Source organism: Rhizobium sp. K102 (assembly GCF_022385315.1).
GTDB classification, from domain to species: Bacteria; Pseudomonadota; Alphaproteobacteria; order Rhizobiales; family Rhizobiaceae; genus Rhizobium; species Rhizobium croatiense.
This window is the reverse complement of sequence record NZ_CP092436.1, coordinates 2,845,764-2,958,566: the sequence shown is the minus strand read 5'-3', so window position 1 is coordinate 2,958,566 and position 112,803 is coordinate 2,845,764. Positions and strand designations below refer to the sequence as shown.

Annotated in this window: 110 protein-coding genes, 2 tRNA genes and 6 pseudogenes (2 of these 118 running past the window's edge); 82 read left to right on the top strand and 36 right to left on the bottom strand. The window is 61.5% G+C overall.

Annotation, left to right across the window (positions count from 1 at the left end; all coding sequences use genetic code 11):
* Window positions 1-73 carry the 3' portion of a hypothetical protein gene (locus tag MHI61_RS20615; RefSeq protein ID WP_239790310.1) on the top strand. 191 nt of this gene lie to the left of the window's left edge, so only the last 73 of its 264 coding nucleotides appear in the window; its start codon lies beyond the left edge, outside the window; the stop codon is at window positions 71-73.
* 225 nt (window positions 74-298) lie between these two features.
* Here MHI61_RS20615 and MHI61_RS20610 read toward each other — a convergent pair whose 3' ends face one another.
* On the bottom strand, window positions 299-541 hold the full coding sequence (locus tag MHI61_RS20610) for a DUF982 domain-containing protein (RefSeq protein WP_239790309.1): 243 nt from the start codon (window positions 539-541) through the stop codon (window positions 299-301).
* A gap of 375 nt (window positions 542-916) precedes the next feature.
* Here MHI61_RS20610 and MHI61_RS20605 point away from each other — a divergent pair, with 375 nt between their 5' ends.
* Window positions 917-2,050, top strand: a complete 1,134-nt coding sequence (locus MHI61_RS20605) for an acyltransferase (RefSeq protein ID WP_239790308.1) — start codon at window positions 917-919, stop codon at window positions 2,048-2,050.
* Between the two features lie 64 nt (window positions 2,051-2,114).
* On the opposite strand, the gene MHI61_RS20600 is transcribed toward MHI61_RS20605, so the two are convergent.
* From MHI61_RS20600 to MHI61_RS20590, 3 genes are all read right to left on the bottom strand, one after another.
* Complete coding sequence (locus MHI61_RS20600; RefSeq protein WP_239790307.1) at window positions 2,115-2,324, bottom strand: hypothetical protein; 210 nt, start codon at window positions 2,322-2,324, stop codon at window positions 2,115-2,117.
* 200 nt (window positions 2,325-2,524) lie between these two features.
* Window positions 2,525-3,631 (bottom strand): acyltransferase, encoded by a 1,107-nt coding sequence (locus MHI61_RS20595; protein ID WP_239790306.1) that lies wholly within the window; start codon window positions 3,629-3,631, stop codon window positions 2,525-2,527.
* 489 nt (window positions 3,632-4,120) lie between these two features.
* Window positions 4,121-4,195 (bottom strand) — tRNA-Thr (locus tag MHI61_RS20590).
* 155 nt (window positions 4,196-4,350) lie between these two features.
* On the opposite strand from MHI61_RS20590, the gene MHI61_RS20585 reads away from it, so the two are divergent.
* From MHI61_RS20585 to MHI61_RS20530, 12 genes and pseudogenes are all read left to right on the top strand, one after another.
* Window positions 4,351-4,545, top strand: coding sequence for a hypothetical protein (locus MHI61_RS20585; protein WP_010034782.1), 195 nt, complete (start codon window positions 4,351-4,353; stop codon window positions 4,543-4,545).
* Between the two features lie 106 nt (window positions 4,546-4,651).
* Window positions 4,652-5,944 carry a UDP-N-acetylglucosamine 1-carboxyvinyltransferase gene (gene murA, locus MHI61_RS20580; RefSeq protein ID WP_239790305.1) on the top strand — a complete coding sequence of 431 codons (1,293 nt, stop codon included), beginning with the start codon at window positions 4,652-4,654 and terminating at the stop codon, window positions 5,942-5,944.
* Between the two features lie 95 nt (window positions 5,945-6,039).
* Window positions 6,040-6,471, top strand: coding sequence for a DUF2948 family protein (locus MHI61_RS20575; protein ID WP_239790304.1), 432 nt, complete (start codon window positions 6,040-6,042; stop codon window positions 6,469-6,471).
* A gap of 49 nt (window positions 6,472-6,520) precedes the next feature.
* On the top strand, window positions 6,521-7,819 hold the full coding sequence (gene hisD, locus MHI61_RS20570) for a histidinol dehydrogenase (protein ID WP_239790303.1): 1,299 nt from the start codon (window positions 6,521-6,523) through the stop codon (window positions 7,817-7,819).
* 4 nt (window positions 7,820-7,823) lie between these two features.
* Window positions 7,824-8,297 (top strand): UPF0262 family protein, encoded by a 474-nt coding sequence (locus tag MHI61_RS20565; RefSeq protein ID WP_010034761.1) that lies wholly within the window; start codon window positions 7,824-7,826, stop codon window positions 8,295-8,297.
* Window positions 8,298-8,302: 5 nt separating this feature from the next.
* Window positions 8,303-8,778: pseudogene (locus tag MHI61_RS20560) on the top strand (low molecular weight phosphatase family protein).
* 122 nt (window positions 8,779-8,900) lie between these two features.
* Complete coding sequence (infA, locus tag MHI61_RS20555; RefSeq protein WP_003545338.1) at window positions 8,901-9,119, top strand: translation initiation factor IF-1; 219 nt, start codon at window positions 8,901-8,903, stop codon at window positions 9,117-9,119.
* A gap of 54 nt (window positions 9,120-9,173) precedes the next feature.
* Window positions 9,174-9,794 (top strand): Maf-like protein, encoded by a 621-nt coding sequence (locus MHI61_RS20550; protein WP_010028866.1) that lies wholly within the window; start codon window positions 9,174-9,176, stop codon window positions 9,792-9,794.
* A 32-nt stretch (window positions 9,795-9,826) separates the two neighbouring features.
* Entirely contained in the window at window positions 9,827-10,039 is a 213-nt protein-coding gene (gene yacG, locus MHI61_RS20545; RefSeq protein ID WP_097582455.1) for a DNA gyrase inhibitor YacG, read from the top strand.
* Between the two features lie 178 nt (window positions 10,040-10,217).
* Window positions 10,218-10,293, top strand: a tRNA-Phe gene (locus MHI61_RS20540).
* Between the two features lie 1,611 nt (window positions 10,294-11,904).
* On the top strand, window positions 11,905-12,129 hold the full coding sequence (locus MHI61_RS20535; protein ID WP_010035544.1) for a hypothetical protein: 225 nt from the start codon (window positions 11,905-11,907) through the stop codon (window positions 12,127-12,129).
* Between the two features lie 194 nt (window positions 12,130-12,323).
* Window positions 12,324-12,833 carry an AAA family ATPase gene (locus MHI61_RS20530; protein WP_239790302.1) on the top strand — a complete coding sequence of 170 codons (510 nt, stop codon included), beginning with the start codon at window positions 12,324-12,326 and terminating at the stop codon, window positions 12,831-12,833.
* Between the two features lie 127 nt (window positions 12,834-12,960).
* On the opposite strand, the gene MHI61_RS20525 is transcribed toward MHI61_RS20530, so the two are convergent.
* Window positions 12,961-13,554 carry a TetR/AcrR family transcriptional regulator gene (locus MHI61_RS20525; protein ID WP_239790301.1) on the bottom strand — a complete coding sequence of 198 codons (594 nt, stop codon included), beginning with the start codon at window positions 13,552-13,554 and terminating at the stop codon, window positions 12,961-12,963.
* A 161-nt stretch (window positions 13,555-13,715) separates the two neighbouring features.
* Between MHI61_RS20525 and MHI61_RS20520 the strand changes: the two genes are divergently transcribed.
* Window positions 13,716-14,108, top strand: a complete 393-nt coding sequence (locus MHI61_RS20520) for a RidA family protein (protein WP_239790300.1) — start codon at window positions 13,716-13,718, stop codon at window positions 14,106-14,108.
* A gap of 74 nt (window positions 14,109-14,182) precedes the next feature.
* On the opposite strand, the gene MHI61_RS20515 is transcribed toward MHI61_RS20520, so the two are convergent.
* From MHI61_RS20515 to MHI61_RS20480, 8 genes are all read right to left on the bottom strand, one after another.
* Window positions 14,183-15,121, bottom strand: coding sequence for a dihydrodipicolinate synthase family protein (locus tag MHI61_RS20515; protein WP_239790299.1), 939 nt, complete (start codon window positions 15,119-15,121; stop codon window positions 14,183-14,185).
* Between the two features lie 10 nt (window positions 15,122-15,131).
* Window positions 15,132-16,085: an oligopeptide/dipeptide ABC transporter ATP-binding protein gene (locus tag MHI61_RS20510; RefSeq protein WP_239790298.1), complete on the bottom strand. Its 954-nt coding sequence runs from the start codon at window positions 16,083-16,085 to the stop codon at window positions 15,132-15,134.
* Entirely contained in the window at window positions 16,082-17,101 is a 1,020-nt protein-coding gene (locus MHI61_RS20505) for an ABC transporter ATP-binding protein (protein WP_239790297.1), read from the bottom strand. The genes MHI61_RS20510 and MHI61_RS20505 overlap by 4 nt, the downstream gene beginning before the upstream one ends.
* Window positions 17,102-17,109: 8 nt before the next feature.
* On the bottom strand, window positions 17,110-18,027 hold the full coding sequence (locus MHI61_RS20500; RefSeq protein WP_239790296.1) for a dihydrodipicolinate synthase family protein: 918 nt from the start codon (window positions 18,025-18,027) through the stop codon (window positions 17,110-17,112).
* 19 nt (window positions 18,028-18,046) lie between these two features.
* Complete coding sequence (locus tag MHI61_RS20495; RefSeq protein ID WP_239790295.1) at window positions 18,047-18,922, bottom strand: ABC transporter permease; 876 nt, start codon at window positions 18,920-18,922, stop codon at window positions 18,047-18,049.
* A 3-nt stretch (window positions 18,923-18,925) separates the two neighbouring features.
* Window positions 18,926-19,885: an ABC transporter permease gene (locus tag MHI61_RS20490; RefSeq protein WP_097605677.1), complete on the bottom strand. Its 960-nt coding sequence runs from the start codon at window positions 19,883-19,885 to the stop codon at window positions 18,926-18,928.
* A gap of 74 nt (window positions 19,886-19,959) precedes the next feature.
* Window positions 19,960-21,546 (bottom strand): ABC transporter substrate-binding protein, encoded by a 1,587-nt coding sequence (locus tag MHI61_RS20485; protein ID WP_239790294.1) that lies wholly within the window; start codon window positions 21,544-21,546, stop codon window positions 19,960-19,962.
* Window positions 21,543-22,274 (bottom strand): FadR/GntR family transcriptional regulator, encoded by a 732-nt coding sequence (locus MHI61_RS20480; RefSeq protein WP_239790293.1) that lies wholly within the window; start codon window positions 22,272-22,274, stop codon window positions 21,543-21,545. Before MHI61_RS20480 ends, MHI61_RS20485 begins: the two co-directional genes overlap by 4 nt.
* 511 nt (window positions 22,275-22,785) lie before the next feature.
* Between MHI61_RS20480 and MHI61_RS20475 the strand changes: the two genes are divergently transcribed.
* Both MHI61_RS20475 and MHI61_RS20470 read left to right on the top strand, forming a co-directional pair.
* Window positions 22,786-23,931 (top strand): right-handed parallel beta-helix repeat-containing protein, encoded by a 1,146-nt coding sequence (locus tag MHI61_RS20475; RefSeq protein ID WP_239790292.1) that lies wholly within the window; start codon window positions 22,786-22,788, stop codon window positions 23,929-23,931.
* Window positions 23,932-24,023: 92 nt separating this feature from the next.
* The gene (locus MHI61_RS20470; protein WP_239790291.1) at window positions 24,024-24,824 is read left to right on the top strand and encodes a Ku protein; all 801 of its coding nucleotides are present in this window, start codon (window positions 24,024-24,026) and stop codon (window positions 24,822-24,824) included.
* Window positions 24,825-24,827: 3 nt separating this feature from the next.
* On the opposite strand, the gene ligD is transcribed toward MHI61_RS20470, so the two are convergent.
* The 4 genes from ligD to MHI61_RS20450 form a co-directional block, all read right to left on the bottom strand.
* Window positions 24,828-27,338, bottom strand: coding sequence for a DNA ligase D (gene ligD, locus MHI61_RS20465; protein WP_239790290.1), 2,511 nt, complete (start codon window positions 27,336-27,338; stop codon window positions 24,828-24,830).
* A 1-nt stretch (window position 27,339) separates the two neighbouring features.
* Complete coding sequence (locus MHI61_RS20460; RefSeq protein WP_239790289.1) at window positions 27,340-28,194, bottom strand: Ku protein; 855 nt, start codon at window positions 28,192-28,194, stop codon at window positions 27,340-27,342.
* A gap of 18 nt (window positions 28,195-28,212) precedes the next feature.
* Complete coding sequence (locus MHI61_RS20455; protein WP_010025636.1) at window positions 28,213-28,443, bottom strand: DUF2188 domain-containing protein; 231 nt, start codon at window positions 28,441-28,443, stop codon at window positions 28,213-28,215.
* 71 nt (window positions 28,444-28,514) lie between these two features.
* Window positions 28,515-28,775, bottom strand: a complete 261-nt coding sequence (locus tag MHI61_RS20450; RefSeq protein WP_239790288.1) for a hypothetical protein — start codon at window positions 28,773-28,775, stop codon at window positions 28,515-28,517.
* 144 nt (window positions 28,776-28,919) lie between these two features.
* Between MHI61_RS20450 and MHI61_RS20445 the strand changes: the two genes are divergently transcribed.
* From MHI61_RS20445 to MHI61_RS20435, 3 genes are all read left to right on the top strand, one after another.
* Window positions 28,920-29,348: an OsmC family protein gene (locus MHI61_RS20445; RefSeq protein ID WP_239790287.1), complete on the top strand. Its 429-nt coding sequence runs from the start codon at window positions 28,920-28,922 to the stop codon at window positions 29,346-29,348.
* Window positions 29,349-29,388: 40 nt separating this feature from the next.
* A complete protein-coding gene (locus tag MHI61_RS20440) occupies window positions 29,389-30,873 on the top strand; it encodes an FAD/NAD(P)-binding protein (protein WP_239790286.1) in 1,485 nt (494 codons plus the stop codon).
* A gap of 107 nt (window positions 30,874-30,980) precedes the next feature.
* Entirely contained in the window at window positions 30,981-31,886 is a 906-nt protein-coding gene (locus MHI61_RS20435) for a DMT family transporter (RefSeq protein ID WP_239790285.1), read from the top strand.
* Here the strand turns inward: MHI61_RS20435 and MHI61_RS20430 are convergent.
* Genes MHI61_RS20430 through MHI61_RS20410 form a run of 5 tightly spaced genes read right to left on the bottom strand, consistent with a single transcriptional unit; the run spans window position 31,852 to window position 37,875 of the window.
* A complete protein-coding gene (locus MHI61_RS20430; protein WP_239790284.1) occupies window positions 31,852-33,534 on the bottom strand; it encodes a VOC family protein in 1,683 nt (560 codons plus the stop codon). The two genes, MHI61_RS20435 and MHI61_RS20430, sit on opposite strands and share 35 nt — an antisense overlap.
* 21 nt (window positions 33,535-33,555) lie before the next feature.
* Entirely contained in the window at window positions 33,556-35,151 is a 1,596-nt protein-coding gene (locus MHI61_RS20425) for a response regulator (protein WP_239790283.1), read from the bottom strand.
* A gap of 4 nt (window positions 35,152-35,155) precedes the next feature.
* The gene (locus tag MHI61_RS20420; protein ID WP_064681164.1) at window positions 35,156-35,581 is read right to left on the bottom strand and encodes a response regulator; all 426 of its coding nucleotides are present in this window, start codon (window positions 35,579-35,581) and stop codon (window positions 35,156-35,158) included.
* The gene (locus MHI61_RS20415) at window positions 35,568-37,709 is read right to left on the bottom strand and encodes a PAS domain-containing sensor histidine kinase (protein WP_239790282.1); all 2,142 of its coding nucleotides are present in this window, start codon (window positions 37,707-37,709) and stop codon (window positions 35,568-35,570) included. The genes MHI61_RS20420 and MHI61_RS20415 overlap by 14 nt, the downstream gene beginning before the upstream one ends.
* Window positions 37,699-37,875 carry a hypothetical protein gene (locus tag MHI61_RS20410; RefSeq protein WP_239790281.1) on the bottom strand — a complete coding sequence of 59 codons (177 nt, stop codon included), beginning with the start codon at window positions 37,873-37,875 and terminating at the stop codon, window positions 37,699-37,701. Before MHI61_RS20410 ends, MHI61_RS20415 begins: the two co-directional genes overlap by 11 nt.
* 27 nt (window positions 37,876-37,902) lie before the next feature.
* On the opposite strand from MHI61_RS20410, the gene MHI61_RS20405 reads away from it, so the two are divergent.
* From MHI61_RS20405 to MHI61_RS20395, 3 genes and pseudogenes are all read left to right on the top strand, one after another.
* A complete protein-coding gene (locus MHI61_RS20405) occupies window positions 37,903-38,280 on the top strand; it encodes a response regulator (RefSeq protein WP_064681162.1) in 378 nt (125 codons plus the stop codon).
* 470 nt (window positions 38,281-38,750) lie between these two features.
* A pseudogene (locus tag MHI61_RS20400) lies at window positions 38,751-39,456 on the top strand (helix-turn-helix transcriptional regulator).
* Between the two features lie 28 nt (window positions 39,457-39,484).
* A complete protein-coding gene (locus tag MHI61_RS20395; protein ID WP_097582486.1) occupies window positions 39,485-39,922 on the top strand; it encodes a response regulator in 438 nt (145 codons plus the stop codon).
* A 35-nt stretch (window positions 39,923-39,957) separates the two neighbouring features.
* On the opposite strand, the gene MHI61_RS20390 is transcribed toward MHI61_RS20395, so the two are convergent.
* The 4 genes from MHI61_RS20390 to ybaL form a co-directional block, all read right to left on the bottom strand.
* Complete coding sequence (locus tag MHI61_RS20390; protein WP_239790280.1) at window positions 39,958-40,668, bottom strand: ATP-binding protein; 711 nt, start codon at window positions 40,666-40,668, stop codon at window positions 39,958-39,960.
* A gap of 171 nt (window positions 40,669-40,839) precedes the next feature.
* A complete protein-coding gene (gene secD, locus MHI61_RS20385; protein ID WP_239790279.1) occupies window positions 40,840-43,386 on the bottom strand; it encodes a protein translocase subunit SecD in 2,547 nt (848 codons plus the stop codon).
* A gap of 84 nt (window positions 43,387-43,470) precedes the next feature.
* Window positions 43,471-43,851, bottom strand: coding sequence for a hypothetical protein (locus tag MHI61_RS20380; protein ID WP_239790278.1), 381 nt, complete (start codon window positions 43,849-43,851; stop codon window positions 43,471-43,473).
* 54 nt (window positions 43,852-43,905) lie between these two features.
* On the bottom strand, window positions 43,906-45,714 hold the full coding sequence (gene ybaL, locus MHI61_RS20375) for a YbaL family putative K(+) efflux transporter (RefSeq protein ID WP_239790277.1): 1,809 nt from the start codon (window positions 45,712-45,714) through the stop codon (window positions 43,906-43,908).
* A gap of 79 nt (window positions 45,715-45,793) precedes the next feature.
* Between ybaL and MHI61_RS20370 the strand changes: the two genes are divergently transcribed.
* Window positions 45,794-46,054 carry a helix-turn-helix transcriptional regulator gene (locus tag MHI61_RS20370; RefSeq protein WP_239790276.1) on the top strand — a complete coding sequence of 87 codons (261 nt, stop codon included), beginning with the start codon at window positions 45,794-45,796 and terminating at the stop codon, window positions 46,052-46,054.
* A 7-nt stretch (window positions 46,055-46,061) separates the two neighbouring features.
* Here the strand turns inward: MHI61_RS20370 and MHI61_RS20365 are convergent, their stop codons facing one another.
* Window positions 46,062-47,483, bottom strand: coding sequence for a glycosyltransferase family 39 protein (locus tag MHI61_RS20365; protein WP_239790275.1), 1,422 nt, complete (start codon window positions 47,481-47,483; stop codon window positions 46,062-46,064).
* 623 nt (window positions 47,484-48,106) lie between these two features.
* Here MHI61_RS20365 and MHI61_RS20360 point away from each other — a divergent pair.
* The 13 genes from MHI61_RS20360 to MHI61_RS20300 all read left to right on the top strand — a co-directional run bounded on the left by MHI61_RS20360 (window position 48,107) and on the right by MHI61_RS20300 (window position 60,301).
* Window positions 48,107-49,741 carry a globin-coupled sensor protein gene (locus MHI61_RS20360; protein ID WP_239790274.1) on the top strand — a complete coding sequence of 545 codons (1,635 nt, stop codon included), beginning with the start codon at window positions 48,107-48,109 and terminating at the stop codon, window positions 49,739-49,741.
* 63 nt (window positions 49,742-49,804) lie between these two features.
* Window positions 49,805-50,101 carry an STAS domain-containing protein gene (locus tag MHI61_RS20355; RefSeq protein ID WP_239790273.1) on the top strand — a complete coding sequence of 99 codons (297 nt, stop codon included), beginning with the start codon at window positions 49,805-49,807 and terminating at the stop codon, window positions 50,099-50,101.
* Complete coding sequence (cheY1, locus tag MHI61_RS20350) at window positions 50,098-50,463, top strand: chemotaxis response regulator CheY1 (RefSeq protein ID WP_003570362.1); 366 nt, start codon at window positions 50,098-50,100, stop codon at window positions 50,461-50,463. Before MHI61_RS20355 ends, cheY1 begins: the two co-directional genes overlap by 4 nt.
* A 17-nt stretch (window positions 50,464-50,480) precedes the next feature.
* Window positions 50,481-52,766 carry a chemotaxis protein CheA gene (locus MHI61_RS20345; protein ID WP_239790272.1) on the top strand — a complete coding sequence of 762 codons (2,286 nt, stop codon included), beginning with the start codon at window positions 50,481-50,483 and terminating at the stop codon, window positions 52,764-52,766.
* A 4-nt stretch (window positions 52,767-52,770) separates the two neighbouring features.
* Complete coding sequence (locus MHI61_RS20340) at window positions 52,771-53,238, top strand: chemotaxis protein CheW (RefSeq protein WP_239790271.1); 468 nt, start codon at window positions 52,771-52,773, stop codon at window positions 53,236-53,238.
* A complete protein-coding gene (cheR, locus tag MHI61_RS20335; protein WP_039617884.1) occupies window positions 53,235-54,143 on the top strand; it encodes a protein-glutamate O-methyltransferase CheR in 909 nt (302 codons plus the stop codon). Before MHI61_RS20340 ends, cheR begins: the two co-directional genes overlap by 4 nt.
* Entirely contained in the window at window positions 54,140-55,183 is a 1,044-nt protein-coding gene (cheB, locus tag MHI61_RS20330; protein ID WP_239790270.1) for a protein-glutamate O-methylesterase CheB, read from the top strand. Before cheR ends, cheB begins: the two co-directional genes overlap by 4 nt.
* Window positions 55,184-55,573, top strand: coding sequence for a response regulator (locus tag MHI61_RS20325; RefSeq protein ID WP_004672258.1), 390 nt, complete (start codon window positions 55,184-55,186; stop codon window positions 55,571-55,573).
* Window positions 55,570-56,124, top strand: coding sequence for a chemoreceptor glutamine deamidase CheD (cheD, locus tag MHI61_RS20320; RefSeq protein WP_064681147.1), 555 nt, complete (start codon window positions 55,570-55,572; stop codon window positions 56,122-56,124). Before MHI61_RS20325 ends, cheD begins: the two co-directional genes overlap by 4 nt.
* A 16-nt stretch (window positions 56,125-56,140) precedes the next feature.
* Window positions 56,141-56,530 carry a hypothetical protein gene (locus MHI61_RS20315; protein WP_239790269.1) on the top strand — a complete coding sequence of 130 codons (390 nt, stop codon included), beginning with the start codon at window positions 56,141-56,143 and terminating at the stop codon, window positions 56,528-56,530.
* A 193-nt stretch (window positions 56,531-56,723) separates the two neighbouring features.
* Window positions 56,724-58,415 (top strand): flagellar basal-body MS-ring/collar protein FliF, encoded by a 1,692-nt coding sequence (gene fliF, locus MHI61_RS20310; RefSeq protein ID WP_239790268.1) that lies wholly within the window; start codon window positions 56,724-56,726, stop codon window positions 58,413-58,415.
* Between the two features lie 384 nt (window positions 58,416-58,799).
* Window positions 58,800-59,546, top strand: coding sequence for a helix-turn-helix transcriptional regulator (locus tag MHI61_RS20305; protein ID WP_239790267.1), 747 nt, complete (start codon window positions 58,800-58,802; stop codon window positions 59,544-59,546).
* An 8-nt stretch (window positions 59,547-59,554) separates the two neighbouring features.
* Window positions 59,555-60,301: a helix-turn-helix transcriptional regulator gene (locus MHI61_RS20300; RefSeq protein WP_239790266.1), complete on the top strand. Its 747-nt coding sequence runs from the start codon at window positions 59,555-59,557 to the stop codon at window positions 60,299-60,301.
* A 58-nt stretch (window positions 60,302-60,359) separates the two neighbouring features.
* Here MHI61_RS20300 and MHI61_RS20295 read toward each other — a convergent pair whose 3' ends face one another.
* The 6 genes from MHI61_RS20295 to motA all read right to left on the bottom strand — a co-directional run bounded on the left by MHI61_RS20295 (window position 60,360) and on the right by motA (window position 65,660).
* Window positions 60,360-60,800, bottom strand: a complete 441-nt coding sequence (locus MHI61_RS20295; RefSeq protein ID WP_183914528.1) for a hypothetical protein — start codon at window positions 60,798-60,800, stop codon at window positions 60,360-60,362.
* A gap of 5 nt (window positions 60,801-60,805) precedes the next feature.
* Window positions 60,806-61,885: a flagellar biosynthesis protein FlhB gene (gene flhB, locus MHI61_RS20290; RefSeq protein WP_097605646.1), complete on the bottom strand. Its 1,080-nt coding sequence runs from the start codon at window positions 61,883-61,885 to the stop codon at window positions 60,806-60,808.
* A 230-nt stretch (window positions 61,886-62,115) separates the two neighbouring features.
* Window positions 62,116-63,156, bottom strand: coding sequence for a flagellar motor switch protein FliG (fliG, locus tag MHI61_RS20285; RefSeq protein ID WP_239790265.1), 1,041 nt, complete (start codon window positions 63,154-63,156; stop codon window positions 62,116-62,118).
* A gap of 27 nt (window positions 63,157-63,183) precedes the next feature.
* A complete protein-coding gene (gene fliN, locus MHI61_RS20280) occupies window positions 63,184-63,771 on the bottom strand; it encodes a flagellar motor switch protein FliN (protein WP_239790264.1) in 588 nt (195 codons plus the stop codon).
* 65 nt (window positions 63,772-63,836) lie between these two features.
* Window positions 63,837-64,787, bottom strand: a complete 951-nt coding sequence (locus MHI61_RS20275; protein WP_239790263.1) for a FliM/FliN family flagellar motor switch protein — start codon at window positions 64,785-64,787, stop codon at window positions 63,837-63,839.
* Window positions 64,788-65,660 carry a flagellar motor stator protein MotA gene (gene motA, locus MHI61_RS20270; protein WP_239790262.1) on the bottom strand — a complete coding sequence of 291 codons (873 nt, stop codon included), beginning with the start codon at window positions 65,658-65,660 and terminating at the stop codon, window positions 64,788-64,790.
* Between the two features lie 253 nt (window positions 65,661-65,913).
* Here motA and flgF point away from each other — a divergent pair, with 253 nt between their 5' ends.
* The 13 genes from flgF (at window position 65,914) to fliP (ending at window position 74,933) form a co-directional block, all read left to right on the top strand.
* Complete coding sequence (gene flgF, locus MHI61_RS20265; protein WP_239790261.1) at window positions 65,914-66,648, top strand: flagellar basal-body rod protein FlgF; 735 nt, start codon at window positions 65,914-65,916, stop codon at window positions 66,646-66,648.
* Between the two features lie 95 nt (window positions 66,649-66,743).
* Entirely contained in the window at window positions 66,744-68,138 is a 1,395-nt protein-coding gene (gene fliI, locus MHI61_RS20260) for a flagellar protein export ATPase FliI (RefSeq protein ID WP_239790260.1), read from the top strand.
* Window positions 68,139-68,140: 2 nt separating this feature from the next.
* Window positions 68,141-68,683 carry a flagellar protein gene (locus MHI61_RS20255; protein ID WP_239790259.1) on the top strand — a complete coding sequence of 181 codons (543 nt, stop codon included), beginning with the start codon at window positions 68,141-68,143 and terminating at the stop codon, window positions 68,681-68,683.
* 162 nt (window positions 68,684-68,845) lie between these two features.
* Window positions 68,846-69,238, top strand: a complete 393-nt coding sequence (flgB, locus tag MHI61_RS20250; protein WP_239790258.1) for a flagellar basal body rod protein FlgB — start codon at window positions 68,846-68,848, stop codon at window positions 69,236-69,238.
* A 5-nt stretch (window positions 69,239-69,243) separates the two neighbouring features.
* Window positions 69,244-69,660 (top strand): flagellar basal body rod protein FlgC, encoded by a 417-nt coding sequence (gene flgC, locus MHI61_RS20245; RefSeq protein ID WP_010029463.1) that lies wholly within the window; start codon window positions 69,244-69,246, stop codon window positions 69,658-69,660.
* Between the two features lie 3 nt (window positions 69,661-69,663).
* Window positions 69,664-70,005: a flagellar hook-basal body complex protein FliE gene (locus MHI61_RS20240; protein WP_064681135.1), complete on the top strand. Its 342-nt coding sequence runs from the start codon at window positions 69,664-69,666 to the stop codon at window positions 70,003-70,005.
* A 19-nt stretch (window positions 70,006-70,024) separates the two neighbouring features.
* Window positions 70,025-70,777: a flagellar basal-body rod protein FlgG gene (gene flgG, locus MHI61_RS20235; RefSeq protein ID WP_345774859.1), complete on the top strand. Its 753-nt coding sequence runs from the start codon at window positions 70,025-70,027 to the stop codon at window positions 70,775-70,777.
* Window positions 70,778-70,830: 53 nt separating this feature from the next.
* Window positions 70,831-71,313, top strand: coding sequence for a flagellar basal body P-ring formation chaperone FlgA (gene flgA / locus MHI61_RS20230; protein WP_239790257.1), 483 nt, complete (start codon window positions 70,831-70,833; stop codon window positions 71,311-71,313).
* Entirely contained in the window at window positions 71,310-72,431 is a 1,122-nt protein-coding gene (locus tag MHI61_RS20225; protein WP_239790256.1) for a flagellar basal body P-ring protein FlgI, read from the top strand. The genes flgA and MHI61_RS20225 overlap by 4 nt, the downstream gene beginning before the upstream one ends.
* Window positions 72,428-72,967 (top strand): MotE family protein, encoded by a 540-nt coding sequence (locus MHI61_RS20220; protein WP_239790255.1) that lies wholly within the window; start codon window positions 72,428-72,430, stop codon window positions 72,965-72,967. Before MHI61_RS20225 ends, MHI61_RS20220 begins: the two co-directional genes overlap by 4 nt.
* A complete protein-coding gene (gene flgH, locus MHI61_RS20215) occupies window positions 72,964-73,680 on the top strand; it encodes a flagellar basal body L-ring protein FlgH (RefSeq protein ID WP_085776958.1) in 717 nt (238 codons plus the stop codon). Before MHI61_RS20220 ends, flgH begins: the two co-directional genes overlap by 4 nt.
* A gap of 12 nt (window positions 73,681-73,692) precedes the next feature.
* Window positions 73,693-74,199 carry a flagellar basal body-associated FliL family protein gene (locus tag MHI61_RS20210; protein WP_239790254.1) on the top strand — a complete coding sequence of 169 codons (507 nt, stop codon included), beginning with the start codon at window positions 73,693-73,695 and terminating at the stop codon, window positions 74,197-74,199.
* The gene (fliP, locus tag MHI61_RS20205) at window positions 74,196-74,933 is read left to right on the top strand and encodes a flagellar type III secretion system pore protein FliP (protein WP_239790253.1); all 738 of its coding nucleotides are present in this window, start codon (window positions 74,196-74,198) and stop codon (window positions 74,931-74,933) included. The genes MHI61_RS20210 and fliP overlap by 4 nt, the downstream gene beginning before the upstream one ends.
* Window positions 74,934-75,009: 76 nt before the next feature.
* Here the strand turns inward: fliP and MHI61_RS20200 are convergent, their stop codons facing one another.
* A complete protein-coding gene (locus MHI61_RS20200) occupies window positions 75,010-76,926 on the bottom strand; it encodes a glycosyltransferase family 41 protein (RefSeq protein WP_239790252.1) in 1,917 nt (638 codons plus the stop codon).
* A 488-nt stretch (window positions 76,927-77,414) separates the two neighbouring features.
* Here MHI61_RS20200 and MHI61_RS20195 point away from each other — a divergent pair, with 488 nt between their 5' ends.
* The 26 genes and pseudogenes from MHI61_RS20195 (at window position 77,415) to folD (ending at window position 102,950) form a co-directional block, all read left to right on the top strand.
* Window positions 77,415-78,320: a flagellin gene (locus MHI61_RS20195; protein WP_239790251.1), complete on the top strand. Its 906-nt coding sequence runs from the start codon at window positions 77,415-77,417 to the stop codon at window positions 78,318-78,320.
* A 280-nt stretch (window positions 78,321-78,600) separates the two neighbouring features.
* Window positions 78,601-79,509: a flagellin gene (locus MHI61_RS20190; protein ID WP_239790250.1), complete on the top strand. Its 909-nt coding sequence runs from the start codon at window positions 78,601-78,603 to the stop codon at window positions 79,507-79,509.
* A gap of 248 nt (window positions 79,510-79,757) precedes the next feature.
* Window positions 79,758-80,669, top strand: a complete 912-nt coding sequence (locus tag MHI61_RS20185; RefSeq protein WP_064681125.1) for a flagellin — start codon at window positions 79,758-79,760, stop codon at window positions 80,667-80,669.
* Window positions 80,670-80,968: 299 nt separating this feature from the next.
* Window positions 80,969-81,931 carry a flagellin gene (locus tag MHI61_RS20180; RefSeq protein ID WP_239790249.1) on the top strand — a complete coding sequence of 321 codons (963 nt, stop codon included), beginning with the start codon at window positions 80,969-80,971 and terminating at the stop codon, window positions 81,929-81,931.
* A 201-nt stretch (window positions 81,932-82,132) separates the two neighbouring features.
* A complete protein-coding gene (locus MHI61_RS20175) occupies window positions 82,133-82,762 on the top strand; it encodes a hypothetical protein (RefSeq protein WP_239790248.1) in 630 nt (209 codons plus the stop codon).
* Window positions 82,759-84,075, top strand: a complete 1,317-nt coding sequence (locus tag MHI61_RS20170) for a MotB family protein (protein WP_239790247.1) — start codon at window positions 82,759-82,761, stop codon at window positions 84,073-84,075. Before MHI61_RS20175 ends, MHI61_RS20170 begins: the two co-directional genes overlap by 4 nt.
* A gap of 10 nt (window positions 84,076-84,085) precedes the next feature.
* Entirely contained in the window at window positions 84,086-85,381 is a 1,296-nt protein-coding gene (motC, locus tag MHI61_RS20165; protein ID WP_239790246.1) for a chemotaxis protein MotC, read from the top strand.
* Window positions 85,378-86,816 (top strand): annotated as a pseudogene (locus MHI61_RS20160) (flagellar hook-length control protein FliK). The gene motC and the pseudogene MHI61_RS20160 overlap by 4 nt, the downstream one beginning before the upstream one ends.
* Complete coding sequence (locus MHI61_RS20155; RefSeq protein ID WP_239792882.1) at window positions 86,758-87,321, top strand: lytic transglycosylase domain-containing protein; 564 nt, start codon at window positions 86,758-86,760, stop codon at window positions 87,319-87,321. The pseudogene MHI61_RS20160 and the gene MHI61_RS20155 overlap by 59 nt, the downstream one beginning before the upstream one ends.
* Before the next feature lie 280 nt (window positions 87,322-87,601).
* Window positions 87,602-88,272, top strand: a pseudogene (locus MHI61_RS20150) (winged helix-turn-helix domain-containing protein).
* Between the two features lie 124 nt (window positions 88,273-88,396).
* Entirely contained in the window at window positions 88,397-89,698 is a 1,302-nt protein-coding gene (locus MHI61_RS20145) for a flagellar hook protein FlgE (protein WP_239790245.1), read from the top strand.
* A gap of 19 nt (window positions 89,699-89,717) precedes the next feature.
* Window positions 89,718-91,205: a flagellar hook-associated protein FlgK gene (gene flgK / locus MHI61_RS20140; RefSeq protein ID WP_239790244.1), complete on the top strand. Its 1,488-nt coding sequence runs from the start codon at window positions 89,718-89,720 to the stop codon at window positions 91,203-91,205.
* 3 nt (window positions 91,206-91,208) lie between these two features.
* A complete protein-coding gene (locus MHI61_RS20135) occupies window positions 91,209-92,261 on the top strand; it encodes a flagellar hook-associated family protein (protein ID WP_239790243.1) in 1,053 nt (350 codons plus the stop codon).
* Window positions 92,262-92,297: 36 nt separating this feature from the next.
* On the top strand, window positions 92,298-92,645 hold the full coding sequence (flaF, locus tag MHI61_RS20130) for a flagellar biosynthesis regulator FlaF (RefSeq protein WP_010028573.1): 348 nt from the start codon (window positions 92,298-92,300) through the stop codon (window positions 92,643-92,645).
* Window positions 92,642-93,090 (top strand): annotated as a pseudogene (flbT, locus tag MHI61_RS20125) (flagellar biosynthesis repressor FlbT). The gene flaF and the pseudogene flbT overlap by 4 nt, the downstream one beginning before the upstream one ends.
* Window positions 93,081-93,521 (top strand): flagellar hook assembly protein FlgD, encoded by a 441-nt coding sequence (gene flgD / locus MHI61_RS20120; protein WP_097582572.1) that lies wholly within the window; start codon window positions 93,081-93,083, stop codon window positions 93,519-93,521. Before flbT ends, flgD begins: the two are co-directional and overlap by 10 nt.
* A gap of 89 nt (window positions 93,522-93,610) precedes the next feature.
* Complete coding sequence (fliQ, locus tag MHI61_RS20115; RefSeq protein ID WP_009992823.1) at window positions 93,611-93,877, top strand: flagellar biosynthesis protein FliQ; 267 nt, start codon at window positions 93,611-93,613, stop codon at window positions 93,875-93,877.
* A 90-nt stretch (window positions 93,878-93,967) separates the two neighbouring features.
* A complete protein-coding gene (flhA, locus tag MHI61_RS20110; RefSeq protein ID WP_239790242.1) occupies window positions 93,968-96,055 on the top strand; it encodes a flagellar biosynthesis protein FlhA in 2,088 nt (695 codons plus the stop codon).
* A complete protein-coding gene (gene fliR / locus MHI61_RS20105; RefSeq protein WP_239790241.1) occupies window positions 96,052-96,804 on the top strand; it encodes a flagellar biosynthetic protein FliR in 753 nt (250 codons plus the stop codon). The genes flhA and fliR overlap by 4 nt, the downstream gene beginning before the upstream one ends.
* Window positions 96,805-96,811: 7 nt before the next feature.
* Entirely contained in the window at window positions 96,812-97,225 is a 414-nt protein-coding gene (locus tag MHI61_RS20100; protein WP_097582577.1) for a hypothetical protein, read from the top strand.
* An 87-nt stretch (window positions 97,226-97,312) separates the two neighbouring features.
* Window positions 97,313-97,819: a rod-binding protein gene (locus MHI61_RS20095; protein WP_239790240.1), complete on the top strand. Its 507-nt coding sequence runs from the start codon at window positions 97,313-97,315 to the stop codon at window positions 97,817-97,819.
* A gap of 124 nt (window positions 97,820-97,943) precedes the next feature.
* A complete protein-coding gene (locus tag MHI61_RS20090; RefSeq protein WP_003545575.1) occupies window positions 97,944-98,309 on the top strand; it encodes a hypothetical protein in 366 nt (121 codons plus the stop codon).
* Window positions 98,309-98,848: a hypothetical protein gene (locus MHI61_RS20085; protein WP_239790239.1), complete on the top strand. Its 540-nt coding sequence runs from the start codon at window positions 98,309-98,311 to the stop codon at window positions 98,846-98,848. The genes MHI61_RS20090 and MHI61_RS20085 overlap by 1 nt, the downstream gene beginning before the upstream one ends.
* A 296-nt stretch (window positions 98,849-99,144) precedes the next feature.
* Window positions 99,145-99,984: a WecB/TagA/CpsF family glycosyltransferase gene (locus tag MHI61_RS20080; RefSeq protein WP_239790238.1), complete on the top strand. Its 840-nt coding sequence runs from the start codon at window positions 99,145-99,147 to the stop codon at window positions 99,982-99,984.
* 184 nt (window positions 99,985-100,168) lie between these two features.
* Complete coding sequence (locus MHI61_RS20075) at window positions 100,169-101,929, top strand: succinoglycan biosynthesis protein exop (RefSeq protein WP_239790237.1); 1,761 nt, start codon at window positions 100,169-100,171, stop codon at window positions 101,927-101,929.
* A 121-nt stretch (window positions 101,930-102,050) separates the two neighbouring features.
* On the top strand, window positions 102,051-102,950 hold the full coding sequence (gene folD / locus MHI61_RS20070; protein ID WP_239790236.1) for a bifunctional methylenetetrahydrofolate dehydrogenase/methenyltetrahydrofolate cyclohydrolase FolD: 900 nt from the start codon (window positions 102,051-102,053) through the stop codon (window positions 102,948-102,950).
* A 12-nt stretch (window positions 102,951-102,962) separates the two neighbouring features.
* On the opposite strand, the gene MHI61_RS20065 is transcribed toward folD, so the two are convergent.
* Window positions 102,963-103,985: a substrate-binding domain-containing protein gene (locus MHI61_RS20065; protein WP_239790235.1), complete on the bottom strand. Its 1,023-nt coding sequence runs from the start codon at window positions 103,983-103,985 to the stop codon at window positions 102,963-102,965.
* Window positions 103,986-104,283: 298 nt separating this feature from the next.
* Between MHI61_RS20065 and MHI61_RS20060 the strand changes: the two genes are divergently transcribed.
* The 6 genes and pseudogenes from MHI61_RS20060 to MHI61_RS20035 all read left to right on the top strand — a co-directional run bounded on the left by MHI61_RS20060 (window position 104,284) and on the right by MHI61_RS20035 (window position 111,336).
* Entirely contained in the window at window positions 104,284-105,645 is a 1,362-nt protein-coding gene (locus MHI61_RS20060) for an ABC transporter substrate-binding protein (RefSeq protein WP_239790234.1), read from the top strand.
* Between the two features lie 186 nt (window positions 105,646-105,831).
* A pseudogene (locus MHI61_RS20055) lies at window positions 105,832-106,844 on the top strand (sugar ABC transporter permease).
* Window position 106,845: 1 nt separating this feature from the next.
* Entirely contained in the window at window positions 106,846-108,009 is a 1,164-nt protein-coding gene (locus MHI61_RS20050) for a carbohydrate ABC transporter permease (RefSeq protein WP_222145697.1), read from the top strand.
* Between the two features lie 34 nt (window positions 108,010-108,043).
* Window positions 108,044-109,696: an alpha-glucosidase gene (locus MHI61_RS20045; RefSeq protein WP_239790233.1), complete on the top strand. Its 1,653-nt coding sequence runs from the start codon at window positions 108,044-108,046 to the stop codon at window positions 109,694-109,696.
* A gap of 21 nt (window positions 109,697-109,717) precedes the next feature.
* Entirely contained in the window at window positions 109,718-110,806 is a 1,089-nt protein-coding gene (gene ugpC / locus MHI61_RS20040; protein WP_097584623.1) for a sn-glycerol-3-phosphate ABC transporter ATP-binding protein UgpC, read from the top strand.
* Window positions 110,807-110,982: 176 nt separating this feature from the next.
* Window positions 110,983-111,336: a hypothetical protein gene (locus tag MHI61_RS20035; RefSeq protein WP_020920408.1), complete on the top strand. Its 354-nt coding sequence runs from the start codon at window positions 110,983-110,985 to the stop codon at window positions 111,334-111,336.
* An 84-nt stretch (window positions 111,337-111,420) separates the two neighbouring features.
* On the opposite strand, the gene edd is transcribed toward MHI61_RS20035, so the two are convergent.
* Window positions 111,421-112,803, bottom strand: partial view of a phosphogluconate dehydratase gene (gene edd, locus MHI61_RS20030; protein ID WP_239790232.1) — the 3' portion only. The gene runs 438 nt beyond the window's last position; 1,383 of the gene's 1,821 nt are visible here — the last part of the coding sequence; the start codon falls outside the window, past its right edge — the gene reads right to left on this strand; it ends in the stop codon at window positions 111,421-111,423.

Sequence of the window (112,803 nt, the reverse complement as noted above, 5' to 3'; positions counted from 1 at the left end):
CCGCACGGCGGACGGCACGATCATCGGCGTCGGTTATATCGAGGCGGAGAATGCCGGCGGCGCGGACTGCTGAGACCCCGATCTGCTCGAACGAGGCTCGCCGGCGTTTCCGGTGACGAGCCTCTGACCATCATCATGATGGCTGAGTGTTTTCTATCGAAACATCTGTCTGAGGCGCAACGCCTTTTGCGCCAAAACCCGGCATATGCTCGATGCAGGGTTAAGTGAAAATTAAACAATGTATCGTTCCGGCACGCCTTGCCGAACAAACCAATAACGTCCGGACGTCCTTGCCGTGCTAGTGCAGCTTCAGCTTCGCCTCTTCAGCCGCCGCCAGGAATTCGGCTCTTGCCTCCTCCACGCTCTTGCGACCGTCGAGCGCTGCCCGGCAGGTACTGCGCGCCTTGATATAATGAAGCCCGCGCGAACTCGGCCAGAAATCCGCCAGGCACTTCAAGGCATCGAACGGCCCATTGACGGTTCTGAGGTTAGCGCCTTCGAAACCGACCTTGACCGGGTCGTTCCATTTTTCAGTTGCCATCGATGCTCCTCCAGGGTTTCGACAGTAAACATGCGGCATCGGCCCCTCCTCCGGGGAGACTCCGCGATTGTTAATATTCTAGCGCGATTTTCATCGCCAGCAATGGGCGGATCGTCGCCGACGTTGGTGATTGGTTTCGCCTTGACCGATGATAGGGGGAAGCGTGCGGGCGGCTCTCAAAGAGATGTGGTGCAGTGGTAAAAAACTAGGAAGCACTAAACCAGCGCATCAGCAACTGAGCTATTGGGGAGAGTGGGGAAGCGAAAGTTTTATGCCCCAGCGCGAAACCGTTTTCCGATTGCTGCGCCGCAATAATGATTGATGCAAAGCCGCAAATGGTGCAAATCTGCAGCGCCTAGGTAGAGGATTGCAGCGATGAGCGATTTCAACAGTAGTGGCCGTGTCGGCTGCCTCGACGGCTTACGCGGGCTCGCCGCCCTTTGGGTTTTGATAGGACACGCTCACCTCCTGACCGGATTTAAGATGCCCGTCATCGGCGATCCGGATCTTGGTGTGGACCTTTTTATCATGCTTTCCGGCTTCCTAATGGTTTTTCACTACCAGCGCAGGAAGGGCCGTGAACCGTGGGAGGCAAAAAGCACCTGGATTACTTTTTGGGTTCGGCGCTATTTCCGGATTGCCCCGCTCTACTACGTGATGCTTATCGCCGCCTTAACGCTCGGCCCCTTTGTCTATGATGCGCGGATGGTGATCGATGCATTCAACGGGGTGCGGCCGCAACTGGCTGATCGATATCTCGATAGCAGCTTGGCGAATTATATCGCCCATCTGACATTCTTGTTCGGCCTAAGTCGCCATTACGCTTATAGGACAGCTCTTCCGGATTGGAGCATCGGCCTTGAGATGCAGTTTTACGCAGCTCTGCCGTTTATCATGATGGTCGTCGGACGATTTGGTTGGCTTAAAGGGATCGTCGGCGTTGCTGCTGTTGGGGGCGCCATAGCCTACTTTCTCCATCGGACCGGCTATACATTTCCGATGCCCACATTCCTACCGCTTAAGCTGCATATTTTCGCGGCTGGGATGTTGTTGGCCGGCGCCCTCTGGACCACGAAAAAGCGAGCCTATCTGTTTTCGGGAATCGCCGGTTTGCTGGTACTTGTTCCTGTCGGTGGAGACATGGACGCGCTGCATCACACGACGAGGATCATCCTGGTATTGACCTTCTTTGCTCTCATTCACACAGAGCGCTTGCCGTCTGCGGCGGCGAAGATGACAAAGCCGGTGAGCGAATGGCTCGGGAACGGCTTTTTCCACAATCTCGGTGAACTTTCGTTCGGGGCCTACCTTATTCACCTTTTGGTGATGCAGCCTGTTGTAGCCTATCTTATCAAAACAACGGACATCAACGATCCGACGCGTTGGGCGCTTACGCTGCTCATCACGGTACCGATTGTCTACGGTCTCGCGTGGGTCGGATATAAGTTCATCGAAATGCCTGGCCAGAGTATCGGCAGAGAACTTACGAAACCACGCGTCTCAGCCTAAAGAACGCCTGGCTGTGGAGCGGGATCTGGAAATTGTCCTTTAAACCGGCAGCAGGGCTTCCGATCTAAAACTGTCTCGCCTCGTAGTCGTCGAGGGTCTCCGGATCCTGTTTATATTGCCATTCGCGGTGATGGCAACGGCGCCAGATCTGGCCGGACGGGTTGAGAGCTGCGCCATCGATCAGGCGTACTGGCAGAATAGTGTTGTGGTTGTGCCAAAGAGCGACGTCGAGCTGCTTGCCAAGTCTACCTTTAAAAAAATGTCCAAAAAACATAGTGCGGCATTCTGGTTCCATAGTCCTCAAGCACCCGATTGGCGTGGGTCATTGCAACCTCAGATAAATTGGACGGCGATGCTGGGGCGGCTAATGCATGTCGTCCGGAAGTGCGCAGCGGTTTCGGGACAACGACATGCATAAAAACAAAGGGCTAAAGCGCGTTGCGTGAATCAAATATGATGCGACGCGCTTTGGGTTTAGGCGGTCACAGTCTTTTCCTTATTGCGAGAACGGAGGCGCCAATCGTTAGTCGGTTTTTCAATGACGAGATGAAAGACAATGCCCGCGACGACCGACGTGACGAAGGTCATCACCACGGCCTGATCGACATAGCGGATTAACCCGTGGAAGGCGAGCTTTGGGTAGATCCGAGAAAGAACCTGATAGATGAAGATGATGTGAACGAGGTAGATCGAATATGAGGCGTCCCCGAGGAAGACGATAAGCCGAGAAAGCGGCCTTTCACGATTGACCGGAAGCCTTATGAATGCGGACAGCAACACGGCGGCGGGAGCGCCCCAGTAGATGCATCTAAGATCCTCAGGCAATACTCCCGACTCGCAAAGATACGATGCAGCGAAAACAACAATGATGCAGGGCAGGACGACGAAAAGCGGAACAGTTGGAAGACGGCCGGAGCGGTGTAGATAAGCGATTAAGCAACCATAAAGGAATTCGGCAACGATCGGGTTTCGGAAGAATATGCCCTGCGCCGTATCGCTCCAAGCAATCGTCGCGATTGTCCACACGGCAGCAATTATACCGATAAGGACGGGCAGATATCGCGCCCTCCCTATCGCAAGCGCAAGTGCAAACGCAAGATAAAAGTACATCTCATAGGAGAGCGTCCAGCCGATCCCAAGGATCGGCTGGACCAATCCGTTGGCGTTCAAACTCGGAAACAGAAGCGCTGAAGTGGCGATGCGCCACAGCGAAAAATCTTCGGAGGCTGTTCCCGACCATGCTGCGGTGAGGACCAGAAGAAACGCAGTTGATATGAGATAAGGTGGATAAATACGCTCGACGCGTCGTAACAAGAAGTCGCCGGCCGGTTTTCGGCCTTCGGCATATGGCGTCGAAACGTGCACCATGATGAAGCCGCTTATTACAAAAAAGATATCGACGCCGAAGCCTAAGCCATCGCGAAACCAAGGCGCGGACAACCAAGACTGCGGCACATCCTGCAAATACCCGGGTACGTGTACCGTGTAGGCTCGGATCGAATGCGCGAGAACAACAATGAGTGCCGCAACTGCGCGAAGGATCTGAATGGAGTCCAACTTGGAATTGGCATTGCGCTGCATCGAGCAACCCTTCTTTCAATTCCTCCCGCCTATCACATAGAAAAGTTATTGAACAGCATCATCAATGCATCGAATTCTGGCGTGGATATCATATCAGGTCAAAGTGATGATGTTGCTCAGACGCATCCAAAATACCATTCAAAGGGCGATGTGGGGTGCGAGCCAGCGCGAGAATGCTACCACAGCCTTAGGGGAATTTCGGGACGCCAGACATGCGAGCAGGTAGACAGCGACATGTTGCCATCACTACAGCGCCTAATGAAAGGCACGAACAGTCAGATGCCCAGAAATAGGGCCAGCTATCGAATTGGCTAGCTTTCCGCTTCCGGCTTGGGCACCATCCCTCGCGCGCTGGCGCTTCAGAACGTTCGCGAAACACGCTGCACGTATTTTCCGCGCAATTTGTGTTCTGGCTGCGTTTTCGTCCTTATTCCTGCGGTGCTACCGGGGGACAGGCATTTACGATTTGATTGATGTCCGAAAGAAAACTGGTGCTGCCGAGTGGGATTGAACCACCGACCTCACCCTTACCAAGGGTGTGCTCTACCACTGAGCTACGGCAGCAGGACCAGGACCCGTGCGAGCCGGGCGGCTCAATCGCGGGAACGGGGCGGCTATTGCCACAGCTTGACGACAAGCGCAAGCCGCAAATTCCAACTTCGCGTGGATTGCGATGCAAGGGCCTTTTGGATCGGTGCGAATTCGGCTAATCCTGTCACATGAACGACAAGACCGAAACCGGCCAGCAGAGCCGCAAAGAGGCAATCGAGGCACAGGCGAAACTGCGCCGCGAGCGTGCCGCCGAAAAACTCAGGGAAAATCTCAGCCGACGCAAACAGCAGGTGCGCGCCCGCCGTTCCGGCCAGGCCGACGAAACAAATGGGCTGCCCGCCGCAAAAATGGACGAATCTTAATGTTCCGTCCGGCACGAATTGAAGCTCCGCAAGAAATCCCCTAAACACCCACTCCTTCTTTCAAGTCAGAACTTTCAGGAAAGGCGGGCGCGGCCCGTAGGCGCACATGGATCGTATCAGAATCGTCGGCGGTAATGAGCTGAATGGCATCATTCCGATTTCCGGCGCCAAGAATGCCGCACTACCGCTGATGATCGCCTCGCTGCTGACCAGCGATACGCTGACGCTGGAAAACGTGCCGCATCTGGCCGATGTTGAGCTCTTGATGCGCATCCTCGGCAATCACGGCGTCGACGTCGCCGTCAACGGCCGCCGCGAGCGCCAAGAGGACTCCTACGCCCGCACGATCCATTTCACCTGCCGCACCATCGTCGACACCACGGCTTCTTACGAGCTGGTGTCGAAGATGCGCGCCTCCTTCTGGGTCATCGGGCCGCTGCTGGCACGCGAAGGCCATTGCCGCGTGTCGCTGCCGGGCGGCTGCGCCATCGGCACGCGCCCGGTCGATCTCTTCATCGAAGGCCTGACGGCGCTCGGTGCGACCATGGACATCGACGCCGGTTATATCAACGCCAAGGCCCCGGACGGCGGCCTGATCGGCGCGCGCTACACCTTCCCGAAGGTCTCGGTCGGCGCCACCCACGTGATGATGATGGCGGCAACGCTTGCCCGCGGCACGACCGTTATCGGCAATGCCGCCCGTGAGCCCGAGGTCGTCGACCTCGCCAACTGCCTGAACGCCATGGGCGCCAAGATCTCCGGCGCCGGTACCGCGACCATCACCATCGAAGGCGTCACTTCGCTCTCCGGCGCCCGCCACCGCGTCCTGCCGGATCGCATCGAAACCGGCACCTATGCCATGGCCGTCGCCATGGCCGGCGGCGACGTCGTGCTCGAAAATACCGATGTGTCGCTGCTCGAAACCGCGCTGGAAACGCTGCGCCGCGCCGGCGCGGATATATCCGCGACCAACAACGGCATGCGCGTCAAGCGCAACGGCGCCGGCATCAAGCCGGTCGATATCGTCACCGATCCCTTCCCGGGTTTCCCCACCGACCTGCAGGCGCAGTTCATGGCGCTGATGACCCGCTCCTCCGGCATCTCACACGTCACCGAGACCATTTTCGAAAACCGCTTCATGCACGTGCAGGAGCTTGCCCGTCTCGGCGCCAGGATCACGCTCTCCGGCCAGACGGCGAAGATCGAGGGTGTCCAGCGCCTGCGCGGCGCGCCTGTTATGGCGACCGATCTGCGCGCCTCCGTTTCGCTCGTTATCGCCGGCCTTGCCGCCGAGGGCGAAACGACGGTCTCCCGCGTCTATCATCTCGACCGCGGTTTCGAGCGGCTCGAGGAGAAGCTCACCCGCTGCGGCGCCGTCGTCGAGCGCATCAGCGAGTAAGCCTCGTTCATCCCGGTTGCGTAATCCGTCGCAGCATCCTATTTCCCTTGTCTGACGCATCGCCATTCCGGCGGTGCCTGCTGGGATAAGACTGGATGACCGATCTGAAGCTTGTTGCGCTCGATGATGAGGATCTTGCCATCATCTCCGCGCATATGCAGGACAGCGTCTTCAAGGTCGGTGACATCGACTGGTCGCCGCGCGAAGCGCAATTCGCCCTTGCCGCCAATCGTTTCGTCTGGGAAGGTGCCGGGCGCAAGCGCAGGGGTTTCGAGCGCCGCCGGGCCGCCCTGGTCTTCAAGCGGGTGCTTGCCGTGCGTTCGCTCGGCATTGACCGTGGCGAGCGGGACGAGGTGCTGTCGCTCCTGGCGCTGCGCTTCGAGAAGAAGGGCGAGGGGCCGGATGGCACGGTCGAGCTGTCGCTGTCGGGCAAGGCCTCGATTGCGCTCGATGTCGAATGCATCGAGGCGCAGCTCGCCGATATCGGCGGCGCCTGGGAGGCGGCTTCCAAGCCGCGCCATCCCTGACGCCCGACGTTTGAATGTTGCGGTTTCGAGTTGAGAAGGAATAGCGGCCTTGGCAATCTGGCTGGATCAGGCATCGGAAGGTTTCGAGCAGCATTTCGCCGCTTTCCTGACGACGAAGCGCGAAGTCTCCGAGGATGTGAACGCCGTTGCGCGCGCCATTATCGATGACGTCAGAGCCCGCGGCGATGTGGCGCTTGTCGAATATTCGCTGAAATTCGACGGCATCGATTTCGCCACCGTGCCGATGCGCGTCGCGCCAGAAGAGATCGACGCCGCCGTCGAGGCGGTGCCGTCGGAAGTACTGGGGGCGCTGAAGCTCGCGGCGCTCCGCATCGAATCCCATCATCGCCGGCAGCTGCCGAAGGACGATATTTACGAGGACGATCTCGGCGTCCGTCTCGGCTCGCGCTGGACGGCGATCGAGGCGGTCGGGCTCTACGTTCCGGGTGGCACTGCGAGTTATCCGAGCTCGGTGCTGATGAACGCCGTGCCGGCCAAGGTCGCCGGTGTCGATCGCATCGTCATCGCCGTTCCGGCCACCGGCGGCGCCGTCAATCCGGCGGTGCTCGCCGCCGCCAGGCTTGCCGGCGTGACCGAGATCTACCGCGTGGGCGGGGCCCAGGCGATCGCCGCTCTCGCCTATGGCACCGAGACGATCGCCCCCGTCGCCAAGATCACCGGTCCCGGCAACGCCTATGTCGCCGCCGCCAAGCGCCACGTCTTCGGCACCGTCGGCATCGATATGATCGCCGGCCCCTCCGAGGTGCTGGTCATTGCCGACAAGGACAACAATCCCGATTGGATCGCCGCCGATCTTTTGGCGCAGGCCGAGCACGATGCCAGCGCCCAGGCGATCCTGATCACCGATGATGTCGAATTCGGCAAGGCGGTGGAGCAGGCGGTCGAACGCCAGCTGACGACGCTGAACCGTGCGGAGACGGCGGCGGCCAGCTGGCGCGATTTCGGCGCCGTCATCCTCGTTGCCGATCTGAAACAGGCCATTCCGCTCGCAAACCGCATCGCCGCCGAGCATCTGGAGCTTGCCGTCGCCGATCCGGACCGGCTACTCGACGGCATCCGCAATGCCGGTGCGATCTTCATCGGCGCCCATACGCCCGAAGTGATCGGCGATTATGTCGGCGGTTCGAATCATGTGCTGCCGACGGCGCGTTCGGCGCGCTTCTCCTCCGGTCTTTCGGTGCTCGATTTCGTCAAGCGCACCTCGATCCTGCGCCTTGGGCCGGGTGAACTGCGCACCCTCGGCCCGGCGGCGATCGCGCTGGCGGTCTCCGAAGGTCTCGACGCCCATGCGCGATCGGTTGCGATCCGCCTCAACCTCGAAAGGTGAGGGCATGGCGGCGGGCGATTTCCGGCTTTGCGACGTCGTCCTTGACGATACGATCGGCCGTTCGACGCCCGATGTCGAGCATGAGCGCGCCGTCGCCATCTTCGATCTGATCGAGGAGAACAGTTTTGCGCCGATCGGCCATGCCGGCGGGCCTTACCGGCTGAACATCTCGCTGGTCGATTCGAAGCTGGTCTTTGCCATCACCACGGAAGACGGCGGCAATGTCGCCACTCATATCCTGTCGCTCACGCCCTTCCGGCGGATCGTCAAGGATTACTTCATGATCTGCGAGAGCTATTACGAAGCGATCCGTTCGGCCACACCAAGCCGCATCGAGGCGATCGATATGGGCCGGCGCGGTATCCACAACGAGGGGTCGCAGACGCTGAAGGACAGGCTGACCGGCAAGATCGAGATCGATTTCGACACCGCCCGGCGGCTGTTCACGCTGGTCTGCGTGCTCTACTGGCGGGGGTGACGGCAATGGAGCTCGCCGCCGACGTCGAGGAGGGAAAGAGGCCGGGCGCCATCCTCTTCATGTGCGGGCTGAACGCCATCCGCTCGCCGATGGCGGAAATCATTGCCCGTAGCATTCTGCCGTCCAATACCTATATAAGGTCGGCCGGCGTTCGCGCCGGCGAGCGCGATCCCTTCGTCGATGTCGTGCTCGAGGAGATCGGGCTTTCCCTCGGGCGCCGCCAGCCGCAGACGCTGGAAGAGCTCGAGGACGATTATTTCGATCTGATCATCACGCTGTCGCCGCAGGCCCATCACGCCGCGCTGGAGCTGACGCGCTCGAATGCAATCGACGTCGTCTACTGGCCGACCATGGATCCGACGGTTGTCAGCGGAACGCGCGAGCAGATTCTCGAGAGCTATCGCGAGGTCCGCAATCACCTGGCCGGCCTCATCGAAAGCCGGCTGCTGAAAGAAAAGGCATTGCCGCGCAATCGGCGTGAAAACAAATGACGGAAAGCCCGATCAACAAGGTTCACAAACCCGCCTTGATTGTGTAGTTTCCGCCCAAATTTCAAGGCGCGCGCTGCGCTGCCTCTTCAACCCACAGGAAGAAAACCACTATATGCCGAAAGAAGAAGTCCTCGAATTCCCGGGAATCGTCACCGAACTTCTGCCGAATGCGACGTTTCGCGTGAAGCTTGAAAACGAACACGAGATCATCGCCCATACCGCCGGCCGCATGCGCAAGAATCGCATCCGCGTTCTCGCCGGCGACAAGGTGCTTGTGGAAATGACGCCCTACGATCTGACCAAGGGCCGCATCACCTACCGTTTCAAGTAAGCTTGCCCAAGGTTCTGCAAGGGTTTTCTCCCGTCTGCCGATGGTCGAGGTTCCATGGCGCTGAAATATAAGCTCATTCTCGCTTCGGGCTCGCCCCGTCGCGTCGACCTGCTCAACCAGGCAGGCATCGAGCCTTCGCGCCTGATGCCGATGGATATCGACGAGACGCCGAAGAAGTCGGAGCATCCGCGGTCGCTCGCCCGCAGGCTTTCGGCCGAGAAGGCGGAAGCCGCCCTTGCCGCCATCAAGGGCGATATCACCTGGAAGGGCAGTTATATCCTCTCCGCCGACACGGTGGTCGCTGTCGGCCGGCGCATTCTCGGCAAGGCCGAGTTTGCCGACGAGGCGTTGAGTTCGCTGCATCTTTTGTCGGGACGCAACCATCTCGTCTATACCGGCGTTTGCCTGGTGACGCCGGATCGCAAGATCCGCCAGAAGATCGTCGAGACCAAGGTCCGCTTCAAGCGGCTCTCCGGTTTCGAGATCGAAAACTACCTGGCGTCGGGCCAGTGGCGCGGCAAGGCGGGCGCTTACGGCATCCAGGGCCTCGCCGGCACCTTCGTGCAGAAGATGGTGGGCTCCTACACCAATGTCGTCGGCCTGCCGCTTTATGAAACCATTGTGCTTCTGACCGGCGAAGGCTTCGATGTGCATAGCCGGTGGCCCGAGGGCTGAGCCCGCGGCCGACGCCATAGGACGAACCGATCATGCCCGAAGACAGGAAAGCCGCCGCCAAGGTCGCACCGCTGCGCAAGACGCGCCCTTGCCCCGAATGCGGCAAGCCGTCGAATCGCGAACATTATCCCTTCTGCTCCAACCGCTGCCGCGAGGTCGATCTCTCCCGCTGGCTGACCGGCTCCTATGCCATTCCGGTGGCCGATGACGAGACCAAGGCCGATTATCCCGACGAGGAAAACTAGCGAAATCCATCGGCGAAGCTCTTATTTTTCCTCATGAATCGGCAAATCTGGCGAGACCGTCAAAAAAGAGTCATTTGACGCTTGCCATGAGCGAACAAGATGCTATAACCCCGCTCGCTTCCGGGGCGAACCAAGGCCCCGCGGTTCTTTTCGTGAAGAACTCTTGAGAAGCAGGTTAGCCCAGGTAGCTCAGTTGGTAGAGCAGCGGATTGAAAATCCGCGTGTCACTGGTTCGATTCCGGTCCTGGGCACCACTCAATCCCCAAGCAGCATCTAGCAATCAGACGGCCATCGTCCGAGATAAGTCGAGCAATTTCAAGTTGCGTATGTTGCGGCGGAATTCCCTGCATTTCCAACGGTTGCCCCAGGGAAGCGGCGAAACCACGCGACATGGAACGCAACATGGAACGCCCAATTCACCTCCCCGTTTCGGGGCGGAGAAAGCCGCTGATCAGCTCCGCCCGGGTCCAATCCTCATTCTGGTCGACAAAGTCGGCGCAGCCAAACAAATATGATTTGAGGCTTCCTGCGCCGACCAGCAAAACGGCGGCAGTGTGAGTGCCGCCGCACGGATTAGATTTGTCTGGCGATTATCGCACTATGCTTTCGGATTTCTCTTGGGCTGTAGCACCGTTATCGCTTCCGGCGTTGGTGCCGTCGCTGAGCCCCCGTTTCTCCTGGCCATAGCCATTATTGCCCTTGGCAGTCTCGTCTGGTGGGCAATAATCACCCGCATAAGCGGCTCCTCCAACGGCAAATGCCATCGCGATGCTGAGAGCGAGAGCTAGTTTGCTAGATGTCACCACGTTTCTCCCTGGTAAAGTTGCAACATCGACCAAGAATGCTCCGCATTGACCGAGGTGTCATCTTGCCTCTTGTGATAGTTCACTCGCCTGAAAGGCGTAAAGCCGTGGCAGTCGGCGCGGGATGCCGATGGTGCCCGGTTTAGTTGAGTGCTGCCACGAAGTCCTCCGGTTCGCCGCATAGTTCTCCCCAGCTACCGCCGATATCGATCGAGAGCAGGCCCTATGTCCGCTCCTGTCGGGAGAAAGAAGTCCTTCCAACGATGAGCAAGTTGATGCCTCGAATTCACTTGATGTCCTGCTGGCCGAGATCATTGTTATACTTAGCTCATAGATCACTGTTATCGCCGCCTTCGGCCGCAGTTGTCTCATAAGACGCGTACTCCGCCAGGGTTGACGCCGGTCGGGTAGGGCATCGAATGGAACCAACACCGGTCATTGCCGTTGTAAGCCCAGGGAGTCCCACCATGAGCAACGCCCGTCAGGCGCGAACGAGATGGTGATGGTACTCCGAGGAGAACGCACATGGATCTCACAACCCTTCTCATCATCGTTGTGATACTTCTTTTGCTAGGCGGTGGCGGCTGGTACGGCCGGGGACGCTGGTATTAAACGACGGTCTACGTGGCACGCATCACTGGTTGAGGAGCGCTCCGGCTGGGGCGCGGCGCGCTCACCTGTGGCCAACAAACCCCTCTGTTCAGAGTTAGTGCTGCCCTTTTGTTGACTTCGCCACTATCTCGCTCAGCGTTGCCGCCGAGAGCATGGATTCGGCCAAAATCTTCACGAGCTTCTGATTCTCTTCCTCCATGGCTCTCACCCTTTTTGCATGGAGGCCGTCCGGACTGCAGGGATTGCCACCGATAGGAGGTCGGCTCGCTGATGCCGTACCTGTGGCATCCGCCACCGTCACGCCTTCTTGGCGTTCTTTCAGAATCGGACACTATCGGCACCGAGGTCGCGCCATCGGTGCGGCGCGCCTCTGAATAAGGGGCCGGAGCAACGGAACAATCACGACCCGGTCTGGTTTAAGCTAGGTCCGTATTCCTAGCGGAGGCGACGATGTGGGCAGTTCTGATCGGTGCCGCTCTCATAATCGGCGGCCTTCTTTTTCTCCTACGGCCGACGCTCCGTCGAAGACCGAGTGATCCTCACCTGATGCCGCAAGGCGGCGCGACGTTGGAACCGCGGCGCCAAGGCCTGAGGTTCCTCGGATTGGCGCGGAATTGGCCGGCGCTTGCGATTATCGCGGTCGGCGCGCTTCTTCTGGTTTTTGGGAGCTACTAATGCATGTCGCCCGGAATGTGCAGCGGTTCCGGGACAACGACATGCATAAAAACAAAGAGCTAAAGCGCGTCGCATGAATCAAATTTGATGCGACGCGCTTTAGGCCCGCAAAGTCCCGAAACTGCCGTTGGTTGAGTGTATACGCCCTGTGAAGTATCTTCTCAGCGGATTGCGGACCATGGTAAACGTCGCTTATGGGCATCAAGAATTACTTGATCGAAGGCAGCTCCGGCACTGGAAAAACGTCTGTCGCTACTGAGTTGGAGCGGCGTGGTTTTCATGTCGTCCATGGTGATCGGGTCCTGGCCTATGTTGGGGACCCCGAGACCGGCGAGGCGCTCGAAGGGCCGCCGCAAGGTGTGGACCGCGTCGTTTGGCACTACGCGCACTGGATCTGGCCTGTCGAAAGGGTCCGGGCCATCACCGCTGACACCACTCATCCTACCACATTCTTCTGCGGCGGCTCCCGCAATTTCCATAAGTTCCTGGACGTGTTCGACAAGGTTTTTGTGCTCGACATAGATGTCGAGACGTTGAACAGACGATTGGACGGGCGGCCAGATGAGCCGGGTTTCGCGCCGGACGAGCGTGCGGTGGTTCTGCGCTACCATAGGAGCAGCAAACACTTTCCCGCCGGGATCGGTATCGACACAAACGGAACCGTCCCGAGCGTCGTCGACGATATCCTTGCCCAACTGAGCTGAAACCTGGACGGTGTTGCGATGGGGTGGGAAGCACCGGTGCCCATCCCGACGCTGGATGGGCAAAGCAGGCCACCCGAAACGGAGGGCGATTGGCGCCGGGTCGCCGACACGCTACGCGTATGAGGCGCTACGCCGACGTCTTGAGAAGGCCCGCAGCCAAAGCGCCGAAGGCTTCGACCGCCTTCGGCAGCACATCCTGCGGCTCGTCGCTTGCAGCGATCCAGAGTGCGGCATTGAGCGCCGCGCCATTGAGCAGGCGGGCGGCTGCTTCCGCGTCAACCGGCTTGAGAATCCCGCGCGTGATCAGACGCTCCACCGTCTGTCGGGTTACCTGAAGGCAACTGCTCTGGCTAGGCCATTGTGAGGGGTCACCCAACACGGCAGGTCCGTCGAGCAGAACGATCCGTTGCACCTCCGGATCAAGCGCCATCTCGATATAGGCCGCGCCCTCGGCGAGAAGACCTTGCCAATCGTTGCCCGCCTGCGCGCCGATCTCCTGGGCGCGCGAAGCCATTTCGGTGTCGATCTGATCGACAACTGCCGCAAGCAGCCCGCGCTTGTCTCCGAAGTTGTGGTAAAGCGCGCCCCGCGTCAGCCCGACTTCGGCAGTCAGCTCGTCCATCGAGGCGGCCGCATATCCCTTCTCGGCAAAGGCCTTGCGCGCGGCCGCGATCAGCTTGAGCCGATTTTCCTCCATTGTCTCGACGCGTCGTTTTGCCATCTCTTCTCCAAAAGTTCAAATACGCGGCGTATATGAACTTGACATACGGCCCGTATTCGAGTTATTTCACATACGCACCGTATATCAGACGGTGCGCCATTCTGTGAAGGCTCGTAATGACCAGCGGCTTTCAGGTGTCCAATCAGTGATGAGGAACGACAATGACCCCAAGCGAAGCAATCTTTCCCGCAAACCGGCATGCCCTTTACGAGGAACACGGCTATTCCGCCGCCATCCGATCCGGCGATCTTCTCTTCGTGTCCGGTCAGGTCGGCAGCCGTTCCGATGGAACGCCGGAGCCCGACTTCGAACGCCAGGTGGGGCTGGCGTTCGAAAACCTGAAGGCGACGCTGGACGCCGCGGGTTGCACGTTTGAGGATCTGGTTGATGTGACGACGTTCCACACCGACCCCGAAAACCAGTTCGAAACGATCATGGCCGCCAAGCAGAAGATTTTCAGCAAGCCGCCCTATCCGAACTGGACCGCGATCGGCGTGAATTGGCTGGCAGGCTTCGATTTCGAGATCAAGGTGATCGCCCGTATCCCTTCATGATGCCTGTCGCGACAGGCCGACGCAAAGCTCGGTCTCGCGCAAGCACTCACCTTGATCGGGCAAGGTCGCTCTCTCTACTGAGCGAAGAGTTCCGGGATGATCGCGCGGGCCCGATCGCGCAGACCTTTCGCTTCCTGCTCGCCGATAAAGCGGTAAGGCCAACGCAGCCTGGTGCTGACGGGACCCCAGTTGCCGATCGCCGCGAGCAGTTTGTCGAGCGCTGCATTGGAATAGCCTTGGTCACGTCGAAACGGGACGACGTGGCTGTCCATAAAGGCGCAGATGCGGCTTTCGATCTCGAGCGCCGCGTCGATGTCGGCGTGCATCAGCTCTGTCCAGGCTTGGGCACCATGGGGACTGAGACAGGCGACGTTGGAAAACGCGCCGGCAGCAACGCCGCGTTTGATGCCGGTGGCGAGATGATGGCCGGGAATGAACAGGGAAAATTCGCTGAGATATGCGCGCGCCTGCGCATACCAGGCATCGCCGCCATCGGCGATCTTCATCCCGACCACCGACGGGCAGGGGCCGCAAACGTCGCTGAGCTCGGCTGGCGACAGGACACGTTTCGCATGCGGGGGATTGTAAAGGATCAGCGGGATGCCTTCGGCGACCTCCGACGCCCGGTGCAGGAAGTCGACGGCTTCGAGATTGGTGAGCGGCCACCAGTCGGGCAGGATGACCTGGATTGCCAATGGCTTATGGGCAGTGGCGCGGCGCAGACGATCGAGCATGATGATCGGATCGGGCTGGCAGGCGCCGATGACGAAGGGCATTGCGGCGGCCCGGCAACGCGATGCCAGCATCTCCTGAATTCGCTCGTACTCCGCTTCCGTCTGGTTGTGAAATTCACCCGCAGTGCCATTCGAATAGATGCCGTCGACCTTGGCGGCGATCAGTATGTCGATTTCCTCGCCGAGCTTTTCGAAATCGATGCTGTCGTCCTCAGCGATCGGCAGGAGCAGGCTTGCCCAGTTGCCCGCGATAGGATGGCGGCGGGTTGTCATGCTCATCTCATTTCCTTCAGTCGAGGTCATCGCGGATGCAGGCCTTGAAATGCCCCGGCGTCATTTCACGCAGCGCCGGCACGGTCTCGCCGCAGGCCGGCAGGGCGTTCAGACAGCGTGTGCGAAAGACGCAACCGCTCGGCGGATCGGCCGGGCTCGGAATATCGCCCTTCAGGATCTGGCGGTCGCGCGGCGCATCGGGATCGGGCGAGGGGATCGCCGAGAGCAGCGCCCGCGTGTAGGGATGCAGCGGCCTGGCATAAAGCGCAGCACTTGGCGCGATTTCCATGATCCGGCCGAGATAGAGGACGATCACCCGGTCGCAGATATATTCGACCACGGCGAGATCGTGACTGATGAACAGCATGGTCAGGCCAAGTCGCTGCTGCAGGTCACGCAGAAGATTGATCACCTGCGCCTGGATCGAGACATCGAGTGCGGAGACCGGCTCGTCGGCGACGATGAATTCCGGCGCGAGCGTCAGCGCCCGGGCGATGCCGATCCGCTGCCGCTGGCCGCCCGAGAACTCGTGAGCGTAACGATTGACGGCGTCCGGCGGCAGATCGACCTGTTCGAGCGCGGCGCGGGCGCGTTCCAGTCTCTCTTTTGCCGTGCCAAGGCCCTGGATCTTCAGTCCCTCGGTCAGAATTTCGCCGATCGTCATACGCGGCGAAAGGCTCGCGAACGGGTCCTGAAAAATATATTGCATCCGCGGCCGCAGGCGCCGCATTGCCGATGAAGACAGGCTGGTGAGTTCGGTGCCGTCGAAGCGGACACTGCCGGCGGAGGGTTCGATGAGGCGCAGCACCGATCGCCCGATCGTGGTCTTGCCGCTGCCGGATTCGCCGACCAGCCCAACCACCTCGCCCTTGCCGATATCGAAGGAAATGGCCTGCAGGATGGTCAGCCTGGCGCCGCGGGACGTATAATCTTTTCCGAGGTCGCGGACCGAGAGAAGGGGCTCGCTCATCTGATCTCCTGCCAGCGAATGCAGCGGCTCTTGTGCCGCGGATTGACATCGGCCAGCGGCGGCACGGCCGCGCGACACGCGTCGACGGCAAATTGACAGCGCGGCTGGAAAGCGCAGCCGGCCGGCATGTTCATCAGGCTCGGCACGACGCCCGGAATGGCCGCCAGCCTTTCGCCCGCCTGCTTCATCCGGCTCGCATCACCGAGTTTCGGCATCGAGGCCAGCAGGCCGATCGTATAGGGATGTCGCGGATTGCGGAAAACCTCGGCCACCGGCCCAGTCTCGACGATCCGGCCGGCATACATGACCGCCACCCGATGCGCGATTTCGGCGACGACGCCGAGATTATGGGTGACGAAGAGCATGGCCATGCCGCGTTCACGCTGCAGCCTCTGCAGCAGGGCCAGAACCTGCGCCTGGATGGTGACGTCGAGCGCCGTCGTCGGCTCGTCGGCGATCAGCAGCGTCGGGTCGCAGGCAAGGGCCATGGCGATCGTGGCGCGCTGGCGCATGCCGCCGGATAATTCGTGCGGATATTGGCCGGCACGGCGCCTGGCATCGGGAATGCCGACGCTGTCGAGAAGCGCGACGGCCGCATCCATGGCGGCTTTCCGGTTCGCCCCGCGATGAATGCGGATCGGCTCCGAGATCTGGTCGCCGATGGTGTAGACCGGGTTGAGGCTCGACATCGGCTCCTGGAAGACCATGCCGATATCATTGCCGCGAATGGCGCGCATTTCCTGCTCGGGGAGCGAGACGAGATTGCTGACGGTACCATCCTTGCGCTTCAGATCGATGCTGCCGGCGGCGATCGCACCGATATTGCGGGTCAGCAGCCGCATGACCGAAAGGCTGGTGACCGATTTGCCCGAGCCGGACTCGCCGACGAGCGCCAGCGTCTCGCCGGCAGCCACACTCAGATCGATGCCGTTGACCGCCGTCACCTCGCCCGAGCGGATGCGGAAGACGGTCCGCAGCCCCTTGATGTCGAGAATGGTGTCGGCGGTCTGTGGCATGGCATCCATCAGGCAAGCAGGCCGGTGGCGCGCAGGATTTGGTCGATCCTTGCCGTTTCGGCCTCGTTGAGGGCCGCACGCGGGCGCGGCATCAGCGCTGTATCGATGATGCCGAGGCTCTTCATCGCCGCCTTGAAGGCGCCGATGCCGGCAGCGCCGCCGCTGACCCGGCCCGCTCCGACCCAGACGATTTCGAAGAGCCGGCAGAGCCGCTCCTGCTCCTTGCGGGCCGCGACCCAGTCGCCGCGCTGAGCGGCATTCCAGAGCCTGACGTAACCATGCGGATCGACATTGGCGATGCCTGGCACCACGCCATGGGCGCCCATCTGCAGCGCCGTGTCGACGACGATTTCGGAGCCGGTCATCAGGAAGACGTCCGTGTTGTCGGCGAGATCGAGCAGCACGTAGCGGAAATTGCCGTCATCGCCGCTCGAATCCTTGATGCCGATGATGGTTCCCTCCTTCGCCAGCGTCACGCTGGTCTGGCGCTGCAGTTTCACATGCACGCAGACGGGAATGTCATAGGCGATCAGCGGCACGTCGACGGCATCGCGGATATAGCGGAAGTGATCGATGGTCTCGGCCTGGCTGGTCACCGTATAGAACGGCGCCGTGACGACCACCGCGTCGGCGCCGGCCGATCTGGCGATCCTGGCATGGTTGATGACCCGGTCGGTGGTCGGATCGATGACGCCGGCGATCAGCGGCACGCGGCCGTTGATGACCTTGGCCGAATGTTCGATGATCTCCTGCCGGGTTTGTTCGTCGTGAAAGATCACCTCGCTGGTCGAGCCGAGCACGAACAGTCCATGGCATCCCGCCTCGATCAGGTTTTCCAGCACCCGCGTGTAGGACGGGTAATCGACGGTGTAATCCTTGTTCAGCGGGGTTACGACGGGAGGAACGACGCCCTTGAATTTGCTCATTTTCGCTTTCTTTCGATCGTCAGTTTAATTCGGCGCGAGGGTCGAAGGCATCGCGAAGACCATCGCCAATGAAGTTGATTGCAAGGACGGCAAGCACCAGAAAACCGCCGGGAAACAGCCACTGCCAGGGATATTGTTCGAGCACGGCAGTGGAGCGGGCGGCATTCAGCATGTTGCCCCAGCTTGCCGCCGGCGGCGCAATGCCGAGACCAAGGAAGGAAAGGCCGGCCTCGAGCAGGATGGCATTGGCGATCTGCAGCGTCGCGAAGACGACCAGGATGTCGATCGAGTTCGGCAGGCCGTGACGGAAGAGCAGGTGCGGCAGACCCGCTCCCATGCCCCTTGCCGCCGTCACGAAGTCACGCTCGCGCAGTTCCAGCAGCCGCGCGCGCACCATGCGCGCCAGCAGCGGCCAGGAGAGCAGCGAGATGACGAAGACCGTCGGCCAGATGCCGGTGCCGGCGATCGAGGCGAGCACCAACAGGAAGATGACCGGCGGCAGCGTCATGACAAGATCGACGAAACGCATGGTGACGGCATCCGCAAAGCGGCCGGCAAGCGCCGAGACCGCGCCGACCATGAAACCGATGATGGCGGAAATGACGGTCGAGGTGAGGGCCACCAAAAGCGAGATCCGGCCGCCGTCCATGACCCGGGCAAAGATGTCGCGGCCGACGCCGTCGGTGCCGAACCAGTGTCTCGGTCCCGGCTGCGCATTCATCGCCAGCAGATCGATGTCGTTGGGTTTGAAGCTCCACCACAGCGGATAGGAAAGGATCGCCACGACCACCAGCGCGATCATGCACAGGCCGGCGAAGGCGGCCCGGTTGAGCAGGAAGCGATGCAGGGAGCGTGCGATCGGGCCCGGACTACGGGCAGGGCTTCGTGCCGGCATCGCTCAGCCCACCTTGATCCGCGGATCGACCAGCGCATAGGCGAGATCGGTCAGAAGGTTGACGGCGATGACGCAGGCGCCGATGACGAGCGTCGAACCCATGATGACAGGATAGTCGCGGCCTTCCACCGCATCGACCATCAGCAGGCCCATGCCGGGCCAGTTGAAGACGCTTTCGATGAAGATCGCGCCGCCGATGGCAAGGCCGATCGTCGAGCCGATCAGGGTGATGACGGGAAGCAGCGCATTGCGCAGCGCATGCTTGGTAATGACCCAGAATTCGAAGACGCCCTTGGCGCGCGCCGTGCGCACATAATCCTGGTTCAGGACCTCGAGCATGGAAGCGCGCATGTAGCGCATGATCAGCGCGGTCTGCGCCACGGCCAGCAATGTCGCGGGCAGGATGAGGTGATGGAGGAGGTCGGCGACGGAAAATTCGCGGCCGGGCGTCAGCATGCCGCCGGAGGGCATCCAGCGGAAATAGACCGAAAACAGATAAAGGCCGACCAGGGCGCTCAGAAAGGGCGGACTGGAAATGCCGGTGACGGCAAAGACCGACAAGGACAGGTCGGCGATCGAATTGCGGCGAACAGCGCTGACGATGCCGGTGGCGATGCCGGCGATGATCGCGATCGCGATCGCCGATCCCATCAAGAGGACCGTCGGGCCGACACGCGAGAGCACGAGCCCGAGCACCGGCTGGTCGGGCCGTTTGATCGAATAGCCGAGATTTCCCGTCAGCGCTTGCCCCAGCCAGGCGACATACTGCAGCGGCAGCGGCTGATCGAGGCCGAGTGTGACGCGCAGTTCGGCAAGATCCGACGATGACATCGGCACATTGGGATCGATATAGGCGTCAATCGGATCGCCAGGGGTAAGGCGCAGCATGACAAAGATCAGCACGCTCAGGGCAAGCAGCATGCCCACGCCGATCAGCAGGCGCCGGAGACTGTATCTCAGCATGAAAAACCCGTTCCTGTGCGGGCGGACAGGTTCGCCGACCTGGCCGCCCTTTACGTCTCAGGATGTGCTACGCCCTATTCGGCGATCGCCCATTTTTCCGGATGCGCCTGGTAAGGGCCGCCGCCGGGGGCCGGCGTCCAGATGAAGTCCTTCAACTTGGAGGAGGCGACGCCATAACGTTTCGCCACCCAGAGCGGACCCCAGGGCAGTTCCTTGTTCATCACCTTGCAGACCTCCTGGTAGCGGGCCTCGCGCTTTGCGGCATCCGTCTCGCTAAGCGCCGCATCGAGAGCGGCGGTCAGCACCGGCATGCGCACGCGGGCGACGTTCGGGCCGGCCGGCGGGATCTGCTTCTCGTTGAGGCCGACATTGATGCTGCCTGGGTCGGGGCCATTTTGCAGGCCGGCATAAACCATCTGGAACTGCGCGACGTCGGGCGTCGGATTGAGCACGATGCTGTTATAGGTAGGGGTGTCGACGGCGCGCGGCGTGACGTTGATGCCGACCTGGGCCAGCATCGCCTGGACCGCAGCCATGACATTGGCGGCAAGCGGCGTCGTGTAATAGGTCAGAAGCGTTATCGGCTTGTCGCCGTTGATCTGATCCCAGCCGGCTTCCTTCAGCAACTGCTTGGCCTTTTCCGGATCGTAGGCATAGGTTTCGATGCCCTTCGGCACCACCTGGTCGGCGATATAGGCGCAGTTTGCCGGTTTGGCGGCGCCGCCGTAAAGGCTCTGGATGATTGCATCGCGATTGATCGCATACATCACCGCCTGACGGATCCGGACATCCTTCCAGATCGGCGAATCGTGATTGAAGCCGAGATAGTTGACGACGAAGGAATTGCCTTCGATGACGCGGAAATCCTTGTTGTTGTCGAAGGCTTTCAGATCGTTCGAATCGACATAGGTGAACTGGATCTCGCCGGCGCGCAGTGCGGCGATCGCCGCAGCCGGATTGGCGAAATAGCGGTTGATGATCTTTTCCAGCGCCGGCTTGCCGCCCCGGTAGTCGGTGTTGGCGGCAAGTTCGACATATTGATCAGTGACGTATTTGGTAAACTTGAACGGCCCGGTGCCGATCGGCGCGGTGGACCACCATGTGTTCTTGGCGAGTTGGTCCGCCGGGATTTGCGACAGCGCGTGCTCCGGCAGCATCATCACCTTCGTCAGCGTGTCCATCAAGCTCGCCGACGGGGCCGACAGTTTGATGACCAGCGTCTTGTCGTCCTTGGCCTCGGCCGAGGAAACGGCGTTCAGGCGAGCCGCAAGAACTGAACCGGTCTTGGCGTTTTTGGCAAGCTCGATGGTGAACTTGGCATCCTTTGCGGTAAAGGGCTTGCCGTCATGCCATTTCGCGTCGGCGAGCTTGAACGTGTAGGTCATCTGATCGGGACTGACCTCATAGGACGAGGCGAGGTGGCCGACGACTTTCTCGAGCTTCTCGTCATAGGTCACCAGCGGCTCGAAATAGACGCTGAGCCAGGTGAAGCCACCCGTCGCGGCGAGCGGGTTGAAATTGCCCTGGAATCCGCCGGGCCCGACATCGAAGCCGCCCGACAGCGTGGCGGCCTGCGCCGGGCCCGTGAAGGCCGGAATGGCGGTCGTCGCCATCATCGCGGCAAGCGCGATGGCGGATGATAATCTGAACAGTCCTTTCATTGTGCTCCTCCCACATTGGCACTTTTCTTGTTGGCGGCGATCACCCGGGAGATGCCGTCATAGTGACGGTCCAGGCGTTTCTGCGCTTGCGCGACGTCCTTCGCCTCGATGGCATCGACGATCGCCGCGTGATCCCTCCAGGTCGCGACGGGATCGACATTGTCGAGATTTACGAAATCGGAGGCCTTGTAGAAGGCGAGCCAGAACACATCGATCAGCCGGGCAAGGGTCTCGTTGTTCTGGCAGCGGAACAGCAGGGTATGAAAAAGCTGGTCTTCGTCGGCAAAGGATTGACCGCGCTCGGCATGGATCCGCATGCGGTCCACCGTGGCGCGCAGCTCGGCGACATCGTCGTCGCCGATCATCTCGACTGTCTTGCCGATCAGGCCGACTTCCAGCGTCCGGCGGATCTCGATCACTTCCTCGATCTGGCGCAGCGCGCCGCCGAGGCCATAGGCGAGATTGTCGAGCAGCGGTTCGAACGAGAAGGCTTTAACGAAGATGCCGATGCCGCGACGCGATTCCAGTACGCCGAGCGATTCCAGCGCCTTGATGCCTTCGCGCAGGGAATTGCGGCTGACGCCGAGCTGGTTCGCCAGCTCGGATTCGGCCGGAAGCAGCGTGCCGGGCTTCAATCCGTTGTCGCTGATATAGGCCCGCAGGCTCTCCTGCACGGAAACGTGGAGCAGAGGCGCACGGGTGAGGGGCTTCATGGATTTCAGCGACATGCCGTTCTCATTTCGGTCTGCGACGAGCTTGGTTAGACATATCCACTTGTAGGATATCCGTCAAATGGATTCGTTTGATTCGTCGCGGTGATCGCCTTGGATTACTTTGCTGGCGTTCCATTCGCGGCCGGTGGCATCCGCGTCAATGAAGGCATGAAGGCGCGTCTCGGTCCGGTCCGGTCTATCTATGCGGAGACTGGCACTGCGATGATTTAATGCTTGTCGCCCGGAAGTGTGCAGCGGTTCCGGGACAACGACATGCATAAAAACAAAAGCGCGTCGCATGAATTAAATTTGATGCGACACGCTCTGAAGATCGCAAGACGGCCTGCGAAGTGAAGCAGGCCGTCAAACTCCTGCCACATGCCCTGCATTAATTCGGCGCGACTGCGTATTTCTTAAATCGGAATTGATTTAAGGGTAAGCCATGCAGCAGCTCAATGCGTTACCGCATCCCTTGCGCCTCTGAGAAGATGTGCAGTGCCGAGGTAATCGCGCCGATGGAGATCCGATGCCCGCAATCCTGCGAAAGAAATCTCATGGCGTCTCCACGCGGGCGCAGGTCATCGACGGTGCCGAGGATATCGGCGTCGCCTATCAGGTGTTTTCCGATACGGTGGTCGAAGACGTCGTCGTCAAGAACTCGCCGCGCGGCTTCAAGTTTCACAACGGCAAGAACCTCGTCGTCAGGCGCTGCGAAACGGAAAATGTCAGGGGCGACGGCATCTATCTGACGAAGACGTCGAACGTGCTTCTGGAAAACAACCGCATGGGCGCCGCACCGGGCGAGGGCGCCGATTGCTGCCAGTTCGCCTATCAAAACAGCGACGACAATATCAGCTCCGATATCGTGATCCGCGGCAACCTCTTCCTGCAGTCGCCGACAAGCACGTCGAACAAGGGCGCGCTGGTCTGCGACAAAACCCGGAGATACCGCGTCGAGTACAACTTCATCGGCGGCAAGAATTTCTCCTTTTCGTCGATCGGCGACGATGCCGTGGTGCGCAGCAACATCATGCGCGACGGCAGGATGAACGACTATTCCTTCGGCTACGGCATCGGCGACAAGGCCGATCATGCCGGCCATCACCTCTACGACAACTGGATCGAGAACAACAATCGCGGCATCAGCCTGAGCGGCTTTTCCGATCAGGAGCGGGCATTCCGCAAGGATATCGATATCCACGACAACGTCATCAGCGCATGCGACGTCGCCTTCTTCGCCAATCGTCCGTGGTCGGGCAGCCTCCGGCGCAACATATTCATGCGGTGCCGGCAGGACATCCTTTTGAAAGGAACGGGCGAAGCCACCGCCGGTCAGATCGATGGCAATTATCACAATGACGGCAGCTTCCTGAACGTTACGCCGCCGCCGCTTCGCTTCAATCCCGACGGCAAGGCATCCGTCGCCTCGGGTGAATGGACATCCGAGCCCGATGAAATCGTGATCCAGTGGCGGGACAAGGGCGTGGATATCCCAGGCGCCAACCGGCCTTCCATTGCCGTCGAGGCCGGCATGGAATTGTCCTGCGTGCTGCTCGCCCGCAAGGGCCGCAACTGGATGCTGGCGATCGCCGAGGCTGCCTATGACGAATTCACGCCGCGTGCATGGCAGGAGAAAATGCTCCCCTGGCAGAAGCGGTATCTCACGATCTGAGCGGAGGCGCCGCCGATCATGCCCGGCCCGGAACCAAAGGCCGGCTTTGCCGTTGATTGCCATGCCCCACCGTATCGGGAGACGGGACAGCCATGGCACGCCAGACATTCTGGAAAGGTTATCTCAAGCTCTCGCTCGTCACCGCTGCCGTCTCGCTGACGCCGGCGACGACAGAGAGCAACAAGGTGCGTTTCCACGTCCTCAATCGCCAGACGAAGAACCGAGTCGAAAGCCGCTATGTCGACAGCGTGACCCACAAGTCGGTGGCCGATAGAGACCAGGTAAAGGGCTATCCGCGCGGCGAGGACGACTATGTTCTTCTCGAAGACGAGGAGATCGAGGAGGTCGGGCTGGAAAGCACCCGCACCATCGATATCGACAGTTTCGTGCCGCGCGGTTCGATCGACTGGATCTGGTACGACAAGCCGCATTTCCTGGCGCCTGAGGACAAGGTCGGCGCCGAAGCCTTCTGCGTCATCCGCGAGGCGATGAAGGCGAACGATGTCGTCGGCATTGCCCGCCTGGTTCTCTATCGCCGCGAGCGCGCCGTGCTGCTGGAGCCGCAAGGCAAAGGCATCATTCTCTGGACCCTGCGTTATGGCGACGAGGTGCGCGAATCCTTGGCCGAAATCGACGACAAGGCAAAGATCGATAGCAAGCTCTTGACGCTGATGAAGCAGCTGGTCAAGGAAGAGACCAAGGATTGGAGCCGGACCATGGTGCAGGACCCGATCCAGAAACGCCTGAAGTCGATGATCCGCGGCAAGCAGAAGAGCTTGAAGCAGGTCGCCCCCGCCAAAAAACCGCCGCCGGTGAAATCGACCGGCAACGTCATCAACATCATGGACGCGCTGAAGAAGAGCCTGGCGGAAGGCGGCGGGAAGCCGCGGTAATCCCTATCGTTTCCTCTTTTCCAGCGGTTTCGCCGCCGCGAAAAATCCATCCCAGGGATCTCTGGGTAGGGCGTCGAGCCGCGTCGGCGTATTGTCGACGGTAAAATAGGCCGGCCCGATGTCGGCGGTAAGCTCGCTCCATTCCAGCGGCATCGAGACCGCCGCGCCCGGTCTTGCCCGCGTCGAATAGGCCGCAACCGCCGTATTGCCGCGGCCGTTGCGCAGATAATCGATGAAGATCCTCCCCTTCCGCTTGGCCTTCGTCGCCGTCGCCAGATAACGAGCGGGATCGTCGGCCGACATGCTGTCGGCCAGCCATTTGGCAAAAGCCTTCACCTCCACCCAGGGGGCTTTCGGCGTGAGCGGCGTCACCACATGCAGCCCCTTGCCGCCTGAGGTCTTGACGAAGGCTGCGAGACCTTGGGCTTCCAGCCGCGCCTTCAATTCGTAAGCCGCGGCTATCACATTCTCCCACGCCACCTCCTCGCCCGGATCGAGGTCCATGGTGATCATGTCGGGCTTTTCCCAATTGTCGGTCGTCGCGCCCCACGGGTGGATTTCAAGGACCGCCGACTGCACCAGCGCCACAACGCCGTCGAAATCGGTGATCCGCAGCAGCTTCTCGCCCTGCTTGTCCTTCGGATCGATGATCTGCTCGATATGCGGGTTCATGCCCTTCCAGGCGTGTTTCTGGAAAAACCGCTGCCGGCCATTGATCCCGTCCGGCAGGCGCAAGAGCGCCAAGGGGCGGTTGACGACATAGGGCGCCATGAAGCGCCAGACCTGGGCATAATAATCCGCCAGTCCCACCTTGGTAACACCCTCGTCCGGCCAGTAGATGCGGTCGGGGTGGGTGAGCGTTACAGCGGTTTTCGGCAGGGGGCGGGCTGCGGTCTGTTCCGTCTCACGCGTCACCTCTTTGGCAAGCCTGTCCTCGCGCAGTCCGCGGAAGGCTGCATGGCGCAGATTGCCGTCGGCCGACCAGGCGCGGAACTCGACTTCGCCGACCAGCTGCGGCTTGACATAGATCAGCCCACGCCGCTCCTCGGCGGTGAGCTTGTTGTCGAAGGAGCTCTCGTTCTCCATCATCCGCGACAGCTTCTCATAGAGCATCTGCGCGGTTGCCACCGTAAAGCCGGTGCCGACGCGGCCGACATGCTTGAGCTCGCCACCCTGGTAATAGCCCATCGCCAGCGAGCCGATCGCATTCTCCATCGATGTCGACGGCACATAGCCGCCGATGACGAATTCCTGCCGGTGCGAGCACTTCGATTTGATCCAATCGCCCTTGCGTCCCGAGGTGTATTTGCTGTCGCGCAGCTTGGAGATCACGCCTTCGAGGCTGAGCCGGCAGGCATGATCGAGCACCAGGCCGCCGCGTTCGTTGAAATGTGCGCTGTAACGCAGCTTGTCATTATCGGCAGGCAGCAGGCTTTCGAGCAGATGCTTGCGATCGATGAGCGTGGCATCGATCAGCTTGTGGCCGTCGAGATGAAGGAGATCGAAAGCATAGAAGACGAAGCGATCGTTGCGGCCCTCGCTCAAATCACGCTGGAGCGCTGAGAAATCCGAGGCGCCGCTATCGCCCTCGACGACGATTTCGCCATCGATCACCGCCGACTGCACCGGCAGGGCGGCAAAGGCGTCGAGCACGTCCTTGCCGAACTTTGCCGTCCAGTCGAGACCGCTGCGTGTCAACATACGGACCTTGCCGTCCTCGATCCTGACCTGCAGCCGGTAGCCGTCGAACTTGATCTCGTGAATCCAGCGATCTCCGGCCGGCGGCTTCGGCCTCAGCTTGGCGAGCGCCGGTTCGATGAAATCGGGCATGGCACTCTTACGCGCGCCCTTGGGCCATTTGCGTTCTCGGGGTACGGTCGGTTTCGCCTTTTGCGCCGGCTTTTTGGCGGCAACGTCCTTGCCGTTTCCGGATTTGGAGTTCCAGGTCGCATCGGGATTTTCCGCCACCTCTTCGAGCTGCCGGCCTGTTTTGGCCGATTCCGGCCGTTCATCGAGAATGTCGCCGTCATGGCGCGCCTCGGCGTCGTCCCCCTTGATCAGTAGCCAATTCTCCCGTTTTTCGCCGGGCCGGCCGTGCATGCGCACGAGGTGCCAGCGGCCTTTCAGCTTCTCGCCGTCGAGTTCGAATTCCATATGGCCTTTGCGGTAAGCCTTGTGCGCACCCCCGAGCGGCGTCCAGGTGCCGCGATCCCAGACGATGACGGTGCCACCCCCATATTGTCCTTTCGGGATGATGCCTTCGAAATCGCCATAGGACAGCGGGTGGTCTTCGACATGCACGGCCAGCCGCTTGTCCTCCGGATTGAGGCTCGGGCCCTTCGTCACCGCCCAGCTCTTCAGCACCCCATCCATTTCCAGCCGGAAGTCATAATGCAGCCTGGTGGCGTCGTGCTTCTGGATGACGAAACTGTTGCCGCTGCTGCGGCCCTTGCGCCCTCGCGGCTCCGGCGTAAGTTTAAAATTGCGCTTCGCCTCGTAGGTCTCGAGAGCCATCTCAGCCTGCCTTCTTCCTCTGGCTGTCGCTGCGCGCCGGCGCCTTCTTCCTTGCCGGTGTCTTCTTCGCCGCACCCTTGCCGCTCATCCTGGCGCTCTGGCGCAGCGCCTCCATCAGATCGACGACCTTGCGTTCTGCTACCGGTTTCTTCTTCGGCGGCGCCCGGCCCTCGATCTTCGCCTTCACCAGCTCGACGAGAGCGGCTTCGTAGCGATCCTCGTAGGCGCTCGGGTCGAAGCTGCCGTGCTTGGTTTCTATGATGTGGCCGGCGAGTTCGAGCATCTCCTTGTCGAATTTGATATCGGGGATGTCCTTGAAGACGGTGTCGGCCGAGCGCACCTCGTAGTCGAAGTTCAGCATGGTCGCGACGATGTGGGTGTCATGCGGCCGGATCAGCAGCGTTCGGTTGCGCTGGAAAAGGACAGCTTCGGCCAGCGCTGCCACCTTGGCGTCCCGCATGCCCCGGATGATCAGCGACAGCGCTTCTTCATCATGCTCATTGACGGGTGCGAGGTAATAGGGACGGTCGAAATAGAGCTTGTCGATATCGTCATAGGCGATGAAAGCCTTGACATCGAGCACCTTGTCGTTCTCCGGCATGATCCCGGCAATCTCGTCGCCTTCGATGACGATGTAATCGCCGTTCTCCATCTGATAGCCCTTGACCTGGTCGTCGCGCTCCACCGGCTTGCCGGTCTCGCTGTCGACGAATTGCCGTTCGACGCGATGGCCGGTTCTGCGGTTGATGATGTTGAAGGAAACGCGATCGGAGGAGGAAATGGCGGTATAGAGCCCGACTGCGCAAGCAAGGTCGCCTACCTTCAGATGACCTTTCCAGCTTGCCCGCGCGGCCATTCCATCCTCCGTGACAAATCAGAGCCGACTGCTGCTCTTGTCGGTTTCGAGCTCCTGAAATGCCCAGCCGCCGTCGGGTGAGGGGTAGGCGAGCAACGCGTCGCCATCGCCGATCTTTTGGCGCGACGCGGCGTCCTTGGCGCGGACGATCGCTTCGTCGGCCGTCGCATAGGTCTCCGACAGCGTGTCGCCGAGCTTGTAGGCCCAGCCATTGTCATGCGGGACGACCTGATAGGTGATGTCGGCCATTTCGGATCTCCTCTTCGACCTCTTTTGCGCATTCGGGTCCCAGGACCGCTGCGCAGGTTGGTTGGAATTGCCTAGTTCCGATCTGGTTTGCGCCTTTCATCGAGGGCGATGATCTTCTCGAGCGAAGCGATATCCTCGCTGGTGACGACGGGAACGGGATCGGCCGCAATCGCCTCCAGCACCTCCTGCGAGATGGCGCCGTTGCGGATCGCCCATTCCAGCGTCTCGCGTGTTTCACGCTCGGCCTTCAGCTGCGCATAGAGCGCAACGATTAGCCGGTCGCGGGCATCCATCCGTCGGTCCTGACGATCCATCTTGCGGACATGCGGCATCGCAATCCACCCTTCTCACTGATTTGCTCAGGTGTAATCAACTGATGGCGGATGGAAAGGTTCCGCTATCGGCGACCGCCGGCGTCGTTGCCGGCCGGTGCGGATTGTTCTATCTCTGCGAAGCTGTTGTCAGAGGATTCCTTCATGGCTGATCTCAAGGCTCGCCCCCGTCCGACCGGCGCCACGGCCACCCTCGGCCGCACCGGTTTTCCGCATGTCACGTCCACCACGAGAGGTGAGATCGATATCGTCACCGCGCCCTCGCAGCCGGGCTTCAGCCCGCTCGATCTGCTCTATGCCTCGCTCTCGGGCTGTCTCGTGCTCAGCGCCCGCATCGCGGCCAGCCAGATGGGCGTTCTCGACAGGATCAGCGAGATCGCTGCCGACGTCACCGGCGAAAAGGCGACGGAAGGGCTTTCACGCGTTGCGAAGTTCAACATCGTCTTCTCGATCAAGGGCGATATCGACGAGGAGACACGCAGCAAGATCGTCCATGCCGCCGAAGACGAAATCTGCACGGTCAGCAACACCATCCGCGGCAATCCCGAATTCTCGACGGCGATATCGGGCTGATACACAAATAGACAATCGCAGACGGAGGATTGCGCGGGCAATGTCCGGCTTCTATGCTCGGGGTATCGAAGCAACGGTCTCGGCCATCATGCAGCCCAAGCCTCTGCCGACGTCCGGAACACCCGTCGTCGCCATCATCGGCGGGGGCGTCTCGGGCGCGGGCGTCGCCTATCATCTCGCCCGTGCGATGGCCGACGCGCATGCCGTCATCGTCGTCTTCGAGCCGCGCGCCGAGCTCGGTCGCGGCCTCGCCTATGACACGGACGACCCGGCCCACCGCATCAATGTTCCGGCCGCCAAGATGAGCCTGCAGCCAGACGACCAGGGCGAATTCCAGGCCTGGATCGACGCCCGCGACGCCGTCGCCTGCGACCCCGAGGCAAGACGCTCCGACGGCCAGATCTTTCCCCGTCGTCGGCTCTTCGGCGACTATGTCGCCTCCCTGCTGAAACCGCTGCTGGACGACGGCAGCGTGCGCCACTGCCGCGCGGCCGTCAGCCATGTCGAGCGTCGGGCCGGCCGCTGGTCCATCCGCGACGACAAGGGCGGCGTGACGGAGGCCGATATCGTCGCGATCGCCACCAGCCATCCGCCGCCGGCCGCTCCCGGCCGGCTTACAACCCTTCTGGCCGCCCATCCCCGTTTCGTCGCCGACACGACGAAGCCGGGCGCGCTCGACGTCATCCGTTCCCATGACGGGGTGCTGGTCATCGGCAACGGCCTGACCGCCGCCGATGTCATTGTCTCGCTTGCCGAACGCGGACATGATGGTCCGGTGACGGCGATCTCGCGCCGTGGCCTGCGCTCGCGCGGGCATGCGCCGGTGCCGCAGCCGCTCTATGGCGATTTCGTTGCCGATGCGGCTCATTCCGCCGTTTCGCTGCTGGCGGGAATCCGCGTCTCCATAAGCGCCGCGAAGGCGCAGGGCATAAGCTGGCATGGGGTGATCGATCAGGTGCGGGCGCAGGGATTTGATCTCTGGCAGGCGCTGCCGATGGCCGAACGGCGCCGTGTCGTCCGCCATCTGCGTTCCTATTGGGACGTGCATCGTTTCCGCATCGCGCCGCAGGTGGAAGCCGTGCTCGATGCGGCGATCGCTGCCGGTCGTCTCGAAATCCTCGCCGGCTCCGTCGCCGATGCGCGCATCGAAGGCGCACGCATTCGGTGCACCCTGCAGCCGCGCCACCGGCGCCAGCCGTTGGCGCGCAGCTACGACGCCGTCGTCGTCACCACCGGGCCGGCCCATGGCGGCATTCTCGAAACCCAGCCCTGGCTCTCGGCGCTCGCGGCAAGCGGCCACCTGTCGCAGGATCCCACCGGCCTCGGCCTTGCCTGCACCGAGCGCTCGGAGGCGATCGGCCCGTCGGGGACCGCGAACCCTTCGCTATTGATCTCCGGTCCCTTGGCGCGCGGTACCTTCGGCGAGCTGATGGGGCTGCCGCAGGTGACCGAGCATGCTTTCTTCGTCGCGACCGAAATCGCCGCAAAGCTGCGACAGGCTGAGACAAAAACGCATCCCGCCTGATTTTCCATTTTGATGTCGTTCTCCGACTGTCTCAGGCAATCGACTTCTGCTACGCAGTCCGCAGTCAATGGCTAGCCGGCCTTCGGGCAATCAGAAATATCGAGACCATGTCGCAGACCGCTTCCACCCTTTCCGAAGCCTCACCCTCCAATCGTCTCGCTCTTGCGGCGCTCGTTTTTGGCGGCGCGGCGATCGGCGGCTCGCCGATCTTCGTGCGGCTGTCCGAGGTCGGGCCGATGGCCACCGCCTTTTGGCGTGTGGCGCTGGCGCTGATCCCGATCTTCATCGTCTCGCTGCTGAAGAAGAATGCCGGAGCCAGACCGCAAAGCCCTGCCGACTACGGCATGCTGGTTCTTCCGGGCGTCATGCTGGCGCTCGACCTTGCCGCATGGCACCTTTCGCTCACCATGACCTCGGTCGCCAACGCGACGCTGCTTGCCAATCTCGCGCCCGTTTTCGTCACGCTGATCGCCGTCCTGTTTTTCAGGGCGAGAACCAGCGGCGTCTTCCTGTTGGGGCTGCTTCTGGCGCTTGCCGGGGTCGTTATTCTGAAAGGCGGTCCGGCAGGGCTCGGCAATGGCGATTTGAGCGGCGACGGCGCCGCGATGATCGCCGCCTTCTTCTATGCCTGCTATATCCTGGCGATCGGCAGGCTGCGCAGCCGGTTCGATACGATCCGCATCATGCTGTGGAGCACGGCATCGGCTGCCGTCTGCATCTTTCCGATAGGTTTCTTCTTCGAAGGCCAGATGCTGCCGGCGACCTTCTACGGCTGGTCGATCCTCTTCGGCCTCGCCTTCATCAGCCATGCCGGCGGCCAGGTGGCGATCACCTATGCGCTGGCCTATCTGCCGCCCGCCTTTTCATCGCTGACGCTGCTGCTTCAGCCGGTCGTCGCCGCGATCCTCGCCTGGGCGCTGCTCAATGAGGCGATAGGGACGATGCAGGCGCTGGGCGCCGCGGTGGTGCTTGCCGGCATCATGGTCGCCCGAGCGTCTCGCTCGTCGGCTTGACCGCTTGCTGCTCCAGCGGCGAGGGATCATCGCCCATTCTCTGGAGCAGCCACTTCTGGATGATCGGCACATCGGCATCACCGAGGTCGTGACCGCCCGGGATGACGTCGGAATCGACTGTGGCGCCCGAACTCTTCAGCCTGTCTTCGAGTTCGCTCGCATATTGGCCGTAGGCATCCGTCTTGCCGCTGATGACGAGCAGGTCCGTACCCTTCAGATCGGCATGCGGATAGTCGCTGAGTACAGGCATGGAGCGCAGCAGCACCGCCTTGTGAACGAGATTCGGGTGCAGGTAGAGCAGCGAGTTCAAGAGGTTGGCGCCGTTGGAATAGCCAACATAGACGATCTTCTTGGGGTCGAGCCCGTAGGATTTGACGGCGCCGTCGATGAAGGCCGCAAAGGCTTCGGCCTCAGTCTTGATGTCGTTCTGGTCGAAGGAGAAGGGTGTAATGCGCTTGTACCAGCGCGGAAAACCCTCTTCCGTGGCACGGCCTCGCACGCCCATGAGGGTCGCGCGCGGCGCCGCCTTGTTCAGCAGCGGCATCAGCGTCGTCTCATTGCCGCCCGAGCCGTGCAGCAGCACGAAGACGCTGCCGTCGGGATTCGGCGGTGTGTAGAAGCGATGGACGAACGGCAGCTCGCGATAATTGATGCGCGGTTGGCCGGGCATCGAAAATTGCGGCAGCACTACCTTCAGCTCGTCGAGATTGGTGATCGCGTCGGGCGGCGCGAAAAGCTTCGTTCCGAGTGCAGCGTGCTCTTCGTCGACGGTCATGCCCGGCTTGTCGGTCGCAAGCTCGACCAGCGTGCCACCCGGCTCGCGGGCATAGAGCGAACGGAAATATTTGCGGTCATGCATGTTGGTCGGCGACGCATTGGTCGCCTCCAAGGCCTTGCCGACCGACAGCAGCGTCTCCTCGTCCGGGGCGCGGAAGGCGACGTGATCGACGGTGCCGGTGCCGGGCGCCCCGGACCAGAAGCCGCGTGCATCGCGCACGTCGATAATGTCACCCGATTGCGAAACCAGCCTGTCGATCGTGCCGCGATTGGCCTGGAAGCGGTAACCGAAATGGCTCTCGAGAAAGCTCCGGCTTTCGTCAGGCTTTTCCGTCAACATGGTTGCACCGCGCACGCGCTGGACTGCATGTTCGACCGGGATCGAGGCACCGTCCCAGGCGGCCGGCGATGTGAGGTTCTTGGCGCCTGCGAGCTTGAGGATGATATTGTCGGGATCTTTCAGCCTGAGAACAGGCTCGCCGAATTCGTCGGTCGGCCCCTCCGAGCGCAGGCCGAAGCTCATGGCGCGCGTCAGCCAGTAGCCAATGCTCGCCGGATCGATCGCCAGCGAAATCTCGCTGATCTGGCCGTAGCCCGCCCGGCCGGGGGCGCCGTCTTCCCAGACGAGGAAGGTGAGCAGCGAACCCGGCGTTCCCGCCGCATCGCCATAGAGGAGATGAAGCTGCATCACATCTTCGTAACCGGCCGTCTGCTTGACGAGCCGCATGCCGAGAAAGCCGGCGTAAAAATCCACGTTCGCCTGCACCTTGCGGGTGATGGCCGTCACGTGATGTATGCCTGATACCATCGAGAGCAGTCCTGATTGAAGCGGCGTCGTCAGGAGCGCGAGTATGAAAGTTGCAAAGATCATACCGTTGCCAATGACCACCGCTTAGTTTTGTTCCGCACAAAGCGCAAGCGAATCGCCGCGCTGCAGCAGCTCCAAATGATCAACATCTTCGAGGGCCTCTTCCAGTTGCTGCAGGGTGGGGGGCTTGACCATATAGGCGCGCGCGCCGAGATTTCTGGCCCGCTGCATGTCGGTCTCGTCGCTCGAGGTGCTGAGAATGCAGACGGGAATCCGTTTCAGACGGGCGTCGGCCGACAGTGCGTTCAGCACCTCGAAGCCGTCCATGATCGGCATGTTGATGTCGAGCAGCATCAGGTCGATCTGCGGCAGGTCGGCGATGTCGGCGCGCTCCTCGAGCAGCCGCATCGCCTCGCGTCCGTTGGTGGCGATATGCAGGTTGAAGGTCACCTTCTCCCGCCGCATCAGCTTGATTTTCAGGATCTGGATGTCGGCCGGGCTGTCTTCGACGAGCAGCACTTCGGCAAGCCTGCCGGCACCTTCACCCGGCTGCTCCGCAGGCTTTGCGCTGGGCGGAGCGGCCGATGCGGCTGGCGCCGCGGGCCGTGCCGCGGCGAGCGGTATTTCGACGATGAAGGTGGCGCCAGGCCCCTTCTCGGGTTCGCACCAGATCGAGCCGCCATGCAGCTGCGCGATGCGGCGGCAGATGGCAAGGCCGAGCCCAGTGCCCTCGATGCCGCGGCCGACCAGCCGCTTGAACGGCTGGAAGATCAGCTCGCGGTGCTGCGGATCGATGCCCGGTCCGTTGTCGCGCACCGTCAGGCGGCAGGTATCGCCCCGCGCTTCGCCCGAGATCGTCACCTCCGGAGCTTTTTGATCGCAATAGCGGATGGCATTCGACACCAGGTTCTGCAGAAGCTGGGCCAGCAGCGTCGCATCGCCCATGACCTCCGGCAGCGCGCCGCGAATGATGACGGCGGCGCGGCTCTCCATCTGCAGGCGCAGATTGTCCTCCACTTGGTTGAGCACATCGGACAGCGAGACCGGCGTCAGCTCCGGCCCGCCATAGGCTTCGAGCTTGGTGAAGCCCGAGACCTTGACGATCAGGTCTTCCATGTGGTCGGCGGCGCTCAGCACGTAATCGAGCAGTTCCCGGTCTTCGGCCGGAAGTGCTGCGGAACCGTGCAGGATGCGGCTGAAGGATTTGATCGTCCTGAGCGGCTCCTTCAGATCATGGGCCATGGCGCGGGTGAAGATCTCGAGCGATTGCCGCTTCTGCTCCAGCTGTGCTTCCAGCATGCCGTGCATGATGGCGTTCTGGATGCAGCGGTGCAGCGTTTCGGGCGAAAGCGAATCCTTGGTCAGATAGTCGCGCGCGCCGGCCTTCATCACTTCGACGGCGACGGTCTCGCTGCCCTGGCCGGTCAGCATGATGACATTGGCGACAGGATCGTCCTCCAATAGGTCGGCCAGCACGCCGAGCCCGTCGCGCTCCGGCAGCGAATAGTCGAGCAGGATGCAGTCCGGCCGCTTGCGCCCGTTCAGCGCAAGGCCCTCTTGGCCGGTTTCCGCCTCGACGACGGTGTAGGCGGTGCTGGAGACGCGGCCCAATATGCGACGATAGACCTCGCGATCGTCGATATTGTCGTCGATGATGAGAATGCAGCAGTCTTCCGCCAAACCGTCAGTCCTCGAGCGGCAGGATCGCGATTTCGAACCAGTATTCCTTCAGCCGCTGGATCGCGGCGAAGAGGCCGTCGAGATCGACCGGCTTCTGCACATAGGTGTTGGCGCCGAGCGCATAGCAGCCTTCGATGTCGCGCTCGTCGTCGGAGGTCGTCAGGATCACCACCGGAATCTTGCGCCAACCATCATTCGACTTGATCGCCTCCAGCGTCTTGCGGCCGTCAAGGCCGGGCATGTTGAGATCGAGCAGGATCAGCCCGGGTTTCGGCACCATCGTCGCGAGCATGTCGAGCGCCTCCTGCCCGGAGGCTGCCCAGCGGATCGAGTTGCGCAGGTTGGTGCGCTTGAAGGCGCGCATCGTCGCTTCGAAATCGTCTTCGCTGTCTTCGACGATGAGGATCGGTTGCGTGTCACGCTGCTGCATTCTGCCCCTCGCGCTTTTTTCCCAGGGTGAAATAGAATGTGGTGCCGGCGCCGACTTCGGATTCCAGCCAGATATCGCCGTGGTGCCGCGCGATGATCTTGCGGACGAAGGTGAGGCCTGCTCCGGTCCCGTCGTCGGAATCCTGCGACTTTTCGAGACGTTTGAAAATGCGGAAAATATCCTCATGGAATTCCTGGGGTATGCCTTTGCCGTTATCCCTAACGAAAAACACGTTGCGGGCAACCGTGCCGTCCTGGCCGACATAGCGTTCGAGATAGCCGATCGAGACCAGCGGCGCCGGCTTGTCGTTGTATTTGATCGCGTTGGTGATGAGATTGCGGAACACTTCGGTCAGCCGCGGCGCGTCGCAGACCACGTCCGGCAGCCGGCCGTCGATGACGACCTTGGCATGCCGCTCCTCCAGCAGGAGCTCCATCGTCGCCACCACATCCTTGACGATCAGACCGATATCGGCGCGTTTGACCGCCAGTTGCTGTCGCCCGAGCCGGGAGAAGTAAAGCAGGTCGTTGACGAGTTTCTCCATGCGTTGGCTGAGACGCACCAGACGGTTCAGCCGGCGCACGCCGTCATCGTCGAGCTTGTCCTCATAGTCTTCGAGGAGAAAGCGGGAATGGTTGTGCAGGCCGCGCAGCGGCTCCTTCAGATCATGCGAGGCGATGTAGGCGAATTCATCGAGGTCGTGGTTGCTGCGCTCGAGTTCGGCGGTATAGGCCTCGAGCTGGGCAAGTGTCGTTTTCATCCGCTCTTCCTGCCGGGCGCGCTCGCTGATGTCGCGAACGATGCCGACGAAAGTCTTGGTCTGGCCGCTGACGACGACGCTGATGGACACGTCGATCGGAAAGACGATGCCGTTCTTGCGCCGCCCGGAGACCATGCGCGTCGTGCCGATGATGCGCTCCTCGCCGGTCTTCCGGTAATGGGCGAGATAGCCGTCGTGCTCGGAATGATAGGGCTCCGGCATCAGCATCTTGATGTTCCGGCCGATCGTCTCCTGCGGGGAATAGCCGAACATGCTTTCGGCCGCCGGATTGAAACTCTTGATCGTTCCACGTTCGTCGATGACGATGACGGCATCGGGCGTGCTGCGCACCAATGCGCCGAAGCGGATGCGCTCGGCCTCGAGATTGTGGTGGTTGCGCAGGAAATAGAAGACGAGGATCGCGATCAGCCACAGCGTGGCGGCGGTGATCGTGCGGTTGGCGATCTCCTGCCAGAAGCCCGCTTCGTCGTGCCGGACGGCGAGGAAGCCGAGCATTAGCAGCACGGTGCAGGCGAAGGCGAAGAAGAGCGGCGCATTCCTGTTGCCGAACCAGAGGGCCGTCAACACCAGCGGCACGTAAAGAATGCCGTTGGCAAGGCCAAGCGGCGTATAGAGATCGACAAGAAGGCCGGTGAAGCAGACCGCCGCCGGGATCCAGAGCGGGATCTGCGCTCGGTTTGCCGGCTGCAGCCACCAGGAGCGGGCAAGAAGGCCCGAGCCGAAGAGCACCAGGCCGATCGCCGTATGCAGCGCCATCGCCGCATAGGGGCCCCAGCGGTAGCCCTGTTCGGCATAGGTGACATAGCCGGCGAGCGCGATCATGCCGAGCGTGATGACGACGTAGCTGGTCAGCTCCTGTACCACCTGGCTTTTCGACGTCTCGAGGTAGAGGGAGAGCAGCAGCGAAAAATTGGCGATCAGGAAGATCAATGCCGTGTTGGGGCCCATGCCGCCGCCGATCTCGGCGATGAAGTCGGGCGGAACCAAGAGGTGCGAGATCAGCATGTCGACATTGTGGAAACGCCGTCCGAGCATGGCGATTTCCACGAGCCGAGCCGCGGCGATCGCCGCTGCAAACCCCGCCATGACCGTTGCCGCCATGCGAAAGCGGCGGCCGGACAGCGTCGAGACGGCAAGCCCGACGCCGGAAAGCACGAAACAAAGGGCGGTATTGAAAGCCATCGACGGGAAGCCGGGGATCAGCGAGATGATAATCTTCATCTGCAACAACCAGCCGGCCAGTGCGCTGGCGCCGAGAAGCAACATCAGGCAGCCGACTGCAATCGCGAAGGCGCGGTAGCGCCGCCTTCGCTGATCCTGCAGGTCCACGTTGCCCTTATCCTGCACCCGTGTATCCTCCTTCGGTTCGCGCGGCCATTTTTTCCGAAATCGAGGAATACTCAATAGGCAGGCGAAGCCGCCGCCGCGCTTTTTGCGAAATGATTTTTCGATAAGATGGATCGAATTTTCGAGAAATCGCGATATCGTGAGGTCGAAGGACGGCGAGGTTCATCGAACAATATCCAAATCATGGTGCTGGATGCCTACCATCGTGTACGTCGACGACAGCAGGGATGATCTCTTCTATCTCGACTATATCCGCAAGAAGCAGCAGATAGACGTCGATCTGTTCTGTTTTTCGACGGCCGAGACGGCGCTCGAGGCGCTGAAGCAGCGCGTGGCAGAAGGCTGGGCTCCGCCGGAGCTGCTGATCGCCGATCTCTACATGCCGCTCGATAGCGGTATCGGTCTGGTGAGCAGGCTGCGCGGCGACGATCGGTTCAGCGCGATGCGGCTTGCGATCTGCAGCGGATCGGATGCCGATGAGGATCGCGCCCGCGCGCTCGAAGCCGGCGCCGATTTTTACCTCGAGAAGCCGCTTGACCTCGCCGCGATCGTCCTCAATCTTGAAGTGTAGGAAACGGCAAAAACCGATAGTGCGTTTCCTGGCGTTCGTCCGGGCGATATGACAAACCGCAATTGACAAGGCCGAGTGTGCATCCCAAGATGCAACCGAAACGAAGCGGACGGAACTAAAAATAAGCGCTGAGAGAACCGAATGGACCCGCGTTCGCCGCCACGAACTTCAGCCAACCCCTTAGCTAAATGGGCCTATCGGCTCTCTCGCGCTTACGTCTGGCACTGCCTTCTCGCATTCATGGATGTTGAACGCGTGAAGATTTACGATACCCAGGTAAGAACTACTGCCCCTCAGTATAACCTGCCCGTGCATCACCTGTAGTTGAGATAACTGATGATTTCCGCCTTGCGTACCGAAAGTCCCCGTTTCGATATCTCTCATCAACCGTCTCGCAATTTTTGTAGCTCTTCGCGTTTAGGACGTATATCCCAAGATTTGGGGATCGGGGGAGGAGAGGAAGATTGGGAATGAGCAATGCCGCGGCAACTCCTTTTCATGCCGGGCCGGAGCTGAGCCGGGCGATCAACCGCACCGATTTTTTCCGTCTGCTGAAAGCGGCGGCACAGCATTATCACTTCGACAATTTCGCGCTTGCCCGCATTTCCGAAGCTTCGGCTCCTTTCGGTGAACGCGATGTCGTCATCACCAATGTCCACGAGCGCCGCGTCGGCCTTTTCATCGCGACGTTGAAAGAGGCGCTCGGGACCGTCCGTGCAAAGAGCGCCCAGTTTCTGGCAACGCCGGTCCATGGCAGGAGTGCTGAGCCGGATACCTATCCTTCAGATCGCCTGTTCAACGAGTTCCGCAACGGCGTCTTCCTTTTCATTCCGCTGTTCACGCCGGAAGGGCGGCGATATTGCCTGGTGCTGAGCGGCGAGCGTGAGGAGCCGGATCAGGGCGAGCTCGCCGACCTGCTTCTCGATGCCATGCGGATTTTCGATAAGCTCTACGAGGAAATCCTGACGCCGGAAATGTCCGGACGGCTGACCCAGCGCGAATCGGAAATCGTCAAATGGACGAGCGAAGGCAAGACCTCGGCGGAAATCGCCATCATTCTTGGTCTTTCCGAGCACACGGTCAATTCGCACATCACTGCGGCCGCGCGCAAACTCGACGCGGTGAATTCGCGTCCACATGGTGGCGATCGCCCTGAGAAACGGTTTGGTGTCGTGAACATGGACTTCGGGACTGGGGAAAAGAGATGGCCAGCGAAACGGTCCGAAAGAATGCGGTAAAGGTTCTCTTTGTCGACGACGAGTTCATTGAATTCCGCGCGCTCAAGAAGAAGATCGCCGAGCTCTCCGAGCCGCTCGTCGAGGTCGAATACTCGCCGTCGATCGGCGACGCGCTGGAAAAGATTCGCGCGGCGCGCTTCGATCTCATCCTGCTCGACAACCGCCTTCTGCCCAATGCCGATTTCCGCGAAACGGTGCCCGAGCTGCGCGGCATCGGCTATACCGGTCCGATCGGTGTCGTCTCGACTGATATATCGGGCGGCTATTTCCAGGAGTTTCCCGATTACGGCGTCGACTTCCGCATCGGCAAGGACGAGATCGACGCCCAGACGCTGCAGCACATCATCCGCGAATATGTGCACTATGACGTCCCGGATTTCTGGAAGGACGATTACAGCATTTAACGCATGTCGCGCAGGACTGTCGGCGGTTTGCCGCCTCAAGAAACCGGAAGGCGGATGGTGAAGCGGCTGCCGCTTTCGTCCGAATGTTCAAGGCTGAGATCCCCGCCAAGCGCCTTCAGAAGCTCCTGCGCCGTCGTCAGGCCGAGGCCGGCGCCGGCGACCGCTCCCGCCTTCGGCAATTTCCAGAATGGCTCGAAGATCCGCTCCCGATAGGCGGGATCGATGCCGGTTCCGTTGTCGGAAACCCGGATCAACCAGTTCTCCCCCTCTTGCTCCGCCGTGATGGCCACATGCGGCGGCGATGAACCGCGATAGGTGAGGGCGTTGGAAATGAGCTGCCTTAGCACCAGGCCGAACAGGGCGGGGTCGGTGCGGATGGAGGGCAGGCCCCGGCAGGCAAGCGTCGCGTCGTGCGCCCCTGTTTCATCGACCAGCTCGGGCCAGACACGTTCGGCCAGCGCCTGCAGGTTGACCTCTTCGGGCGTGACCTGAGGCGCCCCACCGGCAAGGCTCATCAATGCCTTGGTGAGCCGCTGCGCGGCCTGCGCCTTTTCCATGATCATCCTGAGGCTCTGAAGCTGTTCGCCGTCAAGCGTCTCCTCGAGATCGTCGAGCAGCAGTTCGGCATACATGGCGATATGGCGCAGCGGCGATTGCAGGTCGTGCGAGGCGGTGGCGAGAAAACGCTTGATGCGCTCTTCGTTGTCGCCGGTGGTCTCAAGCGGTCTCGTCGGGTTGGGTGACATCTGGCGGTTTCCCCGATCTGCTGCGGCGCCGTGCACTTTTTTCAAGGGCGCGGCGGACGCTGTAATATCTTGAATTGCTGCATAATTTTATCCTGGCAATAGGCAACAATAAAAACAGGGCGCCGGCTCTGCAACCGGCGCCCTGTTCAAGGATGCGTTAACAGCTGATTTTCAGCCTGCCGAACTGCGCGAGCGGCCCTCTTCCGGCGGAATGATATCGACACCCGCATCGGTTGCCGGCGCCTTGGCGTGACGGCGGCGCCAGTCGCCGAGGAAGAGCAGGATGGGGGCGGCAATGAAGATCGACGAGGCGCCGGCCACCAGAATGCCGAACACCATCGGGATCGCGAAGCTCGAGACGGCGCTGCCGCCCCAGATTGCCATCGGCACCAGCGCGAGGAAGGCCGTCGCATTGGTGTAAAGGCTTCGCGCCAGGGTCTCGTTGATCGACTTGTCGATGATCTCGCGCAGCGGCATCGACTTGTAGAGCCGCATATTTTCGCGCATGCGGTCATAGACGACGACCTTGTCGTTCACCGAGTAGCCGACCAGTGTCAGGATGGCGGCGATGGCCGTCAGGTTGAAGTCGAGGCCGGTGATCGCGAAGAAGCCGATCGCCTTGGTGACGTCGAGCACCAATGTGACGATGGCGCCGACGGCAAACGGCCATTCGAACCGCACCCAGATATAGATCAGCATCGCCAAGCTTGCGATCACCACCGACAAAATGCCGGCCGAGGCAAGCTCGCCGCTGACCTTCGGACCGATGACGTCGGTGCCTTCGACAGTGGCGGTCGGATCGATCCTGGCGACTTCGTCCTTCAGCTTGGTGACCGCCGCGGTCTGCGCCTCTTCGCCGCCCTCCTGGCGCTGCGCGCGAACGAGAATGCTGTTGTTGCCGCCGAAGGACTGCAGCGTGATTTCGCCGAGGCCGAGACTGTCCAGACCTTCGCGGAACTTCGCGAGATCGGCCGTCCCTTGGGTCTTGACGGACATCTGGATGCCGCCGCGGAAGTCGACGCCGTAGTTGAGGCCGGGATAGATGAAGAGTGCGACGGAGGCGATCGAAAGTAGCGCCGAAACGGTAACGCCGAAGAAACGCGCTTTCATGAACTGGATATGCTTGTCGTAAGGGCTGAAGGGGATCAACGGCCGGATGTTCAGCACCTTGAACTTGCGGCGGCGGGTAATCTCGATCATGGCGACGCGCACGAAGGCAACCGAGGTGAACATTGAGATGATCAGGCCGAGCGCCATGGTCACCGCAAAGCCGCGAACCGGCCCGGAACCGAAAAAGAACAGGATGCTCGCGGCGATTAGGGCCGTCATATTGCCGTCGATAATGGTCGAATAGGCACGGTTGAAGCCCGTATCGATGGCGGCAAAGGCGCCTCTGCCCTTGCGGGTCTCTTCACGGATACGCTCATTGATCAGAACGTTCGCGTCGACGGCGAGGCCGATGCCGAGAACGACACCGGCAATACCCGGCAGCGTCAGTGTTGCGCCGACCAGCGTCAGGGCCGAGAGGGTCAGGATCGTGTGGATCAACAGCGCCACATTCGCCAGGATGCCCCAGGTGCCGTAAAGAACGAAGATGAAGACTGCGACAAGGACGAAGCCGACAATGCCGGAGTAGAGGCCCATCTTGATGGCGTCGGCGCCGAGATCGGCGCCGACGGTGCGCTCCTCGATAACAGTCAGCTTGGCGGGCAGGGCGCCGGCGCGCAGCATGGCGGCAAGCGTCGTGGCGCTGTCGGCCGAGAAGTTGCCGGAGATCTGGCCGGACCCGCCGGTGATCGGCTCGCGGATGACGGGCGCGCTCAGCACCTTGTTGTCGAGGACGATGGCGAAGGGATTGCCGACGTTCTGCCGCGTAATCTCGGCAAAGCGGGTGGAGCCGGCGCTATCGAAGCGGAAGCTGACGATCGGTTCACGCGTGTTCGGGTCGAAGCTGACGCGGGCATCCGAGAGGCGGTCGCCGGAGATCTCGACACGGTCGAGAACAGCATGGGTCCGGCCTTCGTCGTCCTGCATCATCGTGACGCCGGGGCCGGGCTGGTTGTTCGGCGACAGCATGTGGAACGACATCTTCGCAGTGGAGCCGAGAAGTTGGCGCAGCCGCGTCGGATCCTGCGCGCCGGGCAGCTGCACGAGCACGCGATTGGCGCCGATGCGCTGGATGGTCGGCTCGGAGACGCCGACCTGGTCGACGCGCTGGCGGATGACTTCCAGGCTCTGCTGGACGGCGTTGTCGACATTGGCGGAGATGCCGGCCGGCGAGAAGCCGATGGTGATGGTGGCGCCGTTGGCGGTGACGGCGAGATCCGCCTGGCCGGCGCTGAGGCCGGTGCTGATCGGGTTGGCGAGCGTCTTGAGTTCGGTGACGGCCGCATCGCTCTGCGCGGCATCGGCGAGCGTCACGACGATCTGATTCTGGCTGCGCACGACGGCCTTCGGCTGGATGCCCTTTTCGCGCAGCACGCGGCGCGCGTCCTGAAGCAGCGATTGCAGCCGCTCCTTGGTCAGGTCCGCCTCGTCGACTTCCAGAACGAGGTGGGAACCGCCGCGAAGGTCGAGGCCGAGCGACACCTGCTCATGCGGCAGCCATGCGGGGATGCGCTGGAGGACGGACTGCGGCAGGGCGTTCGGCAGGGCGATCAATAGGCCGATCACGATGATCACCGAATAGGTGAACACCAGCCAGGGTGAATTGCGCATGTTGTATTCCTTAGATAATCGAGGGCCGGCGCTCGGGCGCTGGCGGCATGTCGTCAATGCTCGGAAGCGCCGCTCGGCGCGATGTCAGGCGGCGGCCGGCGGTGCGCGCGGCTGATGGGCCCTGAAAACTGAAGCATGAAGCCGAGCTTCGAATGGCGGGAGAGGGACGGCGCTGTTCCAGCCGGCGAAATCGAGAGCCGGGGCAGCGGCAAGGGCAGGCGATCCGGCGTCGTAGGCGGCCTGTTTCGGCGTAAGCTTGCGCTCGGCGGCAAGCACCCCACGTACCGCATCGCGCGCGCTCAGTTGCGGCGGCTGCGGATCGCGGCCGGACGAGGAAAGCGTGTTGACGGCGGTGGCCGGCGCGGTGATGAGATTGCCGCCGAAAAGCAGGCCGATATAGGCAAGGACGGCGAAGAGCAGAGAAGCAGCGATACGGTTCGTCAGACGGCGCTCGTCCAGCTCCATCTCCTCCGTCCCGGCGATGTCACTTCCGTATCGGCTCAAAAGCGCGCCAATCTTTCATTCTCTTTCCGGCGGAGGGTCATCCGTCGGGACAATTGTATCAGGCCCATGATGGTCTTCATAGGCCACACTCTCATGATGCACTTGAGCGAGCCGGTCAACCATGCCCAGTGCGATTTCGCGTTCGCCCATGATGACGGTGTCGGCGCCATATTGCTTCAGCGCATCGACTTCGGCGTCGGAATGGGCGCGGGCGACGATGAGAATGGATGGATTGGCGCTGCGTGCCTGCTCGGCGATGCGGCAGGCTTCGAAGGCGTTCGGGATGGCGATGGCGATGCTGCGCGCCGCCGGCAGATTGGCGAGATCGAGCGTCTCCGTGGCCGCGGCATTGCCCATGAAAGCTTCGATGCCCTGGACCTTCAGCTCGCCGATACGCTTGTCGGAATCCTCGATGACGAGGAAGGGCGTACCCGCCGATTTCAGGTTCTGCCCGACGATTCTGCCGACCCGCCCGTAACCGACGACAATGGCGTGGCCGTGGAGGCCGCTCGGATGCACCTCGTCATCTTCAGTCCGCACCGCTTCTTCAGCGGGTGCCACAGCGGGCTCGGCTGCGCTCTCCTGACGTTTTGCCCCTTCGAGCAGCGGGCGCATGCGGTCGCAGAGGAAGAACAGCAGCGGATTGAGGATGATCGAGATGATGGCGCCGGCCAGGATCAGGTCGCGGCCTTCCTCCGGCAACAGTCCAAGGTCGACGCCGAGGGCGGCGAGGATGAAGGAGAATTCGCCGATCTGGCCGAGGCTCGCCGAAATCGTCAGCGCCGTGCCGAGAGGCCTCTTGAAGGCGAGCACGATCAGCAGGGCGGCGACCGATTTGCCGATGACGATGATGAAGAGGGTGGCGAGGATCAGCAGCGGCCTGTCGATCAGGATGTTCGGATCGAACAGCATGCCGACCGAGACGAAGAAGAGCACGGCGAAGGCGTCGCGCAGCGGCAGGCTTTCCTGCGCGGCGCGATGGCTGAGCTCGCTTTCGGCAAGCACCATGCCGGCGAAGAAAGCGCCGAGCGCCAGCGACACGCCGAAGAGCTTGGCCGCGCCGAAGGCGACGCCGAGCGCGATCGCCAGCACGCCGAGCCGGAAGAGTTCGCGCGAGCCGGTATGGGCGATGCGATGCATCGCCCAGGGAATGAGCTTGCGGCCGAAGACCAGCATCAGCGCCACGAACAGCGCCACCTTCACCAGCGTCATGGCGATCATGCCGCCAATGCCGAGATCGAGGCCGAACAGGCGGTTCAGCCCGGCCGAAAGCGGCTCGACCGGAGCATGACCTTCGCCGCCGATGCCGGCTGCCGCCGGGATCAGCACCAGCGCCAGAACCATGGCGAGGTCCTCGACGATCAGCCAGCCGACGGCGATCCGGCCGCGCTCCGTCTCGACGAGGCGCCGCTCCTGCAGCGCCTTCAGCAGCACGACGGTGGAGGCAACCGAAAGCGCCAGGCCGAATACCAGGCTGCCGCCGGTCGGCCACCCCATGAGGGCGCCGAGCCCCCAGCCGAGCAATGTCGCAAAGGCGATCTGTGCGATCGCGCCGGGCAGCGCGATGCCGCGCACCGACATCAGGTCTTTCAGCGAGAAATGCAGTCCGACGCCGAACATCAGCAGGATGACGCCGATTTCGGCAAGCTCCGGCGCAAGGTCCTGGTCGGCCACGTAACCCGGCGTATGCGGCCCGACCAGCACGCCCGCGATGAGATAGCCGACGAGCGGCGGCATGCGCAGCCGATGGGCAAGTGCACCGAAGATGAAAGCCAGCACAAGGCCGCCGACGATTGTCGAAATCAGTGGCGTATCGTGCGGCATCCCTGTCTCCCGATCTGGAAATCTCGCGCTGAATATGACATATATGGTCTATATCAACCAATATGGGTGACTTGAAATCATGGATCAAGGCGCAAGGGCGACAATTCTCACGCCCGCTCTCTGCCGCGCGGCGCGTGGCCTGCTCGACTGGACCCAGGCCGACCTGGCCGAAAGGGCAGCCGTCTCGCGCAGCACCATCCGCGATTACGAGGGACGCCACCACGACATCCACCGCGCGACGGAGGCGCAGCTGCGCCTCGCCTTCGAAGAGGGCGGCGTCAGGTTCGTCGAAATCGAAGGCGCGGGCACCGGCCTCTGCCTTCCCGATCGGCCGGGTTAAACCGGACTCACGGCGCCAGGCAGGTGGCCGAGACTTTGTAGATGTAGAGCGTCTTGCTCTTGTAGTAGCCTCCGGTCGGCTGCCAGCTCTTCAGCACCTCGGGCGTTTCGGCCGCGCAGGCGAAGGGACCGTCCGTCACGAAAAGCACCTTGCCGGCGGTCTCGGCGGGCAGGGCGAATTCCTGCTCGTAATAGCTCTCCGGAAGGCCTGCCGGCGCCCGCGCATAGATCCTGTAGGATGCGTCGCGCAGCGTATAGAAAAGATCGGCGACCATGTCGCGGTTGTTGGTGACGATGATGTCGGTGCCCGCCTGATCGGCGAGCGCTGCGGCCTGGCGGCTGACCTCGGCGCGGCCGAGATAGCGTTTCATCAATTCGTCGCCGTTCGGCAGCAGCACCTGCTGCGGAAAGATCGTCGCCAGCGGAAACAGCAGGCTTGCGACGCCGTTGATGGTGAGCGACAGCCTGAGCCCCTTCGGCCACAAACGATAAAGCAGCCAGACGGCGAGGATCGTTCCCGCGACATAGGCGGTCACGGCCCAGTTGGCATAGGCCTTGGCGACCGTCGCCTGCAGAGTGATCAGCGCCACCACCGGCATCGACAGCCAGACCAGCATCTTCTCGCGGTCGTCGCTCCGGCCCTTGATCATGCGGTAGACCGCCCAGAGGATCGCGAAGAAGATGATCGGCCCGACGACGCCGAACTGCGCGGCGAAGAATTCAAGCCCGCGGCGGAAATTGATGCCGAGGTCGCTCCAATGGGCGATATCCTGCGTATGGCGCACCGTCGTATTGTCGTGCTGCAGGTTCCACCAGAGGTTCGGCAAGGCAACGACCGCCGCGACCGCGACGGCGATGATGAAATCCCGGATGGCGATGCGCGCCGCCGGGATGAGGAGCAGGGCGAGTGCGCCGCCCGGAACGACGAACAGCACGGCATATTTCGTCAGGAAGGCGAGGCCGACCCCGAGGCCCATGACGAGCGCCAGCCCGACCGAGCGCCGCTGCGTCAGACCGAAATAGGCAAGCAGGGCGATGGCGATGAAGAACAGCAGGATGACGTCGGTCGAGAAGAACACCGAGGAAAGCGCCACGCCGGGCAGCGTGATATAGGTGGCGCCCGTCCAGCCTTCGATCTCCGGCCCGACGAAACGCTTCGCCACCTTCATCAGCACCAGTGCCGCCGCCATGTGGATCAATGGCCCGAGCAGCCTGATCCAATAGATGGCGTTGGAGCCGGAAAGCTCGGTCATCGCCCGGATGACCCAGGCGATCATCGGCGGCTTGGAGTAATAGCCGAGATCGAGATTCTGTGCCCAGAACCAGTATTGCGCCTCATCGACGAAAAGGTCCGTCGCATCGAAATAGAGCGTGACGACGCGCCAGAGCGTGAAGCCGAGAACGATGAGGAGACCAGATCTGGGGGACATGAACTTAAGTGTTCCGCTGACATGAAAGGCGCGAGTGCGATTACACCAAAGGCGCCGGACTGCCAACGGGGAAGGGCGTTAGAACACGCGAAGCATGCGGATGTCGCGATTTGCGGCGAGGGAATCGAGCCGGGCGATGGCTGCAAGCACACCCATTGCGATCAAGCAGGAACCCAATCCGAGAACAATCATTGCTCAGTCCTTGTCGACGTCATGTCTTGGTTGTCGACCGGCATATAACACGGAGCTTGCGTGTGCCTTGTAGCAGCCGTGCAACTCTCCAGCAGTATTTCTCGCGAACTGCCTTGAATTGCTTCAAAAGCCGGCGCCTGGACAGGCTTATTAACCTTCAGGCAAGGAATTAACCATAAACATTGGGTTACACGTCGGAATGGGAAGATGCACTCGTTCCCACCAGGCATGACGCCGTACCGCCGTACCGGGTTGATCCGGTATCCATCTCTTCAGACAGCTCCGAAACATGGCTGATCAGGGGGTTTTGAGCCGCCGGTTGTACCGGAGGTCAGGAACCGTCTCCACGCTTTGCGTTCATCGGATGCAGCGAAAGTTTTAGCCGGGCATTCGCCTGGAAAAGTGGGTTGGGACAGGCGTTGAGGCAGGACATGCCATCAGATCAGGCTCGTGGAGCGCAGGCAGGCAGCTTGCGCGACCGCCTGCGTTTTGCCGGTCTCGATGCCGATCAGTGCGAGCTGGTGCGCCGCAACCGGCCGGCCCTCGAGGCCTATCTGAAGGCCGGGCTGCGTGACCTCTTCCACCGGTTCCAGTCATTCCCCGACGCCTCGCGCAACTTCGAGAGCGAGCGCCAGGTGGAACGCCTGCATGATCTGCAGTCCTCGCATTGGGACGTGCTGACGGATGCCCGCTTCGACAGCCTCTATGCCGAGCGCGTCAAGGTTCTCTCCGATACCGAAAACAAGATGGGTCTCGACCCGCGCTGGCACGTCGCCGGTCACGGCGTCATGCTGGAGCACGTCCTTTCCGGCCTCGCCGAGGAGATCGCCGGCCGGCCGCTGCTGCCGTCGGCCAAGCGCCGCACACGCGAAATCTCCGAACTGATGACGACGATCATCCGCATCGTCATGGTCGATGTGGAAATCGCCGTGTCGCTCCGCTTCAATGCGCTGCGCGCCGCCCAGCACCGCGCGCTTGCCGATCAGCGCGCCGAAAATGAGGCCGAGATCGTCAGGATCTTCGGCGATGTCATTGAAGGACTGTCCGCCCGCGATCTGACGCGGCGCGCTCCCGTCGACGCCGACGGAGCCTATGCCGGGATCGCCGCCGCGCTGAACGGCGCCTTGGATGGTCTCCAGGCCGAATTCGCCGACATCACCGCACGCACGGTCAAGGCTGAAGCGGCAACGGCTTCGCTTGCCGACCTGTCGCGGCAGTTCGCCGGCGGTGCGTCCGGCCAGGCCGACCGGTTGCAGCTTTCCGCCACCGCCCTTGCCCGCATCGCCGGCAGCGTGCGTGACGGCGCCGCCGACAGCCGCGCCGCCGAACAGGCGGCCGCCTCGACGCGCGCCGCCGTCGAGGAAAGCGGCGAGGTCGTCGGCCGCGCGATCAGCGCCATGGCCGATATCGAGCAGTCGGCCGAAAAAATCGGCCAGATCATCGGCGCGATCGACGAGATCGCCTTCCAGACCAATCTTCTGGCGCTGAATGCCGGCATCGAGGCGGCGCGCGCCGGTGATTCCGGCCGCGGTTTTGCCGTCGTCGCTCAGGAAGTCCGGGCACTGGCTCAGCGCTCGGCCGAAGCCGCCCGCGAGATCAAGACGCTGGTGACGACCACCAAGGCGCAGGTCGACGCCGGCGTGCAGATGGTCGGCCGAACGCAGGATTCGATCGGCAGCATCGTGCGCCAGGTCACCGACATCAATGCCGCCATTTCAGGCATTGCCACAAGGACCGGCGAACATGCCGCAAGCCTCGACGGCGTGGCTGCGGACGTCAAGGGTCTGGGCGCCGAGGTGGCCGATAGCGCCGGCCTTGCGGAGCGTTCGACGCAAGGCGCCGACCATCTCCACACCGTCATTCTCGAGCTCGGCCGCACGGTGCGCGAATTCCGCATCGCCCGCGAAAACGCCCATGCCGGCCGGCCGGCGCCGGTCCGCGTGGCGCCGTCGCCTGTCATCGACGCCGACGCCCGCGCGGCTGCGGTCGAGGACGAATATGAAAATGACGATTTTGGCCTTCCCCAGTCGCTCGCAAGCGTCAGAGGTGGGCGGAATGTTTACTAACCTATCGGATTATCGCCTCAGCTCATCTTTTCGGGCCGGGGACAAGGGGACAAGGACAAGCTGATGGTAGCAAAGAAGAGTGGCAAGACGCTGAATTTGACAGCGGTGCTCGACCTCAACGAGGCTTCCGCCTTGCGTGAAAAACTCCTCTCGTTCAGGGGCAGCGGTCTTTTGATCGACGCATCCGGCGTTGAGCGGATCGGTGCTCTTTGCGCACAGGTCCTGATGTCCGCCGAGAAGACCTGGGCGCAGGACCAGCAGCCGTTCACCTTCTCCCAGGTGTCCGATGCATTTCAAAAAACCATGCAGCTGGTTGGCGTCAATATTGACCACCTGCTTGCCAAGGAGATTCGGCTATGAAGAAAAAGGTACTGACCGTGGATGATTCCCGCACCATCCGAAACATGCTGCTCGTGACGCTGAACAACGCCGGCTTCGAGACGATCCAGGCGGAAGACGGCGTCGAGGGTCTCGAGGTTCTCGAAGAGTCCAATCCTGACGTCATCGTCACCGACATCAACATGCCGCGCCTCGACGGTTTCGGCTTCATCGAAGGTGTCCGCCGCAACGAGAAATATCGGGCGATCCCGATCCTGGTCCTGACGACCGAGAGCGACGCGGAAAAGAAGAACCGCGCTCGCCAGGCCGGCGCCACCGGGTGGATCGTCAAGCCTTTCGACCCGGCCAAGCTGATCGATGCAATTGAGCGTGTAACCGCTTAAACCCAGGATTTGCTCCTATGGATATGAACGAAATCAAAGAGATCTTTTTCCAGGAGTGCGAGGAACAGCTCGCCGAGCTGGAATCCGGTCTTCTGAAAATGAACGATGGCGATCGCGATCCGGAAACCGTCAATGCGGTGTTCCGTGCCGTGCATTCGATCAAGGGGGGCGCCGGCGCCTTCGGCCTTGATGATCTGGTTGCCTTCGCCCATGTGTTCGAGACCACTCTCGATTGTGTTCGTTCCAACAAGCTCGAGCCGACCCAGGACGTCCTGAAGGTGATGCTGAAATCGGCCGACGTGCTCGCCGACCTGACCAATGCCGCGCGCGACGGCGGCAGCGTCGATGAGAGCCGCAGCCGCGGCCTCGTCAAGGAGTTGGAGGCGCTGGCCAACGGTGAATTGCCGTCTCCCTCGGCCGCCGCTGAGGCGCCTGCGCCCAAGGCCGCGGCAAAGGCGGCCCCGGCCGCTGCGGCGCCGACCCCCAAGCCGACCGATGACAGCGGCTTCCAGCCGATCCCCTTTTCCTTCGACGATTTCGGCGGCGACGAAGCGGGCTCCGACCTGCCGGCCTATGAAGTCACCTTCAAGCCGCGTTACGAGCTCTATTCCAAGGGCAATGACGCCACCCTTCTGCTGCGCGATCTCTCGCGTCTCGGCGAGATGACCATCTATTGCAATATGGATGAGCTGCCGGGTCTCGAGGAACTCGATCCCGAAGGCGCCTATTTCTTCTGGAACGTCACGATCAAGACGGACAAGGGGGAAGACGCCATCCGGACCGTCTTCGAATTCGCCGAATGGGACTGCGACCTGACGGTGAAGCCGGTCGAGGCAGCAAGCGCCGGCGCGGCCGGCAATGAGGAACTGCCGATGGTGCCGGTTCCCTTCGACCTTTCGATCCTCGACGAGACGGACGCCACGGAACAGGTTTCCGCCGCCCGGTCCGAAGATGCGACGGCCGCCGTTGCCGCTGCCGAGACCGCGTCCAACGTCACGCAGATGGCGGCAGCCGCCGCCCGCGTCGAGAAGAAGGAATCGGCCGCTGCCGCGGCCGCCGCGGCAAATGCCGCCGCCCAGAACAATGCCGCCGGCGCCGGCCAGACGATCCGCGTCGATCTCGACCGCGTCGACCGCCTCATCAACCTCGTCGGCGAACTGGTCATCAACCAGGCGATGCTGTCGCAGAGCGTCATCGAGAACGACACGACCGGCACCTCCTCCATCAACATGGGCCTCGAGGAGCTACAGCAGCTCACCCGCGAGATCCAGGACTCGGTCATGGCGATCCGCGCCCAGCCGGTGAAGCCGGTCTTCCAGCGCATGTCGCGCATCGTCCGCGAAATCGCCGACATGACCGGCAAGTCGATCCGCCTGATCACCGAAGGTGAAAACACCGAAGTCGACAAGACCGTCATCGACAAGCTGGCCGAGCCGCTGACCCACATGATCCGCAATGCCGTCGACCACGGCATCGAGACGCCGGAAAAGCGCGCGGCCGCCGGCAAGAACACCGAAGGCACCGTCCGCCTCACCGCCAAGCATCGTTCGGGCCGCATCCTGATCGAGCTTGCCGACGACGGCGCCGGCATCAACCGCGAGAAGGTTCGCCAGAAGGCGATCGACAACGACCTGATCCCGGCCGATGCCAACCTGTCGGACGAGGAAATCGACAACCTGATCTTCCTGCCGGGCTTCTCTACCGCCGACAAGATCTCCGACATCTCCGGCCGCGGCGTCGGCATGGACGTCGTCAAGCGTTCGATCCAGGCGCTCGGCGGCCGCATCAACATCACGTCCAAGCCCGGCCACGGCTCGGTCTTCACCATGAGCCTGCCGCTGACGCTCGCCGTCCTCGACGGCATGGTGGTCACCGTCGCCGGCCAGACGCTGGTCGTGCCGCTGACCGCGATCGTCGAAACCCTGCAGCCGGAAGCTGCCGCGATCCACTCCTTCGGCGCCAGCCACCGGCTGATCTCGATCCGCAACTCTTTCTGCCCGCTGGTCGATGTCGGCCGCATCCTGAACTTCCGCGCGACCCAGGCCAATCCTGTGGAAGGCGTGGCGCTTCTGGTGGAATCCGAAGGCGGCGGCCAGCGCGCCTTGATGGTCGATGCCATCCAGGGGCAGCGTCAGGTGGTCATCAAGAGCCTGGAAGCCAACTACACCCATGTGCCGGGCATTGCCGCAGCCACCATCCTCGGCGACGGGCGCGTGGCTCTCATCCTCGATGTCGACGCGGTTGTCGGCGCTTCGCGCGGCCAGTCGCTGAAAGCGGAAATGTCGTTAGCAGCGGTAGGGTAAGGCAATGTCGTACACCGTAAAAAGTCTGAGCGAAGGGGACCGCGAGCTGATCGCGTTCCGTATCGGCGATCAGGAATTTTGCGTGAACATCATGTCGGTTCGCGAAATCCGGGGCTGGACCCCGGCGACCGCGATGCCGCACTCGCCTGCCTATATGCTTGGTGTCGTCAACCTGCGCGGCGCAGTGCTGCCGATCATCGATCTTGCCGCCCGCCTCGGCATGAAGCCGGCCGATCCGACCGCCCGTCATGTCATCATCGTCGCCCAGGTCCGCCGCAAGGTCGTCGGTCTCCTGGTCGATGCCGTCTCCGACATTCTGACGGTGACCGACGAGATCGTTCAGCCGACGCCCGAAATCTCCTCCGACCTCGAGCGCCAATTTGCCCGAGGCGTTCTCGCCATCGATAAGCGCATGATCTGCCTGATCGAACTTGAAGCCCTCTTTTCCGAGACCGAAAGCGAAGCCGCATGAGTGCAATGGGTGCAAAGGATCAGAGGCAGGGAGCCGACGAGGTGCTGGCGAGCGGAGAATATCCGCTGACACGCCGCGACCTCACGGAAATCGCCGCCATGATCTACTCGGATGCCGGCATCTTCCTCAACGAGACGAAGGCCTCGCTGGTCTATTCGCGTCTGTCGAAGCATATCCGCAATCTCGGCCTGTCCGGCTTCCGGGAATATTGCGAACTCGTCGCTTCGCCGGCGGGTGCGGCGGAGCGCCGCGAAATGCTGTCGCATCTGACGACCAACTTCACCCGCTTCTTCCGCGAAAACCATCATTTCGAGCATCTGCGCGATCATGTGCTGCCGGAGCTTCTGCAGCGGGCGAGAGCCGGCGGCAGAGTGCGCATCTGGTCGGCCGCTTCCTCCGATGGGCAGGAACCCTATTCGATCGCACTCACCGTGCTGTCGCTGATGCCGAATGTCGCCGACTACGACTTCAAGATCCTGGCGACCGACATCGACCCGAAGATCCTCGCGATCGCCCGCGCCGGCGCCTATGACGAAACCGCGCTCGAAACCGTGTCGCCCGCCATGCGCAAGCAATGGTTCAGCGAAGTCGAGGTGCAGGGCCGCCGGAAATTCCAGGTCGACGACCGCGTCAAGCGGCTGATCACCTATAACGAGCTGAACCTGATGGCGCAGTGGCCGTTCAAGGGCAAGTTCGACGTCATCTTCTGCCGCAACGTCGTCATCTATTTCGACGAGCCGACGCAGATGAAGATCTGGCAGCGTTTCGCCGGTCTGCTGCCGGAAGGCGGCCATCTCTATATCGGCCATTCCGAGCGCGTGTCCGGCGAGGCGAAACACGTCTTCGACAATATCGGCATCACGACCTATCGCTACACGGCCAAGGGTCTCGGGAGGAAGGCATGAGCGCGCCGGCAAGAGTTCTCGTTGTTGACGACTCGCCGACGATGCGCGGTCTGATCACCGCCGTCCTGAGTTCGGACCCCGAAGTCAATGTCATCGGCCAGGCCGGTGACGCGCTGGAAGCGCGCGAGGCGATCAAGCGGCTGAACCCCGACGTCGTGACGCTCGACATCGAGATGCCGAACATGAACGGCCTCGATTTCCTCGAAAAGATCATGACGTTGCGCCCGATGCCGGTCATCATGGTGTCCACGATGACCCATCGCGGCGCCGAGGCGACGCTTGCAGCACTTGAGATCGGAGCTTTCGACTGCGTCGGCAAGCCGGGTCCCGGCGAACCCAGGCCCTTCGGCGACCTCGCCGAGAAGGTCAAGGCGGCCGCCCGCACGCAGCGCCAGTTTTCCCAACCGGCGGCTGCCGTCGCGCCGCCGCCCTCCGTCGCCGATTTCCGCGTCGGCCGCAAGATCGTCGCGATCGGCTCGTCGACGGGCGGCGTCGAGGCGCTGATTGCCGTGCTCCAGAAATTCCCGGCCAATTGCCCGCCGACGGTCATCACCCAGCACATGCCGCCGACCTTCACCAAGAGCTTCGCCGAACGGCTGAACCGGCTTTGCGCGCCGGTAGTGCAGGAGGCGACCGACGGCGCCCGTCTCGAAATCGGCAAGATCTATCTGGCGCCCGGAGGCGAACGTCATCTCCAGGTCACCGGCGCCTCGGCGCCGTGCTGCCGCCTCGTTGACCGAGCCCCGGTCAACGGTCACCGCCCCTCGGTGGACGTCCTCTTTGATTCGGTTGCGGAACTGGCCGGCCGCAACGCCGTTGGCGTGATTCTGACCGGAATGGGCCGCGACGGCGCCGCCGGATTGTTGAAAATGCGTCACGCCGGCGCCAGAACCCTCGGCCAGAACGAAAAAACCTGTGTCGTTTACGGAATGCCAAGGGTTGCGCACGAACTTGGCGCCGTTGAGCAGCAGCTGCCACTGTCTGCCATCGGTGAGGAAATATTGAAAATGACAGCCGCCCGAAAGGAAGGGACCGAATAAATGTCGATCGCGGAGAAAATCAAAGTTCTGATCGTCGATGATCAGGTAACGAGCCGGTTGCTGCTCAGCGACGCGCTGACACAGCTCGGTTTCAAGCAGATCACGTCGGCCGGCGACGGCGAACAGGGCATGAAGATCATGACCGAGCAGCCGCACCATCTGGTGATCTCGGACTTCAACATGCCGAAGATGGATGGTATCGGCTTCCTTCAGGCCGTGCGCACCAACCCGAACACCAAGAAGGCAGCCTTCATCATCCTCACCGCCCAGGGCGATCGCGCGTTGGTGCAGAAGGCCGCCCAGCTCGGCGCCAACAACGTGCTCGCCAAGCCGTTCACGATCGAGAAGATGAAAGCGGCCATCGAAGCCGTGTTTGGAGCCCTGAAATGATCACTGAGGGGGCAGCCCGCCGCGTGCACATTATTCAAGGCGAGTATAAGGTTCTGAGCGATCCGAATGCGGTCCTCTCGACCATTCTCGGCTCGTGCGTGGCTGCGTGCCTCAGAGACCCTGTCGCCGGCATCGGCGGCATGAACCACTTTCTGCTGCCCGGTTCGGCGACGTCGCCGACCTCAGGCGGGGATGCCACGCGCTACGGCGTGCACCTGATGGAATTGCTGATCAACGGTCTCCTGAAGCAGGGCGCCCGGCGCGACCGGCTGGAGGCAAAGATCTTCGGCGGCGCCAAGACGATCTCGACCTTCTCCAACGTCGGTGAGCAGAACGCGGCCTTCGCCATGCAGTTCCTGAGGGATGAAGGCATTCCGGTGGTCGGCTCCTCCACAGGTGGAGAGCATGGGCGCAAGCTCGAATATTGGCCGGTCTCCGGTCGTGCCCGGCAATATCCATTGACCGGCGCCGAAACCCAGAGAACCGTCGCTCTCGAGCAGCGTCCCGCCGCTCCGCAGAAGCCCGCCGAAACCAGCATCGAATTTTTTTGATGGCGAGGATTTTGATATGACATTTACCCCGGTAATGGAGCCGCCCGCGCCTGTGGAAGCGCTGAGCGACATCCTGATGCGCATCGTGTCCGAACTGCACGATGTCGCCTATCTGATCGAGCGCATCGAGCCGCAGCTTCTCGACCTCGGCGGCGCCGAGGTTCTGAATTCGCCTGACGCCATGAAGGTCATGCAGGGCATCGATCTGGCGGTGCAGAAATCGCGCGGCCTCGCCGAATTCATCGATACCATCACCGGCGAAATCCCGCTCGGCTGGACCGTCGACGTCGCAACCGCGCTCAGCCTCATCAAACTGGCGGAGATGCAGAAGGCGCTGGGCGGCGCCACCCGCCACGGCCATTCCCAGCCGCTGAGCAAGGCGGCCGGCGACTTCGATTTCTTCTAACGCGCGCTATCCTTCGCTTCTACCGCCTTGGGCCTTCGTTTCACCGAGGTCGTTCTCGCAAAATCGCTGCATGACGGGCTTGAGCCTTTCGTTCTCGCGCGCTCTTCACGAAACGCTCGCACAAGTTTCGCCGATTATTCGTCAGATGAGGCAATAAGCCTGCTTTGTCTTTGACGGATCGTGCGAGAACAGAATGAATCTGTTAAATCAATTAGTTCAGATCTTTAAGAACTTTGGCGCCCTGGGCCGGACGCGCCTGATGATTCTGGGTGGCGTCGGCGCCGTTTCCATTGCCATCGTCCTTGCGGCTGCCCTTTTCGTCAACAAACCGGCACAGGAAACGCTCTACGTCGGTCTCGACGCTCCCGATCTCAACCAGATCAGCATGGCGCTTGCCGAAGCCAACGTCGATTTCCAGGTCGGCACGGACGGCACCAGCATCACCGTCCCGGCGGGCATGACGGGCAAGGCCCGGCTGATGCTTGCCGAGCGCGGCCTGCCGAACAGTGCCAATGCGGGTTACGAACTCTTCGACAATGTCGGCTCGCTCGGCCTGACCTCCTTCATGCAGGAGGTGACGCGGGTTCGTGCGCTGGAAGGCGAAATCGCCCGCACCATCCAGTCGATCTCGGGCATAACAGCCGCGCGCGTCCATATCGTCATGCCGGAGGTCGGGAACTTCCGGAAGGCGGAGCAGAAACCGACGGCCTCCGTCATGATTCGCGCGAGCGCAGCCACCGGGCGCGGCGCTGCGAGCTCGATCCGCCACCTCGTCGCCTCGGCCGTGCCGGGGCTCGACGTCGATGACGTGACGATCCTCGATTCCGCCGGCCAGCTGCTCGCATCCGGCGATGAGGCGAGCAACAGCTCGCTGAACCGCTCGCTCAACATCGTCCAGAACGTTCAGCAGGAAGTCGAATCCAACATCGACAAGGCGCTCGCACCCTTCCTCGGCATGGACAACTTCCGCTCCAGCGTCACCGCCGACTTGAATACCGACGCCCAGCAGATCCAGGAAACGACCTACGACCCTGAATCCAGGGTCGAACGCTCGGTGCGCTCGACGAAGGAAGCCCAGCAGTCGCAGCAGAAGCAGTCCGACAACGCGACGACGGTCGAACAGAACATTCCGCAGGCAGCCCCCGACGCCGGCGGCGCCAGTGGCCCGGAATCGCAGGACAAGTCCGACAAGCGCGAAGAGCAGACCAACTACGAAATCAACAGCAAGACGACGGCGACGACCCGCAACAGCTATAAGGTCGAAAAGCTGTCGATCGCGGTGGTGGTCAACAAGGGCCGCATCGCCAAGATGGTCGGCGAGCCTGCCGATCAGGTCAAGGTCGACGCCTATCTCGCCGAAATGCAGAAGATCGTCGCTTCGGCCGCCGGCATCGACGCCAAGCGCGGCGACGTCGTCACCGTCACGGCCATGGACTTCCTCGAAAATCAGCTGCTCGAAGACGCCACCGGCGGTGTCCGGGTCATGGACATGCTGAGCCGCAATCTTGCCGGCATCATCAACTCGCTCGCCTTCGTCGCGGTTGCCTTCGTGGTGGTCTGGATGGGCCTGCGTCCGCTGGTCCGCAGCGTCAGCGGCAACGGTGCAGGCGCGGTTCTCGGCGACGCCACGCCGGAAGCGGCAGGCCTCGAGCTCCCGGACTTCGCGCCGGCGGCAGGTGCGCCCGGAGGCGCTCTCATGGACGGCTTCGGATCCGACTTCGGCTTCGACAGCACCGAGGATCTGCTCAGCCTCGGCGACGACGACGGCAACTTTAACCGCCGTGTCAAGGAAGGCCCGGAACGCAAGCTCGCTCGCATGGTCGAGATCAACGAGGAGCGCGCCGCGAAAATCCTCCGGAAATGGGCGATCGACGAGGCAGCATAAGAAAGGGCCGGGAAACCGGCCTTTTTCACGTTCGTGCCGGGCTTTCCCGTCAGGGGGCTTGCCGGTCCCCGCAAAGGCCGGTAAGGCGCGTTCGGCGAGGTGGATAAAGCTGCTGAGCTCACTCGCGTAAAACGCGAATCAAGTTGCGGTACAGCCAGAATCACCGTAGCCTCGACCATGTCTTGAGAGGCATGATCGGCATTCGAATCAGGGCATGGACGGCGGCGAAAGTAAATCCCTAGAAGTCGGAGATGGTACTTTACATCGGCTGGCTTACCCTTGGGTGATTCGAAATGGGATTCCCGCGGGACATGAATTGAATCCTTTACAGAAAAATTGCCGTTGCACCGAGTGTGATCGTTTCTCAGCCGCAGGACGTTGCCAATGGATATGAACATATTTCAGGCGAGCAAAGGCGAGAGGCAGATGATAAATTTCGCAAGCGCAGTGGCGCCGGCTCTGTTGCCGCGCGATGAGCTGATCCAGCGGCTGCACAGTGTCGCCAGCACTGGCAGGTTGCAGTCCGGTTTGCGTGCCCTGACGGAATATGTCGGCGCCTCGCACTATCTCCTGGCGCGTTGTGATCTCATCCAGGAAAGCGGCCTCGATTTCGTCGTCTCCTCGGATTGGCCCTTCGACCTGGTCAAGGACATCGCCAACAATCTCGTCAGCGGCTATGCCCGCTCCACCGAGCTGGAAAAATGCATGCAGGTCTTCCAGCCGAATTTTGCGCTGCTGCCCGAGAGCGCCGACGTGCCAGAGGGCGCCAGCCGCCAATATTGTTCATTGACCTTCAATGTCGGCCGCTCACGGCTGGCCTTGATGTTCCTGCTCGGTGAAGGGTTCATCCTGTCGCCGGAGCGGCTGCGGGATGTCGGCCTGCTTGCCGGCTATGTCGCGAGCTTCCTGCGCTGCGGCGGCGCCAGGGTCGACCGCGATTTCGAATTGACCGACCGCGAGCTGGAATGCCTGTTCTGGATCGCCGAGGGCAAGACCAGCGACGAGATCGCGATGATCCTCGGAATCTCCCGCAACACGATCAACAACTACATCACCAGCGTGATGCGCAAGACGGCGACCAAGACCCGGTCGGAGGCCATTGCTTTCGCTGTCCGCAACAATCTCGTATAGGGGGATCCATGGGGCATCCATCAAGCAGGCTGATGAACGGCGCCGATCCGCTACGCATGGTGCGGGTGAACAGGATTTCCAGCCGGTCCGATCTTTTTCCGCGGCTGATCGCGATGCAGAAGCTCGCCGATGCTCAAGGCTTTGCGATCTACCGCGTCAGCGGCTCCGGCCTGCCGGCAAAGCAGCGCCTCGTCTGCGAGCTCGAGAACTGGGGATCTTCCAATGCCGGTTTCGGCAAGGCCTTAACGGATGCCTATGGCGATATCCTTCTCGATCATATCGAAAAGTCGCTGCTGCCGCTTTCATGGGCCGGTGCTCACGATCGGGCGGCCCCCGGCCCGGCCGACTTCGCGCCATTCATGACGCGCCTGAAGGACGGCATCCTGCCCTTTTCCGGCCTTGCCTTTCCGGTGCGGCTCGGCGCCGTCGGCAATGGCTTCATCCTGTTTACCGGCGATGATATTGATCTTTCGAGCGACATGATCGTCGAGCTGCACGGCCGCTGCTGCCACATCATGATGGACCTGCTCTCGCTCGACGAACGCCGCACGGGCGCCGCCGAGGCGCTGAGCGAGCGCGAAATCGCCTGTCTTCAGCTTGCCGGCGACGGTCGCATCAGCGAAGAGATCGCCGAAAAGCTCGGCCTGTCCGTGCACACGGTCAACGCCTATCTCGGCTCGGCGACGATCAAGCTCGATTCCGTCAACCGCATCCAGGCGATCGCCAAGGCGATCCGGCTCGGCTACATCAGCTGAGGCAGCGCCTGCCGCCGTTCACCAAAGACGGCGCGAAAGCTTGATTGATTGAAGGCGATCAGCTGGCGAACGCGCGCGGTGGTTTCACGCTGTAGCGGGCTTGCCGAAGGCTCCTTTCCAGGAAGACGGTATTCTCGTCGGGGTCGGGAGAGGGATTCTGGAAGGCGATGTGGTTGATTTCGATGCCGGCATGATCCTCGGCAAGGGTGAGCTGGGCATAGACGGTGACGCCGCGCGGCTTGATTTCCAGGTCGAGAACGACTTCCGGCTTGCCGCCCCATTCCAGCGTATAGTTTCCGCCCAGACCGAAATTGACCGTGCCCGGATGAAAGAAAAGCTCCGCGGCCGAAGCGACGAGATCGGCCAGATTGCCGTAATACTCGAAGCGCAGCAGTGAAATAAGGTCAGAGGCATCCAGAAGGCGCAGTTCGGTGGCGACCGGGCTGATCGCGTCTGCGAGGATCTTTTCACGCTGGGCAGAGTGGGGGCATTTTTTCATTCGGCTTATCTTACCCGTTTGTTCTTGGCGTCTGCGGCGTAGACCCTGTGTATGAGCTCCGCAACGGCCTTATAGAAGACTGACGGTATGACACTATCGACCGAGACTTGCGCAAACATGGAGCGCGCAAGCGGCGGATCTTCGAACACCGGGATGCCGTTCTGCTCGGCAATCTCCCTGATCTTCAGCGCAATGAGGTCCTGGCCCTTCGCCAGCACCACCGGGGCGTCGTTCTCCTCCCGCGCGTAACGCAGCGCCACGGCGTAGTGCGTCGGGTTGGCGATGACGAGCGTTGCGCGGTGCACGTTGGCGATCATGCGCCGGCGCGCGCGGTCGCGCATCAGCGAGCGCTGCCGGCTTTTGACAAAGGGATCGCCCTGCGCCTGCTTGTTTTCTTCCTTCACTTCGTGGCGCGTCATCTTGAGTTCGGTGAACCAGTGATGGCGCGTCCAGAAAAAATCGGCGATCGCCACGATCGCGGTGGCGATCAGCATAACGATGATGATCTTGCGCATCGCCGTCATCATCCTGACGAGGATCGTCTGCGGATCGGAGAACATCGCGTCGATCGAGCCGAAATATTCGCTCCTCAGCACGAAGAACAGGATCACTCCGACGACGACGACCTTGAACAGCGACTTTCCGAACTCGACGAGGCCGGGCAGGCTGAAGAGCCGTGACCAGCCCTTGATCGGCGAGATGCGCGAGGCCTGCGGCCTGATGCGTTCCAGCACGGGCGTCGGCAGATTCTGGAAGATCGAGGAGGCGACGCCGAACACCATGAGCAGGATGAAGGCAGGCGCCAGCAGCGCAGCGATTGCCCAGCCGAGCCGCACGAAGAGCGCCAGAACATCCGGCCCCGTTTCGATCTTCCATTGATCGGGCTGCTCGAAGATATCGCGCAGCATTTCGCTCATGCGCCCGACGCTTTCCGGAAGGAAGAACACCAGATAGATGAAGGTGGCAAGGATGGTCGCGAAGATCGACAGCTCGCGCGAAAACGGCACATTGCCCTTTTCCGCGGCATCGCTTTGCTTTTTCGCGGTCGGGGCTTCTGTTTTGCTGTCCTTGTCATCGTCTGCCAAGTCGCGGCCCTCCGTCAAAGTAACAGGCCGCAGCGAATGCATGCCACCCAAACCGGGCAGCGGTTTTGGATGACGACATGCACCAAAACAAAGAGCTGTAGCGCGTCGCGAAAACCGGGTTTTCTGCGACACGCTATAGAGCGCGGCCTATCGATGAAGGGTAGTCGCCTGTTGCACGGTGATCAACAGCCGCCTTTTGGGCGGCCGGATTTGTCAACAGTCTCGGAAGATTAAGCCGCTGCCGAAGCGTCGCCTTCCTTCACCTTGAGCTCGATCTGGCCTGCGTTGGCCAGGCGAATCGCTTCCTGTGCCACGGCGCGCCGGGCAATGGCGATCTCGCGCGGATTGACGCCGCCCATGCCGCTCTGCAGATCCGATTCGATCATGCGGCGCTGACGCGGGCTGATGGCGGAGAGAACCGATTCGCGGATCTCGGCCGGCGAGCCGCGCAGCGCGACGGTGAGCACGTCGGTCGAAATGTCGTTGAGCAGCAGGACGCGGCTGCGCTGCGGCATATACATAAGGTCCTCGAAGAGGAAGATCTTCGGCCGAACCTTGTTGACCGATTCGCGGCTGATCGATTCGAGCGAGGTGAGCAGCGTGTCGACCTGCGGCTTGTCGAGCTCGTTCATGAGATCGGCGACCTTCGTCGAGCCGGCTGCGTTGCGTTCCGCCTCGACCTCGGCAAGCAGCGTTATCACCTGGTTTTCGATGATCTGCGCAGCCTTCGGGCTGACGGTCTTCATGTTGACCGTGCGGTTCATGATGTCGGCGCGACGGTTGTCCGGAAGCTGCAGCAGCACCTTGGCGCCAAAGGAGGAGGGCATCATCGAAAGGATATAGGCGACGGTCTGCGGATGTTCGCGCAGCAGGAACTGTGCAACGAAAGCCGGCTCCGCCTCGCTGAGGCGATCCCAGATCGAGGTCTCGTAGGCCTGGAAGGCCGTGCGGCGGCCGAGCAGGCTGTCAACCTCGTCCGGCGTCAGGCCTTCTTCCAGAATGGCCTCGATCGCCTTGGCATTGTCCATCAGTCCGGCGCCCTCGGTGAAGAGATCCTCGAACTCGGAGACGAGCGACTGCAGTTCGTCCGGCGGAATGGCGCGCAGCGACTGGGCAGATGCGATAATGGTCTGCAGCTCGGCCTGGGTGAAATATTTCAACAGCCGGCCGGCGACGCCCTTTCCCATGGCGAGAAGGACCGCCGCCGCCTTTTCAGCCTGGGTCAACGGTTTCCCGGCTAGCGCGCCGCCGAAATCGTCAAAGTCCATCATGGTCTAACCTCTCCGTCCCCACAGGGATCAGGCTTTTTTTGTACTCAAAACTTCTATCAGTTTCACGCCGAATCGGGTGTCGTCATTATCGAGCACCGTGATCTCGCCGCGTGCAATCCTGCGGCCGTTCACCATGATCTCGACAGGTTCGCCGATTTTCTTGTCGAGAGCGATCGTCGCTCCTTCGTTGAGATTCATCAGGCCGGAGACCTGCATCCGGCTGGTGCCGAGCATGATCTGGACGTCGATCGGAATGTCCATGATCAGTTCGAAGTTCGAAGTCAGCGCGCTGCCGAGCGGCGCCGGCGCCGCCTCGAACGAAGAGTTGCCGCCGAAATCCATGCCTGCAGCCGGGCTGGCATTGCCAGCGCCGAAATCGCCGCCGAAATCGTCGCCGCCGAAAGGGGAATCCGAAATCTCGCCGCCAAAGGCCGCCAGATCCGTTCCTGCTCCGAAGGCATCATTCTCCAGGTCGCCGCCAAACTGCGACAAGTCGCCATCGGCATCCTGCTTCAGCACGCCGCGCAGATCGTCGATCGCCTGGTCGAGATCCGCTTCGCTGCCCGGCACATCCAGGGAGAGGTCACTGTTCTGCTGTGTTTTCTTCGTAGCCATGAAATCACTATTCCAGTTGAAACTTGCCTCAAACTGCCTTTGCAGCCCAAAAGCCAGAGAACCGACTAATTCATTAAATGACGGATGAGTTCGTCATCCGAGTTCATCGTATCCTTGACGCGGACCATGTAGTTTTCGCCTGAGCGCCCGAACTCGCAGATATACAATTCCTTGCTGTTGGCGCTGACCTCGACGCGCACCTCGCCGGTGTCGCGGAAGGGGATGACGTCGCCGACCATGAGCTTCGATATCGTACGCAGCGTCAGGTCCTGCAGCCTGATCCTGGCCTCGAGCGTGACATGCGAGCGTCGGACCTGATCGCCGAGCTGTTCGGTCCATTCTGGAGAGGCGCCGCCGGCCTGGCGCTTCGGCTTCGGCGGCGTCACCTTGGTCTTCAGCAGCGCCGTTTGCGGAACGATCAACGAGAATTCCGAAACGATTCCGGCCAGCGTGATCGACATGTTGATGGCGGCGGCGAATTCGTCCGGCTTGTCTTCCGCCGGCCGGGCGCGCGTGTCATGGGCGTACGGGGCCGAAAGGCTTGGTTCGAAACCGCCAGGCGCGTTGACCGCCGAGCGCAGCACCTTGGCGATCTTGTCGAAGACCATGACCGCCAGATCGAGTTCGATGATCGAGAGCAGCCGGTCGGCCGGTTCCTCGATCGTATCGGCGGTGGCGCCGAGCAGGTGCTCCATCAGCGTGATGACGAAACCATTGCCGCAGGCAAGCGTGACGTTCTGCGACCAGTTGCGCAAGGTCGCATCGACGAGGGTGACGTTGGCGCTCAGATCATCGATCAGGTGGTTCTTGTAGCCGATCTCGCAGCCGAGATAATTGACCGTCACATCGAGGCCGGTCTCGCTTTTGATGACATCGGGAAAGAACTCGCTGTAGACCTCTCCGAAGGCGCTGCAGATCTTGGATACTCTGCCCCTGTCGCCAAGCCCGCCGGTCAGCTTGGCGAGAAGGGCAGGATCCATTGCCGGTTTGTCATGCGAAGCATCGCTCATGGTCATTTAAGCCGCCTTGTTTTCGCCGCCTGGGTTCATCATTTCCTGTTCGACTGCGTCGATGGACGGACGCTCGTAGGCCGAGATCGTCTTGCGGCCGTATTCGAGAGCCACCTGCGGCACGGAACCGTTCATATAGGCCAGCAGAGTCTGCTTGACGATGACGTAGAGGCGATGCTGCTTGTTGCGAACGACCTTGATCTGGGAGACCAGCGGCGAGCAGAGGCAGTAGGACAACAGAATGCCGAGGAAGGTGCCGACGAGCGCCGAGCCGATCAGGTGGCCGAGCACTTCGGGCGAATCGTTGATGTGGGCCATCGCCTTGATGACGCCGAGAACGGCCGCGACGATACCGATCGCCGGGAAAGAGTTGCCCATGATCTGGATCGCATGGTAGGGCTTCATCTTGTCGTGCATGATGGTGTTGAGCTCTTCATCCATCAGCGCCTCGATTTCGTGGCTGCGCGCATTGCCGATGATGATCAGGCGGACGTAATCGCAGATGAACGCCGTCAGTTCCTTGTTCTTCAGAACCGTGGGTGCCTGCTGGAAGATCGTCGATTCGGCCGGATTGTCGATATGGGCTTCGATTTCGTTCCGCGACTTGGTGCGCAGGTCACGCATCAGCGAATAGAGCACGCCGAGCGTGTCGAGATAGTTGCGCTCCTTCGGCACGGCGTGTTTGAAGGCTTCCCCGAGCGCCTTGCCGGAATCCTTCACCACCTTCATCGGGTTTGCCATGATGAAGCTGCCGAGACCCGCGCCGCCGATGATGACGAATTCGAACGGCTGGAACAGCGCTTCCACGTGGCCGCCCATCGCCATGAAGCTGCCGATGACACAGCCGCAAGTCACTATAAATCCGATAATGATGTTCATCGTCAGCCCAATCTGAACGTTGCTTTTCTTTGAGAGGGATAGGGTTTCTGCCTTGCGTGAGGCTGATGAAAAGGCCGCATGCGGGCAATTCAGCGTGCCAGCTTCGCGCAAGCATCTGCCGTCAATCTGAAGGAGACGAATGGGCGTTCGCGCCCGTTTCTGAGATGCCGCCTCAGCGAAATTCCGGCCGAACCAGATCAGACGACGCCCGGCTTTTCGTTCCGTTCATCGCCAATGCTTGGAGCTTTCCGACATGCAATCCGGTCTTTACGTTTCTCTGTCGTCGCAGATGGCGCTCGAAAAGCGCCTGAACACCATCGCAGACAACATGGCCAACGTGAACACGACCGGTTTTCGCGCCACCGAGGTGAAGTTCGACGAGATGGTGGCGGCCACCAAGAACAAGCTGAACACCAAGGTTGCCTTCGTCTCCCAGGGCAATGATTATCTGAACGAGCAGAGTGGCGAACTGCAACATACCGGCAACATGCTCGATTTCGCCGTCAAGGGCGATGCCTGGTTCTCGCTCGATACGCCGGCCGGCCGCGTGCTGACGCGCGACGGCCGCTTCACGATCAAGGATACGGGCGAGCTCGTCTCGATCCGGGGATATCCGGTTCTCGACGCTGGCGGCGCGCCGATCCAGCTCGATACGAAAGCCGGCGAGCCGGCGGTCGGCACCGACGGCATCATCTATCAGGCCGGCCGTCAGGTCGGATCGCTCGGGCTGTTCGAGGCCGATATCAGCAAGGGTTACCTGCGCTACGAAAACAGCGGCATCATGACCACCGATCAGCCGCGCGCCGTCGTCGACCGCTTCAATGTCGGCGTCGAGCAGGGATATCTGGAAAATTCCAACGTCAACGCCATGCGCGAGATCACCCAGCTGATCGAAGTCAACCGCGCCTTTGAAAGCATCTCGTCGCTAATGCGCGACAGCGAGGATTCGTTCAAGGAAGCCGTCCAGACGCTTGGGGGCAGCCGCTAATGCTTGACGCCCAAAAGTCTGCAGCGGTTTTGGGAGGGCGACATGCATAAGAACAGAGACCGAAAGTGCGTCGCATTTTCCGGTGGGATTGAAGCATGAGCACGCTACTGTCCGAGGACGGCCTTTCCCCGAAGCTGGCGCATCTGGCGGGTCTCGTCGAGCAATATGCATTGCCGGAGTTCGCGGTGGCCCATGGCGGGCGCGTGCAGACCATCGCCGCCGGCCACTACACAGTTCGCGGTCTTTCCCGCCATGTTCGTCTCGGCGAGTTCGTGGCACATAAATCCGCCTCCGGCGTCCATCTCGGCGAAGTCGTTCGTGTCGAGCCGGAGCTGATCTACGTCTGCCCGATCGAACCCGGCGAGCCGATCGGCATCCATGATACCGTCATCCGCAAGGGCGCCTTCCGCATTTCGCCGTCCGACAGCTGGTGCGGGCGCACTATCAACTCGCTTTGCGAGCCGATCGACGGGCTGGGTCCGATCGTCGAGGGCCTCGATCGCCGCTCGATCTCCAATACTGCGCCGCCGTCGATGACCCGCCAGCGGGTCGGGACCGGCTTCAACACCGGCGTGCGCGCGATCGATATTTTCTCGCCGCTCTGCCTCGGGCAGCGCCTCGGCATTTTCGCCGGATCGGGCGTCGGCAAGTCGACGCTTCTGTCCATGCTCGCCCGCGCCGACGCCTTCGATAAGGTTGTCATCGCGCTCGTCGGCGAACGCGGCCGCGAGGTGCGCGAATTCATCGAGGATACGCTCGGCAGCAATATGAGGAAGGCGATCGCCGTCGTCGCGACCAGCGACGAGAGCCCGATGCTGCGCAAGATGGCGCCGCTGACGGCGATCACCATTGCCGAGCATTTCCGCGACAAGGGCGAGAACGTCCTCTTCATCGTCGACAGCGTCACCCGTTTCGCCCACGCGATCCGCGAGGTGGCGACCGCCTCCGGCGAGCCGCCGATCGCGCGCGGCTACCCCGCGTCGGTCTTCACCGAACTGCCGCGCCTGCTGGAGCGCGCCGGTCCGGGCCCCGAGGGCGCCGGCACGATCACCGCGATCATCTCGATCCTCGTCGACGGCGACAACCACAACGACCCGATCGCCGATTCGACGCGCGGCATCCTCGACGGCCATATCGTCCTGCAGCGCAGCCTCGCCGAAGAAGGACGCTATCCGCCGATCGACCCGCTCGCCTCGATCTCGCGTCTTGCCCGCAAGGCCTGGACGCCGGACCAGGAAAAGCTGGTGTCGCGGCTGAAAGTGTTGATCCACCGCTTCGAGGAGACGCGAGACCTGCGCCTGATCGGCGGTTACCGCCAGGGCGCCGATCCCGATCTCGACATGGCGGTCAAGCAGGTCCCCATCATTTACGACGTCCTGAAACAGGCGCCGGGCGATCGTGACTCGGTCGACGCCTTTGCCGATCTCGCCGGCGCGCTGAAGGCCGCAGCCGGCATCGGCAATCAGGGCGCAGCCATCCAGAGGAGATAAACGTGGCTGAATTCGACGACGAACGCATCGCTTCGCTGAAGCAGCGCAGGAAGGGCGCCACGCTGGATCGGTTCCTCACCTACACCGGGCTGGCGCTTGCCGGCGCTTCGGCCTTTTTCCCCTGGTACGTCTTCTTCAACTCCGACAAGTTCGGCATCAACGTCGCGGCCAGCAGCAATTCGCGCGAACTGCCGGATTGGCCGGCCCGCAACGTATTCAGCGTCTCGCCGCTGGCCATGGTCAATAAGAACGAGGCGGCCAAGAAGGTTCCGTCGGTCGATCCGCTGACGACAGCAACGGTCTCCGATCTCGGCAAAGCGCGTGATGGCGGCGACTTGCAGGAGGAGCAACCTTTCCCCGGCAAGTCTTCCTTCCGCCTGCTGCATGTCTCCAACGGCCGGGCGTTGATCGAGGATCCCTCGGGCATGTATGTGGTGCGCATCGGCTCGGTTCTGCCCGACGAAAGCCGCCTTGCGACGCTGGAGCAGCGGGACGGCAAGTGGGTGATCATCACCTCCAAAGGTGAGATCTACAAGAACGACTGAACCGCTTCGCAAAGGCCGAAGGCAACAGGGGGCTCCGCCGCAGACCGGCAGGAGCCCTTTCGCTTATGCGGCCTGGCCGAAAGCGCCTCCAAGCCCGATTTCCGGTAAGTCCCACGCAAGATTACCACACTAGGTTCGGGCTAGTAAAAACGGAGAGTTCTCATGCAACCGATCCAACTTTTCGACTTGGCTTCGCGGCAGGCGGAATGGCTGACGATCCGTCAGCAGGTTGTTGCCGGCAATATCGCGAATGCCAATACCCCGAAATTCCGCGCCAAGGACGTCACGCCGTTTGACGCCGTCCTGGACAAGTCCGACATCGCCATGGCGCGCACCAATCCGGCGCACTTCAGTGGCAACGATCTCAGCGACAGCGGCGATATCGACGTCAAGGACGCCGCGCTCGACCAGGAGATCGGCATCCAGGAATCCGGCAACACCGTCGGACTGGCCGAGGAGCTTTCGAAGTCGGGCGACATCAAACGCCAGTACGATCTGAACACCTCGCTGGTCAGCTCCTTCAACCGCATGATGCTGATGACCGTCAGGAGGTAATTGTCATGGATCCGCTTTCCGCCGCTATGAAAATTGCCGGTTCGGGGCTCGAGGCGCAATCGACGCGTCTGCGCATCGTCTCGGAAAACATCGCCAACGCCCGTTCGACCGGCGACACGCCCGGCGCCGATCCCTATCGCCGCAAGACGATCACCTTCGGCCAGCAGATGGACCGCGCAAGCGGCGTCGAGACGGTCAACGTCAAGAAGGTCGGCGTCGACGAAGGTGATTTCAGCACCGAATTCGACCCCAGCAACCCGGCTGCGGACCAGAAGGGCGTCGTCAAGCTGCCGAACGTCAACATCCTGGTCGAGATGGCCGACATGCGTGAAGCCAACCGCTCTTACGACGCCAACCTGCAGACCATCAAGCAGACCCGCGACCTCATTTCCTCCACGATCGATCTTCTGAAGAGCCAATAATAAATGATCAGCAGCGTCCAGAATGTCAGCAACCTTTCGATGACCCGTGCGCTCGGCGCCGTCGACACCGAAAATTCCGCCTCATCGTCCGCAACGACCATGCCGGGCACCGCGGGTGCGGCCGACGGCATGAGCTTCGCCTCCGTCATGGGCAACATGGCGACCGAAGCCGTCAACAGCCTGAAGGGCGCCGAAAGCATGTCCTTTGCCGGCATCAAAGGCACGGCGACGACCCGGGAAGTCGTTGATTCCATGCTCCAGGCCGAGCAGACGCTGCAGACTGCGATTGCCATCCGCGACAAGGTCGTCTCGGCCTTTCTCGAAGTCACCAAGATGCAGATGTAACTGATTTGAGGACGAACACATGAGAGCGCTCGCCATTGCAGCAACGGGCATGGATGCCCAGCAGACCAATCTGGAAGTCATCGCGAACAACATCGCCAACATCAATACGACAGGCTTCAAGCGCGCCCGCGCCGAGTTCACGGATCTGCTCTATCAGACCGAACGCGCCAAGGGCGTCGCCAACCGCGCCAACCAGGCCGTCGTTCCCGAAGGCGCCAATATCGGTCTCGGCGTTCAGACGTCTGCGGTGCGCAATCTGCATCTCCAGGGCGAACTCACCCAGACCGGCAACGATCTCGACATTGCGCTGATCGGCAAGGGCTTCTTCCAGATCCAGTCGACCGACGGCACTACGCTCTATACCCGCGCCGGCGCCTTCAACAAGAACGACCAGGGCCAGCTCGTCACGATCGATGGCTATGAAGTCCTTCCCGGCATCACCATTCCGCAGGGTTCGACCGAGCTGACCATCAGCCGCTCCGGCGAGGTCTCGGTCAAGCTGCCGGGCGCCACCGATACGACCGTGCTCGGCCAGCTGACCCTTGCCGACTTCGTCAACGAGGCGGGCCTGCAGCCGATTGGCGACAACCTCTTCCAGGAAACGGCCGCCTCCGGCGAGGCCGTCGTCGGCAATCCCGACGAGGAAGGCTTCGGCTACATGAAGCAGGGCTATCTGGAGTTCCTCGAACGTCGATCCGGTGAAAGAAATCACCGAGCTGATATCGGCCCAGCGCGCCTACGAAATGAACTCCAAGGTGATCACCACCGCTGATGAAATGGCCTCCATCGTCAGCAAGAACCTGAAGTAAAGGGAAGGGCCGAAACATGATGTTTTGCCGGGCAGGACACATCTCGGGATGGGTGGCGGCAGCCATGATCGCAGTCGCGGGCATCGTCATGCCCGCAGGCGCCGACGCCGGCATGGGTTATGCCGTCGTCCCGACGACAATCATCTACCCCGGCGACACATTGTCGGCCAGCCAGCTTCAGGAGGTCGAGGTCACCAACCCCAACCTTGCCGGCGATTTTGCCAAATCCATCTCCCAGGTCGAAGGCCTGGTCTCCAAGCGCACGCTGCTGCCGGGCCGCACGATTGCGGTTTCGGGTCTGCGCGAACCCTATACGGTGACGCGCGGTTCTTCGGTCCGCCTGGTCTTCTCGCTGGGTGCGATGACGATCTCGGCCGCCGGCACGCCGCTCGAAGACGGCGCCACCGGGCAGCTCATCCGTGCGCGCAATATGGATTCCGGCGTCATCGTCAGCGGCACGGTGCTTGCCGACGGCACGGTCCATGTGAGGGCAAAATGAGATTGTTGTTCCGTTTCCTGACCCTTGCCGCGGTTCTCGCCATGAGCCTGGCCGACGTCGCGCCCGCCTGGGCGCTGACTTCGCGCATCAAGGATATTGCCTCCCTCCAGGCCGGCCGCGACAATCAGCTGATCGGTTATGGCCTCATCGTCGGCCTGCAGGGCACCGGCGATGGATTCCGGTCGTCGCCCTTCACCGAGCAGTCGATGCGGGCGATGCTGCAGAATCTCGGCATCTCGACGCAGGGCGGCCAGTCCAGCGCCAAGAACACCGCCGCCGTGATGGTCACCGCCAACCTGCCGCCTTTCGCAAGCCCCGGCAGCCGTATCGACGTGACGGTGAGCTCGCTCGGCGACGCGACGTCGCTGCGCGGCGGCACGCTCGTCATGACCTCGCTTTCCGGCGCCGACGGCCAGATCTACGCCGTCGCGCAGGGCGCCGTCATCGTCTCCGGCTTTCAGGCACAGGGCCAGGCGGCGACCGTGACCGAAGGTGTGACCACCGCCGGCCGCGTGCCGGGCGGCGCCATCATCGAACGCGAGCTGCCCTCCCGCTTCAAGGATGCGGTCAATCTCGTCCTGCAGCTGCGCAATCCCGACTTCTCGACGGCGATCCGTATTGCCGACATCGTCAACGGTTATGCCTCGGCCCGTTTCGGGGGCCCGGTCGCCGAAGCCAAGGATTCGCAGGAAGTGGTGATCCAGAAGCCGCGCCAGGCCGATCTCACTCGGCTGATGGCCGATGTCGAAAACCTCATCGTCGAAACCGATACGCCGGCCAAGGTTGTCATCAACGAGCGCACCGGAACGATCGTCATCGGCTCCGATGTCCGCGTCTCGCCGGTCGCCGTCAGCTACGGCACTCTGACGGTCCAGGTCACCGAGACGCCGCAGATCATCCAGCCGGAACCCTTCTCGCGCGGTCGGACCGCGGTCCAGCCGCAGACCGATATCGCGGCTGAGCAGACCGGCGGACGCGTCGCCATCATCGACGGTCCCGACCTCAGGACCCTTGTCGCCGGCCTCAACAATATCGGCGTGAAACCGGATGGTATCATCGCCATTCTCCAGGGCATCAAATCGGCAGGCGCCCTGCAGGCGGAGCTTGTGCTGCAATGAAGACGATCCTGAACCCCGACCTGACGGTCCTGCAACTGCTGCGTCGGCTCGCGCTGCCGGCAGCAGGCCTCATCCTTCTGTCGATCCCCGGCGCCTTCGCGCAGCAGCACCCGGAGGGGGACATCACCTCCGAGGACGAGATCAAGCAATTCTGCACCAACATCGCCGATCCCGCCCGCGACCAGCGTTACCTCCTGCAGAAGCAGGAACTGGAAAGGCTTCGCGCCGACATCGACGCCCGCATGGCGGAGATGGACAAGCGCAAGGCCGAATATCAGGACTGGCTGAAGCGGCGCGACGACTTCCTCAAGCAGGCGGAAGCCGGTCTCACCGAAATCTACAGGAAGATGAAGCCGGATGCGGCCGCACTCCAGCTGCAGGATATGAAGATCGAGGTGGCCTCCGCCGTGATCATGCGGCTCGGCCCGCGCCAGTCGAGCCTCATCCTCAACGAGATGGACCCGCAGAAAGCCGCCGTCATCGCCAGCGTCATCGCCAGTGCGGCCGATCCCAATACGTCGAAGGATCCTTCATGAACATGCGTTTCCCGGCCGCGATTGCCGCCCTCGCACTCCTTGCTGGCTGCCAGTCCCCGACGGCGGTCAGCGAGATCGGCCGCGCGCCCGCCATGAGCCCGATCGGCAGCGGCCTTGCCTATGGTCAGACGCCGCAGATGGCGCTCTATCCGAAGCAGCCGCGCGCCGTCGCGCAGGGTTATTCGCTGTGGAGCGACTCGCAGGCTGCGCTCTTCAAGGATGCGCGCGCGCTCAACGTCGGCGACATCCTGACCGTCGACATCCAGATCAACGACAAGGCCTCCTTCGACAACGAGACCAACCGCAGCCGCACGAATTCGAGCGGCATGAACTGGGACATCAACGCCCAGATCTTCGGCTGGACGCCCGAATCCAAGACCGACCTGACCTATGGTTCCGACACCAGCACCGACGGCAAGGGCAAGATCGAGCGCACCGACAAGCTCACCCTTCTGGTCGCGGCCGTCGTCACCGGCATTCTCGAAAACGGCAACCTCGTCATTTCGGGCTCGCAGGAGGTGCGCCTGAACCAGGAGCTGCGCATCCTGAACGTCGCCGGTATCGTGCGTCCGCAGGACGTCAACGCCGACAACCAGATCTCCTATGACAAGATCGCCGAAGCCCGCATCTCCTATGGCGGCCGCGGCCGGCTGATGGAAGTGCAGCAGCCTCCGCGCGGCCAGCAGGCCGTCGACCTTTTCTCGCCGCTTTGAGGCCGAACGACGATGGCAGACGCAGACTTAGGCGCAGGTCAACCGAAGAAGAAATCCGGCCCGCTGATGACGATCATCGGCGTCGCCATCCTGACCTTGCTCGGCGCCGGCGGCGGCTGGGCGGTCGGCACGATTGTCGCACCCGAGATCAAGGTCGCCAAGGAGGTCGAACAGGCCCAGGAGGCCGAGGCCAAGAAGAAGGCCGAGGAAGGCCTGGCGCGCATCTCGACCGAGGCCAACAACGTCGTCCAGCTCGAGCCGATCACCTCGAACCTCGCCTACCCCTCGGAAAACTGGGTGCGGCTGGAAGTCGCGCTGCTGTTCAACGGGCCGCCTGACGTCAAGGTTTCGGAGGATATTCATCAGGATATCCTCGCTTATATCAGGACCGTTTCCCTGCAGCAGATCGAGGGGCCGCGGGGCTTTCAATATCTCAAGGATGACATCCAGGAACGTGTTGACCTTCGCTCGCAAGGGCGGGTATCGAAGGTCATGTTCAGGACATTTGTCATCGAATGATTCGATTTATAATTTTCCTTGCCGCCATGATGGCGGTACCGGAACTGGCGGTGGCACAGCAGCTGCCGACTGATTTGTTGAATGTGCCGGTCGATGGCTCCGTCGCCGCCTGGATCATCCGCACTTTCGGCCTGCTGACCATCCTTTCAGTCGCGCCGGGCATCCTGATCATGGTGACGAGCTTTCCGCGCTTCATCATCGCGTTCTCGATCCTGCGCTCCGGCATGGGCCTCTCCTCGACGCCCTCCAACATGATCCTCTTGTCGCTGTCGCTGTTCATGACCTTCTACGTCATGTCGCCGACCTTCGATCAGGCCTGGCAGAACGGCGTGCAGCCGCTGCTTGCCAACCAGATCAACGAGACCGAGGCAGTCCAGCGTATCGGCGAACCCTTCCGCACCTTCATGGCGGCCAATACCCGTGACAAAGACCTGGCGCTGTTCGTCGATCTGGCGCGTGATCGCGGCCAGAATATCCAAACATCAGATCCGATCGATTACCGGGTGCTGATCCCCGCCTTCATGATTTCCGAGATCCGCCGCGGTTTCGAGATCGGCTTTCTTGTCGTGCTGCCGTTCCTCGTCATCGACCTCATCGTCGCAACCATCACCATGGCGATGGGCATGATGATGCTGCCGCCGACCTCGATCTCGCTGCCTTTCAAGATTCTCTTTTTCGTGCTGATCGACGGCTGGAACCTGCTCGTCGGCAGTCTGGTGCGCTCGTTCAGCTGATATACCGCCGCCCATCATTGGCCACAAGAAAACCCCGCCGGAGCGATCCGGCGGGGTTTTTCATGCAAGTCGAACCTTACTCGGAAGCGAACGGGGCGGTGCGCGGCGGCAGCGCCGGAATGTCCATGTGCTCGGGGGCGAGATGCTGTTTGGCGCGGTCTGCCATGATTTCGTAGGCCTGCTCCAGATGATTGCAGAAACGTTCGGCGTCAAAGAGCGGCGCCATATAACGCTTCTCCTTCAGGCGCGCCTTGTATTCGTCGATCCGTCCGGGATTCTGCGCCAGCTCGACGGCAAGATCCTCGTAGGCCTGCAAGTCGCCGGCGACGAGCTCGGGCAGATCGATTGCTCTCAACAGGCTCTCGCTGACGCGTGAGGCGAAATTGGTGCCCTTGACCGTCACAACCGGCAGGCCGCCCCAGAGCTGCTCAGAGGTGGTCGTGTGGCCGTTGACCGGGAAAGTATCGATGCCGAGGTCGGCCGCCTGCTGGCGGTCGATGTGCTCTTCATAGGGCGCGCGCGGGCAGAAGATGATCCGCTTGGGGGAAATGCCCGCGGCCTGGAACTGCTTCAACAGGTTCGCCTGGTTGCGCGGCGTATTCGCCATCAGCCAGAGCACGCTGTTCGGCGCCCGCTTGAGAATCCGGCACCAGCTGTTGATCGTTTCCTGCGTGATTTTGCGGTTGCCGTTGAAAGAGGCGAAGATGAAGGCCTCTTCCGGCAGGCCGAGCTGCTCGCGGGTGACCGGACGCGGCTTCGGACGATGCATCGGGTCGTTCGGCTGATAACTTTCCGGCAGCCGGCAGAATTTCTCGTGGTAGAACGGCTTGGCGACATCCGGGAGCACGTAGTGATCGCCGATGACATAGTCGAGATCGATGTTGACCGTGCTGCCGGGAAAGCCGAGCCAGCCGACGTGCACGGGTGCCAGCGGCAGGTTGAAGGCCGCCGCGCGGCTGCCTGACGTATGGCCCTTCAGATCGACCATGATGTCGATATTATGCTCGCGCACGACTGCCAGCACCGCCTGGTCGGAGAAGCCGTGAATGTCGACGATCCTGCCCCAGCGGCTGCGATCGGTGTCATTGTGCTTCAGATATTCCGGGCCGGTATGGCAGAAGAGCGTCACCTCGAACCGGTCCTTGTCATGCAGCTCGAGGATGCGCTGCAACAGCTTCATCGTCGCGTGGCGATCCCAGAAGTCCGACGACATGTAGCCGATCCGGATCTTGTTTGACCATGTGTGAGGCTGGTTGCGGCGGAAAGCTATCCGTTCCTGGTTGAGCGGCGTGGTGCCGATCGTTGCATAACGATTGAAATCCTCGTTGCCGCACCAGTGCAGATGATAGAACGGGTTGTCCTTGCGCAGGACCTCCAGATCGCCCTTTGCCAGGGCTCCGTCGATCACCGCCTGATGCTTGGCCGCCTCTTCGAAATCGTTGAATTCGCGGGCGAAAACAAGATGGAGAAAGCGGAAGGCGTGATTGCCCGGAAAACGCTTGAAGAGGTTGCGGGCAAGCGTCTGGTTGGTTGCGTCGTTGAGATCGTCGCTGAGCAGCAGGGCCGCCAGGCGCATGTGATCGGGATTCATGCTTTCCGACAGCACCGTCTTGAACGGGCGGATGATATCCCGCTGCTGGCGCTTCAGATAGATCGCGGTGATGATGAAGGCGAGTTCGGCATCTTCCTGCGCCCTGCTGAGGTTGCGCATGGCAATCAGCAGCGCTTCGTCCTCGTTGCCGGTCTCGTAATAGAGCTTGGCAGCCTGCTTCTGATATTCGTAGGCGTTCGGTCCGTCGCAATTGCCGGCCAGGCCATAGGCTCTCGCGGCGTCGGCCTTGAAGCCAAGCTGCACGAGGTTCTTGGCCAGCAGCGCATAGGTCTTGGCGTCCTGCTGGATATCCATGAGCTGGTTGAGCGTCGCCAAGGACTGTGTGTAGCGGCCTGCCTGGTAATCTTTGGATGCCGCAGAGAACGAAACTTTGCTGTTCAAAACCCAACTCCGTGAAGGAAATGTTCCGGCGTCGCTGCCGTTTGCCGACGCGCACGCGGGCCTTCCCCCGAAAACGAGAGATCGGTCCGATGATGCTATCCCGGCGCCTACCACACTGGCATTCGAAGCTTGCTTGAAACCGGTGGCGCGATATGGCGCTTGCGTCGTCCGCAAAGCCTCACCTGTCTCGGAAACGGCCCCTTTTCGCCGGCAAAGTTCGCTTTCGCCGCTCAAAATTCGAATGCCAAATTATCTTCAGCAGCCATTAACTAAGCCTTGTGAGGGGGTATTAACTATGCGGTGTGAGGGCCGGGCGAGGCCCCGCATTTTTAAGAAGTTGGCAAGCATTGGCTGCGAGATTGCCCTGGACATGACGGGTTTGGGCCAAAACATACAGGGCGCCGAGTAGCATGAAGCTGGTCCGTCATCGCCGGTACTACAGTCCGGTATGTCCTCCTTTTTGTATCTAGTTTCCAGGGGACAGATTTATGACAAGCATTAACACCAATTCTTCCGCGCAGGCCGCTCTCCAGACGCTGCGCAACGTCAACCAGGGTCTCAACAGCACGCAGAACCACGTTTCGTCGGGTTACCGCGTCGAAAAGGCGTCCGACAATGCCGCCTACTGGTCGATCGCAACAACCATGCGTTCGGACAACAAGGCACTTTCCGCCGTTTCCGACGCTCTCGGCGTAGGCGCTGCCAAGGTCGACACCGCTTACACGGCAATGGATAGCGCCATCGACGTCGTCGGCGAAATCAAGGCCAAGCTGGTTGCCGCAACGGAAAGCGGCGTTGACAAAGCCAAGGTCCAGGAAGAAATCGGCCAGCTGCAGCAGCAGCTGCTCAGCATCGCTCAGTCGGCTTCCTTCAACGGCGAAAACTGGGTTGCTGGCGCTGCCGGCACCAAGAGCGTCGTTTCCTCCTTCGTCCGCGACGGCTCCAATGCCGTTTCGATCAAGACCACCGACTACGTACTCTCCAGCACCTCCATGGGCAACGTGCTGTTCGGCATGAGCGGCGGCTCGGTTGAAACCTCCACGGGTATCCTCGGTACCTCGACGGGTGCGACCGGCTCGATCTACTCGATGAGCATCACCAACTTCACCGCCGGCCAGATCCAGACGGCTCTGACCAACGTCGAATCTGCCCTGAAGGCCATGACCAGCGCCGGTGCTGCTCTCGGCTCGCTCTCGAAGCGTATCGACAGCCAGGACAACTTCGTCAACGCGCTCAGCGACTCGATCGACTCCGGTGTCGGCCGCCTCGTCGATGCCAACATGGAAGAAGAGTCCTCCAGGCTCAGCGCCCTGCAGACCCAGCAGCAGCTGGCGATCCAGTCGCTGTCGATCGCGAACTCCTCTTCGCAGAACATCCTGTCGCTCTTCCGCTAAGGTCGGTTGGCACAAGGTTTTCAAGTTCGCGGCCGGGTCATCCCCGGCCGCGAAATGTTTTAAAATAAGGTTAATGATAATCCTTCTAAGTGTCAGATATTTTTACGCTATTTTCGATTTCGGTTTAGCCTTCCTTAACCATCTTGCTGTTTTCTAGGCCCATCGAAACGGCGAGTTAACCTTAACAAACGCGGTTAACAGGCATGATGCTGATCGCTGTGGGCCGGCCAAAATCCGGAATGTCCCTTTTTAAAATCTGCCAACAAGGGGCAAGCAAATTATGACGAGCATCAATACCAATAACGCTGCAATGGCAGCCCTCCAGACTCTCCGCGGCATCAACCAGGGTCTCCAGGAAACCCAGGCTCACGTTTCGTCCGGCTACCGCGTCGGCAAGGCTTCCGACAACGCCGCTTACTGGTCGATCGCTACGACCATGCGTTCGGACAACAAGGCACTTTCCGCCGTTTCCGACGCTCTCGGCCTCGGCGCCGCGAAGGTCGACACCGCCTACGCCGCCATGGATAGTGCCATCGACGTCGTCGGCAACATCAAGGCCAAGCTGGTTGCCGCAACGGAAAACGGCGTCGACAAGGCCAAGGTCCAGGAAGAAATCAGCCAGCTCCAGGCACAGCTGCTCAGCATCGCTCAGTCGGCTTCCTTCTCCGGCGAAAACTGGGTTGCCGGCGCTAACGGCACCAAGAGCGTCGTCTCCACCTTCGTCCGCGACGGCTCCAATGCCGTTTCTGTCAAGATGACCGACTACGTTCTCTCCAACACCTCCATGGGCAACGTGCTGTTCGGCATGAGCGGCGGCGCGGTTGAAACCTCCACGGGTATCCTCGGTACCTCGACGGGTGCGACCGGCTCCATCTACTCGATGAGCATCACCAACTTCACGCTCGGCCAGATCCAGTCGGCTCTGACCAACGTCGAATCTGCCCTGAAGGCCATGACCAGCGCCGGCGCTGCTCTTGGCTCGGTCTCCACCCGCATCGGCCTGCAGGAAGACTTCGTCAACGCCCTCAGCGACTCGATCGACTCCGGTGTCGGCCGCCTCGTCGATGCCAACATGGAAGAAGAGTCCTCCAGGCTCAGCGCCCTGCAGACCCAGCAGCAGCTGGCGATCCAGTCGCTGTCGATCGCGAACTCCTCTTCGCAGAACATCCTGTCGCTCTTCCGCGGCTAATAACCCCCGCAGAAAATATCGGTCCGCCGGCCTCGGCGGACCCCCAGGATTCGAGCCGCGCTACGATGGAGCGCGGCTTTTTTATTTCCGTTAACGATTGATTAACCATAATGCTGTTTTCTCAGGCCAACGAGACGGCGAGTTAACCGAACTTAAGAGCCGGTTAACAGGCATGAGGCTGATCCCCGTTCCCGGTGGCTTTCCGGAATGTCCCTTTTTCCCACCTGCCGACAAGGGGCAATCATTTCATGACCAGCATTTTGACCAACGTCGCGGCGATGGCCGCTCTTCAGACGCTCCGCGGCATCAACGACAGCCTCGAAAGCACGCAGAACCGCGTATCCTCGGGTTACCGCGTCGAAAAGGCCGCCGACAACGCCGCCTACTGGTCGATCGCAACGACCATGCGTTCGGACAACAAGGCACTTTCCGCCGTTTCCGACGCTCTCGGCCTCGGCGCCGCCAAGGTCGACACCGCTTACTCCGCCATGGACAGCGCCATCGACGTAATCAGCGAAATCAAGGCGAAGATCGTCGCAGCAACAGAAAAGGGCGTCGACAAGACCAAGGTCCAGGAAGAAATCGGCCAGTTGCAGCAGCAGCTCCTGAGCATCGCGCAGTCGGCTTCCTTCTCCGGCGAAAACTGGGTTGCCGGCTCTAACGGCACCAAGAGCGTCGTGTCGACCTTCGTGCGCGACGGCAACGGCAATGTCTCGGTCAAGACGACGGACTACGTACTGGACACGAGCTCCACGGGCAACGTTCTCTTCGGCATGACCTCGACCGGCACGATCGATACGAGCGCCGGCATTATCGGCACATCTTACGGTACGATCGGCTCGATCTACTCGATGGACATCAGCACCTTCGGTTCGGCTGAGATTTCCATGGCATTGACCTCGATCGAGGCCGGCCTCGAAGCCATGACCAAGGCTGCCTCGCAGCTCGGTTCGATCTCCACGCGTATCGAACTCCAGGAAAACTTCGTTGGAGCGCTGAGCGATTCGATCGACTCGGGCGTCGGCCGCCTCGTCGACGCCGACATGGAAGAGGAATCGAGCAAGCTCACGGCGTTGCAAACCCAACAGCAATTGGCGATCCAGTCGCTGTCCATCGCCAACTCCAGCGCGCAGAACATCCTCACCTTGTTCCGCAGCTAAATCGGCCGCTGAAGCTGGACCGAATCTTGCGCCACGATCCGGCGGCACGCAGAAAACCCTCTGGACCGCGCCCGAAACGGCGCGGTTCTTTATTTTATATCAACAACTTGTCCAGATGCGTGCTTCGCTGGTCGCGCTTGCCGCTGCGCTCTTGCCGAATAGGTTGATATCGAGTTAACTTCACCTTGAGTTGATTTGCTTTTGCGACATCCGGTGGAAATTTCGCCGGAGGCATGACGCCACTTCAGTCGCCGCCGGCAACCCGGCCTGCCCTTTCATCTTATTCCGAGACCCTGTCGATGACCGTAAAGATTACCAGCGCGGCCGCGGTGAATGCACTTGCGGTGCTACGCAGCATCAACAAAGAAGCCAGTCAGACCCAGCAGCAAGTCTCGTCGGGATATCGGATCGAGACGGCGGCCGATGATGCCTCTTACTGGTCGGTCGCGACTGTCATGCGCTCGGACAGCACCAATCTCGGCACGATCGGCGACGCGCTCGGTCTCGGCGCCGCCAAGGTGGATGCGACCTATACGGCGATGACTTCGGCGATCGATCTTGTCACCCAGATTCGCGCCAAGCTCGTTGCGGCAAGAGAGCCCGGCACCGACAAGGACAAGATCAACGCCGAAATCAGCGAATACAAGGAACAGCTGAGGACCGTCGTCGAATCGACGTCCTTTGCCGGGGAAAACTGGTTGCTGAACAGTGACAAGGCGGCGCCGCCGACATGGTCGGTCATTTCAGGCTTCGTGCGCGCCTCGAGCGGCGAATACCAGGCTCAGAGCATCGACTTCCCGTCGTCGCAGACCATCCTCATCGACAAGAACAATGCGAGCGGCGGCCTGTTCACCAAGGCGATCGATGCCCAGGCGATCAACAATAGCGGCACGGGGCCGCGGAACTATTACCTGCTAGACGCCGATTCGACGACGCCGGCGACGGGCACGGAAGTCGCGATCGGCAAAAGCACCACCGACGCCCAGCTCGCCGACATGCTTGATGTGACCGACTCTCTACTCTCCTCGCTGACGACGACGGCCGCCTCGATCGGCGTGATGAAGGCGCGTATCGACGATCAGATCGATTACACCGCCGATCTGTCCGATTCGATCGACAAGAGTGTCGGCGCGCTCGTCGATACCGATATGGACGAGGCTTCGATCCGGCAGAAGGCGATCGAAACCCAGAAGCAGATGGCCGTCGAAGCGATTTCGATCCTGAACACGGCTGCAAGCAAGATCCTCATTCTGCTGGAATAGAGCTGGGCGCGATCGTCGATGGCGGCGGCGCCATTCATCCTCGCGCAAGTTTGACTTCCTAGTTTCCGGCATGAAGGCATCGTCCGAAATCATGCCGGCGCAAGGTCAAGCCCTTGTTCGCTGCGAAGGACATGTCGCGCGCAAGGTCATTTTGAACGGGAGGCAGCATGCCGCGTGTCTCCCGGATGCTGGATGGTTTCTATGAGCATTTCGCTTTCTCGGTATTTGAAGGATTTCGGCGAACCGAAACCGTCAGCGCCGATCATCGACATCGACGATTTCCCCGGCGATGCTTTTCCCGAGACGCCGAGCGAACCGCCGGTCGACGTCGAGGCGGAGCGTCGCGATGCCTACGCGCAAGGCCATGCTGCGGCGACCGCTGATTTGACCGAGAAATACGAAGGCGAGGCGCGCGCTCTGGCCGAGGTCCATGCGCGCGAGCTCGAAGAACTGACGCTTCGCTATGAAGTCGAGGCGGCCGCGGTCATCGCATCCCGCGTCCGCGATATCGCTGAAGAAGTCGCGCAGTTGGTCAGCGCCGGCGCGGCCACGGCCATTGCGCCCGTCATGACGGAAGCGCTTGCGGCCAAGGCTGCCGAAGATCTCGCCGCATTGCTGCGTGACGCGATTCTCGAGGGGGCTGCCGGGTCGGTCGTCGTTAGGGGGCCGACCAGGCTCTTCGACATATTGAAGGCCGAGCTCGGTGAACATGCCGCGGCCGTTCGCCACCTCGAGGCCGACGATATCGATCTTGCCGTCGAAATCGGTGAATCCGTCATCGTCACCCGTATATCCGCCTGGGCGGCCAGCTTGAAGAAAGTTCTCGAATGAGCGAAGGCGAAAACCATCACCACGGCAGGAACGAGATCATCATCGTCAAGCGGCATGGCGGCGGTGATCATGATGGTGCCCATGGCGGTGCGTGGAAAATTGCCTATGCCGATTTCATGACGGCGATGATGGCGTTCTTTCTGGTCATGTGGCTGGTCAACGCCGCCAATGAAGAAACCAAGGCCGCGGTCGCGACCTATTTCAATCCGATCAAGCTCGCCGACGAAAAGCCGACGGAGAAAGGCCTGAAGAAGCCTGTCGACCATGCCGAGGGCGAGGAGAAGAAGGAAAAGTCGAAACAGAAGGAAGACAATCCGACCGAGGGCAAGTCCGCCGCGGATGGTGACGACCAGACGTCGACTTCAGGCGATCAGACCAATTATTCCGAAGCCGACTTCTTCGAAAATCCTTATTCGGTTCTCGCCGAGATCGCACAGGAAGTCGGCCAGCAGGCCAATGTCAGCGCCAAGGGCGATGGCGGGGCGGCCGATTCCGGCCCGGCGACCGGCGCCGATGGCGGCGAAGCCTATCGCGATCCCTTCGATCCGGATTTCTGGACGAAGCAGGTCGAAGTGACAACCGCCGGAAAAACCCTGCCGCCCGGCAAGAGCGAGCAGCAGGCGGCCGAGAGCGAGGCGACCGAGGTCGCCAAGGCCGAGGATATAAAGCCGGTGCCTTTGGCGACCGACCAGAAGCCGGCCAAGGACGCCAAGGAGAGCAAGGAAACCAAGGGCGCCGCTGCCAAAGAGGCCAAGGCGGACGGCAAGGTGCCTGACGAGAAGAAGGCGGAAGCTCAGAAGGACGGCGATCATCAGAAGGATGCCGACAAGAGCGCGGCCGGGACCGAACAGCAGAAGAAGGAAGCGGATGCGCTTCAGCAACAGATCGCCCAACAGATCGGCGGGGTTGCCGGCAAGCTTGCCGAAGGCCTAACGGTGACGGCGGCCGAAGGCGGCCTGCTGGTCAGCATCTCCGACCAGAACGACGATTCGATGTTCAATATCGGTTCCGCGGTCCCGCGCCAGGAGATGGTGCTCGCCATGGAAAGGATCGGTACGATTCTGAAGGAGAGGGGCGGCGCCGTTGCAATCCGTGGCCACACGGACGGGCGTCAGTACAAAGGCGCGCAGAACGAGAACTGGCGGCTTTCGATGGACCGCGCCCAGAGTGCCTACTACATGCTCGTGCGCGGCGGGCTTGATGAGAAGCGCATCTCGCAGGTCTCCGGCTTCGCCGACCGTCGGTTGAAGCTGTCTGCCGAACCATTCAACGCGGCGAACCGCCGGATCGAGATCCTGGTGCAGGCGGATTAAGGATAGTCGGATGGCGCGTCGGCAGCATCGTTACGTCGGATTTATGGCCCTCGGCCTGGCGATGCTTTCGCCTGCCGCAGGCAATGCGCAGGATCCGGACGATCTCTCGCCGTACAAGATGCTGCGGTCGCTGCAGTTCGTGCAGGATTCCGTCGTCGCCGGCGATCATTCGGCCGGCGAGATGCAGCGCTTCATGCTGGGCACGATCGACGAGCGGCTGCGCACGGCCGATACGTCGATCTACGACGACGACCGCAACGTCGATGCGGCGTTGATCTATGCGATGAGCGGCGGCAATCCCCAGACGCTCGAATATCTGATCGCCCATGACGTCAACGGCTATTTCGACAACCGCGTCACCGACGTGCTGCGCAAATATCTGGGCGGCAAAGGGCTCCTCGTCGCCAAGACGCTGGAGGAAACCGCCAGGGAATATCGCGACAAGAAGATCGGTCCCTACCTGGCGCTGATCGGCGGCAACGTGCTGATCGCCACGAAACCGACAGATGCGCTGGATCTCTACGACCAGGCGCGTCTTGCCGCGCCGGGCACGATCGTCGAGGAGGCGGCCTTGCGCCGTTCCGTCGCCATCTGCGTCGACAAGGGAATGCTCGACAAGGGGCTGGCCTATTCGCAGCGTTATGCTCGCCGTTTCCTGCATTCGCCCTATGCCAGCCAGTTTGCCGATCTTTTCGTCAAGCTCGTCGTCGCCCATGATCGCGACGTGAAACCGCAGGATGTCGTCGACATCCTGTCCTTCATGGATGCGCCGCGCCAGCGTGAGGTCTACCTGCGCATCGCCCGTGCTGCCGCGATATCAGGCAAGCCGGAGCTGGCGCGCATGGCGGTCGACCGTGTGCAGGCGCTTGGCGCAGACACCGACAACGCCTTCGGCCCGCTCGCCGATTTTTACGGCGGCATGGCCGGCCTTCCCACGCAGGATATCGATCAGGCGGCGAAGAATGTCAGCGGCATCGACGGCAATGCACTGTCGCCGCGGGATCAGGCACTGCAGGCGGCGGCGCGATCCGTCGCCGAGCAGATCCTACGCGCGCCGGATCCGGCAAGCCTGACGCAAGCATCCGATCCTAATACTTCTCACCAAGAAATCACTTCTGACAAGGCTGCGGCGATAGCCATGCAAGCGGGAGCGCCGGGCGCGCATCCCGAGCCTGTTCCGGGAGGTGTGGCATCGACTGGCCAGAGCCAGGATACCGACCCCTCATTCAACGCATTTGTGACGACCAGCCGATCCAAGCTCGACGAGATCGATGGTCTTCTGGCGCAGGAAGGCAACGAACAATGATGGATTTGAGCCTCTCGGGCGGAGCCTCTGGTGCGGAGGCGGCTGCGGCCGCGAAATCCACCAAAGCGGCTGGAAAGGGTGACGCCGCCGGTCAGAAGGGCGACTTCTCCGATGTGCTTGCCAAGGCGAGCGGCAGCGCCGCCAACGACGCGCCCGACGGTGCGGAGCTGGATCATGGCGCGGTTGCGGATGGCGGCGTGGCGAAGGTGGCGCGGACGATCCGCAGCCGCGCCAAACCGTTGATCGATCTCAGCGACACCGCGCTGAAGGCGCAGGCCGAGATGCAGCCGGCAACGATCGCCAATGGCGAAAAGGCCGTCGCAAAGCCTGCAAAGGATCAGCGCAAATTGCCGGCCGATCTCGGCAGGCTCGATGCCAGGGATCCGCCCGCCGACGAGGCAGGGCAGGTGGCCAAGGGCGCCAAGCACGCCAAGACCGATCTCTCGAAATCAGATGCGGATGCGGACAACGAGGACGATGACGGCGGCATTTCCGATGTACTCGGCCTGCTGAAGCAGGAGCCCGCCGGCGCGGCGGTCGCCTTGCCGGCCGAAGCCGCTGCACATCTCGCCGTCGCCAAGGCCGCGGAGGCCGGGCCTGTCGACAAGAAGACCGCGGCTGACGCCAAAACGAGCGGGCACGTATCCGACGCCCTGGCGGCCGTCAGCGGCAATGTCGAAGAGGTCAACACGGATGAGCTCGGGGCTCCAGGTACGGAGAATGCCGACGCCGCTGACGGCAGAACCTTCCGGCTCAGCCGCGCTGACGGCCGCGGCGTATCGATGGATGTTCACATCGGTGCGGATCAGGCCGGGCCGAAGGACGGCTCGAAGAAAGCCGATGTCGAAAACGTCTCGGTCCTCGAATCGCGCCGCTATATCGGCCTGGTGCAGAATACCAATTCCGCCGCCGTCACCGCAGCCCTCTCCGGCGATTCCGAATGGGCACGCGCCATGGAGCCGAGTTCGGCGCTCTCCAACGCGGCGGAATGGACGAGCACCGGCAAGGTGGTCAATACGCTGAAGATCCAGATGAACCCGATCGATCTTGGCCTGGTGACGGCCACCATGCGCCTGTCTGGCGACGCCTTGAACGTCGACCTCAAGGTCGAAACCGGTGCAGCCTATCGGCAGCTGAAGGAAGATCACGGCAAGATTCTCGAAGCGCTGCGCAGCCAGGGCTACGCGGTCGACAATGTCACCATCAGCATGGCTCCCGTCGAACGTGCCGACGCGGGCAATCAGGCAGCCAGCCAGGGGCAGGCCTCCCAGCAGCAGTCACTCCCCAGCAGGGGCAGGGCGGCGAGGCGCGCGAGCGTCACAATCAGACGGCGCAGCGGACGGATGGAGGCTTCAATGGCGCAGACGAGACCGGTATTGAAGATGTTTCTGCTGGCGGGGCTCGCAGCAGCGGCGCTGGCGGCGTTTACCTCTGAGGCGGCTGCCTCTACCGGTGCCTGCGAACGCGAAATCCAGTCGGCTGCCGCCAAATACGGCATCCCGGAAGGCATCCTCTATTCGGTCGGTCTGACGGAGACCGGCCGCAAGGGCTCACTTTATCCCTATGCCATGAACGTCGAAGGCAAGGCGATCTTCCCGCCCTCGGAAGAGGACGCGATCAGGCAGTTCGATGTGGCTCGCAGAAGCGGGGCGAAGCTCATCGACATCGGATGCATGCAGATCAATCACTATTATCACAGCGAGAATTTCGCCTCCGCCGAGGATATGTTCGATCCGCACCGCAACGTCGAATATGCGGCGAGGTTTCTCCGCAACCTGCATGACCGTCATGAGACCTGGACCATGGCGGTAGCCAGATACCACGCCGGCCCGAACAACGACCCCGCGCAGAAGCAATATGTCTGCCGCGTCATCGCCAATCTGGTGGCCACGGGCTACGGCAAGTGGACTCCCAATGCGAGTAACTTCTGCCGAAATTAATTCAACTAAAAATAGAAGTGGCATATTGTGACGAAAATGTGTCACAATATGGCAGGATTCCGGCGGGAATCGCATGCGCAAGCCGTAATTAAGAGGCCGTTAACTTTTCCACGAAATTTTTGTGTGCATGATTTTGTGTGCCCACTATATGTAGATCAAATCGCCACGCAGATCTTAATCAATTATTAATTTCTGCCATTAACTTTAACGAGTTGTCGCCAATTCGTGCAATTCGTACCCATAGATCATCGAAGTGCCACACTGATTCGGAGGCGGACGAATGATCGTAGTGGTTGATGAGCGTGAGCTCGTAAAAGACGGATATACATCTCTGTTTGGCCGGGAGGGTATTCCCTCTACCGGTTTTGATCCATCGGAATTCGGCGACTGGGTGCAGACCGCCGCCGATTCGGATATAGCGGCTGTCGAGGCTTTCCTGATCGGTCAGGGCCAGCGCAGCTTGGAACTGCCCCGGGCAATCCGGGATCGCTCGATGGCGCCGGTGATCGCGGTCAGCGACCAGCACTCGCTGGAAAACACGCTTGCGCTTTTCGATTGCGGCGTCGATGACGTGGTGCGCAAGCCGGTCCACCCCGCGAAATCCTCGCCAGGGCGGCTGCAATCCGGCGCCGGCTGAAGGCGATCGCCAATTACACCGACATCGGCGGCATTCGCGTCTTCTCGGATGGTCGCGACCCCGAGATCAACGGCGAAGTCTTCGCACTGCCCCGGCGCGAGCGCCGCATCCTCGAATATTTGATCGCCAACCGCGGTCGCCGGGTCACCAAGACCCAGATCTTTAATGCCATCTACGGCATCTTCGATGAAGAGGTCGAGGAAAACGTCGTCGAAAGCCACATCTCGAAGCTGCGCAAGAAGCTGCGCAAGAAGCTCGGCGTCGATCCGGTCGATTCCAAGCGCTTCCTTGGCTATTGCATCGATTGGGCCTGATTTTCTCGGCCGGGTGGCGGCGCCCGGCTGGACCTCGATATTGGCCTCGCCTCGCCATGACAGACAGCTTCACGCAAGGCCCGACAAATACTCTCGATTTTAACAGGTAAAACGAGGTTTTCAGATGAGCATTTTCGGCAGCATGAAGACGGCAGTATCGGGGATGAACGCGCAGGCGAACCGCCTCAGCACCGTCGCTGACAACATCGCCAATGTTAACACGTCCGGCTACAAGGCCGTGTCGACGAGCTTCTCGTCGCTGGTTCTGCCTTCCTCGGGCGGCAACTACAATTCCGGCGGCGTTCAGACCTCGGTCCGCCAGGCCGTCTCCGACCAGGGTGATATTTCCTACACCACATCTACCACCGACCTCGCAATATCGGGCGACGGCTTCTTCATCGTCCAGGGCGCCGACGGCACGCCGGTTCTGACCCGCGCCGGCGACTTCCAGAAGGACGACGAAGGCAACCTCGTCAACGCCGCCGGCTTCCAGCTGATGGGCTATTCCTACGATTCCGGTTCTCCCGCCGTCGTCGTCAACGGCTTCGACGGCCTCGTTCCCGTCAACGTCAACCAGGATGGCCTGACCGCCATCGCCTCGACATCGGGTGTCTTCAAGGGCAATCTCGATTCCAACGCCAAGATCCCGGTCGCCCCGGCGACGCTCCCAAGCGCCAATCTTGCTACCGCGACGACCGACACCAAGAAGGTCTCGATGGTTGCCTATGACCGCCTCGGCAACAAGGTGATGTACGACTTCTATTTCACCAAGCAATCGGTGGCTGCAGCACCGCCGCCAGCACCTCCCGCCACCGCTGCCACCTGGGAAGTGGCGATGTTCCGCAACGCCAACGCGGCGGTCGGCGGCACGACCTCCTTCCCCTACAGCGCCGGTGGCGCAGTCGGCACCGGAACGCTCACCTTCGACTCGAACGGCAAGATGACCTCGAGCGGCGCCGTTAACATCACCGATGGCGTGACCGGCCAAACGATCGCCATGGATTTCTCCGGCTTGACGCAGCTCGGGGCCGACTTCTCCGGCACCGGCACGCCGAACGGCCAGGCGGCGACCCCGGTCAAGGACGTCACCATCGACGGCGACGGCATCGTCTACGCCAAATATGAAGACGGCAGCACCAAGCCGCTCTACCGTATTCCGCTGGCCAATGTCGCAAGCCCGGACAAGCTGACGCTGATGAGTGGCAACGTCTACAGCGCCAACGGCCAGTCGGGCGTCACCGTCACCGGCTTCCCGCAGACCAACGGCCTCGGCACGATCAAGTCAGGCGCGCTCGAAGGTTCGAACGTCGACCTCGCCGGCGAACTGACCGAGATGATCGAATCGCAGCGCAGCTACACCGCCAATTCGAAAGTATTCCAGACGGGTTCCGACATCATGGACGTGCTCGTCAATCTCAAGAGATAAGTAAGGTAACGGGTAAGCCATGTCGCTCACGTCCGCACTTAATACCGCGCAGAGCATATTCAACAATACCGGCACGCAGAGCAGTGTCGTATCGAACAATATCTCCAATGCCGGCAACAAAGATTACGTGCGCCGGCAGGCAATGCTTACCACGTCCCTGAACGGCGCCCAGGTTGTGCAGATCAACCGGGCACAGGAAGATGCCCTGCTGCGCCAGTATCTCAAGACCTCCTCTCAGGACAGCGCCCAGCAGACCTTGCTGGGCGGTCTCGAGGACCTCAAATCGATCATGGGTGGCAATGACTACGAAACGTCGCCATCCACCTATCTCGGCGTTTTCCAGCAGAAGCTTCAGGCCTTTCGCACGACGCCCGGCAGCACGGTCGCCGCCCAGGGCGCTATTACCGCCGCCCAGGACGTCGCGAACTCCCTGAACAATGCCTCGCAATCCGTCCAGGATGTTCGCGCCAACGCCGATAAAGAAATCGCCACCGCCGTCGATACGCTGAACACGCTGCTCAGCCAGTTCGAAAAAGCCAACAATGCGGTCAAGACTGCCACGGCCTCCGGCACGGACGCATCCGGCGCCCTCGATGAGCGCGAGAAAGTCCTGAAGCAGATTTCGCAGATCGTCGGCGTCAGCGCGACGACGCGCGACAACAACGACATGGTGCTGAGCACGCCCGACGGGACGATCCTCTTCGAGACGATCCCGCGCAAGGTGACGTTCAAATCCCAGGATGTCTATACCGCCTCCACCGTCGGCAATTCCGTTTATATCGACGGCGTCGCGCTGCCGCTCGGCAAGGGCTCGACCACGACGGGGCAGGGGAGCCTCCAGTCGCTACTCCAGATCCGCGACGAAATCGCTCCCAACTTCCAGAAGCAGCTCGACGAAATCGCCCGCGGCCTTGTCTCGCTCTTCAAGGAGCAGAATAGCGCTGCGCCCCCCGCCTATGTGCCCGGTCTCTTCACCTGGAGCGGCGGCACGGTCGATACCGGTGCCACCGCGGTTGCCGGCATGGCCTCGACCATCAGCGTCAGCACCCGCGTAATCACCTCGCAGGGCGGCGACCCGATGCGCCTGCGCGATGGCGGCGTCAACGCCACCGGTGTCGTCCTGAACACGTCAGGCGTCAGCGGTTACACGGCTGAACTCGACCGACTCTATACCGCGATGAGCGCCGACATCGATTTCGATCCGGCAGCCGGAGCGCCGGTCGGTTTCGACGCGACGACGGGCATCGATTCGAATGTCAGCATCATGGAATACGCCACGAATTCCCTCGGCTGGCTCGAGCAGTATCGCAGCAACGCCACGACGGCGGCGGAAAATACCTCGGCAGCGCTGTCGCGCTCCGACGAAGCCTATTCCAATGAGACGGGCGTCAACCTCGACGAGGAGCTGACACTGCTCCTCGATATCGAGCAGTCCTACAAGGCGGCGACCAAGATCCTGAACGCCGTCGATGAAATGTTGAAGTCATTGCTGGATATCGCGAGTTAAGCCATGAAGAGCTCATTTATTTCAAGTTCGGCCATTCAGAATGCGATGCGGTTGACGATCCGTCAGGCGCAGAACCAGATGACCAAGGCGACGATGGAAGCAACGACGGGAGTCTATGCGGATATCGGTGTCTCGCTCGGTGGCAATGCTGCCCGAAGTGTCGATTTCACCCGCGAGACCGACCGGATCGCTTCGATCAAATCAAGCAATTCGCTTGTCACCGCCCGCATGGAATCCTCGCAGCTCGGCTTGTCCAAGATGAAGGACGTCGGCGATGGCCTCGTTTCGAAGCTGACGGCACTCCAGGGCAGCAAGGACCCCGGCAGCATCACCGTCGCCATTCAGTCGGCGACCAGCGCGTTGTCCACCATGATGGATACGGCCAATACCATGGTAAACGGCGAATATCTGTTCTCCGGCATCAATACCGACGTGCAGCCGCTGACCGACAAGACGACCGCCACGAGTGCGGCCATCGTTACGGCGCTGAACAGCTACGCCGCGGCTCTTGTCCCACCGAAGGCCGTCAGCGATCTTACCGGCGCCGAAATGCAGACCTTCATCACGACGACGGTCGAGCCGATGTTCAGCGAAGCCAATTGGACCAATGCGGCGACCGGATGGTCGCAGGCATCGAGCCAGAACATGACGAGCCGCATCAGCAACTCGGAAGTGATCGAATCCTCGACCAACGCCAATTCCGAAGGCATGCGTTATTTCGCGCTCGCCTCGGTCATGACCTCCGCGCTGCTCGGCCAGAACCTCAGCACGGATGCAATGACGACTGTCTCCAAGCAGGCAATCAGCTACACGGCCAAGGCGACCAGCGGCCTGGTGACGCAGGCAAGCCAGCTTGGCCTCTCCCAGGAGCGTGTCAAGAAGTCGAACGACGCACTCGACGCCCAGTCGAACATCATCAAGAACAAGCTGGTCGATCTCCAGGGCGTCGACCCGTACGAGGCCTCGACCCTCGTCAAGACTTTGGAAACACAGCTTGAAACCGCTTACACGATCGTTTCGAAGATCCAGCAGTTGAGTCTCGTAAACTACCTTTGATGAGCAAAGGCGCGCATTATAAAGAAGGATGCATGAATGTATCAGTTCTCATATGCCGAAGTCATGCAGGACTCGGTGGCCGACGCGAAAGAGCGGGAATGGCAGGTTCTTGACCGGTCCATAGAACTGCTGTCGTTGGCGCGCGACAAGGAAAAATACGGTCGGGAAGCCATTGAAGCCCTGTTTTATACGCGTCGGGTGTGGATCAGCTTCATCGAGGATCTGAAGCATCCGGACAACCAGCTGGATGTTCAGCTCAGGGCCAATCTCATCTCGATCGCAATCTGGATTTTGAAGGAATGCGACAGGATCAGAAAACGTCTGTCGAATAACTACCAGGGCATCATCGACGTTACCACCATCATCAGGGATGGACTTAAATGAAAAGTACACTACGCATTTCTCTGAAAGCCGGGGAAGAATCTTCATCAACGGCGCCGTCCTGCGTGTCGACCGCAAGGTCGCGCTGGAATTCCTGAACGATGTGACGTTCCTTCTCGAAAATCACGTCCTCCAGCCGGAAGGCGCGACGACGCCCCTGCGCCAGCTCTACTTCATCGCGCAGATGATCCTCATCAACCCCGAGGGCAAGGACCACTCGACGGCGATGTTCCGCAAGTCGATCACCATGCTGCTCACCTGCTTCAAGAACGAAGAGATCCTCGCCGAACTGAAGCGTATCGATGCGCTCGTCTCGACCGGCCGCGCTTTCGATGCGTTGAAGGCGATCCGCGGTCTCTACGCGATCGAAGACAATATTCTCAACAACCACGAGCTGCCGCCGACGATGGTCGAACAGATTCGCAGGGAGATCGCACCATGGCGGTAGACGCAACATCGAGCGTGAGCAATTCGACGACGAGTTCGACGAATTCGGCCCAGAAAAAGGCGACGCTGAATTACGACAATTTCCTTCAGCTCCTCATCGCGCAGATGAAGAACCAGGATCCGACCGATCCGATGGATGCCAGCGAGCAGATGTCGCAGCTGGCAAGCTTCTCGCAGGTTGAGCAGACGATCCAGACGAACACCAAGCTCGATACGCTTCTGTCAAGCTCGAGCCTCACCCAGGCGAGCAGCTACGTCGGCAAATATATGGAAAGCGCCGACGGCACCGTCAAAGGCACCGTCGAATCCGTCAAGGTTTATTCCGACGGCATCATTGCGACGACCACGGATGGCGGTAAGATACTCGTGCAGGCGGGAATCACCGTTGCTGACAAGGCGCCGACCACGACTAGCGACAGCAGCGATACCTGATACCGCGGCGCCGACGCGTTGGGTGATACAAATCAACAGCGGCCCGGCCATGGCGGGGCTGCTTCGAGGCGATATGAGGTTGCCTTCAGATGAATGAAGCTGATGCATTGGATCTGTTCCAGGCCGCGATCTGGACCGTCCTGATTGCCGCCGGTCCCGCCGTCATCGCCGCGATGGTGGTGGGTCTCGTCATCGCCCTGATCCAGGCCTTGACCCAGGTGCAGGAGGCGACACTGACCTTCGTGCCGAAGATCGTCGCAGTGCTCATCACGGTCGGCGTCACCGCGCCCTTTGTCGGCTCGCAGATCTCGATTTTCACCAATCTGGTCTTCTCCCGCATTCAATCCGGCTTCTGAGCCACCTTCGCGCAAGCTTCGCCATTTAACTGTCGGTCCGAATTGGGCGGACTTCAGGTCCGCCTCCTCTCATGAAGAGACGGAACTGTCATGGCGCAACCACCTGCACTCCCCCTTCCGAAAGTCGCCCCGAGCCTGCGGGATGTCGGTTTTGCCCTCGGCATTATCGGCATCATCTGCATTCTTTTCCTGCCGATTCCGCCATTCCTGATCGACATGGGACTGGCCTTCTCGATCGCCTTCTCGGTGCTGATCCTGATGGTCGCGCTGTGGATCCAAAAGCCGCTCGATTTCTCGTCCTTCCCGACCATTCTGCTGATCGCGACGATGACGCGGCTGGCGCTGAACATCGCGACGACGCGCGTCATCCTGTCCCACGGCAATGAAGGCCACGACGCGGCCGGCGGCGTCATCGCTGGTTTCGCAAGCCTCGTCATGTCCGGCGACTTCGTCATCGGTCTGATCGTCTTCCTGATCCTCATCACCATCAACTTCATCGTCATCACCAAGGGCGCGACGCGTATCGCCGAAGTCGGCGCGCGTTTCACGCTCGATGCCATCCCGGGCAAGCAGATGTCGATCGACGCCGATCTTTCGGCCGGCATCATCGATGAAAGGGAAGCCCAGCGCCGGCGCAGAGAGCTCGAAGAGGAAAGCTCGTTCTTCGGTGCGATGGACGGTGCCTCGAAGTTCGTGCGCGGCGATGCCGTCGCCGGCCTGATCATCACCGCCATCAACGTCTTCGGCGGCATCATCATCGGTTATTTCCGCCATGGCATGCCGATCGGCGAAGCGGCCGACGTCTTCGTCAAGCTCTCCGTCGGCGACGGCCTCGTCTCGCAGATGCCGGCCCTCATCGTCTCGCTCGCCGCCGGCCTGCTGGTCTCCCGCGGCGGCACCACCGGCTCCACCGACCAGGCGGTCGTCAACCAGCTGAGCGGCTATCCCCGCGCGCTCTCCGTCTCGGCGGTGCTGATGTTCGTCCTGGCGCTGATGCCGGGCCTGCCGTTTGTCCCTTTCGTGATCCTCGGCAGTCTTCTCGCCTTCGGCGCCTGGTTCATCCCGCGTCAGGTCGAGGTTGAAAACAAGCTGCGCCGCGAGCAGGAGGAAAAGAAGGTCGTCCAGAACAAGGAGTTGGAGAAGGATTCGGTCAAGTCGGTGCTCCGCACCTCCGAGATCGAGCTCGCGCTCGGCAAGATGGTCTCGACGCGCCTGCTCGGCGCCCACCAGGAGCTGGCTTTCCGCGTCGGCAAGATGCGCAAGAAGTTCGCCACGCAATACGGTTTCGTCGTGCCCGAAATCAAGGTCACCGACGATATCGCCATCGCCGAGAAGTCTTATCAGATCCGCATCCACGGCACGACGGTCGCCTCCAACCTCTTGCGCGTCGGCGAAGTTCTGGTCGTCACCGGCGCCGGCCGGCGCCCGAGCATTCCCGGCGACGAAATCCGCGAGCCCGCTTTCGGCATGCCGGCCGTCTCGATTCTCGAAAACTTCGCCGACGATCTGAAACGCGAAGGTTTCCAGCCGATCGACAACGTCTCCGTCGTGCTAACCCATATGAGCGAGGTCATTCGCAACAACCTGCCGCAGCTTCTATCCTACAAGGACGTCAAGGTACTGATCGATCGCCTCGACCCGGAATACAAGAAGCTCGCCGACGAGATCTGCTCGTCGCACATGTCCTATTCGGGCCTGCAGGCGGTGCTCAAGCTCCTGCTTGCCGAGCGCGTCTCGATACGCAACCTGCACCTCATTCTCGAAGCGGTGGCCGAGCTCGCCCCACATGTCAGAAAGACCGAGCAGATCGTCGAGCATGTCCGCATCCGCATGGCCCAGCAGCTCTGCGGAGACCTTGCCGACAACGGCGTGCTGCGTGTGCTCAGACTTGGCAGCAAGTGGGATCTCGCCTTCCACCAGGCGCTGAAGCGCGACGCCAAGGGCGAGGTGATCGAGTTCGACATCGATCCCAGAAGCCTGGAGGAGTTCAGCGAGCAGGCCACTAAAGTTATCCGTGAGTTCATGGATCGCGGCCTGCCATTCGCCCTTGTCACGTCGCCGGAAACGCGCTCCTATGTGCGCATGATCATTGAACGGCTGTTCGCCACGCTGCCGGTCCTGTCGCATGTCGAACTGGCCAAGGGCATCGAGATAAAGATTTTGGGCTCGATTTCATGATAACAGACCCGCAAGGGACCGTTCTCGCGCTGTTTCTGGTTTTCTGCCGGATCGGTGGCTGTGTGCTGGCTCTGCCGGGTTTTTCCTCGGCGCGCGTGCCCGAGCAGCTGCGCGTCTTCATTGCCGGCGCGCTGTCGATCGCCGTCTTGCCGCTGCTCTGGGACACGGTCTATCCGGCCGTCCACACGGGATCTGCAACCTATATCGGCCTGATTTTCAGCGAATCGCTGATCGGCGTGATGTATGGCATGCTGGCGAGAATCTATACGCTCGGCATGCAGTTCGCCGCGACGATCATCGCCATGATGGTCGGCTATACTCAGCCGGGCTCCGCCGACGTCATCGAAGACGCGCCGGAGACCAGCCTTTCCGGCTTCATCACCTTTGCCGGCATCATGATTCTCTTCATCATGGATTTCCATCACATCGTCTTCCGCGCGCTGGTCGATTCCTACACGACCATGCCCTTCGGCGGATTGACGCAGATGCGCGCGACGCTGATCTCCTTTACCGACACGCTGGAGCAGACCACCTACATCATGCTGCGGCTGTCGAGCCCCTTTCTGATCTACGGCATGATCTTCAACGTCTCGATCGGCTTCATCAACAAGCTGGCGCCGCAGATCCCGGTCTATTTCATTTCCACGCCCTATCTGCTTATGGGCGGGCTCTTCTTGTTTTATGTCTCGGTCGCGGCGCTGGTCAGCCAGTTCGGCCAGGCCTTCAGTTCGATCTATATCGGGCGATGAGGCTGATATGATCGAGAAGAGCCGCTCCCAAAAACTCAAGCGTCTGCTGTCGGTGCAGCGGCATATCGAAAGGATGGCGGAGAACGACCTGGCCGAAACCAGCCGTCAGCGCATCGAGGTCAATGCGGCGATGGACGACGTCATTCTCGCTCTCGGTTCGATGGACCCGGTCCACCACGCCTTCTCGCAGAATTATGCCGACCGATTCGGCAGGCTGACGATCAAGGATCAGCAGCTGACCGGCATGCAGCAGATCCACGAAATGCGGCTGACGCGCGAACGCGCCAAGGCCGATCGCCTGGAAGAGGGCATGAAGGAGGCCTTGGACGCCGAACGTCGCGAGGCCGACGACAATGCCGTCTACGATGTGATCGATCAGCAATTCGCAACGCCAGCCTCCAGCAAGCTTCAAAAACCATAATCGTTACGATCTTAATTTAGAGGATTGTAACGTGGCTATTTCGCCCCCAGTGATCTGGTCCTGGACGTTGTCAAAGCTGCCGACCCCATGGAGGTTCAGGTAGCCCAGGAAAAGTTGAAGGCAAATCGTGCGGCCTTTGCCGCAACGAGCCTCGCCGAGAACGGCAAGGGTTTCTCCAATACGGTCGACGTTCTCGATCATGTCGGCCAGAAGAGCGGCCTCTCCAATATTCAGAACCGCACCAAGACCGAGGAGGTTCCGGAAAGCTACCGGAAGTTCGAGGCCATGGTGCTGCAGAACTTCGTCAAGTCGATGCTGCCGAGCGAAAGTGAAGACGTTTACGGCAAGGGCGCGACCGGCGATATCTGGAAGGGCATGATGGCCGAGCAGCTCGGCAACACCATGGCCAAGGGCGACGGCATCGGCATTGCCAAGCAGATGTACAGCGAGCAGCTGCGACGGCAGGAAGGCAAGATCGTCAATGCCTCGACCGATGATCGTGACCGTAACACCGCGCTCAGCATGATCGACGACTTCCAGCGCAAGACCTTTGGCACGCCGACGGCGGACGCCAAGGCCGATAGAACAGGATGATTTTAGGCCCGTTGTCCTGAAATCTGAATCCTGTTCTAAATTAAATAGTTAGAGCATGATGACGTCCGAAAACCGCGCACACTTTTCGGCATCATGCTCTAAGCGACGAATAATCGAGGGTACAATGGAAATAATTTCGAACGAATACAGGATCAAATCCGTTCTCGGACGCCTCGAAATGATCATCGACAATGAGAACACCCGGATCGGCAACGATCCGCAGTTCGATCTCAAGGTCTCCAACGCGCATAAGAGCCGCTGCCTCTACGAGCTGTCGATGCTCTTCCGCGATACCGATCCGGCCGAGCTTGCCGCTGCCCATCTCGATCAGCTGCACGGCCTGAAGAAGAAGCTGGTTCTCAACGCCCGGCGCGTCGAGGCGCATCTCGAAGCGGTTCGCGCCGTCGCCGACCTCCTGAAGAATGCCGTTCAGGACGCCGACGCCGACGGCACCTATTCCCAGGAACAATTCGCCGCGCGTGGAAACTGATGATCAAGCTCGTCCTCACCGGCATCTGGGTTTGCGCCATCACCTTGGCCTCGGTCTATTTTTCGGTGTATCTGGCGACGGCGCCGGCGCCCGCGATATCCGATTCCAAGCAGAACGCGCTCGAACTGGTGAAGGGTGAAACGATCACTGTGCCGGTCATCGGCAACGGCGCGATCACCGGTTATTTCCTCGGCCGCATTTCCTTCATGATGAACAAGGACATGCTGAAGGGCGTGACCTTGCCGCTGACCGAGATGACGACCGACGAACTTTTCAGCCTGCTCGTCGGCAACAAGATGGTCGATCTCGCGCACATCAAATCCTTCGACCCGAAAGCCTTCCGCGAGGAGATCAAGAAGGGCATGAACGAGCGCCTCGGCGGCGAATATGTCGCCGAAGTGATGCTGGAGCAGCTCGACTATCTCTCCAAGGAAGAGGTCAAGCAAAACGCATCAGGTGAGCCGAAGAAGCTCGGCGCTCCGGTCAAGATCATCGAGGGCGCCTCGGCCGGGGAAACGCCGGCGCCGGCAGCCCACTGAAATAGCCAACGACTAAGACACAGACGGCGCCTTCGGGCGCCGTTTGTCGTTGCGGCTGGATGTGGTTAATAAACCACTTATACGAGCATCAAAATCCAAGGAATTTTCCTAAGGGTTGTTTGAAGCCCTCCTGTTATATCTGGTGTCACAGCTTGGCGTGCGCCGTTTTCCACGATCGGGACGACGCCGTCCATGCCTGACGCGACCGGTCCTTTCGAGACCTCCGGGGTGCGGAAAAATGTGGGCTTGTTTTCCGGGATGTCGGGCGCATGACGCACCCTCGGCAGGAGGTAGGAATGAATTTGATTGCAAACTTCGCGGTGCTTGCGTCGCGGCGGACGATCTTCGATCTGCCGGTCTGCGATCTCGGCTGGGACGATGCCCTCGTTTTTATCAACGAGCTGGCCTCCATTCCCGTCGGTCAGACCGTGGTTTGCTTCGTCAACGCTCATAATATGCTGACGGCTTTGCGCGACGACGAATATTACCGGATCATGTCGCACAATCTGGTGCTGCCTGATGGCATCGGCCTCAACATTGCATCGCAGATCGCCCACGGCTCGCCGTTTCCCGCCAATCTGAACGGCACCGATTTCGTGCCGGCCTTTCTTACCTTCATGGAGGCTCCGCGCCGCATCGGCCTGATCGGCGGCACGCGCTCGGTCGTCGAGGCGGCGGCAGAAAATTTCCGCAGGCACACGCCCTGGCATGAATTTGTCGTCATTTCCGACGGCTTCTTCGACAAGGTCGATTCCACTGATGTCACCGACGAGATCGAGCGCCAGAAGCTCGACATTCTGATCGTCGGCATGGGGACGCCGCTGCAGGAGAAATGGGTCCACGACAAGATCCGCGCCGATCATGCGCGGCTGGTGCTGACGGTGGGCGCACTCTTCGACTTCGTCTCCGGCGCCGTTCCGCGGGCGCCGAAGACGGTGCGGATGATGCGTCTCGAATGGGCCTATCGGCTGATACAGGAGCCTGCGCGCCTCTGGCGGCGCTATATCATCGGCATTCCGGTCTTCCTCTTCCACGTCCTGCGCTACCGCTTCCGCCGCCGCGAAAGAATTCTCAGCCAGCCGGAAGAGCAGCGCAGCGTCTCGCAGCCGATTGCGGATCGCAGGAAAGCGAGCTGAACAGGCCCCGCGCGGTTTCCAGGCCTGCAAATGGCGTCACCGGTTCAAACTTGAGACGTCGGACCGCAATTCTTGCCAGTCGCGGTTAACCATTTCTTTGCCATAAATATCTAGGGTATCTTAATCATCTGCATCGCGTGCGGATGATTGAACTCGGCCATCATGTCCATGAGATGTGGCGCAAATGTACGATATCAGGGCGAGAAACAGCTTCCAGGATCGCGCAGCCGCGGGGCCGCGCGCCTTTGACGTCCCCTATCGCCGGCGGTCGAAGGGGGCCGATATCGCGCCGCCCGAGGCCGAATTGCTGCGCGCGATCGGACGCGCGCTGGAAGAGCAGCGCGCAATGGCGGCGCGTCCGGCGCCGCTGGTCGACCGCATCGAAACCATCCTCGGCAACCGGCTTCGGGCTGCCAACGATGCCGGCGGCGCTCTTCTGCCGGCGCCGGCCGGTCAGGCGGCGCCGAACGCTGCGGTCGAAGGGCCCGCGCTCCCGCCCGAACCGCTGGCCGTCATCCGTGAGGAACCCGCCAGATCCCGGCTGGCAACGCCCAGCCACCGCGCCGGCCGCTTCGGCCTTGTCATGACGGTCGTCGCCGCCACGGCTCTCGGCGCAGGCCTGCCGGCCCTGATGCCGGTCTCGCCCGCCCTCTACCGCGCCGAGACGACGCTTTCGGTAAGAACGGATGCGGCAAGCCGCGCCGCCTTCACCCAGGCTGCGGCGAAAGGCCTGTTGTCGGCGCGCATGATGGCGTCGACGGTCGCTGCGCTGAAACTCGATCACGATCCGGAATTTGCCGGCTCCAGTGCCAATGCGCTCGGCGTTGCGCTCGATCTCCTCTCGGCCACCGGTGCTGCCGCCGATCCGGCCTCGCGCGCCGAGGCGGCGCTGAAACATGCGGTCGAGATCATGCCCGATGTCGCCGCCGGTACGATCCTCGTCAGGGTGACGACGGGCGACAGCGGCAAATCCATGCGCATCGCCGCACGGCTTGGCGAAGCGGTGTCCGCAGGCAGCGGTCCCGGCCGGAGCGCCGAGACCGACACTGTGCTGCGCAAGGCCTATGACGAGGCGAAGGCGGAGCTTGCCGCCTTCACGGCCAAAAGCGGCGAGGGCAACGTCAAGGTGGCGATCGATCTTCGCCGTCAGATCGACGGGGTCGATGCCGATCTGAAACAGGCCGACCAGAACATTTTCGCCGCCAAGGCGCGCGCCGACGGGCTGAAGGCGGCAAAACTCGCGGGCGTGCTGGATGGATCGCTCCCCTCCGATATGCTCTCGCCGGCGCTGCAGGATTGGCGCGACAAATATGCCGTCGCCAGGACGACGCTGGCGCAGCTTTCGGCCGAGCTTGGCCCGCGTCATCCGCGCCTGCTGCAGCAGCAGGCCGAAACGGATGAACTCGAGGAGAACATGGGCAAGGAGCTTGCCCGTCTGGTCCAGCTCGCCAATGCCGCCGCCAAGGCTGCGGTCGATGCGCGCAAGGGCCTGAACGATCGCCGCAACACGCTGATCGCCCAGAGCCGGGATACCGGCGTCGATCTGCCCCGGCTGACCGAGTTGCGCGAAAAGGCGAATGCCGCGCGCTCGCGCCTGGAAGAGACGGCGCCGACATCGGGAGACGATGACGGCCATTTGATCGTCCTGAAACCGCCGCTTGCGGCGGCGGTGCCGGGAACGAATGGTCTGATCGGCCGCGTGCTGGCCGGGGCCGCGACAGGCCTTGCGTTCGGTCTCGGCCTCACCCTCCTGCTGTTCTGGCGCAAATCCGCCGCGGCTTCTCCAAGCGAGGAAATGCCGGCGCCGCCTTCGCTCGCCTCTTCGCCGGCGCCCGCGCCGGCCCCTGCGGCGGCCGACGAGATGGAGGTTCTGCGCTCCGAGATCTCCGGCCTGCGCGACCGGCTTCGACTTCACGTGATGGAAGCACGGCAGCCGTTGCGCTGAACCCGACATTTCCTTGCAAGTTTGATATTGCCTTGCCGCTTTCCGACAGGATAGGGCGTTAGCGGGCATTTGACGCTCGTCAACTATCAATAGATTGGCGCGAAACAGGGCGGAGAGACGCGTGGCGACAGTAATCGATGGCAAGAACGTAGCTGCATCAGTCATTCAGACGGTCAAGAGTGCGACGGCGGCGCTGGAAAAGAGCAGCGGCGTCACCACCGGCTTGGCCGTCATCATCGTCGGCGACGATCCGGCAAGCCACGCCTATGTCGGCTCCAAGGGCCGCATGGCCAAGGAATGCGGCTTCAAGTCCGTCCAGCACACGTTGCCGGCCGAGACCAGGCAGGAGGAGCTGGCAGCGCTCGTTGCCACCCTCAACGCCGATCCGTCGATCCACGGCATCCTGGTGCAACTGCCCCTGCCGAAGCCGCTCGACAGCGAGCCGATCATCCAGTCGATCCTGCCGGAAAAGGATGTCGATGGCTTGAGCGTCGTCAACGCCGGCAAGCTCGCCACCGGCGACCTGAAGACCGGACTGGTCTCCTGCACGCCGGCCGGCGCCATGGTCTTCGTCCGGCGCACCCATGGCGAGGATCTCTCGGGCCTCAATGCCGTCGTCATCGGCCGCTCCAACCTGTTCGGCAAGCCGATGGCGCAATTGCTGCTCAACGCCAATGCGACGGTGACGATGGCCCATTCGAGAACGAAGAACCTCGCCGAGGTCTGCCGCAATGCCGATATTCTGGTGGCCGCCGTCGGCCGGCCTGAGATGGTCAAAGCCGATTGGGTCAAGCCGGGTGCGACGGTCATCGATGTCGGCATCGATCGTGTGCCGGCTCCCGACAGGGGCGAGGGCAAGACCCGGCTCGTCGGCGACGTCGCCTTCGCCGAGGTCTCTGCTGTCGCCAGCACCATCACCCCGGTTCCCGGCGGGGTCGGGCCGATGACCATCGCCATGCTGATGGCCAATACGGTCATCGCCGCCCACCGCGCCGCGGGGCAGACGCCGCCGCAGTTTTGAGACGGCCTGGTGTTAACTGGGGGCAGGGCCGGTTGAGGCCCTGACGATCAGTTCGGTCTTCCAGAGTTCCTGCTCGGGGAAGGGGCCGGCCTGTTTCACGGTGCCGATCAGCCGCTGGGCGATGCGGGCGCCGGCGGCCCTGAGCGAGGAGCGTGTGGTCGTCAGCGGCACGGAGAAGCTTTCCGGCTTCAAGAGCGGCAGCACGTCGTCGTGGGCGATCAGCGAGATGTCCTCGCCGAGCCGCAAACCCGCCTGGTTGACCGCGCGGATCGCCCCCAGCGCCATGACCGTACTGGAGCATAGGATCGCGGTCGGCCGCTGCGGCAGTTGCAGGAAGCGCTCCATCGCCAGAAGGCCCTGTTCGTCGGTCATCAGCGCGTGGCTCACGCAATCCTCCTCGAGCGTCAGGCCGCGTTCGGCAAGGGCCGAGATGACGCCGTTCCTTCTGCGGATGGCGAAATCGAGATGCGTCGGCCCGTTCATCAGCGCAAAGCGCGTATGGCCGAGCTGCAGCAGCAGCCGGGTCGCGTCGTAGAAGGCGCCTTCATTGTCGATGTCGAGATAGGGATAATCCGGCTCCGCGCCGAAGGAGCGGCCATGCACGACATAGGGCATGGAGAGCGATTTCAGCATGGGAAGCCGCGGATCGTGGCCGCGCATATAGGCGACGAACAGTGCGTCGACATTGCCGCTGATCGCAAGCCGCCGGAGTGCCGCCACCTCGTCGTCAGGATCGGCCGGCATGATGACGAAATGGAAATCGTGACGCACGGCTTCCTCGCCGAGCCCGGCCAGGAATTCGCCGAAATGCACGTCGGACTGGTGGCCGGGCGCCGTCGGCATGACCAGGCCGATCGAGCCTGCTTTGCCGGTCGCAAGCCGCTGGGCAGCCTTGTTCGGCCGGTACCCGGTTTCCTTGACGGCCTGGAGCACGCGCTCTCGGGTCGCTTCATTGACCTCGGGATAGCCGTTGAGCGCCCGGCTCACCGTCGTCTGCGACAGCCCGAGCAATTCCGATAGCTGTTTGAGATTCACCTGTTATGCTTCCTCCCGGCCCGCCCGTCGGCCGCTCTAAAAGGCCTGCCGCCTCCCAATGGCATCCAAAGCGCTTTCAAATATGTAGCATCTCGCGCGCTTAACTCAAGAAAAATCGCTCCATATTCCCCGATAGGCGCCGTTGCGCTGCGATATCCCGCGTGTTTATGGCGAGTTTTCGCGAATTGACTTGACTTCATTCCACTGGAAGTGAAATGAGTTGGGTGTCAAAGCGCTTTGAAATTTCTTTTTGCGGAGAATTCGGCGCGGGTTGGGATTGTGATGGGAGGTTGATCACATGAAAAAGTCATTTTTGGTGGGCGTTGCCGTTGCGGCGCTTTTTGCCGGTGCTGCGTCCGCGGCCGATCTGAAATTTGCCCCGGGACAGGATTCCAAGTTCAACTGGAAAAGCTATGACGAATTCAAGGCCGCGCATGCCGATCTGAAGGGGCAGCCGCTGACGATCTTCGGGCCGTGGCGCGGCGAAGACGAGGCGTTCTTCATGAGCGTTCTTGCCTATTTCACCGAAGCGACCGGCATCGAGGCGAAATATTCCTCTTCCGAAAACTACGAGCAGCAGATCGTCATCGACACGCAGGCGGGCTCGCCGCCGAACATTGCCATTCTGCCGCAGCCTGGCCTCCTCGCCGACCTCGCCGGCAAGGGATTTCTGACGCCGCTCGGCGATGACAACTCCAAGTGGCTCAAGGACAATTACGGTGCCGGCGACAGCTGGGTCGGTTACGGCACCTACAAGGGCAAGGACGGCAAGGAAGCCTTCTACGCCTTTCCTTACAAGGCCGACGTGAAATCGCTGGTCTGGTACGTTCCGGAGAATTTCGAGGAAGCCGGCTACAAGATCCCGACGACCATGGAAGAGCTGCATGCCCTGACCGACCAGATCGTCAAGGATGGCGGCGTTCCCTGGTGCATCGGTCTCGGTTCCGGCGGCGCCACCGGCTGGCCGGCGACCGACTGGGTCGAGGACATCATGCTGCGCATGCAGCCGCCGGAAGCCTATGACAAGTGGACGACCAACGAGCTGAAGTTCACCGACCCGGCCGTCGTTGCAGCGATCGACGAATTCGGCAAGTTCGCCAAGAACGAGAAATACGTCAATGGCGGCGTCGCGGCCGTGGCCTCAACCGACTTCCGCGACAGCCCGAAGGGCCTCTTCTCCGTTCCCCCGAAGTGCTACATGCACCATCAGGCCTCGTTCATTCCGTCCTTCTTCCCTGAGGGCACGAAGCTCGGCCAGGATGCCGACTTCTTCTACATGCCGACCTATGCTTCGCATCCAGAACTCGGCAAGCCGGTTCTCGGTGCCGGCACGCTGGTTTCGATCGCCAAGGACTCGAAGACTGCCCGCGCCTTCATCGACTTCCTGAAGACCCCGATCGCGCATGAAGTCTGGATGGCGCAGTCGAGCTTCCTGACACCGTACAAGGGCGTCAGCGTCGACGCCTATGCCAATCCGCAGATGAAGAAGGAAGGCGAGATTCTGACCTCCGCCACCACCTTCCGCTTCGACGGTTCCGACCTGATGCCGGGCAAGATCGGCGCCGGCGCCTTCTGGACAGGCATGGTCGATTTCGTCGGCGGCAAGTCCGCCGAGGAAGCTGCCAGCGAAATCCAGAGCGCCTGGGACGGCATCAAGTAATCTTCCAAAATGCTGCCGCCGGCTTGCCGGCGGTATGGCCTGCATAACTGGCCGGGCTCGCCAAGAGCCCGGCCAATCGCAGGATATGCTGTAATCGCACCATGCAGATGTATTGAGAGGGTAACCGGCTCGAATCCTTCAGGATGAAGCTGGCCGGAAAAAGATTAGGAAGCAGGGAGAGACGAAATGGTGTCGCAGATAGTGTCCGCTTTGGGCGTGGTGGTCGTCGCCGTTTTTGCGTGCTCGGCCTATTTCTATTTTTCCAACAAGCTCCTGGATCTCGCCCTGCCGGTCAAGGATGGCGACATCCGCGCCGCCTCGCGCAACCTCAACCGCCGCGCCCTCATCCGTCCGTGGCTGTTCATCGGCCCGGCGCTCTTCCTGCTCTTCGTCTACCTCGTCTATCCCGTCGTTGCGACCTTCATTCTCTCCTTCTATGACCGCACCGGCCTGCAGTTCGTCGGCCTCGCCAACTACAAATGGGCGATCGGCGACCGCGAATTCCGCCAGTCGATCTTCAACAACATCCTCTGGCTCGCCGTCGTGCCGGCCGCCTGCACCTTCTTCGGTCTGGTCATCGCCGTCATGACCGATCGCATCTGGTGGGGCAATATCGCCAAGAGCATCGTCTTCATGCCGATGGCGATCTCCTTCGTCGGCGCCTCGGTCATCTGGAAATTCATCTATGAATATCGCGGCGGCAACGATGTCCAGATCGGCCTCCTGAACGCCATCGTCCAGCTCTTCGGCGGCACGCCGGAGGTATGGATCTCGGTTCCCTTCTGGAACAATTTCTTCCTGATGGTCATCCTGATCTGGATCCAGACCGGTTTTGCAATGGTCATCCTGTCGGCGGCACTGCGCGGCATTCCCGAGGAGACGATCGAGGCCGCCGTCATCGATGGCGCCAACGGCTGGCAGATCTTCTGGCGCATCATGGTGCCGCAGGTCTGGGGCACCATCGCCGTCGTCTGGACGACGATTACCATCCTCGTCCTCAAGGTCTTCGATATCGTGCTGACCATGACCAACGGCCAGTGGCAGACGATGGTTCTGGCGAACCTGATGTTCGACTGGATGTTCCGCGGGGCGGCGATTCTGGCCGAAGTGCCGTCATCGCCATCATCATCATGCTCGCCGTCACGCCGATCATGGTTTGGAACGTGCGCCGCGCCAACCGCGAACTGAAGGGCCATTGAGATGACCGCTGTCGGAAGCTACTTCAAGATCGGTCCCGCCCGCCTCTTCGTCCACCTTGCGGTTCTCCTGATCGTCATCATCTGGCTGATCCCGACGCTTGGGATCTTCGTCAGCGCCCTACGCGACAAGGACCAGATCGTTGTGTCCGGCTGGTGGACGTCCTTCGTCGGCTCGACGCAGACGGTCGCCGTGCGCCTTGGCACGCCGGACCAGCAAAAGCAGGAAGGCGCTACCTACGTCATTTCGGGCAATGTGCTGGAAGGACAGACCGGCCGCTCGGTAAAGGCCTTCGGCAACCGCGTGCAGCAGCCGGCGGCCTTCGAGGCCGGCCAGACGGCCGATCTCGGCGACGGCGAAAGCCTGCTGATCAACAGCGACGGCAGCTACCGCTACATGAAGAACGCCGCCTTCTCGCCCGACGAGCGGCCGCGGCGTATCTATGTCTCCGTCTCGGCGCCGCCGGAATTCACGCTGCAGAACTACAATACGGTTCTCACCGGCGAGGGCATCGGCCAGTCCTTCATCAATTCGCTGACCGTGACGATCCCGGCGACGATCATCCCGATCCTGATTGCCGCTTTCGCCGCCTATGCCCTGAGCTGGATGGACTTTCCCGGCCGCGCGTTGCTGATTGCGCTCGTCGTCGGTCTCATCGTCGTGCCGCTGCAGATGTCGCTGATCCCGCTGCTGCGCCTTTATAACGAAGTGGGCAACATGCTCGGCCAGCCGTCGAAGACCTATCCCGGCATCTGGCTTGCCCACACCGCCTTCGGCATGCCGCTCGCCATCTTTCTGCTGCGGGCCTATATTGCCGGCCTGCCGAAGGAGATCATCGAATCCGCCCGTGTCGACGGTGCGAGCGACTTCGAGATCTTTACCCGCATCGTTTTGCCTCTGTCCTTCCCGGCACTCGCCTCCTTCGCCATCTTCCAGTTCCTGTGGGTTTGGAACGACCTGCTCGTCGCCATGGTCTTCCTCGGCACCGACAAGGACCACATCGTGCTGACCGGCAGCCTCAACGCGCTGCTCGGCTCGCGCGGCGGCAATTGGGAGATTTTGACGGCGTCGGCCTTCGTCACCATCATCGTGCCACTGCTCGTTTTCTTCGGGCTGCAGCGCTATCTGGTGCGTGGTCTGCTGGCCGGCTCGGTCAAGGGCGGCTGACCATTTTCGAACGTGACTTCAGACAGGATATTCCATGAACGTGGCTCCCCAATCGATCTCGACTCCCGATAAGGACTGGTGGCGCGGCGCGGTGATTTATCAGATCTACCCGCGCTCTTACCAGGATTCGAACGGCGACGGCATCGGCGACCTGAAAGGCATCACCGCCCGCCTGCCGCATGTGGCAAGCCTCGGCGTCGATGCCATCTGGATCTCGCCCTTCTTCACCTCGCCGATGCGCGATTTTGGTTACGACGTTTCCGATTATGAAAATGTCGACTCGATCTTCGGCACGCTGGTGGACTTCGACACGATGATCGCCGAGGCCCATCGCCTCGGCATCCGCGTGATGATCGACCTGGTCATCTCGCACAGCTCCGACCAGCATCCCTGGTTCGTGCAGAGCCGCTCCAGCAAGACCAACGCCAAGGCCGATTGGTATGTCTGGGCCGACGCCAAGCCGGACGGCACGCCGCCGAACAACTGGCTGTCGATCTTCGGCGGCTCGGCATGGGCATGGGATCCGACGCGCATGCAATATTACCTGCACAATTTCCTGACCTCACAGCCGGACATGAACCTGCATAACCCGGAGGTGCAGGACCGTCTGCTCGATGTCGTGCGCTTCTGGCTCAATCGCGGCGTCGACGGCTTCCGCCTCGACACCATCAACTTCTATTTCCACGACCCGCTGTTGCGCGACAATCCGGCATTGGCGCCTGAGCGCCGCAACGCCTCGACGGCACCGGCGGTCAATCCCTATAACTTCCAGGAGCATGTCTACGACAAGAACCGGCCGGAGAACCTCGCCTTCCTGAAGCGCTTCCGCGCCGTTCTCGAGGAATATCCGGCAATCGCCGCCGTCGGCGAGGTCGGTGACAGCCAGCGCGGCCTCGAAATCGTCGGCGAATACACGTCGGGCAACGATAAGATGCATATGTGCTACGCCTTCGAGTTCCTGGCGCCCGATCCGCTGACGCCGGAGCGCGTCGAGGAGGTGATGGAGGATTTCGAAGCCGCAGCCCCCGATGGTTGGGCCTGCTGGGCCTTCTCCAATCACGACGTCATGCGCCATGTCAGCCGCTGGGGCGGGCTGGTCGCCGATCACGACGCCTTCGCCAAGCTCTATGCTTCGCTGCTGATGACGCTGCGCGGTTCCGTCTGCCTCTATCAGGGCGAGGAACTGGCGCTGACCGAAGCCGATCTCGCCTATCAGGATCTGCAGGATCCCTATGGCATCCAGTTCTGGCCGGAGTTCAAAGGCCGTGACGGCTGCCGCACGCCGATGGTCTGGGACAGCCACGTCACCCAGGGCGGCTTTTCGACAGTCAAGCCCTGGCTGCCGGTGCCGGTCGAACATATTCTGCGCGCCGTCAACGTCCAGCAGGGCGACGAGACTTCCGTGCTCGAGCACTATCGACGCTTCATCGCCTTCCGCAAGCTTCACCCGGCCTTTGCCAAGGGCGAGATTGAATTTGAGGAGACTGAGGGCGATACCCTGGTCTTCACCCGCGAATACAGTGACGAGAAGCTGCTCTGCATCTTCAACATGAGCCCGGCCGAAACAGGCGTTACCCTGCCTGCGGGAGAATGGCAGGCGTTGACGGGGCACGGCTTTATCAGCAACAACTATGGCGACAAGATCGATATTCCGGCCTGGGGGGCGTATTTCGCCCGTCTCGCTTAAGGATCAGGAGGGGAGTGAGACATGACTGGACTGACGCTGAAGGATATCCGCAAATCCTACGGTTCCGTGGACGTTCTCCACGGCATCGACCTCGATATCAAGCAGGGCGAATTCATCGTCTTTGTCGGTCCGTCCGGCTGCGGCAAATCCACCCTTCTGCGCATGATCGCCGGTCTCGAGGCGATTACCGGCGGCGAGATGTATATCGACGGCCAGCTCGTCAACGACGTGCCGCCGTCGAAGCGCGGCATTGCCATGGTCTTTCAGTCCTACGCGCTCTATCCCCATATGACCGTCTACGACAACATGGCCTTCGGTATGAAGATCGCCGGCGAAAGCAAGCAGGAGATCGACCGCCGCGTGCGGGCGGCGGCCGACAGCCTGCAACTGGGCAAATATCTCGACCGCCTGCCGAAGGCGCTTTCCGGCGGCCAGCGCCAGCGCGTGGCGATCGGCCGCGCCATCTGCCGCGACCCCAAGGTCTTCCTGTTCGACGAGCCGCTGTCCAACCTCGACGCTGCGTTGCGCGTCGCGACCCGCATCGAGATCGCCCGCCTCAACGAGCAGATGGCCGATACGACGATGATCTACGTCACCCACGACCAGGTCGAGGCGATGACGCTTGCCGACCGCATCGTCGTGCTTTCCGCCGGCAATATCGAGCAGGTCGGCGCGCCGCTGGAGCTTTACGAGCGCCCCGCCAACCTCTTCGTGGCGAAATTCATCGGCTCGCCGGCCATGAACATCATCCCCGCGACGATATCAGGCACCGGCAGCCAGACGACCGTGACGCTGACCGGCGGCATGTCGGTCACGCTCGATGTGGCGACCGACGCGTCCGAGAAGGGCAAAGAGGCGAGCTTCGGTGTTCGCCCGGAAGATCTCAGGATCGCCGACGGTGCCGACTATGTTTTCGAGGGCGAGGTCTCGATCGTCGAAGCGCTCGGCGAAGTGACGCTGCTTTATATCGAAGGCCTGGTCCCCGGCGAGCCGATCGTCGTCAAACTGCCCGGCATTTATGATGTCCATAAGGGCCAGAGGATGCGCTTTGCCGCCGACCGGCAGAAGCTGCATCTCTTCGATGCGAGCGGCCACACCTACCGGAAATGAGATCGCCATTTTTGGGGTAAACATCCCGAGAATTATACTTGGCGGACCGAATTCTCACTTTCTGTTAAAGATCGGCTGCTACTTTTTCCTTCGTCAATTTATGAGGGGATAAGCAAGTGGCCGCTTCCAATCCGTCACAGCCAAGATCTCATTTCCTGAGCAAGGAAGAATCCTTCATGTATGACCGCGAGGCGCGGTTCAAAATGGAGGACACGATGAATGCCGCGCGCATCGAATATACGGAAAAGGGCGTCATGCACGCGGCTTCGCGCCGCTGCGACATCGTCCGGATCTCGATGAGCAGCGCGACGCTCGCAATTCTGACCCAGTTCAGCCTGCCGAAGCAGTTCTATCTGGACATTCCGGATGCCCGCATCACCAAGGTCGGCTGCCTGCTGATGAAGGTCAACGCCAACAATACGATCGAAGTCCGCTTCCTGCGCCTGCTGACGCAAAAGGAGCTGAACAAGATCTTCGTCTACAGCACGCACCCGGCGCACAAGGATTACGTCCTCGATATCCGCGCCTGACGGATAGATCGGGACTGCCAATAGCAAAACCCGCGGGACGCTGCGTGCGCCCCGCGGGTTTTTGCTTATTTACGTTGGTTACGTTCAGTGGAAGAGAACGCTCGCACCCTGGTCCGAAGCGCCGACGGCGCGGCGGAAGGGCGCGAAGAGCTCGCGGCCCATGCCGAATTCATTGTCGGAAAGATCGACGGTCACCGGTTCGCGCTCGGCCAAGTCGGCCGCATCGACGAGCACTTCGAGCGTGCCCTTGATCGCGTCCAGGCGAATGATGTCGCCGTTCTTGATGCGGGCGATCGGGCCGCCGTCGACCGCTTCCGGCGTGACGTGGATCGCCGCCGGCACCTTGCCGGATGCGCCGGACATGCGCCCGTCGGTCAGAAGCGCCACGCGGAAGCCGCGATCCTGCAGCACGCCGAGCGGCGGCGTCAGCTTGTGCAGTTCCGGCATGCCGTTCGCCTTCGGTCCCTGGAAGCGCACGACGGCGACGAAATCGCGGTTGAGCTTGCCTTCCTTGAAGGCGTCCTGCAGTTCCTGCTGGCTGTGGAAGACGATCGCCGGCGCCTCGATGATGTGGCGCTCCGGCTTGACGGCGGAGATCTTGATGACTGCCTTGCCGAGATTGCCGCGCAGCATCTTCAGCCCGCCATTCGCCTGGAACGGCGTCTCGATGCTGGAGAGCACCTTCGGATCATGGCTCTTCTCCGGCGACGGCTCGCGCAGGACGGTGCTGTTTTCGCCGAGGCGGGCATCGACCGTATAGGCTTGGAGGCCCTGGCCGAAGACCGTGCGCACGTCGTCATGCACCAGGCCGTACTTCAGGAGTTCCTTGATCAGGAAGCCCATGCCGCCGGCCGCCTGGAAATGGTTCACGTCGGCAAGTCCGTTCGGATAGACGCGGGCAAGCAGCGGCACGATTTCCGAAAGCTCGGCGATGTCCTGCCAGGTGAGCTGGATGCCGGCTGCCCGCGCCATGGCGACGAGGTGCAGCGTGTGGTTGGTCGAGCCGCCGGTCGCATGCAGGCCGACGACGCCGTTGACGACCGAACGTTCGTCGATCATCTCGCCGGCTGGCGTGAATTCGTTGCCGAGCGCGGTGATCGCCAGCGCCCGCTTGGCGGCCTCGCGCGTCAGCGCTTCGCGCAGCGGCGTGCCGGGATTGATGAAGGAGGAGCCGGGCATATGGAAGCCCATGATCTCCATCAGCATCTGGTTGGAGTTGGCCGTGCCGTAGAAGGTGCAGGTGCCTGGGCCGTGATAGGATTTCGATTCCGCCTCCAGGAGCTCGGCGCGCCCGACCTTGCCCTCGGCGAAGAGCTGACGCACCCGCGACTTCTCGTCGTTGGGGAGGCCCGTCGTCATCGGGCCGGCCGGAACGAAGATCGACGGCAGGTGCCCGAAGGAGAGGGCGGCGATGACGAGGCCGGGAACGATCTTGTCGCAGACGCCGAGGAAGAGGGCGGCATCGAA

Excerpts from the sequence above, each read along its gene's own strand:
- MHI61_RS20610 (WP_239790309.1), bottom strand. The coding sequence starts at position 541 with ATGGCAACTGAAAAATGGAACGACCCGGTCAAGGTCGGTTTCGAAGGC.
- MHI61_RS20605 (WP_239790308.1), top strand. The coding sequence starts at position 917 with ATGAGCGATTTCAACAGTAGTGGCCGTGTCGGCTGCCTCGACGGCTTA.
- MHI61_RS20600 (WP_239790307.1), bottom strand. The coding sequence starts at position 2,324 with ATGTTTTTTGGACATTTTTTTAAAGGTAGACTTGGCAAGCAGCTCGAC.
- MHI61_RS20595 (WP_239790306.1), bottom strand. The coding sequence starts at position 3,631 with ATGCAGCGCAATGCCAATTCCAAGTTGGACTCCATTCAGATCCTTCGC.
- MHI61_RS20585 (WP_010034782.1), top strand. The coding sequence starts at position 4,351 with ATGAACGACAAGACCGAAACCGGCCAGCAGAGCCGCAAAGAGGCAATC.
- murA (WP_239790305.1), top strand. The coding sequence starts at position 4,652 with ATGGATCGTATCAGAATCGTCGGCGGTAATGAGCTGAATGGCATCATT.
- MHI61_RS20575 (WP_239790304.1), top strand. The coding sequence starts at position 6,040 with ATGACCGATCTGAAGCTTGTTGCGCTCGATGATGAGGATCTTGCCATC.
- MHI61_RS20565 (WP_010034761.1), top strand. The coding sequence starts at position 7,824 with ATGGCGGCGGGCGATTTCCGGCTTTGCGACGTCGTCCTTGACGATACG.
- infA (WP_003545338.1), top strand. The coding sequence starts at position 8,901 with ATGCCGAAAGAAGAAGTCCTCGAATTCCCGGGAATCGTCACCGAACTT.
- MHI61_RS20550 (WP_010028866.1), top strand. The coding sequence starts at position 9,174 with ATGGCGCTGAAATATAAGCTCATTCTCGCTTCGGGCTCGCCCCGTCGC.
- yacG (WP_097582455.1), top strand. The coding sequence starts at position 9,827 with ATGCCCGAAGACAGGAAAGCCGCCGCCAAGGTCGCACCGCTGCGCAAG.
- MHI61_RS20535 (WP_010035544.1), top strand. The coding sequence starts at position 11,905 with ATGTGGGCAGTTCTGATCGGTGCCGCTCTCATAATCGGCGGCCTTCTT.
- MHI61_RS20530 (WP_239790302.1), top strand. The coding sequence starts at position 12,324 with ATGGGCATCAAGAATTACTTGATCGAAGGCAGCTCCGGCACTGGAAAA.
- MHI61_RS20525 (WP_239790301.1), bottom strand. The coding sequence starts at position 13,554 with ATGGCAAAACGACGCGTCGAGACAATGGAGGAAAATCGGCTCAAGCTG.
- MHI61_RS20520 (WP_239790300.1), top strand. The coding sequence starts at position 13,716 with ATGACCCCAAGCGAAGCAATCTTTCCCGCAAACCGGCATGCCCTTTAC.
- MHI61_RS20515 (WP_239790299.1), bottom strand. The coding sequence starts at position 15,121 with ATGAGCATGACAACCCGCCGCCATCCTATCGCGGGCAACTGGGCAAGC.
- MHI61_RS20510 (WP_239790298.1), bottom strand. The coding sequence starts at position 16,085 with ATGAGCGAGCCCCTTCTCTCGGTCCGCGACCTCGGAAAAGATTATACG.
- MHI61_RS20505 (WP_239790297.1), bottom strand. The coding sequence starts at position 17,101 with ATGCCACAGACCGCCGACACCATTCTCGACATCAAGGGGCTGCGGACC.
- MHI61_RS20500 (WP_239790296.1), bottom strand. The coding sequence starts at position 18,027 with ATGAGCAAATTCAAGGGCGTCGTTCCTCCCGTCGTAACCCCGCTGAAC.
- MHI61_RS20495 (WP_239790295.1), bottom strand. The coding sequence starts at position 18,922 with ATGCCGGCACGAAGCCCTGCCCGTAGTCCGGGCCCGATCGCACGCTCC.
- MHI61_RS20490 (WP_097605677.1), bottom strand. The coding sequence starts at position 19,885 with ATGCTGAGATACAGTCTCCGGCGCCTGCTGATCGGCGTGGGCATGCTG.
- MHI61_RS20485 (WP_239790294.1), bottom strand. The coding sequence starts at position 21,546 with ATGAAAGGACTGTTCAGATTATCATCCGCCATCGCGCTTGCCGCGATG.
- MHI61_RS20480 (WP_239790293.1), bottom strand. The coding sequence starts at position 22,274 with ATGTCGCTGAAATCCATGAAGCCCCTCACCCGTGCGCCTCTGCTCCAC.
- MHI61_RS20475 (WP_239790292.1), top strand. The coding sequence starts at position 22,786 with ATGCCCGCAATCCTGCGAAAGAAATCTCATGGCGTCTCCACGCGGGCG.
- MHI61_RS20470 (WP_239790291.1), top strand. The coding sequence starts at position 24,024 with ATGGCACGCCAGACATTCTGGAAAGGTTATCTCAAGCTCTCGCTCGTC.
- ligD (WP_239790290.1), bottom strand. The coding sequence starts at position 27,338 with ATGGCTCTCGAGACCTACGAGGCGAAGCGCAATTTTAAACTTACGCCG.
- MHI61_RS20460 (WP_239790289.1), bottom strand. The coding sequence starts at position 28,194 with ATGGCCGCGCGGGCAAGCTGGAAAGGTCATCTGAAGGTAGGCGACCTT.
- MHI61_RS20455 (WP_010025636.1), bottom strand. The coding sequence starts at position 28,443 with ATGGCCGACATCACCTATCAGGTCGTCCCGCATGACAATGGCTGGGCC.
- MHI61_RS20450 (WP_239790288.1), bottom strand. The coding sequence starts at position 28,775 with ATGCCGCATGTCCGCAAGATGGATCGTCAGGACCGACGGATGGATGCC.
- MHI61_RS20445 (WP_239790287.1), top strand. The coding sequence starts at position 28,920 with ATGGCTGATCTCAAGGCTCGCCCCCGTCCGACCGGCGCCACGGCCACC.
- MHI61_RS20440 (WP_239790286.1), top strand. The coding sequence starts at position 29,389 with ATGTCCGGCTTCTATGCTCGGGGTATCGAAGCAACGGTCTCGGCCATC.
- MHI61_RS20435 (WP_239790285.1), top strand. The coding sequence starts at position 30,981 with ATGTCGCAGACCGCTTCCACCCTTTCCGAAGCCTCACCCTCCAATCGT.
- MHI61_RS20430 (WP_239790284.1), bottom strand. The coding sequence starts at position 33,534 with ATGATCTTTGCAACTTTCATACTCGCGCTCCTGACGACGCCGCTTCAA.
- MHI61_RS20420 (WP_064681164.1), bottom strand. The coding sequence starts at position 35,581 with ATGCAGCAGCGTGACACGCAACCGATCCTCATCGTCGAAGACAGCGAA.
- MHI61_RS20410 (WP_239790281.1), bottom strand. The coding sequence starts at position 37,875 with ATGAACCTCGCCGTCCTTCGACCTCACGATATCGCGATTTCTCGAAAA.
- MHI61_RS20405 (WP_064681162.1), top strand. The coding sequence starts at position 37,903 with ATGCCTACCATCGTGTACGTCGACGACAGCAGGGATGATCTCTTCTAT.
- MHI61_RS20395 (WP_097582486.1), top strand. The coding sequence starts at position 39,485 with ATGGCCAGCGAAACGGTCCGAAAGAATGCGGTAAAGGTTCTCTTTGTC.
- MHI61_RS20390 (WP_239790280.1), bottom strand. The coding sequence starts at position 40,668 with ATGTCACCCAACCCGACGAGACCGCTTGAGACCACCGGCGACAACGAA.
- secD (WP_239790279.1), bottom strand. The coding sequence starts at position 43,386 with ATGCGCAATTCACCCTGGCTGGTGTTCACCTATTCGGTGATCATCGTG.
- MHI61_RS20380 (WP_239790278.1), bottom strand. The coding sequence starts at position 43,851 with ATGGAGCTGGACGAGCGCCGTCTGACGAACCGTATCGCTGCTTCTCTG.
- ybaL (WP_239790277.1), bottom strand. The coding sequence starts at position 45,714 with ATGCCGCACGATACGCCACTGATTTCGACAATCGTCGGCGGCCTTGTG.
- MHI61_RS20370 (WP_239790276.1), top strand. The coding sequence starts at position 45,794 with ATGGATCAAGGCGCAAGGGCGACAATTCTCACGCCCGCTCTCTGCCGC.
- MHI61_RS20365 (WP_239790275.1), bottom strand. The coding sequence starts at position 47,483 with ATGTCCCCCAGATCTGGTCTCCTCATCGTTCTCGGCTTCACGCTCTGG.
- MHI61_RS20360 (WP_239790274.1), top strand. The coding sequence starts at position 48,107 with ATGCCATCAGATCAGGCTCGTGGAGCGCAGGCAGGCAGCTTGCGCGAC.
- MHI61_RS20355 (WP_239790273.1), top strand. The coding sequence starts at position 49,805 with ATGGTAGCAAAGAAGAGTGGCAAGACGCTGAATTTGACAGCGGTGCTC.
- cheY1 (WP_003570362.1), top strand. The coding sequence starts at position 50,098 with ATGAAGAAAAAGGTACTGACCGTGGATGATTCCCGCACCATCCGAAAC.
- MHI61_RS20345 (WP_239790272.1), top strand. The coding sequence starts at position 50,481 with ATGGATATGAACGAAATCAAAGAGATCTTTTTCCAGGAGTGCGAGGAA.
- MHI61_RS20340 (WP_239790271.1), top strand. The coding sequence starts at position 52,771 with ATGTCGTACACCGTAAAAAGTCTGAGCGAAGGGGACCGCGAGCTGATC.
- cheR (WP_039617884.1), top strand. The coding sequence starts at position 53,235 with ATGAGTGCAATGGGTGCAAAGGATCAGAGGCAGGGAGCCGACGAGGTG.
- cheB (WP_239790270.1), top strand. The coding sequence starts at position 54,140 with ATGAGCGCGCCGGCAAGAGTTCTCGTTGTTGACGACTCGCCGACGATG.
- MHI61_RS20325 (WP_004672258.1), top strand. The coding sequence starts at position 55,184 with ATGTCGATCGCGGAGAAAATCAAAGTTCTGATCGTCGATGATCAGGTA.
- cheD (WP_064681147.1), top strand. The coding sequence starts at position 55,570 with ATGATCACTGAGGGGGCAGCCCGCCGCGTGCACATTATTCAAGGCGAG.
- MHI61_RS20315 (WP_239790269.1), top strand. The coding sequence starts at position 56,141 with ATGACATTTACCCCGGTAATGGAGCCGCCCGCGCCTGTGGAAGCGCTG.
- fliF (WP_239790268.1), top strand. The coding sequence starts at position 56,724 with ATGAATCTGTTAAATCAATTAGTTCAGATCTTTAAGAACTTTGGCGCC.
- MHI61_RS20305 (WP_239790267.1), top strand. The coding sequence starts at position 58,800 with ATGGATATGAACATATTTCAGGCGAGCAAAGGCGAGAGGCAGATGATA.
- MHI61_RS20300 (WP_239790266.1), top strand. The coding sequence starts at position 59,555 with ATGGGGCATCCATCAAGCAGGCTGATGAACGGCGCCGATCCGCTACGC.
- MHI61_RS20295 (WP_183914528.1), bottom strand. The coding sequence starts at position 60,800 with ATGAAAAAATGCCCCCACTCTGCCCAGCGTGAAAAGATCCTCGCAGAC.
- fliG (WP_239790265.1), bottom strand. The coding sequence starts at position 63,156 with ATGATGGACTTTGACGATTTCGGCGGCGCGCTAGCCGGGAAACCGTTG.
- fliN (WP_239790264.1), bottom strand. The coding sequence starts at position 63,771 with ATGGCTACGAAGAAAACACAGCAGAACAGTGACCTCTCCCTGGATGTG.
- MHI61_RS20275 (WP_239790263.1), bottom strand. The coding sequence starts at position 64,787 with ATGACCATGAGCGATGCTTCGCATGACAAACCGGCAATGGATCCTGCC.
- motA (WP_239790262.1), bottom strand. The coding sequence starts at position 65,660 with ATGAACATCATTATCGGATTTATAGTGACTTGCGGCTGTGTCATCGGC.
- flgF (WP_239790261.1), top strand. The coding sequence starts at position 65,914 with ATGCAATCCGGTCTTTACGTTTCTCTGTCGTCGCAGATGGCGCTCGAA.
- fliI (WP_239790260.1), top strand. The coding sequence starts at position 66,744 with ATGAGCACGCTACTGTCCGAGGACGGCCTTTCCCCGAAGCTGGCGCAT.
- flgB (WP_239790258.1), top strand. The coding sequence starts at position 68,846 with ATGCAACCGATCCAACTTTTCGACTTGGCTTCGCGGCAGGCGGAATGG.
- flgC (WP_010029463.1), top strand. The coding sequence starts at position 69,244 with ATGGATCCGCTTTCCGCCGCTATGAAAATTGCCGGTTCGGGGCTCGAG.
- MHI61_RS20240 (WP_064681135.1), top strand. The coding sequence starts at position 69,664 with ATGATCAGCAGCGTCCAGAATGTCAGCAACCTTTCGATGACCCGTGCG.
- flgG (WP_345774859.1), top strand. The coding sequence starts at position 70,025 with ATGAGAGCGCTCGCCATTGCAGCAACGGGCATGGATGCCCAGCAGACC.
- flgA (WP_239790257.1), top strand. The coding sequence starts at position 70,831 with ATGATGTTTTGCCGGGCAGGACACATCTCGGGATGGGTGGCGGCAGCC.
- MHI61_RS20225 (WP_239790256.1), top strand. The coding sequence starts at position 71,310 with ATGAGATTGTTGTTCCGTTTCCTGACCCTTGCCGCGGTTCTCGCCATG.
- MHI61_RS20220 (WP_239790255.1), top strand. The coding sequence starts at position 72,428 with ATGAAGACGATCCTGAACCCCGACCTGACGGTCCTGCAACTGCTGCGT.
- flgH (WP_085776958.1), top strand. The coding sequence starts at position 72,964 with ATGAACATGCGTTTCCCGGCCGCGATTGCCGCCCTCGCACTCCTTGCT.
- MHI61_RS20210 (WP_239790254.1), top strand. The coding sequence starts at position 73,693 with ATGGCAGACGCAGACTTAGGCGCAGGTCAACCGAAGAAGAAATCCGGC.
- fliP (WP_239790253.1), top strand. The coding sequence starts at position 74,196 with ATGATTCGATTTATAATTTTCCTTGCCGCCATGATGGCGGTACCGGAA.
- MHI61_RS20195 (WP_239790251.1), top strand. The coding sequence starts at position 77,415 with ATGACAAGCATTAACACCAATTCTTCCGCGCAGGCCGCTCTCCAGACG.
- MHI61_RS20190 (WP_239790250.1), top strand. The coding sequence starts at position 78,601 with ATGACGAGCATCAATACCAATAACGCTGCAATGGCAGCCCTCCAGACT.
- MHI61_RS20185 (WP_064681125.1), top strand. The coding sequence starts at position 79,758 with ATGACCAGCATTTTGACCAACGTCGCGGCGATGGCCGCTCTTCAGACG.
- MHI61_RS20180 (WP_239790249.1), top strand. The coding sequence starts at position 80,969 with ATGACCGTAAAGATTACCAGCGCGGCCGCGGTGAATGCACTTGCGGTG.
- MHI61_RS20175 (WP_239790248.1), top strand. The coding sequence starts at position 82,133 with ATGAGCATTTCGCTTTCTCGGTATTTGAAGGATTTCGGCGAACCGAAA.
- MHI61_RS20170 (WP_239790247.1), top strand. The coding sequence starts at position 82,759 with ATGAGCGAAGGCGAAAACCATCACCACGGCAGGAACGAGATCATCATC.
- motC (WP_239790246.1), top strand. The coding sequence starts at position 84,086 with ATGGCGCGTCGGCAGCATCGTTACGTCGGATTTATGGCCCTCGGCCTG.
- MHI61_RS20145 (WP_239790245.1), top strand. The coding sequence starts at position 88,397 with ATGAGCATTTTCGGCAGCATGAAGACGGCAGTATCGGGGATGAACGCG.
- flgK (WP_239790244.1), top strand. The coding sequence starts at position 89,718 with ATGTCGCTCACGTCCGCACTTAATACCGCGCAGAGCATATTCAACAAT.
- MHI61_RS20135 (WP_239790243.1), top strand. The coding sequence starts at position 91,209 with ATGAAGAGCTCATTTATTTCAAGTTCGGCCATTCAGAATGCGATGCGG.
- flaF (WP_010028573.1), top strand. The coding sequence starts at position 92,298 with ATGTATCAGTTCTCATATGCCGAAGTCATGCAGGACTCGGTGGCCGAC.
- flgD (WP_097582572.1), top strand. The coding sequence starts at position 93,081 with ATGGCGGTAGACGCAACATCGAGCGTGAGCAATTCGACGACGAGTTCG.
- fliQ (WP_009992823.1), top strand. The coding sequence starts at position 93,611 with ATGAATGAAGCTGATGCATTGGATCTGTTCCAGGCCGCGATCTGGACC.
- flhA (WP_239790242.1), top strand. The coding sequence starts at position 93,968 with ATGGCGCAACCACCTGCACTCCCCCTTCCGAAAGTCGCCCCGAGCCTG.
- fliR (WP_239790241.1), top strand. The coding sequence starts at position 96,052 with ATGATAACAGACCCGCAAGGGACCGTTCTCGCGCTGTTTCTGGTTTTC.
- MHI61_RS20100 (WP_097582577.1), top strand. The coding sequence starts at position 96,812 with ATGATCGAGAAGAGCCGCTCCCAAAAACTCAAGCGTCTGCTGTCGGTG.
- MHI61_RS20095 (WP_239790240.1), top strand. The coding sequence starts at position 97,313 with ATGGAGGTTCAGGTAGCCCAGGAAAAGTTGAAGGCAAATCGTGCGGCC.
- MHI61_RS20090 (WP_003545575.1), top strand. The coding sequence starts at position 97,944 with ATGGAAATAATTTCGAACGAATACAGGATCAAATCCGTTCTCGGACGC.
- MHI61_RS20085 (WP_239790239.1), top strand. The coding sequence starts at position 98,309 with ATGATCAAGCTCGTCCTCACCGGCATCTGGGTTTGCGCCATCACCTTG.
- MHI61_RS20080 (WP_239790238.1), top strand. The coding sequence starts at position 99,145 with ATGAATTTGATTGCAAACTTCGCGGTGCTTGCGTCGCGGCGGACGATC.
- MHI61_RS20075 (WP_239790237.1), top strand. The coding sequence starts at position 100,169 with ATGTACGATATCAGGGCGAGAAACAGCTTCCAGGATCGCGCAGCCGCG.
- MHI61_RS20060 (WP_239790234.1), top strand. The coding sequence starts at position 104,284 with ATGAAAAAGTCATTTTTGGTGGGCGTTGCCGTTGCGGCGCTTTTTGCC.
- MHI61_RS20050 (WP_222145697.1), top strand. The coding sequence starts at position 106,846 with ATGACCGCTGTCGGAAGCTACTTCAAGATCGGTCCCGCCCGCCTCTTC.
- MHI61_RS20045 (WP_239790233.1), top strand. The coding sequence starts at position 108,044 with ATGAACGTGGCTCCCCAATCGATCTCGACTCCCGATAAGGACTGGTGG.
- ugpC (WP_097584623.1), top strand. The coding sequence starts at position 109,718 with ATGACTGGACTGACGCTGAAGGATATCCGCAAATCCTACGGTTCCGTG.
- MHI61_RS20035 (WP_020920408.1), top strand. The coding sequence starts at position 110,983 with ATGTATGACCGCGAGGCGCGGTTCAAAATGGAGGACACGATGAATGCC.